The following is a 115,343-nucleotide window of genomic DNA, read 5'->3' on the forward strand; positions in this document are numbered from 1 at the left end:
CTCAACGCGTCGTGCCCGGACCACCAAAATCATAATAGAGAGGATACCAAGACCACCGACGCCGAAGGAGATAGAGGAGGTGATGCCACCCAACGTTGTCATGAGTTCCAAGGCTTGCCGTTGCAATTTCATGGCATCCTTAGGCGACATCGCACTAAAATCGTCAGCCTCACCAGGGTCGATGTTATGACGCTGACGCATGATCGACTGCACGGCACCATCCACCACATCTCGACCAGCATCTTTGGATAGCCGAAGGAAAACGCCACTGATCCATGTCTGGTTACTGGCTCGACGCATATAGGTCGTAATCGGCACAAGCATAATTTCATCCTGGTCCGTCCCAGAAACATCACGTCCCTTAGCTTCCATCACGCCAACAACCCGAAAACTTGCTCGATAAAGATATATTTGCCGACCAACAGCACTCGCAGGATCATCGAACAAGGCCTCGGCAATGGTTTGTCCCAACACACAGACCATGGCTCGATCATCAACTTCCTTCCAATCAAAAAAACGCCCATATTCCGGCCTGAAATTACGGATCGCCTGATAATTCGGTCTTGCTGCCAAGACTGCGGCATTCACGGCATTTCCATTACCGCGCACCTGCATTGATTGCGTAACATAGGGGGTTCCCTCCAGAACGGACGGGACACCATCAATCAAGGCTTGCGCATCCTGAACCGTAAAGTTTCTGGTAACGCCTGAAAGACGAGCATTTCCACTTCGAGTAAAGCGCACTTGCCCGGCCATAACGGAATACAAATTGGGACCAAGTTTTTCTGTCTCCAATTCAGCACGTTTGACCATGATCTTTGAAACATGCTGAACACCTGTGAAAGCCAAAGCACCGAGGAAGACACCCATCATAGCTAAAATTGCACGCAACTTGTGGGCTGAAAGTGATGATATGGCAATTCTAAAATTAAGTGGCAGCATTATTTGGTTTTCCGCCGCAGGCGGTCAAAATTTTATTTATAGAAATCTCTATTCCACGCCATGTTGCCATTGAATATATGTTGCCACAATCGCTCGATAGCATGCCCGGTGTTATTTTCATCAAGCGGATCTTGCTCAATCATTCGCAAACAAAATTCATAAAAGTCCCTGGGCCGCGTCCTGATACGATCTCCAGTAACACAGAAATTTCCTGTCGGCGCACGAGCAATGATCTGCTTCGGCATGGTCACGGAAAACAACCGCTCAAAGATTTCACCCACAGGTATGTCCCGCCCCCATCCGGACCACCGCCCCTCATTCTCCGGTTTTCGCAAGTCATGGGGGTGACCCAATCGATCACATTTAAGTTTGAACCACGCCAAGCCTTTAAAAGGAATTGCACGATCTACAATATCTACAAGCTGATTTTTAAGTGTTTCTACAGTAGCACGACCTCGATCATCAATATGATCAAAAGGGTCGCCCTGCAAAAATATATTCATAGCAGCAAGTTGGTCATACTCTTTCAAGATATGGGTAAAATAAGTATGCGCTTCTCGGCCAATATTCACAAGAGGCCGGGCATTTGCCACTGGCATATTGCTCTTGTCGTACACTACGTAATCATAGTCGAGTGCATCAATCCAATCGATATTTTCTGTGTACTTGGCTATGATCACTTTGACATTATCACGCATATATTTGCCTTCAAATTCATATTTTTAACCGCAAACCTCTCCAACATTATGCTCAAATTCCGATTTTTCTCTTTCTGGCAATGAATTTCTTCACCGAAAGGCCGTACTTTTAAGAACATATCTATGTGATTATTTCTTGATCAGAAAACATTAAGCCACACCTTAATCATATATTTAATGCATTATTTTAAACAGATGAATAAGATTAACGTCACTTTTCCATCAGATTATCATCAACCAAGGGCACGCTCCAAATTTTCAGGGCACACCTATCGAAACCACCCAACTCCTCATTAAGGCAAATATAATTTTAGCAAATCATGCCCCCGATGAAACCAAGGGCACAAAAAAGAGCAGGGCAGCTAATTCTTGAGCCAAGACTAGCTCAGCCAGGAATTCGGTTCAACCCATTTGGACAGGATCAACCAGAGATAACTCGAATTTTTCTCCAAGGGCCTTTACGGAATCGCGTTGCATACGTTGTGGCAAGAACCAGAACGTACAAAAGAATACACATCCAAGGGCCGTGAATTCCCTTAATATCCAAAATATGCAGCGCAATAAGCGGGAATACTATACAAAACATGGAAGTCATCACCATGGTCTTCATGACAAACTTTGTGTCACCGGCCCCCTTAAGACCACCGACATACACAATTGCCACCGCATCGATCAGTGTAAAAACAGCAGCATACCGCATGAGCATAACCCCCATGGTCAGTACAGCATTGAATTCAATCTGTGTTTCTCCGTGCGCCTTGAAGAGATTCATAAGTACTTCTGGGAAGACAATAAACAACAGTGCCATAGCGCCCATGTACGCCATTGCCAAATGCAAAACAGACTTGGTAGCATAAGCTGCCATGTCCGGTTTTTTGTCACCCATAGCCTGCCCGACCATGATGCTGGCAGCAACATGCAACCCAATAGTTGGCAGAAATGCCAGAGTGTAAATGGAAAACACGGCATTGGTGGACGCCAATTCTACCGGACCAAACCGCCCAACCATTAATACGAAAAATGAAAAAGCGAAGAGATCAAGAAAAAATTCGACACCGCCGGGCACTCCAAATCGCATGAACCGTCCAAAGAGTTCTCGATCCAATCTCCATGCGGACCGAACTCGATACTTTTTTTCGTTTTCGGCAGTAAACACCATAAAACAATAACAAATTACAGGTACGACATACCCTATCACTGTCGCTATTCCAGCACCAACGATGCCTAGTTCAGGGAAAGGACCTATTCCGTTAATAAGACAGTAATCCAAGGGAACATTTAGCGTCATTGCCAGCAAGCTCACAAGCATGATCGGTTTTGTCATGCCTCGTCCTGAATAGAAACACGATAGACATCCGCTCACTACAAAAGCGCCACTGCCCAAGATCAATATCCGAAAATATGCTATTTCCAATTCCATTATTCCGGCAGGATGCCCACTCAGCTCAAAAAGAGGACGTGCGATAAACCACAATGAAGCTAGAATCATCCAGGAGGGCACACAGAACCATAATCCCTGCCAGAGTGACCTGCCTACCTCTAAAGGCCTTCCAGACCCTGTATACTGTGCGACAAATACACCAGCGTACTGAGCGACACCAAGAAAAAAGGCAAGAAACATAAACGCCACTATACTCGCAGGTACAGATGCCCCTAATGATTCCGTAGAATAATTTCCAAGAAACATACGATCCGTGAATGTCATAACGGTTGAAGACACCATGCTCACGACAAGTGGAAGGCCTATGACAAGTGCCTCTTTATACCCACCTTTTGCATGCCATCGCTTCATCAGGGACATCAACTCCTCCAAATGAATTTATATATAAAATAGGACCAAATCCATTGCCCCATTCCTCTTCCTATATCAAGTCTATTTTTTTTGTATTCTTAGCAACCTATATATTTTCATTCTGCCCGACCCTCTTGTTCTTATGAAATCTCCATGATACGGTTTTTATCCAGGCCACCGATATACAAGGATAAACATGCCAAATTCAGAAGATTTTTTCTTTTTCTCTCACATCTCGAATTTCCGCCGCCTTTACGCAAAAGCGCTCAGCACTCGCCTTGAGCCATACCAAGTGCGTCCTGGGTATATCGATATTCTTAACCGGCTCTGGAAACGGGACAACATTACGCAAAAGCAACTTCATGCGCAGCTCGCTATTGAACAAGCCACACTTTCCAATTCATTAAAACGCATGGAAAGGGATGGGTTGATTCATCGAAAACGCGACCCAAAGGATCGTCGTCTTTCCCACATCGTCCTTACAGAACACGCAATATCTCTTGAACCCACTATTCAGACGGCAATTGAAGAACTTCAATCTGTCATAAATGTTGGCCTGACCATCAATGACCGTCGATATTTTAATAGGATACTCAAGCAGATGACCTCACATTTGGAATCAGACATCGAAGATCCATGTCTTGTCCTTCTTGACGAAGTTGGAGACGAATAACTTTTAACTCCAACAATCAGCAAACCATAATGATCATTTTCGAGTTTTACTTAAGCCCATTCACACTTTTTTCTGATTTGTTCTCTCGATTTAACTTCAAGCATCCCTAACTAAACATGTGATTCTTGTTTGCGATTACACTTGCTGTTTGATCACGTCCAACAACTCACTATTAATTGCTTGTTTTTATAGACATAATCTAGTTTTTTTCTTGGGTATTCCATGGGAAAATTTCTTTCTTCAAGTGTTTAGGCAACCTGCAATAGAATCCACGCTTTTTAAAAAAAAATGTGGGTTTTCCCCATTATTTTTTAGACTCAAATTTGCTATAGGCTACCGTAATCGACAACAACGTCCTGTAATTGTTTTTCATCACGGCTTCTCTAGATTATATCTAGACTTTGTAGGACAACGTTGTACTTTGTTGACAATCTTTGACTCCTTGTGTCAATGAATGAACATCATAGGTCAAATTGTGACATTATGGACAACAAAGAAGCACCCAAGCCCCCGACCCTATTCACAGTACGTGAAGTTGCGGACTTTTTACGGGTGCATCAGAGAACAGCGTACAGGCTGATCACTGGTGGAAGCATCAAAGCGATCAAGATCGGCAGTCAATGGAGAGTGCCTGAAAAAGATCTGCTGGAATTTATAGAGAGTGGATGGAAGGTTGCCGCGAACAAAAGCAAAGATGCCGCGAAGCCTGATCAATTCAAACTCCCCTTGGATTAAGGAGAAAAGGCATGTCAAAAAAAATGGTTGGCGGTCACGACGGAAACGATCCGATCCTCAATGTAAATCTGCCCAATGATTTTGGTCAGGATCTGGGGGTTGCCGGCCACCTGATTGGCGAAGAAATGTATTTCGACGACGACACAGGTATGTTGACCATGGAAAAATTATACCGTGATGAAGAAGGCAAGCTCGCCTACGGTATCATTTCCGCCATAGGGCATGCGCGTGAACGTCGTGCTTATCGCCTGGAAGAGCGTGAAGATAGCTGCATCGTTTCCAATGGCAGCCTGAACCTTGAATTTTCCTATGACGAACTCTTTGAACTGCTGGCTGTTGCCATGGAATCTGAAAAGGAAAGTTCCAGCCGTCAAGTCAGTAAACAAGTTCGTCGCAGACTGGCAGCCAATGAATAAGACTACGCTATTATAGACAAGATGAAGGGACCATGTGGTCCCTTTTTTTATTCCATATAGGTATGTTGTCCTGTTGACTCCATCACTGCACACCAATAATCCGAATGCGTATTAATGCTTCGCCTTTTGACTGTCACTAAATCCAAAGGTAAATGCACCAGACTTGATTTAAGTCGCGTAACTACCATACCAGTCTTGCCGGCCATGGCCGCGTGCACCGCATTTTGTCCAAGAAATCCGCAATAAATACGGTCTCCGGCGTTGGCTGGAACAGATCGTATTATGTAACTGGGATCAATGAACTTCATATTAATCTCCAGATCCCGTTCGCGAAAATACTCTTTCAAACCATTAATGATGAATCCGCATATGTCGCCCAACTTGGGGTTTCCTGACGGGTCACGCTTCAATGTTTCTCCGAGTAGATCCTGACCAGCACCTTCAGCACACACAATGATCGCATGATCTCGATCATGCAAACGCCTTTCAACAGCCTGCAACAAACCATTTTCGCCTTCGAGTGCAAATTTCTTCTCTGGAACCAGCAAAAAATTTACCTCCTGTAGGGCGAGGGTGGCCTGTGCCGCAATAAAACCAGCTTCTCGGCCCATCAGTCGAACGATTCCAACGCCTTTATCCACTCCCGTGGCTTCAACATGAGCACACTGAATCGCTTCGGTCGCCTTTTCTACAGCAGTATCAAAACCGAAAGAACGGGTTATGAAATTAATATCGTTATCAATGGTCTTGGGGATCCCGATAACCGCAATCTTTCGTTTTCGTTTGGAGACTTCTTCAACAATAGCTTTTGCAGCCCGCATGGACCCATCACCACCGATTACGAAAAGAATATTCACGTTCAATCGTTCTAAAGAATCCACAATTTCTTCAGAGTCTTGCAACCCACGAGAGGAACCGAGAATAGTCCCGCCAAATTGATGAATATGTGACACATTCTGCGGAGTCAGTTCCTTGATCTCATACCCATAATCTGGAATGAATCCTCGCAGTCCGTTGGAGATGCCGAAGACCGTACGGATACCATAGTGGTAATGCGCCTCATTGACGATTGAACGGATAACATCATTAATCCCTGGACAAAGGCCTCCACATGTCACGATGGCGCATCGAGTCTTTGACGGATCAAAATACAATTTTCCGCGAGGGCCTGCCTTTTCAAATTCTTTTTGGAGGACGCCGGCCTTAATTTCACTCATTTCCTCATCTGTCAGCATAAGCGTTACCGGTTTTGACTCATCGACATATCGAGGATTTCGCACTGGCGTTTTCACTTTTGCAGGCCCAAGTACCGGTATATCTGTGAAGAACTTCAGACTATTTTTCGCCATAACGCACACTCCAAGGGTTACCCCTGTCTCTGAAATCTCATCAAATTGTTTACCGCGCCCATTGCTACCACTGAGAAACTTTCGGCTCCGGCAATTCATCCACCGATTCAAGCAGCTCTTCAGGACGAGTCGTGGCCGCACCCACCTGAGCTACTACAACCCCGGCTGCGTAGTTGGCCAAAGTGCATGAAGTCAATAAATCAAATCCGGCAGAAAGGGCGAGGGCTGTGGTGGCGATGACTGTATCACCAGCACCAGTCACATCAAAAACTTTGCGGGCGAATGTGGGAATATGTCTGACTAAATTTTTCCCTTCAAACAAAGCCATACCATCAGGCCCCAACGTGATCAGAAGATTGTTACAATTCAACCGCTTGAACAAGGCTTCACCGGCTTTCAAAACGGATTTACGATCTGTCACTGTCATGAGAGCGCCTTCGCCCGCCTCCTTTGTGTTAGGAGTCAAGAGATCAACGCCTTGGTACAAATCATAATTCACGGTCTTTGGATCGACCAAAACCTGCGGCCGCACCGAACATGTATCTACAAGAGCCATAAAACGATCCATAAAAGTACGTGAAATGAACCCTTTTCCATAATCAGACAAGATCACGACAGGGTAGTCATTCACTACAGATTCAAGAATAGTAAATAGCTCATCATACGCCTCATCACACAAGGGGACAGCCAGTTCATGATCAACACGAACCACCTGTTGATTATGTGCGATAATGCGTGTTTTCTTCGTGGTGGGGCGGCTTGCGTCGCGAATAATCCGCGTTTCAATTCCCGCTTCATTGCAAAGATCATCAAGAAGCGCACCGTCCCGATCATCACCGACCACAGAAATAAGCAGTGAGGCGCCACCAAGATCAGCAATATTCCGGCCCACATTACCTGCGCCGCCCAAGACCACAGATTCCTTGTTGACGTTGACCACTGGCACTGGAGCCTCTGGTGAAATACGGTCCACATTGCCAATCAGGTAATGGTCAAGCATAAGATCACCGATTATCAGCACCTTATGACCAACCAGAGATGCAACAGCGTTTCGAATCATATCTCGTGACATAATAGAGTAAACCAATGTTTTTACAGGTTATCAAATTTTAAAATCAACCGATCATCAAAGAACGATTATCCCTGTTGTGCCTCTATGATCATCGTGTTCAGATCATTATTTTATCACCAAGGCACAACCCTCGTTGCTGAATTAAACCAAAGAAACCCCAAGCTTTTCAGCAATCAACCGCAACTCATCTTCTCCACCATAACTAACCGTAACTTTGCCTTTTTCAGGAGACCCGGAAAGTTTAACTTTAACACCCAGCATATCAGACAACGATTGCTGCAAGTCGACCAGGCGAGGATCTAAGGGCTTGAGTTTGGTCTTACCGGTCTTTGCTACTGCCTCAGCTCCAACTTCCTCAGCACCCGGCAATCGACCGTTCTGCTTGAAAAATGTTGCCTGAGCCTCGGCTTGCCGAACGGTCAATCCGTTTTCTACGACCCGATGGTGCAGGGACTCTTGTGCATCCGCAGCAGAAACAGCCATTATAGCCCGCCCATGTCCCGCAGAAATTGCCCCTTGCTGAATGTCGACTTGAACACTGTCAGACAAATTGAGCAACCGCAACGAGTTGGCCACAGCCGACCGACTCTTGCCAACCTGACGCGCAAGTTCTTCCTGACTCAAACCAAATTCTTGCTGTAATCGCTGGTAGCCGAGGGCTTCCTCTACTGCGTTCAAGTCTTCACGCTGCAAGTTTTCGATCAATGCTATAGCTAGGCTTTCCTGATCAGACATCTCACGAATTAAGGTCGGAATCTCAGTCAAACCGGCTCTTTTAGAAGCACGCAAACGCCGCTCACCAGCAACCAATTCATATGTATTATTACTCAATGAACGCACGAGTATGGGTTGGAGCACCCCTCGAGTTTTGATGGATGCAGCCAAATCACTCAGGCCCTCCTCCGAAAACTCGCGACGGGGCTGATGCGGGTTAGGAGAGATAGTCCCAACGGGGATCATTCGTACTTCGGCTGAATCCGAGGTGACTTTTTCGTCCTCACGGACACCGCCCAAAAGGGCATCTAGGCCTCGACCTAATCCCCGATTACCTGATGTCATAACAATTCTCCTCACGCTTATGATTACACCCTTGCTCATTATGGCTGGAGTGCCTATATAGCCCCGAAGACAAGCGAAAACAATCGGAGCAATTATGTCTGATCATATCAACGAACTCTTTGATAAAGACGGCAAACTCATTGGAGCACTGCTTTCAGCAGAGGCTTGGACTGCCGTCAAAAAACAGGTTTTGGATTCACTTGGCATCGTTGAAAAACATGCTGAACCAGAAAAACCTGAACCACTTTCCGACTGGGAAACCCTTAAAGACTATTGGGATTTCGACTATCCCGTGGATACCGATATAGCCTGCGAACACTGCGGCAACTCCACTCAGGACTGGGCCAAGGATAATCCGCGCCGCTTCAGGCTGACCAGCGCAAACCTTGCGGGCCTTGTTGCCTTCAAATGCATGAAGTGCCAATCCAAAGTTGTCAAAAAACACTTCAAAGATGAACTCACCACTGAGTGTACACCGTACCGGGATTCAAAAATAACATCCAAAGAAGGGCGGTACGACCGCTGATCGCCACTTTCTCAGACTTCCCGTCATAAGAAACACATGACGGGCCGCGGGTTCAAAGAACTCACTCAACCCACCGAAGCCGTGCTCTTGGCCACTTCCTGAGCCAGCGCCAAGTACGCCTCTGCACCACGTGATTTTATATCATAGTTGATCACGGGTTTTCCAAAGCTCGGCGCTTCAGACAACCGTACATTTCTCGGAATTATTGTCTCAAAAAGGTGCTGTGGGAATGCCTTTCGCACCTCATTCTTCACCTGCCAAGACAATCTGTTCCTGGAATCATACATCGTCAAAACGACTCCCAAAATGCCCAAATCCGTATTCAGGCGCTTACGTACTAGTTCGTACGTCATGAGCAACTGCGCAATACCTTCCAAAGCGTAATACTCACACTGCAACGGAACCAACATCTCTTTGGCTGCGCATAAGGCATTCACAGTCAAGAGACCGAGAGAGGGCGGGCAGTCGATGATTATAAAATCGTAATCGGCATCAACTGTTTCCAGCAACTCCCGCAAATAGTACTCGCGGCCGAACTTGTCGACCAACTCGATTTCAGCACCGACCAAGTCCTGCGTCCCCGGCAAGATATCCAGATACGGAACCCCGGTTTCACAAATGGCTTTGCCTATTTTTTTAGGATCGAACAGTACGGAATAGATATTCTCACGCTGATCGGCAGGGTAGAATCCAAGACCACTGGAGGCGTTTCCTTGAGGGTCACAATCTACCAATAAAACCTTTTTTTCCATCACAGCCAATGACGCCGCAAGGTTAACTGAGGTTGTTGTCTTACCAACCCCACCTTTCTGATTTGCTACAACAATTCTTCGTGCCACAAAACCCTCTCTTTAATGCTCCAGTTCTCTCTCATGTGGGTATTTCGAGTGTTTCACGTGAAACAATTTACTCAATTTGAAATGTTTCACGTGAAACAGAGTCTGCACTTTCGTTCTCACTGTCGTAGGCTGAATAAATATCTAACGCAAGCGGAGTTACGCAAAAAGTGGGAAAAGAACAAAAAAAAGAGCAACCAAAGGTTGCCCTGAGAATCAAATTATAACCCAAATACTATTTCTGATAATATTCGCGGTACCAATCAATAAAGTTGCGAATACCTACTTCAATGGAAGTATCCGGCTTAAAGCCGACATCCTTAATCAGATCACTCACATCTGCCTCGGTAGCGGGTACATCTCCGGGCTGCATGGGCATATAATTATAAATAGCTTTCTTGCCGACAACTTCCTCGATCACCTCAATATACCGAGACAACTCAACGACAGCATTATTACCTATATTATAGACGCGGTAGGGGACCTTGCTGGTACATGGATCAGGGTTGTTGCCATCCCAATCTTCGTTCGGGGTCGCAGTCTTTTTAACCACACGGACCACACCCTCAACAATGTCATCAATGTACGTGAAATCACGCATCATCTTTCCATAGTTAAAGACATTGATCGGCTTTTCTTCAAGAATATTCTTGGTGAATAAAAAGAGTGCCATATCAGGACGGCCCCAAGGACCATAAACAGTGAAGAAGCGAAGGCCAGTCGTGGGCAAGTCATACAAGCTCGAGTAGGAATGCGCCATCATCTCGTTGGATTTCTTAGTCGCAGCATACAAGCTCATGGGATGATCAACACCTTCATGAGGATTCAGCGGCATTTTTGTATTCATGCCATACACTGAACTACTGGACGCATAGGCCAAATGTTCAACCTTATTATGACGGCAGCCTTCGAGAATATTCAGAAAACCAACAACGTTGGAATCGATGTATGACTTGGGGTTCTCGATGGAATACCTGACACCGGCCTGTGCAGCCAGATTGACAACGTGTGTAAATTTTTCCTGTGCAAAAAGATCACTCATGGGCTGATCATCTTGGAGATTAATATTCACATGCTTAAACAGATCGTTTTCCTGCAAAACAGCCAGACGAGCTTTCTTGAGATTAACGTCATAGTAGTCGTTCAGATTATCCAACCCAACAACTTCATGACCTTCACCAATCAGGCGCCTAGAAAGATGGAAACCAATAAACCCGGCCGCACCGGTAACAAGTATCTTCATATTTTTAACTGTCCCTTATCCCCGACTCTTGGGTCAGGATTAATGGTTCGGAAAAGAGTCACTGTCATCACCCCACTGCGTCAACCGAATGATCTATCCTCAATTCGGGAAGTGAAAGTGTTCTCCGCTCATACTCCACACATCTCCCACAACGCAAGTGTGAAAAAATTCATTTCCCGATGAGACTGCGGTTCATTCTATGCTTTTTCAAATGAAAAACAGAAAATCATCAAAAAAAGGGCTTTCGCGAACGACAAACCACCCAGAACCTGTTGATACACAAGGGTTTACAAAGGGGGTTGCTCAATTTGCCGTCTCAAGCCATTTAAAGAAACTTTTGAGGCTCCCGCCTGAGAACAGGCTCCCGAGCGCTTCAAGCGCACGTAACGCGCAAAAAAACACACACTCACCGTATAAAGGGAATTACAATCTGATTTTGAAGAGTTCTTCGACAGATATTTGCTGCTCATGCGGCAACATGGTGATGAGACGAGCAAGAGGCTCAAGTTTATAAACGGTCACCTGTTCAAGCATATATGTCGTCAAGGTCGGATCTGCATCTGGCAATACAACCTTCAACGCTTCTTCGCCAAAACAAACAATGTTTGGTGCTCGCCACTGTTCCCATCCTTGCCAAAACATCTGGGTACTCGGCTGAAGGGATCCACCCGAAAGAGCTGCAACCGGCCAAAAGTTCATAGTGCCTGTTGGCCACTTGAGATGTGCCTGAATATTCTTAAGAGCAGAAGAACGTCGGGAGTCGGGTTGCCCTCCAAGGTCAAGACCAAGTTCCATATAGGTCATGATAACTTTGGGTGCAGGAGATTTTGCGAATCGCAAAAATCCGGACCACGGCTCAGGAAGGGAAGGGGCAACATGGGACGGAGCAGATTGCTGAACCGGCTCACTCTGAACAGATGCCTCACCATGAGATGGTGGGGCTGAAGAAACAGACCGGACATCAGTATGAACCGTCGGAACCTGTTGCACAGGTTGGTCCACGGGACCACTATCCTGACACTCAACTTCAGTGCGCAGGACAAACTCTAAACCGGACTCAACCCACGGCCTCAGGCTTTCGCGTGTTTTCAGTCGAGCAGAAGGTGATCCCATAATCTCCACGCCACTTCAGTTTTTGGCAACTGCGGCCACAACTCTTTGCGACCCTGTGCATCCAATACAAACATTTGGTTTGTAGCCACACCGAATCCGCTGCCAGATTTGGAAATGTCATTAGCTGCAATAAGATCAAGATTCTTCGTCTCAAGTTTGCGCGCAGCTTCATCCCTAATGTTACTGGTCTCAGCGGCAAAACCAATCAATTTTTGAGAAGTCTTTTTGGTCGAACCAAGAGTTTTCAAAATGTCCTGATTAGCCTCAAACGCAACAGTTATACCGGACCCGTCAGATGTCGTCTTCTTAAATTTCTCATTGCCAAAAGGAACAGGACGGTAATCCGCCACAGCGGCTGTCAGGCAACCCATGTCCGTTCCAGGCCACAAATCCGTACAGGCTTCAAACATCTGATGTGCCGTAGTGACAGACACTCTGGAAATTCCAGCAGGAAAAGAAAGGGCAGTAGGACCGGTTACAACAGTGACATCAGCGCCGCGCAAATAAGCTGCCATGGCCATGCATGCGCCCATGGTGCCACTCGACGGATTGGACCAGAATCGTACAGCATCCCACGGCTCTCGGGTCGGCCCAAGCGTGATAAGCACCTTTTTACCGACAAGATCCTGAGGGCTGATGGCCTTCAATGTCGCAATTAAAATTTCATCAACAGAAGGCAAACGGCCAGTGCCGGTATCGCCACAGGCTACATGCCCGGACTCAGGCTGAATGCGAATATACCCCAACTCTTCAAGCATGGCCCAATTACGCTGAGTAGCCGGAGCCGACCACATGCGAGGATTCATAGCTGGTGCGATAAGCTTGGGGCCAGGAAACGCGAGAGCCTGACAAGAAAGCATGTCATCTGCCAAACCAAAAGCAAGCTTGGCTATGGTATTGGCGGAAGCAGGGGCGATGACCATGACATCAGCGACCTGTCCGGGTTCAAGATGATCGAAAGCCGTCTCCGAACCAAGAGTGTCCTTGAACATACGCGTATAGACCGGCGAAGCACCCAATGCCTCAAAGCTCAAAGGCTGAATGAACCGGGTACACGACTCAGTCAGGGTCGCCGAAACCATGCAGTCGGCCTCCTGAAACGAACGCACCAGATCAAGCACCTTGTAGGCGGCAATTGAACCGGTAACGCCGAGATGGACACGCTTGCCCATAAATCCGGCAAATGTGTAATGCGGTTGCATGATACTACTTGCTCTTGAGTCCGCTGCCAGAATCCTTAACCTCCACCGCAAAAATGGTGGTCATAGCCTTGGCAAAGCTGTCATCAATCTGAATGATACAACTCTTGTTGAACTTTTCAAAATTAAGAACGTGGACTGTGCTCGCCTTATTGTTGGAAATAAGAGTCCAGTTATCTTTGGTCATGTTGTTCACAAAATACTGGACCAGCTCAAGAACTTCCACACGGCCGGAAAAGCGCATGATGGCCGCACGAAATTTTGCATTGTCCAGCTTATAGGAATCATCGGCGTTATAGTCGATCTCCTTGGGAATCATGATATCGTCGAAATCAAGATAGTAGTCCGGCTCCTGATACTGCGCCTCAGGCGACTGACCAGAACTATCGGCTGAAGAACTTGTGCCAGTGGTCGTACACGCCATAAGCCCGCAAACGAGCATGAGCGGCAACAACAATTTAATAAAAATACGCATGGTCTTCTTCCTCCGAATAACTTGAAATGTATTCAATGCTTCAATCGATCTACGATGTCGGCTCTTTCAGCCTGTCGATCTTGTCTTGCAGATATTTTTCCATCTCGCGCCTATCCTTACGGAGACGAACGAGTTCCGATTCCAAAATTTGCAACTTGGCCTTAATGTCCGACGTGTCGAACGTCAACTTCAAAGCCATCTCCTCAATCTCAGCATCCTTCTGTTCAAGAGCCTGTGTCTGCTCAAGAAAATCATCAGGTATACTACCCTCAGAAACTGGAAGCTGCTTCAACTTCTTCTGGCTCCGAGCAAGAAGGACAAAGGCTGTCTTAAGCTTCTGAATATCTTCCTGCTGATTATCAATAATGGTCTTCTGATCAGCAATCACACCCATACAGGAAGCGACTTTGCCTATCACATCATTAAAAGTGGATGCCAATTCGGCATATCCTTCAGTACGAGGAGCAGGCACGTTTGCCCTATGATCGACTTCGATGGTCCGTGGAAACTCGGTTCGCAGGGCATCATCAATCTCGGACGTCACACGTCCTTCACCGTACAAACGGGATATGCGCTCGAAAACAACGAGGGATTCTTCAGGGTACTTTGTGACACGCCCCATCTTGCGGCCCCCAAGAAAATCCTTGAATAGAGCAGCGTACCGACGAGCCGTCGGTGCAGGAATACGAGTGAGTTTGGCTATCTCAGCCACGGAAAGCCAATTCATGTATATGGAATACCATGAATACCGCCAATATCAAGCCCCAAGCGTAAAGTTAGGCATCTTAGAGCTAATTTATTGGTATAATTGAGAAAGAAAAAGATTCCGTTGAATTTCTAGGTGTTGTACAACACTGAGTTCATACAAAAGATGGATATATATTTATGGAAATACCTGAAGATTACCTGCTTGAAAGCTACAATTATGACCTTCCCGAGAAACAGATTGCCCAGGAACCGGCTGATCGTCGCGATGGCTCACGCCTTCTGGTACTGAACCGTAAGGCCGAAACAACGACGCCTTCCACGTTCAAAGACCTACTGGATCACTTGCCTGACAATGCCTTGCTCGTGGCCAACAATTCCCGCGTCATTCCTGCTCGCATATTCGGCACCAAGGCGACCGGTGGCAGAGTGGAATTTCTGCTGCTCACGCCGCTGCCGCTCATTAGTCCAACAGAAAAAGATGGATGGATGACCGCTTCAGTCGAAGGCTTGCTTCGCGCATCCAAGACACCCAAACCCGGGTCCACCATCACCTTTGCCGACGATTTTCGTCTGGTCACAGACACGGCAGGGGAATTTGGGCGTTGGCAGGTTGAATTGCAATGGAAGGGCGACCTAACAGAATTATTCACCCAACACGGCCATCTCCCGCTTCCGCCCTACATCAAACGGCCTGACTGCGAAGCAGACAGGGAGCGCTATCAGACAACGTATGCCAATGAATCCAAAACCGGGTCTGTGGCTGCTCCCACAGCGGGACTGCATTTCACGCCCGAAATACGCGAAAAGATCAAGAGTAAAGGCATTGAGTGGGCTGAGGTCACACTCTATGTCGGATACGGAACGTTCAGTCCGGTCAGGGCCAAAGACATTCGTGACCACAGCATGCACTCCGAATACATCGAGGTACCTGAAACAACCGCCGAAGCCATTCTCAAGGCAAAAGCGGAAGGTCGTCCCGTCATAGCGGTTGGTACCACGAGTGCCCGCACCATGGAGGGTATGGTTCGTGAATCTGGCCGAATCGGAAAATATGAAGGTGAAACAAATATTTTCATATCACCGGGCTATGATTTTAAGGTCATTGACGGTATCCTGACCAACTTCCATTTGCCAGAATCGTCGCTCATCATTATGATCTCGGCTCTCGCTGGAAGAAAAACCATTCTCTCAGCCTATGAGGTTGCTCTGAAAAACGGCTTTCGCTTTTTCTCCTATGGAGATGCGATGCTTATCATATAGCTGGTTATAACCTTTTACTATCATTCACAGAACTGGAGTAATACATGTCTCGAATCGAGGTCCAGGAAGATAGGTGCAAAGGATGTTTGCTCTGCACCACCGTCTGCCCTGTTGACATCATCGTCCAGTCGGACCGGTTCAACGTCAGCGGCTACAAAGTTGCTGAGGTACCCGAAGCTGATGCGGACAAATGTACCGGTTGCGCATCCTGCGCCATGATCTGCCCAGATGTGGCGATCACCGTTTACCGCACCCCAAAAAAGAAGGGGGGCAAATAACATGACCCAAAAAGCAGAACGCATTTTTGTTAAAGGTAACGAAGCTATTGCACGCGGCGCTCTGGCTGCCAAGTGTCAATGTTTCTTCGGCTATCCGATCACGCCCCAGAACGACATCCCGGAATTCATGTCTTCGGAAATGATCAAGGCTGGCGGCGATTTCGTCCAAGCTGAATCCGAAGTGGCCGCAGCAAACATGCTGCTCGGTGCCGGTGCTACCGGTATCCGCGCCATGACTTCCTCCTCTTCACCGGGCATGTCCCTGAAGCAGGAAGCCATCTCATACATGGCCGGCTCCGAAGTCCCGGCGGTTATCGTCAACATGAACCGTGGTGGACCGGGTCTCGGTGACATCGGTCCGGCTCAGGGTGACTACTACCAGTCCACCCGAGGCGGCGGTCACGGTGATTATCGTCACTTCACCTTCGGCCCCGGCACTGTCCAGGAAGCCTACGACCTGACCATCCGCGCCTTTGATATCGCCTTTGAGCACCGCACACCGGTTCTCATCCTTGGTGATGCCATTCTCGGTCAGATGAAAGAACCCATCACTCCGTGGGAACCCGAAGGAGTTGAATCTGAAGGCGGACATGATTGGGCAATCAACGGTCGTGATGACGGTCGCGAAAAGCGTCTCATCAAATCCCTCTTCCTTCAGGAAGGTGAACTGGCCGAACAGAACAAACATTTGCAAGCCAAGTACGACTCCTGGACCGATCTGGCCGAATGCGAAGAGTTTGAAACCGAAGACGCCGATCTCGTTATCTGCGCATACGGCTCCATCGGCCGCATCGCCAAATCCGCCGTCCGCAAGTTCCGCAAGGAAGGCAAAAAAGTCGGCTTGTTCCGTCCCATCACGCTGTACCCGTTCCCGTCTGCACAGCTCAAGGCACTCGCAGACCAAGGCAAGCGTTTCCTGACCATCGAACACAACCTGGGCCAGATGCTCGACGATGTCCGCCTCGCTATCCGTACAGTGACCGATTCAGACTTCTATCCCATCTATCCCGGCAACCTGCCCACCCCGGACGAGCTCGAGGAGCCAATCCTCAAAAGCCTGGAGGGTAAATAAATGTCAGAAATAAATGAAAAAATAGTATTCGAAAAGCCAGAATCCGTCATTGACCGGCCCACCCATTACTGTCCCGGCTGCCATCACGGCATCGCCCACAGACTGATCGGTGAGCTGCTCGACGAAATGAACCTGGCCGAAAAGACCCTTATGACAACCTCCATTGGTTGCTCGGTCTTCCTCTACAATTACCTGAACGTGGATGCTGTCGAAGCTCCCCATGGTCGCGCGCCTGCTGTCGCCACCGGCGTCAAACGTGCTCGCCCCGACCATTTCGTTTTCACCTATCAGGGTGACGGCGACCTGGCTTCCATCGGCATGGCCGAAATCATGCACGCCGCCAACCGTGGCGAAAAAATGTGTGTAATTTTCGTCAACAACACAGTCTACGGCATGACTGGCGGCCAGATGGCCCCAACCACACTCATTGGTCAGACAACGACAACTACCCCCGCAGGGCGTTGCATGACCCACGAGGGTGCGCCCATCCGCATGACTGAAATCATCGCCTCCCTTGGTGGTGTCGCCTTTGCCGCACGCGGTTCTCTCGACTCGGTCAAGAACATCCGTAAAGCCAAAAAATACATAAAAAAAGCCTTCGAATTCCAGGTCAACAACACCGGATTCGGCTTTGTCGAACTGCTCTCCGGCTGCCCGACCAACTGGAAAATGACGCCGCTGCAAGCCAACGAACGTATCCAGAAGGAAATGATCCCATACTTCCCACTCGGCATCTACAAGGATGTGTCTGAGGAAGGGGGTGTCTGCTAATGCGTTACATAGATTCCATTATCGCGGGTTTCGGCGGCCAGGGCGTCATGCTCATTGGCAATCTGCTGGCCTACGCAGGCATGAAAGACGGCCTTAACGTCACCTACATCCCGGTCTACGGCCCGGAAATGCGTGGCGGTACCGCCAACTGCACAGTCGTGCTTTCCCAAGAAGACATTGGCTCGCCCATCATTCACAGGCCCAAATCGCTCATCGCCATGAACCGCCCGTCTCTGGACAAGTTCCAGACACGTGTAGAAGACGGCGGAGTGCATATCATCAACTCCTCGCTCATCGACATGGAGTTGGCTGATACTGATCGTCTGAAATGCTACGGCGTTCCCTGCAACGAGATCGCCGACAAGCTGGGTAACACCCGCATGGCCAATATGGTCGCCATCGGTGCATTTGTGCAGGCTACCGGAATCATATCTCTCGACGCCGTCATCGGCTCCCTTGAGAACGTGATCTCCGCGCGCTATCACAAGCTCATTCCCGCCAACACAGAAGCCATCAAGGCCGGCGCCAAGCACGTCAGCTAGATCGGTTACTCGGTTTAATTAAAAGCCCGCTGTCAGCATCTGCTGACAGCGGGCTTTTTTGTCTCCGACGGCTAGGGGGGCGAGGGTAAAATCAAGACAAAGAAATTAAGAAGACTGTCAAGATGACTATTTATACCTATCGAATGATTTGAGTATACATTCCTTCACATTTCAAGGAATTGGGGAAAACCGGGGATATGGTGGTCTGGATTCTCAGGGGTGATCCTTGAGAACGAAACTGTGGAGGATAAAATGATTCCATATTCCTATTCACTCAAGCACGACCAAAATGGTCGCATTATGGAAAAAACCGAAACTGTGAGCGGCAAGGCTGTCGTATGGAAATATTCATATGACAAAAAAGGTCGGCTGCAGGAAGCGCATCTTGACGGGCGACTGATCTGTCAGTGCCACTATGACAAAGAAGGGCGCCGCATGCGCGATTACCTTCCGACCACAGCTGGCGCGAACTACCGGGATTACACCTACACCATGGAGAACCGGCTGCTTCGGGCTGGAAATAATTCGTACACACACGATGATAGCGGATTCCGGTCCATCTGGTCCCATGGCGGCACCTATTATCTATACAAATATTCGCACGATTACCGCCTGCTCAGGATGGAGGTGGAAGATCAGAATCGGGTCTTCACCTACCGTCATGACGACAACGGCCAACGCATTGCCAAGTATTGCAACGGCCAGTTGGTCGAGGCATACGCATGGCTCGATTTCGTCCGCCTTGTCGGCTTTCATGACGGACAACACGGATACGAATTCGCCTATCAGGACGAAACCCGCACCCCATACGCAATGCGCCGGGATGATGGAGTAATCGCCTACCTCTTCTATGACCAAGTTGGAAGTCTCCGAGTCGTTGCCGACCTGGAAAGCAATGTGATACAGGAAATTCTGTACGATCCATTTGGCGGCATCATTGAAGACACTCAACCGGACCTGCACATCCCAATCGGCTATGCCCGAGGCCTGCACGACCGCGACCTCGGCTTCGTCCGCTTCGGCTGGCGCGACTACGATGCAAACACCAGCAGATGGACCGCCCCGTACCCCATCGGCGACAAAGGTGGCGACTCAGATTGGTATGGGTATTGTCTGGATGATCCGATGAACAGTGTAGACCCATTGGGGTTGATCCTATGCAAGGTCTCATTAACCTTGGCGGCCAATATATTGGCATTCATGAAAGGCTCCCCATATTGGCACATGGCCAATGTGGATTACCAGATGGCGTCGGCCAAAGTCCCTTGCATGGGGTAGGGGAAGGATTCGCGGCCCACGGTCATTTCGCCGGTGAGCGTAAACGTAGTGCGAAAAAGATCGTTGGGGTCAATAATTGCTGAACCGGTCGATTTATACATGATGGGAGCCATCATGGAAAAATCGCGGATATTCATTTTTTCATTTTCAATTTCAGCGGTAAAAGCAAAATCTTCAACGCTCTTGTCGCCGGGCAGGACCAGCCGTTGTGATCGGATATCCACCCAGCCAGAATGCGGAAGTTTGGCTCCATCCGGCAGGAACAGACTGCCTGAAGCACGCAAAGTGCCCTTGAAATCACCGAAACCAAGCAAATATGTCAGGTTGAGGTCTCCTTCAAACTCGAACACCCCATTCGAAAACAATTCCAAAGTACACTCAGGCCCGCCGGTATCGAGTCGAACAGTAGCCAGCGGAGAAAAGCCCATGGTCACATAGGCACGCTTGAAATGAAGAGCGCCCGGAGTTTGGGCCACCGTGACCTTAAAATCTCGCACACGAAAACTGAACGGACCATCTCGGTCCAGTCCTTCCCAGGTCATCCCCACAGAGGGAAGTTGTTCATCAACACGGGTCAAAGCAGACGCCCATATCTTATCCCACGGCGTAAACAGTGCGATTCCGATCAGGAACCCCAGCATAATAAGAAAAAAACGAACCAGGATTCTTCCAGGCAGTGAGGAATTTGTTTGCAAAGAGGGTTTCATCGCAGCCCTCTCATCGTGCCAGCACGAGATGTACGTCTGCCAGACGCGGATCATCGTTGTTACGGGTCAACGTAAAATCAGGGGTTTGCAGGCTGGCGCGATCACGTAAATCTTGCAAAAAATCCGTCAACATAATCAGCGTAAGACCAGTAAATGTAACCTGTACTCCTTCTACATTCTCATCGAGGTGAGTGGAACGAATGGAGGTCAGACGATCTTCAAGCATCCTGTCGTCAATGATGCGCCACGTGGCATCCTTGGCCGACAGATGAGCGAGATCACCTCGTTTGGCACGCAAAGATTGTATGCCATGCACAATGGGCACAACCCGTGCGTACTGTTCCTTTTCCGCCTCAATCTGTTGAAGAAGGGTGTTGGTAAAAATATATGCGCCCACGAACACAGAAAAAAAGACTCCTGCCAGACCAAACAGCGCCATCTTAAAAAATCGCTGCTGAGCATCAGGAGGCCAACTGCTCCATGGATATGTTCGTTGAGTGCGAGCCATTTATTGCAACTCCACATTCAGACTAAAAACTATACGGTCGCCCACAGGGTCACTTTTATACAACGAAAAAAGGTAATGATCATCATCAGTCAGCTTATCAAAATACGTGGTAAATCCTTGTTCATCCCCAGCAAAAGAGCCTCGTACGCGCCCGGTCTTGCCGCTCAAGGTTATGCCCTCCAACCGCAAATTTTCATCCGCAGGACGACTCAAAGCCGCAAGCAATTTGAGCGGATCCAGCCCGATGCTATTGGTAGCCAGAAGTTTGCCGTGTTCAAACTGCAAACGTCCGAACGGCGAGGTACCTATATCCTGCCCGAGAGCTGACATATACTGCGCGTTTATCTCACTTCGAATTTCTTCAAGCTGATTATAATGAAAAAGATAGCGCAATCCCTGTCCGCCAAGGAAAAGACTACCAATAACAAACACCCAGACAAAATTCCGAAGGAATCGTCTGGACGTCTTGCCGGACCTGAATACAGGTATTTTACTGTTGGATTCTGACTTCGTCATAACTCTGATGCATTGAATACGCGAAACCCCGACACTGAGCAAGCCATGCCCACATTCGAAACACCAAACAAGAATCCGCAAAACAAAAAACGACGTACCACGTTATACACGCAATACGCCGTCCACAAAGAATATTTTTCCACTCCGCACCAACACCGCGAGGCTTGGGAGAGTGATACAGATGCTCGGCGAAAGGATTTGAGTTTCCCACAGTCGTAGCCTAGCTACAATGAGGACAGACTCAATCCTTCCAACGACACAGATGCGCCGCTATCGCAAGCCGACTTACAAGCTCTCAGCAGCTCTTTCAACCGACTCCTTGAAACCTTCACGAGCATCCAGAATTTTCTGCGTCAGTCCGTCATCATGCAAAGCAAGAATCTGGGCAGCCAGCCATGCAGCGTTCTTGGCACCGACCTTATCCAATGCAAGTGTACCGACCGGGAAACCCGGAGGCATCTGCACAGTGGCAAGCATCGCATCCATACCACCGAACGGAGAACCGGCCAGTGGCACGCCGAGTACGGGCTTGGTGGTCTTGGCGGCAACAGCTCCTGCAAGATGTGCGGCCAGACCTGCGGCACAGATAAACACCTGCGCACCATCAGCTTCAAATTCTTCAACCAATCGTGCCGTCCGTTCCGGTGTCCGGTGTGCGGAAGACACCGTAAAAACATGATCAATCCCCAACTCTTTCAGTAAATCAGAGCAAGGACGCATCTTGTCTTCATCGGAAATTGACCCCATGAAAATTACAACCTTAGGCATCTCTCTTCCCTCTCGATTGTCCGTTAAAAAAAAGTGCGCCCAATTCAGGCGCACTCGTTTTCACGTATCTATTTCAAACGCTTTAAACCTTTATCAGCTATATCATTTCGATAATAACTCTTATCGAAATGAACCTTGCCCACGGCCTCATAGGCCTTTTCCCGAGCAGCGGCCAAATCATCCCCAAGCGCGGTGACACAAAGGACACGTCCGCCCGAAGTCACGATCTTATCGCTATCGACTTTGGTTCCAGCCTGGAAAACCTTGACTCCGTCCATAGCATCCGCATCCTCAAGGCCGGTAATTTCCATGCCTTTGGGGTAGGAACCGGGATAGCCTTCAGCGGCTATGACCACACCACATGCGGTCTGCGAAGTGGATGTCACTTCAATCTGATCCAGCTTGCCGTCGATGCAGGCGAACATGATCGTCAGCAAGTCGGTCTCCAAGCGCATAAGCAACGGCTGGCATTCGGGATCACCAAACCGGACATTATATTCAAGCACACTGGGGCCGTTTTCGGTGTACATCAGGCCAGCATACAACACACCTTTGAACGGCTGCCCCTTGGCGGCCAGATGACGCAAAATAGGCTTAATGCAAAGTTCAGCGGTCTCGGCATATTTATCTTTGGGAAGGATAGGGGCAGGGGAGTAGGCTCCCATTCCGCCAGTGTTGGGACCGGTATCACCTTCATAGGCAGCCTTGTGGTCCTGACTGGAGGGCAGCATGGCGTAGTTGGTGCCATCACAAAAACACAGGAAGGAAGCTTCTTCACCCTTGAGTGTTTCTTCGATGACCACACGGTCCCCGGCTGAGCCGAATACCTTTTTGACCATCATCTCTTCCACAGCTTCAATGGCTTCTTCTTCAGAGGTTGCCACGATCACGCCCTTACCGGCGGCCAGACCGTCAGCCTTGACCACGAGGGGTGCGCCGCGCTCCTTGATAAAAGCCACGGCAGCTTCATATTCGTCGAAGACACGAAATGCCGCAGTGGGCACGCCCGCGTCGGCCATGACATTCTTAGAAAAAGCCTTGGAACCTTCCAGATTCGCTGCAAAGGCGTTCGGGCCGAAACACGGAATGCCTTCCTGTGTAAGCGAATTTTCCAGTCCGAGTACCAACGGCATCTCGGGACCAACGACGACCAGATCAATTTCACGATCTTTGGCCAATTTGACCAGAGCCGGAATATCGTCATCTTTAATATCTATATTTTCACCAATCTGGGCGGTGCCGCCATTACCGGGCGCGCACAGGATGGATTCAACTTTCGGGCTCTGAGCAAGCTTCCAGCACAAGGCGTGTTCACGCCCACCGGAACCGACAATCAATATCTTCATGAGTAAATTCCCCCTCTATCTGTTTTCGGGATGTACACGGTGTAAGGAAAATCGGTTTTTTTATCAAGGTTGTGATGCCTCCAGCGTCTGGGGGAAAGGGAGAGCAAACCCTTTGGAAAGGGTTCTTTCTCTCCCTTTCCCCCAGACCCCCTATCCCTCTCTTTTCCTAAACTTTTTGGTGCCGCTTCGCGGAGAGGGGCATCAAAATACAATGTTTTGTGGGTATATAAAAATGAATCATTTGTAGAAACCATAAAAAAACCCGATCTGGTATTTTTACCAGACCGGGAGATGGGGTCAGCGAGGGTCGAATTTAGTCGACTTTGACGTATGCCTTGGGGGCTGCACCACAAATAGGACATTTTTCAGTGGGCTCACCGTCCTGCGTATGACCACAGACGGAGCAGATGTAAAAGTCAGCTTCGGCAAAAGTATCAGTATCGGCTTCAAGAGCCTGTGTGTACAGCTCGGCGTGAATTTTCTCAGCCTCGTTGGCGAATCCGAAATAACGCAAGATAGCATTTTCGCCTTCGGCTTTGGCGTCTTCCATCATCTCGGGATACATGGATTTGAACTCAAAAGTTTCGCCCTCGATGGCGGCTTTGAGATTATCCTCGGTAGAGCCAATACCTTTCATAAGACGAAGGTGCGCATGGGCATGAATGGTCTCGGCGGCTGCAGCTGCACGAAAGAGCTTGGCAACACCGGGCTTGCCATCTTTTTCAGCCTTTTCGGCAAATGCCAAATACTTACGGTTGGCCTGAGATTCACCTGCAAACGCTTCCTTCAAGTTTTCCAAAGTCTTACTCATTGTATTCTCCTGTCTCAATTTGGTTGCAGCAACCCGACACAGGTGCTGTGAATGTTCATTTGTTGAAAATTAGTAATGATTCTCAAATAGAAAATCAAGAACTATTTACCACTGAATACAACACAGTGTTCCATTTTGACAATTCACAAAATGCTGACTCTTCAAAAAAATCTCCGATAACCAACGGCGTAAGGCTTGCGAGAGGGGTGTAGCTGCTAGGCGAAAGGGTTTGAGTTTCCCACAGCCGTAGCCTAGCTACGGTGAGGACAGACTCAATCCTTTCAACGACGCAGATGCGCCGCTATCGCAAGCCGAGTAACGAAGCAAACAAAAAAAGAACCGCCTTTGTCTGGGAGGAAAGGATGAATATCCCAGACAAAGGCGGCTCAAACCCGCGTGTTAGTGGGGAGCATTCGCTCCCGGGAAATTAAACGCCCCTGGTAAACAGAGTCAGGGCAAATGCAGCCATGGCGGCAACTCCAGACAAGATCAAAGGACGGCGGGTGTTCTTACGAACAATGCGAAGCGGCGCGTTCTGCGAGCCGTTCTGCAAGGCCATCATGGCGAGTCGAGTATCGTTTTCCATGCTCATAATTTTGCTCCTTTTCGGGTGCCGTCACCCAAACGCTTTTCCATATCTGCACATCTACGGAACAGCGTGTAATCAATCCAATTGTTTTGTTTGATTAACTCCTTCGGTTTTTCTGATGACAAAACCAATCTTAATCGGTATCGATAATTGACTCCATAAAAGAAGGTGATCAACGATATGGAACTCTATCAGCTCAAGACATTCGTGGTGGTGGCCGAAGAGGAGCACCTGACCCGTGCGTCAGTACGATTGCATACGAGCCAACCCACGGTCAGTGCACATATCAAAGCGTTGGAAGAAGAACTTGAAACACGGCTGTTTATCCGCACGCCCAAGGGTATGCGGCTGACAGAGGCGGGTGAACGACTTCGAAATAAGGCGAAGGAAGTTCTTCAGGCAGCAAGGGAATTGACGCTTGAGGCGCGAAACATGGGCGATGAACTGGTGGGTGATTTATCCATTGGACTGAACACGGACGCCGAATATCTGCGCATCGTGCCACTGCTCAATTCTCTCGGTGAAGAGCACCCCAAAATCACCATGCAAATCCAACAACGGGCGAGTACATCGGTACAGGACGCCATTCTGAACGGTGTATTGGACTGCGGCTTCATCTTCGGCGAACCTCGTCATCCGGACATTCATTCCGTTAAACTGAAAGATACACAATTCTTCGTCGCCGTACCGGACATCTGGAAAGACCGTATTCCCGGTGGGCTTGAAGCTCTTGCCGATCTTCCGTGGATCATGGACCCCAGCGATAACCCGTTACAAAAACTGACTGACCCGTTTTTTCGGGCCAGAAACATCAAGTTACCCATTCAATTAGAAGTGGACGGCGACGAGGTTATTCGTGTGCTGGTGGCTGCTGGCAAGGGGGTTTCATTCCTGCGAAAAAACGAAGTCGAAGCAGCCAACCGCATCGGCCAGACCGTCCACTCCATACCCTTTGATGAACTCTTTATTGATGTCCGTTTCGTTTGGTTGAAACGACGGGATCAGGACCCGGTCATGCAGGCCGTCATCGATCATGTAAAAAAATCCTGGGACATCAAATAGGGCGGTTATACACTCCATTCCTTACGGACTATATCAATAAGGATAGACATGGACGGATCGTCTGCCTGATTCTTACGATACACAAAATTCATCTCCAACGAATGACGCCCCAGTAACGGGCATTCCGCACCTTGATTCGACGCCAGCAAACAATCTGCCTCGTCGTCACGCATTACGCCAAGCGCCTTGCCTTCGACAACAAGTGGTCGCATGACTTCTTCCGAATTCACGCTGATAATCTGAGCCGGAACAATCCCATACTCATTAAACAGCTTTACCTGCAATTCCTGAAGCGGACTGTTGCTGGTAGCCACCACCCAAGTATATGCAGAAAGCTCTTCGGGACCGGCCTTGGCCAAATCCTTTTTCATATGCGCGGCTCCCATGACACAATAAAAAGGATCAGCTAACTTAATAGTGTCAAGATCGCCGTAAGGGTTACCGGAAAAAATGAATCCGGCGTCCATATTTCTGGCCCGAATTTCACTGAGAATAACCCCGGAAGGAGATTGGGCAAGCTTCAAGTTAAGACGTGGAAACCGTTCTGCAATCTGATTGAGCAGACCACTGACCTTGAGATACTTGGGATCAGCACACAATCCGAGGGCCATCTGTCCGGTGACGGCACCGCCCAGAGTCACAGCCCGGGCTTCAAGCGTATTGGCTGCGGCAAGGACTTCGATAGCATCATGTACCAGTTCAGACCCTGCATGGGTCAACTCCACACCACGCGCCACGCGGTCAAATAATCGAACACCAAGTTCCTCTTCAAGGGCCTTGATATGTGCGCTGACCGCTGGCTGTGAAGCATGGACTCGCTTACCCGCACGGGTGAAATTTCCCTCTTCGGCCACAGCCACGAAAGTTCTAAGTTGATAGAGTTCCATTACGCCTTGATTCCTCCGACGACTCATCGAGCCATCAGCTTTACTTATAGGTGGTCTCATGCATTGTTATTGGACCAATCGGCTGTCCTTTCCATATGAGTGATTTCAAGGACTTTATCAAATTTGAGGGCAGACCGAGGAGAATTCCATGTTGCGTGAAGAAAAGACCAACGGTTTTGTTTACCTGTTCACACCAGAAGATTGCGATACTTTCTATCGCATGCCCAGAATGCTTAAAATTACCAAGGCATTCCTCTGGGTCGGTGTTGCCTTTCTCATGAGCGTGGGTGTGAGTCAACTGGTCTGATCATCCAAATATAATTTTGTCGCGACCGGTATCCTTGGCTTTGTATAAAGCCTGGTCCGCTCGCTTCACTAATTCATCGCCTGTCTCTCCGGGTGTGTGCATAACAATGCCGAAGCTGGCTGTAATCCTTCTTGGAACGCCTGTAAAAGCAGAATGCTTGACTGCCAAGCGCAGTCTCTCCGCCACCTTGATAGCGCGCTTCTCCCCAGTGCCGGGAGACAGGACGATGAATTCTTCTCCGCCCCAGCGGGCCAAAACATCCCCGTCCCGAACCTGATCTCGAACCAACTGAGCCATTTCACGCAGCACTGCGTCGCCTACGTCATGACCATAAGTGTCATTGACAGATTTAAAGTGGTCAATATCGAACATGATCAGCCCGAAAGCCGTATCAGTCCCTCTCAAACGGCTAAGTTTTTCCATCAGGCTGCGCCGATTAAACGCCTTGGTCAGTGGATCGGTTGACGCTTCCCCCTGAAAATGAACCCGTTCGTCTTCCAGATCACTCACATCCTGAAACGAAAAAAGCCGCATATCCGTGCCCGGAAACTGGTTGAAGGTCACGCTGAAAACCCTTGGCCGTGAACCGGGATTTCGTGGGTTCTCTATGTGCAGCACATGATCGCGATCAACAGGGTCATTGACCATTGATTCGATCCACTTATGCGGATGCCCGTCGTATATTTCATTATTCTGTTGTAGAATGAAATCTTCCAACCCCATATCCAAAGCACACGCACTTTCTGCTGTATCCAGACCGAGAAAAATACTTAAGGGCTGGTTCATATATGTCACATCAACCCCATCCACCAGCACGGCTGGACCGGGGAAAAAATCAAGTAATCGGTACAGAGAATAATCAGCATGAGCCATGCGTCGGGTCATGGAAATATCCCGCGCGCACTGCATGACCGCTTCACGAAGTTGCGAGCCATCCACAGGAAGCCTGAAAAACTTGTCAACGCCCAGTTCCACGGCCTGCACCAGCCCATATGGAGCATACGAACCAAAAGTGACGATCACCTTGAGACTGGGCATGGCTTCGCGGGCCTCTTGCAAAAGAAGCAACCCGTCCAGTTGTTCAATATTCAAATCCATGATCAGGATTTCCGGCTTGAGATCATGAAATAGCCGCAATCCTTCACGTCCATTCACAGCCCCATGGACATACGCGTTCCCGCCTTCCAGCAAATCCACCATGCGTTTGCGCTCCAAAGTATCACCTTGGACCACAAGAATATTCAAGAGAATCTTCCCGTTCAACTGCATGGCGTTCGCCCCTACACACCCATGACATTGTAACCGGAATCCACGAAGACTATATCGCCGGTGGTACCGGAGGAAAGATCTGATGCGAGATACAGGGCACATTTGCCCACGTCGTCAATGGTAATATTACGATGCAGAGGAGCTTTTTCCTCAATACGACCAAGAATAGACTTGAACCCGGAAATACCCGAAGCAGCCATGGTTTTGACCGGCCCTGCGGAAATGGCGTTGATACGTATCCCGGCTTCACCCAAATCCACGGACAAATAACGCACACATGCCTCAAGAGCGGCCTTGGCCACGCCCATGGCGTTGTAGTTGGCAACCACCTTGCCCGCACCATAATAGCTGAGAGTCAGGACAGAACCACCCTTGTTGAGCAATTTTTCATACGCACGACACAGGGCAACCAATGAAAAGGAAGAAACATCCAGAGCTACTTTGTATCCTTCGCGGCTGGTGTCGATAAACCGCCCCTTGAGGTCTTCACGATTGGCGTAAGCGATGGAATGAACCAGAATATCCACGTCGCCCCATTGCTCTTGTACGAGCCGTGCGCCGTCCGCAATCTCTCCGTCCGATGTCACATCACACTTGAACATGAACTCGCCACCAAGCTCATCACAGATAGGTTCCAGCCTGCGCTTGATCGGATCTGCCGCATAACTGAAGGCAATACGTGCCCCATGTTCCTTAAACTGCTTGGCGATGCCGTAGGCGATGGAGCGATCGTTAACAACACCGAAAATAAGGGCTTTCTTTCCTTCCAGAAGCATACGTTCTCCTTTTGCTGGCTCGCAGTGTACCTGCGTTGCGCCAGCATGGCGATAGAAACCTACATGGCTGCGAAGACCTTTTCCAAAATTCGTGCACTGTTAGGCCCACCATTCAAATCAAGACCAAGCGGGGCGGCTTCCATGTCCAAAGCTTTCGCCATGTGTGAAGCGAGAAGGGTGGGTTCAAGGTCATCGGAAGTGATGACGCGCAGACCACCCTTTTTCTCAATACGCCGAGCACGCATATTCTGCTCACGGTTCTGCAAGAAAGGATACATCAGCCCAAAGGTGTTAGTCGCCAACAGATTCATGGTGGTATTGTATCCGCCAAGCGACACGGATAAACGAGCCAGTTCCAGATAGGCCAGAAATCGCTTGGTAAACCGTTTGACCGTGATGTGATTGTGTGAAGCAGCCTGTTCTTTCAATTCCTGAAAATGATCTTCGGTTGCATAAGGACCAGTGAACATAACCAGTTTATGCGGATGGGTTTCATTAAGCTTGGGGGAGGCGCCCATGACGCCGGTGAGCATGTCATGCCCGATATGACCGCCGCCCACGGATGTGACGATAAGCGGGGTGTCCCCCAGATTCAATTCATCAGTCAGGGCCGCCGTCTGGATGGGGTCTGATTGACGCGCGACATAGCCAGTGTAATGGACTTCCGGCACGATCCCGTCCACGCCGGGAAACGTTTCATCGAGCTTCACCAGCTTCGGATCGGAATGAACCAGTACATGATCAAAATTAGGATTCAAGTAGCCATGGACGCGCTCAACCTGCCGTTTCATGTCGTCCTTTTCCACCAAAATATCACGCACACTACATACGGCCTTGCATTTGCCGTATTCACCCTTGCGGACCTTTTTCAGGATAGGCAACAATTCAAAACGAAATTTCTTGCGCCCAAACGGAAACAGTTCGACCATAAAAATATCCGGCTGATATTCAGCCATGATTTCCTTGAACTGACGCAGACGACGTACCAGCACTTCATCGACTTGGGCTCCTTCCTCCAGCGGAATGAACCGGGTAAACTTAGAATCCATCATCAGGCCGGGAAGCTGAATCTGTGTCATGTTTGCAGGCGGATCGAAATCCACCTTGGCACCGCCTGTCACCAAAATGACCTCGTGGTCCTTGAGCCCCTTGACGATTTCAAGCGAACGAAACATATGCCCCACGCCAAGGACATGCTGACAATAAAAGACAATACGCATTTACAGCTCCATATTGAACTGGCCGGGAGCCAACTCATTTTCCAGACATTCGATACGATGCAGTCGGTACGCTTCAAGCGGATCTGGATCGTTCGGCATGAACTCCAAACCGGTCAAGGCATAGGCCAGACACTTGAGCACGCCGTTGTGCGTGACAACTAGGACGGACTTGTCGGGATGTTCCTCGGAAAAATCAATAAGCGCGTCACAGGTACGCATAAGAACATCATTGCGGCTTTCGCCTTTGGGAGGACAAAAATCAAAGCCCTTGTATTCCTGCTGTTTCACCTGCTTCCTGATCTGCTTCAAATCTTCCTTGGTCAAACCTGTCCATTCACCCCAATCCTGTTCACCGAGCCGAGTGTCTTCATGTATGGGTAACCCAAGCTTTTCATTAATGATAGCGGCTGTTTCCTTTGCCCGTCCAAGAGAACTGGTCAGGATGCATTCAAGCCCGCCATCGGCCAAAGTTCCGGCCCATTTTCGAACCATCTCACGGCCTTCTTCACTCAGTGAAATATCTTCTGTCCCCTGAATACGAGACTCACGATTCCAGTCGGTCACCCCGTGACGCATGCAAAAATATGTGGTCATTGTGTGGCTCCATTGCGCACAATATCTTCCATAATGTGCGTCATTTCTCGATAATTATTTTGTGCAGTATGTACGTCCCGAACATATGCGGCGCAGTGCGCTGCCAGTTCGTTTCGCAAAACAGGATTCAAGGCCAACTGCCTGACCCCCGCTGTGAAATCTTTATGGGTTGCATTGGTAATCAATCCGGTCTGTCCGTGTGACACCACCATGGGCGCGCCTTCGTCGTCAGTGGCCACCACTGGAAGTCCGCACATCTGGGCTTCCAGATAGACCATACCCAAGCTTTCCTTCAACCCAGGAAAAGCAAACATGTCACCCGCACTGAAAATGGTTGCGAGTTCCAAACGATCAATCATGCCCAAAAAACGTACCCGTTCACCAAGTAATTCTTTTGCCCGTGCTTCCAATTCAGCCCGACACGGTCCGTCACCACCCACGACCAATGTGATATTCTGACCTTCGGCAATAAGCTCGGCGCAGGAATCAAACAACCAACGCAATCCTTGTTCCTTGACGCCTGATCGCATCATGGCAACGGTCACGATGACAACAGAATCACCGGTCGACCATTTTTTTCGTAACTGAGCACCAGCCACTGTATCCTGTTTAAGTAATCCCTTCGGAAGACCCGGCTGAATGGCGGTATATCGAGACTGCGAAAGTAATTTGGCGCAACCACGCACATCATTTTTTCGGTTGCAAAAAATATGATCAGCCCGAAGCATGGCCCGTTTGTTCAGCGTATATCCCGACCATGTCGCCAGTTTCTTTCCCCGGTTCTCGGCGTAACTCGCCTGAACAATAAAATAGGGAATATTCAAACGATGAGTAGCGGTCGGTCCAAAAACGTCAGGAACCTTGTAATATGAGCCAAATGTCAGCCAACAATCCACACCTCGAGCCGCACGAACCATACGGTCCACAGCCAAAAATCCACCGGGCCACAAAGCTGGCTTGCGATAAATTTCCTTAGCCGGGAAATAAGGGAGAGCAAAAACATCATGCCCCAGTTCACGGAGGGTATCCAAAAGATCACGCGCAATTGTCACGTCGCCAGAGACAGACGGATTATCAAGCGGCTTGAACGGTGTGCACAAGGCGATCTTCACTGATAACTCTCAAGTTGTGTACTGTAAAAAAACATCAAAGCTGTCTATTCAATAATCAGCCATGAAATCAATTTTTCGGTGGAACCAATGGAATTGGTTTCTTCGGCACATCCGGCAAATTTGCCAACCGGGATTCCACGACCCGACGGTTCGGATATGTGTCTACGATAGACTCCAGCAATTCTCTTGCCTTGGCATGATTCCGGTCGTTTTCATAGATATCAGCCAACAAAAAGATTGAAAGAGCACGTGTTTCTTCGGAAACGCCTTCCAAATTCAACAATGATTCAAGAGCATTTTTTGCCTGGGACCAACTGGAAATAAAGCTGTAACTTTGCGCCAATTCATACAGGCACTGTGCCTTGTCATCGGTATTTTCTGCACTATCAGCGCAATACTGCAACGTGGCCGCGACCTGACCATAATTGCCCATATCTCGATACAATCGTGCCATGCGTAACTGCGTCTGCGTTGTCTTATCAGGAAACTCTGCTGCATGAAGCAAGCATTTTTCAAATGATTCTATTGCTTTGGGTTTATTTCCAAGTACAGAATACACTTCACCAAGCTGGTACATTATTTTCCAGCCTTCTTCTTGATCATCACCAAGTTCCAGATACATCGCTTCAAGCAAAATCACTGCCCGGTCATATTCTCCTTTGACCGTCACGGCTATTTCACTCAACCGTTCCCATGCTTCCTTGCGAAAGATTCCTTGTGGTGCGGCCTGCAAATATTGTTCGTATTCCTTTTCCGCTTCGAGATAAAATCCCTTGGAATAGGATGTACGAGCTTGCTCAATGTCATCTCCCCCCGGGGTAGGCTCAGTGGAACATCCACTCGCACCCATCAGAGATACAAAAAGAAATATTATAAAAAGTAAACGCTTCATACCGCCCCTTTACAACCACATAAAAAACACCCTCTCACTTTCCCTCAACTTTCGCGAAGCGCGACACAAAGTTATGGAAAGAAGAGGGTATGAGGGTCAGGGGAATGAAATCGATAAACCTCTCAAGATTTTTCGTTTTCATTCCCCTGCTCGCCTGCGGCGTCCCCCTTTATGATTGTTTTTCAGTGAGTTCTTCGTCGTCATCCATGACCAGGTCGAAACCGGCCACCTTATTGTCGGCATCCATACGCACCAGGCGCACACCCTGTGTGGCGCGGCCTCGTGTCTGGCTGACTTCCGACACGGACATTCGGATAACCTTGTTCTGCGTGGTGAGCAGAATCACGTCATCGGATTCGTTAACCATGCGTGCACTGATGACCTTTCCGGTCTTGTTGGTAAGACGCATGTTCAAGATTCCCTTACCACCACGAGTCTGGCTACGATACTGATCGATTGATGTCCGCTTACCAAATCCGCCTTCGGATACCGTCAGCAGTTGATCGCGGTCAACATCACCAGTAACAACACACGCCACAACTTCATCGTTGGGCCTAAGTGCCATACCTTTGACGCCTGCGGTGGCGCGACCCATAGGCCGAGCGTCGTTGATATTGAACCGGATAGCGGAACCCTCACGGCTCGCGAGGATACAATCCACATCCCGATCCAATTCACGAACGGTCATGAGTTCGTCATTATCACGCAAATTCACAGCCCTGATGCCGGTCGTGCGGCAATTGGCATACAACCCGATGGAGGAACGCTTGATCATGCCCTTCTTGGTCACGAACAGGAAGAACCTGTCATCATCGAATTCACGCAGCGACAAGCACGTTGCGATATGCTCATCCTTTTCCAGTGGCAGCAAGTTGTTCACATGCCCACCCTTGGCGTAACGGCTGCCTTCAGGCACCTGATGGACCTTGATCTTGAACATCTTACCGAAGTTCGTGAACAGGACCAGATGCTGATGATTGGTAGTCAACATGAAGGTGTGGATAAAATCGCCGTCACCGGTCTGAACACCAGCAATTCCCTTACCGCCACGTCGCTGTGCCGTGTAGTTGGACAGCGGAGTACGCTTGATATAACCGCGTCTGGACAGGGTGATAACAGTTTCTTCATCAGGAATGAGATCTTCGATATCAATAGAATCGAGGTCTGCCAGGAGCAATTCGGACTTACGCGGTGTGGCGTAATTTTCCTTAATCTCGGTCAATTCGTCACGAATGACACCTTTCAAAACTTCTTCGTTATCAAGAATAGACCTGAAGTATTCAATTCTCTTCATCAGCTCGGCCAGTTCTTCAAGCAGTTTGTCCTGCTCCAAACCAGTAAGCTTCTGGAGACGCATATCCAAAATGGCCTTAGCCTGAATCTCAGACAACTCGAAGCGGTCCATAAGAGAATTACGGGCTTCTTCAGGCGATTGGGATGCGCGAATGAGTTTGACAACTTCGTCGATGTTATCAAGAGCGATGTGTAAACCTTCCAGAATGTGGACGCGCTTTTCACACTTATCGAGATCAAACTTGGTCCGACGGATAATCACCTCACGGCGATGATCCAAAAAGTATTTGAGTACTTCTTTCAAATTCAACAGCATGGGACGTTTACCAACAACAGCCATCATATTGATGCCGAAACTGGTTTCCAACGGGGTGAATTTGTAGAGAGAATTAATAATGATGTCGGCGATGGCACCGCGTTTCAGATCAAGGACGATACGAATACCGGTACGATCTGATTCATCACGCAGGTCGGAAACACCATCGACCTTTTTATCATGCACCAGCTGGGCAATCTTCTCGACCAGCGTGGATTTGTTGAGAGCAAAAGGGATCTCCTTGATCACGATCCGCTCTTTCTTCCCCTTATTGGCTTCTTCCTTTTCCACAATACCACGGATTTTGATAGAACCACGACCAGTGGTGTAGGCATCAATCAATCCCTGGCCACCGAATACGGTACCGCCAGTCGGGAAATCTGGACCTTTCACAAATTCCATCATGGATTCAACAGAACAATCCGGATTGTCCAAGATATGTACACAACCGTCGATAAGCTCGCTCAAATTGTGAGGTGGAATGTTGGTTGCCATACCGACAGCAATACCAGTGGTACCGTTCAATAAGAGGTTCGGCACCTTGGTGGGCAGGACAGACGGCTCCTGCATTGTGTTGTCGTAGTTGGGATTGAAATCAACAGTCTGCTTTTCGATGTCGCCGAGAAACTCGCCGCACAACTTGGCCATGCGAACTTCAGTATAACGCATTGCAGCCGCAGAATCGCCGTCAATGGAACCGAAGTTACCCTGACCATCCACCAGCATGTCGCGCATAGAGAAATCCTGGGCCATACGGACCAAGGCATCATATACTGCGGAGTCACCATGCGGATGGTATTTACCGATGACGTCACCGACCACACGAGCAGATTTCTTGTAAGCGCGATTGTGGTAGTTGCCGAGGTCGTGCATGGCGAATAAAATACGCCTATGCACGGGTTTTAACCCGTCACGCACATCCGGGATGGCGCGTCCTATGATGACAGAGAGGGAATACTCAAGATAACTTTTCTTGAGTTCACTTTCGATGGTAATCGTATCACTCATTCGTTTGCCTCAAAATTAGATATCCAGTTCTTGCACAGCCAGTGCATTCTTTTCGATGAACTCTCTACGGGGTTCCACATTGTCGCCCATGAGGTCCGTAAAGATGTCATTGGCCGCGGCCGCATCTTCGATATGTACCTGAAGCATGGTCCGCTTCTCGGGGTGCATGGTGGTTTCCCAGAGCTGATCCGGGTTCATTTCACCCAAACCTTTGTAGCGCTGGATGGACCAACCGCGATGAGCCTCTTCGATGACAGCGTCATATAGCCCGAAAATGCCCGAGATTTCCCTCTCGCTCTCTTTCAGTCTCAGAGTGAACTCGAACCCGCCACAGGTTTCCCGAAGCTCTCCATACGTATTGAAGCCTTGTTTGTAGAGCTTGGAATAAAAGAACTCCATAGCCAGTCGCGTACGGTGTCCGTTTTCATTTTCAAAGCTGATATACGTACGGTCTTTTTCCAGTTCCAAATCTCGTTCAGTCTCAATAAAGACCTTGAATCCATTGGTTTCAAAATCCTTTTTGAACTCTTCAGGACTATTGTCCTCAAAGTAAGTGTAAGAAATCCGATCAGGAAAATTGAGCAATTTGTGGTACAGAGCCGGTTCAATACCCACTGTTTCAGCCTCACCAAACTTGGCGCGCAGAAAACGGGATTTTTCCATCAACTCCATAAGCTCACTGCCAACAAAGGTCTTTTTCTGTGCTTCAATAGCCAAATCAGCACCGACTTTTTCCAACAGGAAATTATCCAGCTCAAGATCGTCCTTAATGAACTTTTCAAACTTGCCCTTGTGGGCACGGTACAATGGAGGTTGTGCTATATACAAATGCCCTCGGTTGATCAGCTCTTCGTACTGTCTGAAAAAGAATGTCAGCAACAAAGTACGAATGTGAGAGCCGTCAACATCAGCATCAGTCATGATAACGACTTTGTGATAGCGCAGCCTGTTGTAATCTTTTTCTTCTTCTTCACTGCCAATGCCGATACCAAGGGCCGTGATCATGGCACGAATTTCCTTGTTGCCGAGCATTCTGTGCATGCGAGTTTTTTCGACATTAAGAATTTTACCACGCAGCGGGAGAATAGCCTGACATTTAGGATCTCGGCCCTGTTTGGCCGAACCACCTGCAGAATCACCCTCAACAATAAAGATTTCTGATTCCTCAGGCTTCTTGGACTGGCAGTCAGCCAACTTGCCCGGGAGCGAGTTATCGGAAAGGGCACCTTTACGTCGAACCAGATCGCGAGCTTTGCGAGCTGCTTCACGAGCACGGGATGCATCAACGACTTTCTCGATGATGAAACGCGCTTCCTTGGGATTTTCTTCAAAGAAGGTATTCAGCTTCTCGTAAATCACACCGGCAACCAGACCGGATGCTTCGGAGTTACCGAGCTTGGTCTTGGTCTGTCCTTCGAACTGCGGGTCAGGCAGCTTAACGGAAATGACGGAGGTCAAACCTTCACGAACATCATCACCAGTCAGGCGCTTCACCAATTTCTTGGGTAAATCACCATTCTGGATATAATTGTTGATGGCGCGGGTCAGTGCCGTTTTGTAACCGGCCAAGTGTGTGCCACCTTCAATAGTGCGAATGTTGTTCGCAAATGTGTAGGTGTTTTCCTTGTATGCCGAGGTGTACTGCAATGCGAACTCGACAACCATGTTTTCAGATTCGCCTTCGCCGTACACTATTTCGCCAATAGTACTCAAACTCGAGTTGAGATCCTTGACGTATCTGACGATACCACCATCGAATTTAAATTTTTCGCTTTCGGCTTCTGGATTGCGCTCATCTTTGAACTCGATTTCAAGACCGGAATTCAAATAAGCCAATTCCTTGAAACGTTTTTTGAGAATATCATAGTCAAACTGATTGACCTCGAAAATCTCTTCATCAGGACGAAAACGCTGGGTAGTTCCTTGAGAATCAGCTGAACCTACTTCTTCAAGTTCGTGGGCGACTGCACCACGTTCAAATTTTATGCGATAAGTAGTGCCATTACGTTTGATCGTTGTTTCCATAAATTCAGACAAGGCGTTGACGCACGAAACACCAACACCATGCAGACCACCGGAAACTTTGTATGAATCATTATCGAACTTACCACCGGCATGCAGGGTGGTCATAGCCACTTGGACCGCAGGAACGCCTTCTTTCGGATGCATTTCCACGGGAATACCACGGCCATTGTCAGTAACCGTGCAAGAGTTGTCCATATGCAGAGTGACTTTGATCTTATCGCAGTACCCGGCCATGGCTTCATCGATGGAGTTGTCGATGACTTCATAGACCAGGTGGTGCAGGCCACGGATATCGGTTGAACCGATATACATGGCTGGCCGTTTTCGAACAGCCTCAAGCCCCTCAAGGACGGTAATTGATTCGGCGTTGTAGTTTTGTTCGCTCATTTATGCGTTTTCCTCTGTGTAGTAAGTCTCTTCCTGGATCATCATGGGCATGACAATCACCTGATAGTCCTTGTCGTCCACACCGGTCAGACCACAAGGGGCTTCAGTACCAGTCAATGTGAACTTCACGGTATCGGAATTGAAATGGTTCAGGATCTCAATGAGATTCCTGGTTGGAAAGGCGATACGCTGCATGTCGCCGTTAAATGTGGCATTAATAGATTCCCGAGCGGTCCCTGTTTCCTGTCCTTGAGCAGAGATAGTCACTTCGGACCCATCAAAAGAGAAGTAGGCGCACCGGTTGGAATCGGTGTTGAACAGGGCTACGCGAGACAAGGCATCCACCAGATCCAGTCTGTTTACTTCCAGAGTCGATACGGAATCATCACCCAACTTCGCCAGGAAGTTGTTGTAATTCGGGTACTGGTAATAAGACAACGGCAACGTAAAAGTTTCCCGTTTGTCGCCCGTACGGAAGAACAGACGCTTGTCAGAAATGGCCAACTCGATTTCATCAGCGGTCAGCCACTTTTTCAACTCAGTAAGGTATTTCTTCTGGATGAGGATACCGTCTTCGGGAAGCATGGCGTAAATATCATCGTTTACAAAGTTGAGCATGGAAAATTGATGGCCGTTCAGACCACAGACTTCAACTTTCTTCTCACCCATGACTTCGCGCGGTGCCATATAAATACAAGCAATAGCTTCCATGGAATCTTCATCAGAAATACAGAAGGAGATCTTGTCGATGATCTCATGTAGGAAATCACCGGACCAGAAGACCGTTCCATTTTCAGGAAAACTGGAGAACTTCTGAAACCATTCTGGATCATTCACTGGGAATTTGTATTTTCTTGCTTTCTGTTCCACCAGGACATTCTGATTTTCTTCGTCCGTATGGATAGTCAGTTCTCCCTGACCGCTTTTGAGTTGCTTGACCAGATCATAGAATGCACGGCCTTGAACACCGGCAAGACCTTCACCCTCCAAGGTGGCCGGATAGGAACCCATGAACTCAAGATTGGAGTCCGTGCTCATGATATTCAAATTTCCATCTTCGCATTGTAACCAGATAGTGCGAAGGAATGCGGCGCCTGTTTTGGCCGGAATAATGTTGGCCGACTTCTGGAGTCCTTCAATGATTTCATCTCTGTTCACTTTCAGAAACATAAATAATATCTCCTTTATTGTGATTTATTAGGTCGGTTCCTTTGTTCCTAAGTAGTCTAACATGCGTAAATATTATGTTTTTTTACGCACACTCACTGTGTCTAATTTGGAACCTTTTTTTCGTAAAATGCTCTCAATTCACGTTTGTCACTACATGCGACATTTATTCTTCAACGTTTTCAACAGTTGTTTCAATTCAAAGTCATCTTCCTGTAATTGTTCGATTTTTTTTACCGAATAAAGGACTGTCGAGTGATCTTTTCCTCCAAACGTCCTTCCTAAAGCCGGATAGGATATACTGAGCATCTGACGGCAAAGATACATGGCAACCTGACGGGCTTGAGCAATATGCTGGTGCCGTTTGGTGCCGATAAGGTCTTTGACGTGGATGTTGAAATGTTCGGAAACCACGCTGAGAATTTTTTTTGGTGTAAGATCGTCCGTGGTTTTTTCCTCGGTGTTTGCGAGGATATGTTCAAAGTCTTTTTGTGTGAGATTCTGTTTAACCAATTCCTTGAAGGCGAACAGCTTGAGCAGAATACCCTGCAAGTAGCGAAAATCAGTGAATCGCTGCGCCAAGGTCAGAATTTGATCCTTGGTAAGGGTCAAACGTTTTGCACGCGCCTGACGCTGAATATAGCCCACTCTGATTTCAAGATCAGGTTCTTTCAGAGTGACGATAAGTCCCCATCCAAGCCTGGATTGCAGGCTGTCATCAAGAAAGTCGTAACTGGTTACCTTTTCACGGCAAGCTAATACCATTTGCTTTTTATTGTCGTAAAAGTGGTTGAAAATATTAACGAGTTCCTGTTGGAAATGAGGATGTTCCTTAATTTTCTGAAAGTCATCAATGAACAGGAAATCATATTCGAATAGATAATTTCTGGCTTTGAACGGGTCACCTTTGAATCGTATCGAGTACAGTGAATTTAGTTCATCCATGGATCCCATGAAGACTGTGGAATAATCAGTTTTTTTACTGATTTCATTTCCTACGGATTTGAGCAGGTGTGTTTTACCCGAACCACCTGGACCGCAGATAATGAACGGATTGAACAATGATCCGGTCTGCTTGGAAACTTCTTTGGCCGAAGCGATGGGAAAGTAGTTTTTCTTGTTGATCAGAAAGGTGTCAAAGGTAAATTCCTGACCAAACGGGAAGTCGATGCGTTTAACGACATCGGCAACCTGTACACCTTTAGGCTTGTCGGATGACTCACTGTCCCTGTAACTGACGAGATAGCCGTTTCCAAAGAACAGGTTGAGCTGGGCTTCAAACTTGTCTTGAATGTCAGTTTCGAACCATTTTGCAAAAAAAGTATGAGGAAATCCCACAGTCAGTCTTTTGTTTTCCTCTGAATACTCAAATTCAAGAGGATCAAACCAACGCTTGAGATCATCATCCGAGCATGTTTGAAGGAGATGTTGACGAAGTGGCTCTTTCACTGTGTGGTCTTTTTGTTAAGTGTCTATTTTTATACGTTGAAATTATTATTCGATGGAATTTTAAATGAGAGTCTAAAAAAAACCTCGAAATTTCTTAGGATCTATACATTATAATATAGCTAAAGCCAAGCTTTTCAGCCCGTATTAAGGGGAAAAACAGGCTGTTTTCCCCCACTTTTCCGTCCAATGTGTCTTACTTGTTGAAAACATGGTTTTCCCATGGTGTATCCTGTTTTATTTCCCACCAAAAAGAGTAATTTTTTATGTTGTGAAAAATACAGATCAACAACGGTGTTTTCCTTCGGGCAAAATTCGATTACAAGTGGTGAACCAATAACCATGATTCTCCCTGCGACAAATGTCGTCGAGATATAAAGTTCAGGAGGGGGGGCAGGGGTGTAATTCCAATCCACAGTGGTTCCCTGGCCACCGGAGGCAATGACATATGGCACAGTTTGAAGTGAATAAAACGGTCAAAGAGATTAACGAACGAATTCGTAAAGGCAAGGCCGTGGTGGTCAATGCCGAAGAAATGATTGCGATCGTGAAGAAGGAAGGCAAGGTCAAGGCAGCCCAGGAAGTGGATATTGTCACGACTGGAACCTTTTCTCCGATGTGTTCGTCAGGCTTGCTTTTTAATATAGGTCAGCAACCGCCGGTAATGAGAGTTTCCAAGCTTTGGCTGAATAACGTTCTTTGCTACTCAGGCATTGCCGCTGTAGACGCGTATTTAGGGGCCACAGAGGCTTCTGAAGACGATCCCCTTAACAAGGTTCATCCTGGCCGCTTTTCGTACGGTGGAGCGCATGTCATGGAAGATTTGCTCCGTGGCAAGGCTGTGCATCTCCGAGCCGAGTCTTATGGTACCGACTGTTATCCGCGTCGTGAACTGGACAAGGATGTGACTTTGGCTGATCTGCCGAATGCGGTCATGCTCAATCCGCGTAACTGCTATCAAAATTATAATGCGGCCGTGAACCTGACCAGCCGTACAATTTATACATACATGGGGCCGCTCAAGTCGAATTGTTCCAATGTCAATTTTGCCACGGCCGGCCATTTGTCGCCATTGTTCAATGATCCGTATTACCGGACTATTGGAATGGGAACGCGTATCTTCCTTGGTGGTGGTATCGGATATGTTATCGGAGAAGGCACCCAGCATGTGCAAAAGCCGAAACGGAATGAGCGAGGTCTGCCTGAAAATCCGTCTGGTACGCTTATGCTCAAGGGTGATTTCAAACAGATGGACGCCCGATATGTGCGTGCTCAGTCACTCATTGGCTACGGCGTGTCACTGGCAGTAGGCGTGGGTATACCCATTCCGATTCTCAACGAAGAGATGGCTTGGTTTACCGGTGTGTCTGATGCGGACATCACCATGCCGGTCAAGGATTATGGCTATGACTATCCCAACGGCATCCCCCGTGAATTGGCACGTGTCACCTTCGAGGAGCTGCGTAGTGGAGAAATAGAGGTCAATGGCAAGGCCACCTCGACTGTTCCTATTACAAGTTACACAATGTCTTTGGAAGTAGCTGACAAACTCAAGGATTGGATCGAAAAGGGTGAGTTCTTGCTTTCCGAAAAAGTAGACGACATCCCCAGCTTCTAATTAACCAGATATACAATAATAAAAGGCCTGCCGAGAAAACTCGGCAGGCCTTTTGTCTGCTCTCAATGAAATCTTTGTGTGACTCTAAAAAATGATATTATAAATGGAATTTTTCGAAGCACAAAAAAGTTTAGGAAAAGGAAAGGATGGGGTCTGGCTACATTCCTATCTCACTGCGACCCAACTTGAACAGATGGACACAAGCGTAACGGCTCCGGCCAATATCATGATTTGATCTGCGGGCAAAAATTGAATTTCGAACAGAAATGGTGGAAAATTGAAAATCTCTGCAATAAACGAATGAACCATAGCAAGCAGACCTATACCTGCCCCAGATCCAATGACCCCTTGAATAAATCCTCCAGTCAGTAATGGCCAGCGGATATACGCGGGTTTTGCACCAACCAATGATAGAATTTCGATTTCATCCATGCGGGTAAGCAGTGAAAGTTTGATGGTGTTGTGCACAACGAGCGAGACGATTAATCCAAGAAATCCAAGCACTGGCCAGATGATGGCATGCGACATGGTCCGCCAACTCTGGGCGAGATCCGCTTGAAATGGCGTATAATTGACTTTTGCCACAGCGGGTAAGGAATTGAGTTGTGTGAGCAATTTTTCAGCCCACCCGTTGTTCTGTGCATCTGGTGGGACGGCATACGAAGCCAGGCCGGAATAAGGAAGAGGATTGTTTTCTGCCAGCCAAGAGAAATCACCGGTTTCGCCAAGAGTTGTGGCCAGCTCGGTCAAAGCGCTTTGTGGTGTGAAAGTTTTGAACAACATCAGATGTTCCATGGACTTGATGACTTTCCAGTCTTCGAGCACGGCTTCGACTTTGGCGTCTGTTTTCCAGTAGATTTGAAATTCTACCTGGCCTCGAGATTTTAGGAGTTCGAGATTGATGTTGTGCAACCCTATGAGAATAAGGCCGGTGAGCAGTGTGACCATAGCCACGGCCACCAGAGTGAGCAACTGGGCAAAAGGATGGAGTCGAAGATCAGCAACGCCTCGTCCGGTGAGTCGGAGAAATTGGGCGATCATAAATTTACCTCGCCAAAAACACTTTCTTTCTCTTCTTCAGGAGCAGTACCGTTGACCTTTGTGATGCGTCCGTCCTCAAGGTGAAGGATCTTTGCATTGGGTACACATTTCAGAACTTCACGACTGTGCGTAGCCATGATGATCGATGTTCCATAGGTATGGAACTGTTTAAAAATTTCCATTAGATGCATGGTAAGATCGACATCAAGATTGCCGGTTGGTTCGTCAGCCAGAATGAGTTCCGGGTTAGCGACCATGGATCGTGCAATGGCAACACGTTGTTGTTCACCACCAGACAGTCGTTCACAGATGGAATAGCTTTTGGTTTCTAATCCCATAGCCCGTATAATAGCGCGAACTCGTCGTTCCAGATGTGTGCGTGGCATACCTCGAATTTCTAACGCCATAGCGACGTTGTCGAAGACTGTGCGGGTGGGTAAAATTTTGAAATCCTGAAAGACCACACCGACCTTGCGGCGCAGTTGCGGGATGTGTCGTTTTTTCAGATTATTCAGCTGGAATCCTGCGACGGATGCCCGGCCTCTGCACATTGGAAGAGCGCCGTACAGCAATCGTAACAAAGTGGTCTTGCCTGCCCCGGAATGGCCGGTCAGGAAAAGGAATTCACCTTTGCCCAGCGAGAACGAGATATCCTTGAGCGCCCAGTAGGCCCCGAAGTTGTATGAGAGATGTTCGACATTGACCATCATGCAGCTCTATGTACCCGTCCCTACAGTTTTTGTACAGCCTGTGCAGATCATGGCGTGTTACTTAATCATGATGTCTCAAGGACAGCATGCATTACATCCTGACATGTGTCTTCGTCAGGGACAAATGCGGTTTCACCGATAGCGACCACGGGACGCATGCCAACAATGGAGTTGAGAATATATGCATGTCGGAATGAATGCAGTTCGTCCAAAGGCAAACGGACAGGAATAATATCGAGAGTTTGCGAAGCTATGGCGAGGGCGGTTGAAGGAAGTCTGTAGGGAGAGTCTACGGTAACGAATGAACCTTCCTTTTTGAGGACAAGCGCACCAGTGGTGGCTTCAAGAAGATTGTCGTCCAGATCGAACAGAGCGGCATCATCAAACCCACGCGCCTTGGCCTGTTGCATGGCCAGATGAAAAAACATGTAGCTGGTCGTTTTGTGCGCATTGAGCGTGGAGACGTGGTGATCTTTGCAGACACAGAGTCGATACGCCTTGTAAGGTTTAGGGTCATGGGCAATAGCGGTGATAACAGGCGATGCGCCGTAGGTTTCCATGGGATAGAATATGTTGACCCGTGCAGTCTGGCCGGTCAATCCGTTACGGTTGAGAACTTGCTCGATGACTTCTTCGAAATTCGTAGTTTCATATTCTACGCCAAAGGATCGGAGTGAATAGAGAATACGGTCGAGATGCTGGTCAAGATGACAAATATTGTGTCCATTGTAGTAAATGGTTTCAAAAAAGCCTGCGCCATACCGGAAGGCCGGAGCACTTGGGTCGAGACTGACGGTTCCGAGCGTGTAGGTGTTGTTATAATAGTGGATCATGATTCTCCCAGCGCAAGAAATTTTTCTGCTTTGGCCATTGTCTCCTGATACTCTCTCACGGGATCTGAGTCCACAACGATACCGCTTCCGGCATATGAGTCGAGGACGTGTGTTTTCATGTCGAATGTCGCGGTACGAATGGCAATGGACGAATCCATGTTTCGTTCGTCTTCAATTATCACGATTGATCCGCAGTATATCCCCCGGCTGTGCGGCTCCAGTCGCTCTATGATCTCCATGGAACTCTTTTTTGGGCATCCGGTAATGGAGCCACCCGGAAAGGCGTCAAGAAAGAGATCCAGACAATCCTTGTCGGTTCGGAGGGTGCCATGAACGTCGGCATACATTTGGAGCAGATTATCTACGGCAAACACTGATTTATGGTTTTTTACATGTACGGAGCCATAGTCGCAATTGGCTGAAATATCGTTGCGCACAAGATCCACGATCATGGACAGTTCCGCTGATTCCTTGGGAGAATCCGTCAATTGCCGATGTGCATCAGGCGTCAGAACATCGAAACGAAGTGTACCTTTGATGGGTTGGGATAAGACATGCCCATCCCGTACAGCCAGAAATCGTTCAGGTGAAGTTGATAATATTCGCTTCTGCCCGCTGATGAGCCATGCGTAAAACGGGGCCGGATGCTCACGGCACAGGGTCGTGAAAAGAGCGAGCGGATTGAGTTCGGGACAATGCCATGAAAGGCGGGTGGACAGATTTAATTGATAGGTATGCCCGGATCGGATGTACTCCAAGGTTCGGCGGACACCATCTTCATATCCATTTTTATCGAGAGATTTTTTCATCCTCGAAAGCGTTGGCCCGTAATCAATCTGTGTATCACTGTGTGCGGACATGTTGCCCAGCATTTCCGAAAGCGTGTCAATCAATGTTTGATGGCTGGAGGAAAACGTGAGTTTTTCGTTTTCAAAGGAAACAATAGCTTTGTACTTTTTGAGATGACCGAGCGGAAAATCATATGGCTTGGAAGAAGCGATGCCGCGCAGTTTCATGCCGTAGGTGTAACTTATGAAACCGAGGGTCGGACCAGGTGAATCAAAACAAAATCCCTTGAGCTGTTCTGGTGTGGTGGTTTCCGTGATAATTAACTCAGTGATAGGATATACGCCGACAACAGAGCGAGTCTGTGCGGGATACCCATCGGCCGATAAGATCATTTCAGCGTCAAAGTCGCGGGCCAGTAATCCTGCAAACCTGTCAAATTGTGCCTGATTAATTGAGGCCGAGAAAGTGCAGGGCAAATGCAATGTACCCGCCTCCGTCCGGTGTCATAAATGACTCGGGATGAAATTGATAACCGAGAAGTCGCTTTTCAGCGTTACCAAGACACATGACGACATCGTCCCGGTTCACAGCCAAAATATCTAATTTGCTGCTAACCATTGTCACTTTGAGCGAATGATATCGAGCCACAACACGTTTTGTACCATCAAATTTAATGATATCGGTTTTGCCATGTACACATCCATTCAAGCGTCCAGTGGCCCCACCATGCAATTCATTGATGATCTGCATGCCAAGACAAATTCCCAGCACCGGCTTGTCGGCATTGAATATCCGTTTATATCCAGGATATTCGGCAGGCTCCCCCGGGCCCGGCGAAATAATGATGAGATCATACGCCGAATACTCGAGTGAATCCAACCGTGAATACGGCTTGATATCAACATTACATCCGGCCACCGCAGAAACCAGCAAATGCTCAAGATTCCGCGTAAAGCTATCATTGTTGTCTATTAAAAGGATATTCATACGCACATTGAACCCACACTCGTAAAGTGACCCAAAAGTTAAGGACTGGAGAGGGATGATGGCTAAATTTTATCCTTCACCTGGCGGAAATATTCCTGAAGGAATTGGGCGGAAGCTTCTGCTCCATTCACGTCGAGTCGTTCAAGCAGCACCACCAGATTTCCTCTGGGCGTGGTGGTAGAGGAGAAGTATAGCGCTTGCGATTCACCGTTGGGAGAAGTCAGGACAAATATCCAGATGTCACCGTCACGATGCCAGTAGGTGTTTGAAATGCCGGATTCTTCAGCCTCACGAGCGAGGATTTCCACAAATCCAGATAAGGGGAGTCTTCCGGGCACACCCAGAAACTCATCCTGATCGTTTTTAATGACGATAGGCGTGTTCAGAAAAGCATCGGACGGCCTTTCAAGCTCGGAGGGTTTTTCAAGGGCGTAGGATTTTACCTCACCTTCCGGGCTGCGCACATTGACGATTTTTCGTGCGCGAACTTTTGTTTCAGGTTCGGCTTTGGGTGCAGTCGTTTTTTCGGGTGGAGTTTCCTGCTTATCAAGGAGTTTCCCGAAAGAATCGTTGTTGCGCGATTCAAGTTCGAGGAGTTTTTCCAATGCGGATTCGACTTTGCGCAACCGCTGTTCGGCTTTGGCTTGCGCGGTAGCCAAGCCTGCCATGCCCTGCATCATTTGTCCGGCAGTGGCAAAGAATTTTTCCATGTATTCCTGCGACACTCCGGCAGGTGCGGCAGTCGGTTGGCCTGTCGCCTGAGTGCGACGAGGACGAACCACAGGGGCTTCCTTGAAGTTTTCCTTCAAGACTTTGTGTGTTTCTTCAACAGACATGCCTTGGCCAAAACAATCGCGGATCTTGAGACAGACATCACCAGCTTCGCTTTTGAAACGGATGGGCTTGCCTCGGGTCAATACGGGGATGAACCCTTGGAATTTGCGGCGGTAACTTTTGATGGTGGTCTCTGACACGCCGCAGAGTTTGGCGAGGTCTTTATGTGTATAGGTATCTGCCATGATATTTACTCATTCTGGGTTGTATGGGGACTGTATTTTTGGTGGTCAGACTGAGCCGCCGGGGTCGGGATCTGAGACGTGTATCCCAGATGCAGGAAACTGTGCTTTGTCTGCCCTTCAATGCGTGGGTGAGTGTGTGCGTTTTACCAAGCCTGACAATGACCTTTTGGGGTATTAAACCAAATGAAAGCCGGATCACCTGTCCTCCTTATGTCAAATCGTCACCAATCGTCACCCTTGAAAAACAAGAAAAAATGAACAACGAAACTTACCGATCTTTTATCTAGAATTTATCTAGACGTCAAGAGTCGGATCCGTGTTTCCCTTGGTGAAAGGAGTCGAAAAATTGTGAGATCGACTAATGGAGTTTGATGGTTGCCACGTTGCTTTTTTTCACGGTGACAAGTTGTCTGTCGAGGTTGTCGTCCACGGTATAAAATGAATACGTGTCCGCGCTGTCACTTCCCAAGTAAATACGGGCATCCATGAAGATCAATTCCTTGCCCTTTTTGGTTGTGACAATGAAATTATGCTGATCCTTGAAAATGAAGGCTTCGAATTTCATGAAGTCTGTGAATCTGGTGAAGCTAACCACAGTGGATGAACGGCCGTTGAGTTTGCCGGACATATACAAATAGTATTTGTCGAGCTTGATCAATTCGCTAATCACGATAGTGGAACCGTCCGCGAGTTGCAGGGTACCGACCGGACCATCTGGGATTTCATCCTTGAGGGTGTTGGTGGATTTTAGATTTTGATCGTTCGAGGATGGCACAGGGGCCGGGGTTGCGGTTTGTTCTGCAGCTTCGGCATCCGGCATGGGCGATTCGACGGAATCATCTTTGGTTCCACAGGCAGCAAGAGTTAACACGAGCATCAAGGCTATAATAATGGTCCGCATGGGTCCTCCATGGAGTTGTCATTGGAAAGGTGGTTTTAGCAGGTAACTGTAGGAGAATCCAGAGCCGGGTTGCGTGTCCATAATTTTCATTCTCTAAGTATGAACAGGCGTGTTGATTGTTTGAATCTTCAGCTGATGGTACATAGGTCCTATCTCAGTATCCATTGTACGCCGAGGAGGAATGTGAATTATCATCATTTTATCATCACCCGTTTCAATGTGAACATCTATGCTATTGATTTTCCGAAAAGACTTGAAGATATTTGGCTTTCGCTACGGTTCGAGTTGTTTCAAAAATACTGTTTCCCTACCGTTCAAGCTCAGGGCAATCAAAATTTTACATGGTTGGTTCTTTTTGATGAGCAGACTCCAGATCGGTATAAAATTTTTACCAATATTTATGCCAAATACAGGAATTTCATACCGGTCTATTGCGGGGCATTCAATTCGATTATGTCGCAAACGATTCGTACCATGCAGAAAATTGCACCTGACGCCGAATGGTTTTTGACGACGCGGTTGGACAACGATGATGCTTTGTCTACAGGATTTGTTCAATGCCTGCACGGCGTGGTTGACTCCCTGAATGAAGACGATCTCAAACCATCAGACACATTGTATATAAATTTCCCCAACGGGTTACAGTTCTGTGATGGGGAATTTTATGATTTCAAGGATGCGACCAACGCTTTTGTTAGCCTGCTTGAGCGTCGGGATAATCCTCATACTGTTTTTTGGGTGGATCATCCGTCGATTTATGACATGGCACCGGTTATTCAGGCTGAAACCGGACCTTTGTGGCTTCAAGTTGTGCATGATCTGAACGTGTATAATTACGTCCGCGGTAAAAAGGTCGAGATGGCAGGGGTAGAAAGTCGTTTTCCGTGTGACTTCGAGAATGATGAGTCTACAAAGGAGAACGGCCCCTGATTATGAATTAGATCAGGGGCCATTTTTTTAGAATTTATGGAATTCGTCTTCGGGTAAAGCTTTGTGCTCAGACACTGCATTTGCCACCTGATATTGAGGTGTAGAGTCGCATATAGAATCACTGAGTTTAAAGAAACTGATGGAGGTATCGAGTTGCAGAACCTTGTCAGACAGACTTGATGCCGCTTCGGCAACTTGTGAAGCTGCGGCAGCGTTTTGTTGGACGACACGGTCGGATTCCTGCAATGCGCCGGTAATCTGCGTCACGCCGGAATTCTGTTCGGCGGTGGCAGCGGATATTTCCTGAATGAGTTCTGCTGTGGATTGGATATCAGGGACAATCTGTTCCAGGAGTTTTCCGGCTTCTTCGGCCACGGCTACACTGCTCGATGAAAGTTCACTGATGCCGGCTGCGGCGTTACCGCTGCGTTCAGCCAGTTTGCGAACTTCGGCAGCAACCACGGCAAATCCCTTTCCGGCTTCGCCAGCCCGTGCTGCTTCAATCGCTGCGTTCAAGGCCAGCAGATTGGTTTGTCTGGCTATATCTTCGATTATGCTGATTTCTTCGGCAATTTTCTTCATGGCTTTCACGGTTCTGTTCACTGCCTGTCCGCCAATTTCAGCGTTCTTGGCTGCTTTAGCCGCCACAGTTTCTGTCTTGTGTGCAGTTTCAGATGCCTGCCGGATACTACCGGACATTTCTTCCATGCTGGCGGAGACTTGTTCAAGTCCGGCTGCCTGTTCTGTTGCTCCCTGAGATAGACCATCGCTCGCACTGGCAAGGCCGTGGCATTCAGCAGAAACATCCTCTGATACCTGTTGTACGTCTTTAAGCGTGTCGTTGAGTTTTGAACTCATCGTGCCCATGGCGCCAAGGATCGTCCCCATTTCATCATTGCGTTTTTTGCAGGTTACATGGCTGAGGTCTCCTTCGGAAATGCGGGATACGATGTTTGTGCAATCGCATATGGGATTCATGATGGATTTTTGGAGTACCCAGAGAATGATGAGAACTGGCGCTATGACCATGGCGAGCATAATACCCATGATAATCCACATGACCGTGGAAATCATGGCTCCCTGTGTGGCGATGTCCATGGACAGGACGATGACACCGATGACTTTACCCCGATAGTCCTTGACCGGGAATGCTCCCAGAGCGTTGTTTTCGATCAGGGATATGGTGGTGTTCTTCATACCGTTTTGCAGAATGGTATCTGTTGCAATACCTTGAGTATCACCATTTTTTTGTCCGTACACAAGAACGTATTTGCCATTTCTGATGGGATTTTTGGCCGGATCTTGTAATTTGGTGGTGATCGGCAGTAATTTGGAATCCATGTACAGAAGCGTCTTGATGTCGCCTGATGATTCCATTGTTTTAAGGATTCCTGAAAAACCTATGAGCACTTCCACGGAGCCAAGATGTTGTCCATCGGTTCCGGTGACAGGGGCCAGACCTCGAATGGTGAATCCGCCGCGTCCCGGTTCGATGCCCTGAACTGCCTTGTGATCCCTGTTTACATCAATAACCGTGTTGCGAAAGCTGGAAAGGTCATCTGAAATGTCGACCCATTTCCCATTCTTTTTTGCCTGCTTTTCGCGCCAGACACGGACAAGGCTTCGTGCGGTGGGCAGGTGAAAATGTGCTCTGAAGCTGGTGCCGACCGTGTCCTTATATCCTTTGAGAACCGGAGCGAGTGCCGTACGCAATTGTTCTCTGGCTTCCTGTGCCTTGGGGTCCATCGGGTCTTTCATATTACCCATATTGGCTACGGAGAACGCGTCGACAACGGCGGGCATCCTGCTGAAAAGGGCTGCCTGCTCCAGGGCGTTGCCAGACATTTTGACAATGGATTGCTGCATGTCCTCCACTTTTCCCTTGATGATGAGGGAAACAAAGGACTCTTTGAGGGTGTTGAATTGAGAATTGAGGCTAAAAAAACCACCTGCAATCATAACCAACGTGACTATCAGCAAAGGGGCGAATATTTTTGTCCTTATGCCCATGAGAATCTCCTGTCGGATTTTTGTGAATTAGCCGAGAATATAGATGAGTTGAATAATATCCACTATTATAATGTGCCTGAGTCTGTCGGGGGGCACTGATGAAGGGGAAAAGATATTACAGTAAGTTTTTAATTCGTTGCTGCTCTTTTGTAATGTAAGAGAACAATTTTCTGGACATGTCGCCATAGACTCTGATTGCTTCCATATCCAGCGGAACATCGATGTACTGCATAATGATTCGGTCGTCTCCGTCGTGAATGTGGGGCATGATTCCGGCAAATGAAAACCCCATTTGTTCGCATTCTTCGACCAGCCGCGGCGAAGCGGGAACTCCTAGAGGGAGGAACGCATAAAGGGCATCCCGACGGTCCATTTTACATTGATGCAAGCCTTCCGCAATATCCTGTTTCGTGGATTCTCCGATGGTATGAACAATAACAAAAGCCACGTTGAGTTCATCGGGTAAGGGAAAGACGCTGATTGATGATGCACCTGAAGACGGTTGAGTCTCGCCGTGTTCAATTTCTCGTGGTATTTCGAGCCATGAGTATATTTCGGCTACCATATCTGTATGTCGTGGCGATACGTATATGGTCTTTGGGGAGCGATCGAAAGCGAAGTAGTGGTTTATGACCGAGCCTTTTTTTTGCGTTGACGTAGCCAACTCCTTGGCCTGCATGCCGGAAGCGGCGATGCCCAGAAATAGACTGCACGGTCTTGAGCCCATTTCATGCATACCTTTTTGGGAAAATGTGTGCGTGGTCACCGAGCAATCGAATACGCCTCGATCTTCTTCCGCTTCGGCAATATCGAAGAGCAGTCGGGCCATTTTTTTGGGTAGACCGGGAGACCGGTATGAAGGGTCTACAAATGCCAAGCCAAGCTCGGGAACTTTGGATGCGGGGTCATGATATTTGAATCCGGCGTGACCGATCATGGTTCCGTCTTCAGGGTCAAAGGCCGTTACGGATCGGAATTCGTTGAGGGCAACCTTTTGTTTCAGGGATTCAAGATCGTAAAGAAATTCTTCTTGAGTGAAACCGTAGCAGCGCCATGCAAGCCTGCATACTTCTGGTAGTTCTTCGGTTTTGGTTAAGCGGACTTCCGGTTCTTTGACTGTGGTTCTTTTTTCCCCACTTTTGACAGCTTTTGTGTCGAGTAATTCCGGTGGTAACGCGCCATAGGCCAACCGTTTTTTTAGCCGTGCTTCCTTTCCTTCCCGCCCATGAATAAATAATTCTACAGAATCCATGGATTGGTGCATCAGAAGAGTACCCAGCCCGGGTTTGTTCATGTTTTCAAGGCAATCGGGCGTGTAGCGTTCGGCTTGACCCAGATTGAATGGGATACCTTTTTCTCTGATGGAAATAATCAGGAACTCTTCTTCGACGGAAAACTCTATATGAATACGTTCGGTTTCTTTTACAGGACCGGAGAAGTGGTCAACAGCATTACAAAAAGCTTCATCAACAGCCAACTTGATACCAAAGGTATCTTTCTCATTGAAAGACAAAACCTTTGCCACCTGCGCTGCACAATCAACAGCGGATTGAGCCATTATTTTGCGAACAGGGAGCGTCAGTTGGGCCAGAAAAAAAGTGACTGTGTGTTTCGTTGAAGAACTCAATTATGTCTCCGGTACTATTCGTCAGAAGTTTATTGATAAATTTTGTTGAGTTAATAGCGGATGGCGAAGGTGTTCGCAACGAACTCGGTATAATGTGGTTTTTTGTACTTTCAGCGGGGATTTTAGTTGTATGAAATGTGATTTTTATCAATTTTTTGTGAAAAAAAAGGGCAAGCTGCGTGCGATTGGTAATTTAAGGTCCGGTTTTGATGGTTTTGAAGGAGGAATATCGTCAGTTTGGAAATATGTCGGATGATGGTGCTCTTATGAGGGGAAAAAATTAAATTTAATCATTATATTCATATATTATAATAGCCCCTCCCCAGTCAGAAGCATATTTTTCGACTGAAAAAAGATAATAATTTTAATAAGCAGAAAGGGGATTATGATGAAATGGTATCAGTCGATTCGGTTCAAAATAATTGGGATGCTTATGTTGGTAACGCTCTTGTCGGCAAGTTTGACCGGGGCGATTCTGTTTAGCCAATATTACAGTAGTGAGGTGACCAATTTGGAGGTTGCGCTGAAGAGAAGTGCCGAGACAACTCTGAACAAAATAGGCCTCGACGACGTGAAACCGTATATTAAGGGCGGTTCTGAAAAAAACGAATTTTTCATGAATAAATTGCATGAACTTGCTGCAATAGTGGACATTTTTGATCTTGCTTATCTCTATGTCGTCGAACGCACTTCCAATGGCCAGTATAGATTTCTCATGGATGCAGCGATGCTGACAGGCGATCCGAAACCTCTGCAAATTTATGAAGGCGCACCTCCTGAGTTAGATAAGGTCTATACTTCCCGGAAAATGATTTATCCTGAAATTTATACTGATGAATATGGAACTTTTAAATCCATTTTGAGCCCGATCGTTGTTAACGGGGAAACCATTGCTGTCATTGGTGCTGATTTTGATGCTTCCTCATTGCAACAGATTCGATCCAAGGTTTTGTTAACATTACTTATCGCCATTATTATTTCTGGTATTATTGCGGTCTTTATATCTTTCTATTTTAGCCGAAAGATCAACACGGCGATTACTGCGGGAGTAACTATTGCCGAATCCATTGCAGAAGGGAATCTTGCTGTTGACGCGAATTATTCCGGCAAGGATGAAATAGGTCTCATGATTTTCACTCTTGTGAAAATGGTCAAGAAGTTGAGGCAGGTTGTCGGCGAAGTTCATTCCGTAACCGGCAATGTAACATCAGGCTCGGAAGAGTTGTCTTCAACTTCCATCATTCTTTCACAGGGAGCCACAGAACAGGCCGCTTCCATTGAGGAAGTTTCGGCGAGCATGGAAGAGATGACTGCCAACATCCAGCAGAATGCGGGCAGTGCTACTGAGACACAAATTCTTGCTAACGGTGCAGCAAAACAAGCAGCGGAAAGCGGGACGGCTGTATCGAAATCAGTCACAGCCATGCGTGAAATAGCGGATAGAATAAGTATCATTGAGGAGATCGCTAGACAGACGAATCTTCTTGCACTCAATGCTGCCATTGAGGCCGCCCGAGCCGGAGAACATGGGAAGGGTTTTGCCGTGGTCGCCGCTGAGGTTCGCAAGCTGGCAGAACGTTCTGGAGTTGCTGCTGGCGAAATCAGTCAGTTGGCTGTGAGCAGTGTCGATGTAGCGGACCGTGCCGGCGAATTGTTGGGCAAGTTGGTTCCAGATATTCAGCGTACGGCTCAATTGGTGGAAGAGATTACAGCAGCCAGTAATGAGCAGAGCTCGGGGGCTTCGCAGATAAATAATGCCATCCGGCAACTCGATGAAGTCGTGCAGCAGAATGCCGCAGCTTCAGAGGAAATGTCATCCACATCCGAGCAGTTGTCAGCGCAGGCTGTTCAGCTTCAACAGACAGTTTCTTTCTTTGACCTTGGAGAAGTCAATCATTCCAATCAGGGAATGGTGAGCAGGTCCCCTAGGGAATATAATAAGAGAGTGTCCGTGGACATGGAGACGGATGGTGGGTTTAAACGTTTCTAACAGCGCAAACAAAAAGGCCGAACTGATGTTCGGCCTTTTCTTATTGAGATTTCATCAATATAAAATACAGTATAAATAGGTCAGAAAACATATCGGTGAGTTCTGTATATTTTGCCTCCATCTATTCGTTAATGTGATATTTGTTTGCGGAATGTCATTGGTTTGGTTAATAACCTCAGTGTTGTTGCCAACTTCAGACGGATACCTCATATGATAGCCAAAGTTTCCTGCGCTGCCCTTATGGGCATTGATGCTTTTAAGGTTCAGCTCGAAGTCGATTTTTCTCGTTCTGGCATGCCATGTTTTACCATGGTCGGTCTTGCCGAGGGGGCGGTTAAAGAGTCCAAGGAGCGGGTGTTTTCTGCGCTTAAAAATTGTGGATTCAAGGTGCCGCCAGCCCGGATTACCGTGAATCTGGCTCCGGCTGACGTCCGCAAGGCGGGCAGTGCCTATGATCTGCCGCTCGCCATTGGGATTCTGGTCGGTATGGGTGTTATCAAACCTGAAAATGCTGACGGCTGGTTTTTGGCCGGAGAATTGTCCCTGACCGGCGATCTCAAATCAGTTCCCGGTGTTTTGCCTTTGGCTTTGGCGGCGAGACAGGAATCCGGCAAGGGTATCATTGTTCCTGCATCCAACGGGCGAGAGGGTGCGGTGGTCAAGGATATCCCGGTTATCGGTGCGACCGACCTTGGGCAGGTGGTCCGTATGCTGCTGGGCGAGGAGGTGGTTGAGCCGATCGCCGTGGACATCGACACGCTTTGGAGTGAACGGCAGGCACATCGCGTGGATTTCGGTGAAGTCAAAGGGCAGGAACACGCCAAGCGGGCTATTGAGATTGCTGCGGCTGGCGGACATAATCTTTTGTTTATCGGGCCTCCAGGATCAGGGAAGACCATGCTTGCCAAGCGGATTCCTACGGTATTACCGCCTTTGCGTTTCGAAGAAGCGTTGGAAGTGACCAAGATATACTCTGTGGCCGGATTGCTTCAGAAAGACCGTGCACTTATGGTCACACGTCCATTCAGGACACCTCATCATACCATTTCGGATGTCGGTCTCATCGGCGGTGGGCGGTACCCTCAGCCGGGTGAGACTTCTTTGGCGCATCGAGGTGTGCTTTTTCTCGATGAAATGCCTGAGTTCAAAAAAGCCGTTCTTGAAGTTTTACGCCAACCGCTTGAAGATGGCGAAGTCTCCATTTCACGTTCGCTCATGACGTTGAAATACCCGGCAGATGTTATGCTTGTGGCGGCTATGAACCCTTGTCCGTGCGGCTATATGTCAGACGATACCCATACGTGCACCTGTTCACCGTTGGCTGTGCAGCGATATCGGGGGAAAATCTCCGGGCCACTTCTCGACCGTATTGATCTGCATGTGGACGTGCCTGCGGTTCCCTACGAGGATTTGAAAAAGGCACGGAGTGAAGTTGATTCTGCCACCATGCGCGCTCGCATTCTGGCTGCACGTGATATTCAGGTTCAGCGATATGAAGGGATGTATTTTTCGCTGAACGCTGAACTGGATGGCTCGGCATTGGAAGAGTTTTGCGCCTTGGGGGAATCCGAACACGGATTTCTCAAACAGGCCGTGGAATCGTTGGGTCTATCCGCCAGAGCGTATACTCGCATTTTGCGTATTAGCCGCACCATAGCGGACCTTGCCGGAGCTGAAGAAATAGGTGTCGATCATCTGGCCGAAGCAGTGAATTACAGAGGGATGGACAGAGAGGGATAAGGGGGGCTTATTCCTCGAAATCAAGTCCGGCCTTGCTGCGGCCGAGGAGAATGGCGATCATGGTTGCGATAAAAAGAACCGTGGCTGCAATGAGGCCGTAACGGATCCATTCTGTTTTTTTTGCATGAAAGACGAACCAGTGACTGGCGATGTTCCTGTACTCGGCTATGGTGATGTCTGAAAATCCTTGATCCATGAGATTCAGGAGAACCGTGTTCCCTTTGGTGACGGCTCCATGAATGGTCTTCGTAAAAAGTATTTGTTTGACTATCAGCCCGTGTCCACTTCCCTTTTTTCCTACTTCAAAACCCAGGACAGGGTGATCTCCGGCAGCAGCCTGAATAGTGTTGTCTGCAAGTGCCTTGGCTATGCCGCCGTTGGTGGGGAATTTTTTTACTGTAAGGTTGATCTTGTTTTTGCGGAAAAAATATTCCGTGTACCCATTTTCCAGAATACCAACAGTATAGGTATCATAAATTGTTGAGAGGTCGGTGTCGTATTCGATTTTGACAAGCAGAGTGGATTCAAGTTCATGAAATGACATGCTGAAATCAAGGAATTTTGCCCGTTCTTCATTGATGAACAGGCCGCCGTGGATATCGCATTCGCTGTTGGCAACAAGGGGGATGGTTTTGGCCCATTCTTCAAATCGGAATGTGACAGGAATGCCTGTTTTGTCTGACCATTTTTTCCAAATATCAATGAGGTATCCCTTGGGCTCACCGTTGATTCCCTGAAAAGAGAGCGGGGCGGAGTTTGGCGGGTTTACTACCGTCACGCCGTGTGCGAAATACCAGGCATTGTCTCGTTTTGGAGCGGCATCCGTCGAAGACACGGCCGCGGACATCATGGCCATTAATATGACCAACATTATGACTGGGGTGTGCACGATGGCAATATGTAGTCTATTGTTCAGAGATTGCATATAGAGAAACGTTAGCTGATTTTAATGGCTGTTGGCAACGATACATACAAAAAAAGAGGGGATGCCATGAGCATCCCCTCTTTATTACGTCCGAATGGAATTTTTGTGGTTACATTCTGCCGAGAATTTCCGCCAATTCCACACCATCTTTTTTGCCGGGATCAAGCGGCAATCCTTTAAGTACGCCGAGACCTTCACTTTTGTCGTGAAAGTCTTCGTCGGACAGTGAGGTGACAGTGGCCGTGTTGACCATAGCGTTCACCTTGATGACTTCCAAGGCCAGCGTCAGGGAGTCAAAGTCGGACAGCCCTTCGTCAATGACGACCAGCTTTACGGCACCGTCCTTGACCGCTTCGAGAGCGGCTGCACCGGAGGGTACCACGTCGATGTTTTGTCCGCTGGAATCAGCCAAGGAGTCAATGAACTCGCCTAGAGAGTCTCCACGGGTTGTTGCAAAGACGATGGACATGTTTAACGGCCGCCGCCGCAGGTCTGCTCGGCGGTGAAAACAGGCAGGCTGTCGTGCAGGAAGGCTTCAATGGCAGTCTTGACAGTCGGTGCACCACTGCCGTGGAAGACTTCAATACCAACTTGGTTGAAACCCATGAGAGGGCGCATACCCATGCCGCCAGAAATCAGGGCCTTGACATTTTGGTCGGCCAAATACTGGACAGGAGCCATGCAACCACCCTGTTCGTGGGGGCAGCTCGGTACGGTTTTTACCTCTTTGACTTCACCATCGGCGATTGCCACGAGAGTGTACATACCGCAGTGGCCAAAGTGGGCGTCAACAGTGGCGTCCATGCCACCGGGTTCCGCAGTGGGAACAGCTACGAGAGTTTCCATATTCCTATCTCCTTCTAAGGGTTTGGTTATTTTTTTATGTCTTTGAGCATGGTCAGAATGTCCGACCATGCCTGCTTGAGCGTTTTTGAGAGTTCACCATCTTCATATTCCGTAATGACTTGGCGATTCAACATGGCGTCGACCACTTTTTTGTCATGGGGGAACCGTCCGATAATGGTATATCCCTTTTCAGTGCAGTATGTTTCAATTTGCTCTGAAAGCTCTGGATTAATATCCCATTTATTGATCAGGACAGCGACCTTGGTGCGGAATCCGTCACACAGTTCAGCTACACGTTTGAGATCGTGCAGGCCGGACAGGGTGGGTTCGGTGACTGCTACGGCAAGATCGGTTCCGGCCATGGAGCTGATGACAGGGCAGCCGATGCCGGGAGCACCGTCGCACAACACCAGTTCCAGTCCCTGTTCTTCCGCCATTTCTCTCGCCCTTTGTTTGAGCAGAGTGACGAGTCGGCCTGAGTTTTCTTCACCGGGAAAGAGCTGGGCATGGACCATCTGGCCGAATCGGGTTTGCGACACATACCATTGTCCGCAGTGTCTTTGCGGGAAATCAATCGCTTCGGTTGGGCAAAGGGCCACACAGAGCTTGCATCCTTCACACAGCATCGGGGCGACCGTGAAAAGGCCGTCCTTCTGGGTGATGGCGTTGAATCGACAGAGTTCCGCACATTGGCCGCAACCGGCACACAATTCATTGTCAATCACCGCTTCATTGCCGGACTTGAATGATTCTTCGGTTTCATGCTTGGGATCAAGGAGTAAATGCAAGTCAGGGGCATCCACGTCTAGATCGCACAAGATTGCTTTGTCCGCGAGATGAGAGAAAGCTCCGGTAATGGAGGTTTTCCCTGCACCACCTTTACCGCTGATTATGACGATCTCATGCATGGCGTGCCTCCTTGGCTTCAACGGCTGCTGTCCGCATGTTTTCGCGCAGGGCGGTGAAGGTTGATTCCAGCGGCTTCAGAGCCTTGGCGATAACCTCTCCTTTGGAATAGGCTTCGGCCACTTCGCGGGAATAGGGAATTTCGGCCCATACGGGAATGTCGTTGTCCCGACAGAATTCCTGCACGGTGTTGTCGCCAATCCCAGCTCGGTTGATGACCGCGCCCATGGGTTTGCCCATAGGTTTGAATGCTTCCCAAGCGAGTTTGAAATCATGGAATCCGAAAGGTGTGGGTTCCGTGACGAGCACTATGCAGTCAGCGTCCATGACAGCGGCGATGGCCGGGCAACTTACGCCGGGAGGGGCATCGATGAGGATGTCGCCTTTGGCGCTAAGTGCCGGAAACTCGGTACGAATTTGCCTCATAAGTGGAGGGCTCATTGCTTCGCCTATACGGAGGCGTCCCATGATGAATGTGTTGCCGTCCGTCGTGCCCCGGCATATTTCACCGAGTTCCCGTTTTCCGGGAGTAAGTGCGCCTTCCGGGCAGACTTCAAGACAAGCTCCGCATCCGTGGCACATTTCCGGGAAGGTGAGCAGAGTGTCGGCCATGATAGTTATTGCTTTGAATTGGCAAATGTCGGCACAGGCCCGGCACTTGGTGCATTTGTCTTCGTCGGCCTCGGGCACCTCAATGTACGCCTTCTGGATGTCGTCCAGTTCAGGCTTCAGGAAGAGATGCAAATTCGGTTCTTCGACGTCCAAATCCACCAGAGTGATGGGAGAGTCCCACAAGGCGGCCAGGGATGACGCCATTGTCGTCTTACCCGTGCCGCCTTTGCCGCTGGCTACGGCGTAGATCACTTGTTGCCCCCGGACTGTGCATTGGCGTTGTCAGCCATGGGAACTTCACCGTTCTTGAATTTTTCAACAGCTTCGCCCACGGTCATGCCATCTACATCCTGACCGATTTTGATGCCGGCAGCCTGCAGGGCAGTGAAGGCCTTGGGACCGACATAGCCGGTCAGGAGCACCTGAGCACCGGCGTTGGCAACATTTTCGGCAGCCTGGATTCCGGCACCCTGAGCCATGGCTTGGGAAGAACCGTTGTCCACGTATTCGACGTTCATGGTTTCGAGGTCAACGATGACGAATCCGCCTGCGCGGCCAAAACGGGGATCAACTTTGTCGTTCAGGGTCGGTCCATCACTGGTAACTGCAATTTTTTTCACGGTAATATCCTTGAATTGTTGTGTTGTATTAGCTTGTTGAGGAGTATTGTCGGTTCCCATGGCTCGGCCCATGCCAGCGTTACCGCCGCCCATGCCTTGACCGCCCATTCCGCGGCCTCCGCCGCCCATTCCACGGCCCTGACCTTGACCTTGGCCCATTCCTCGACCCTGACCGCCTACGCAGCGCCCCTGGCCAGTCTTGCGACCTTGGCCTTGACCTCCGCCCTGGCCACCCATGCATCGTCCGCCGCCTCCGGCTCCTGATCCATTTCCATTCATACCTGGCATAGCTTCTTCTCCATCAGTTGTGGACGAGTCGTCCGCTTGCATTTTGGGGCAAGATGCCCCTTTACAGGCGAGGGTGTAATGGCCGCCTTCGATGCGAATGGCGAGTCCGTTGGTCAACGCATTAGCGACGATAGACCTGGCTGCGCAGAGGATTCGTCCGAAGGTGGCGCGGGAAACCCCCATCGCCTTGGCCCCATCCATCTGAGAGAGGCCTTCGGCGTCCGCAAGGCGAAGCGCTTCGAGGTCTTCAAAGGTGATTGTGGCGTTCTTCAGTTTCTGCATGGGAATCCCTTGCGGCTTGTAATAAGTCGCGTCGGGTTCCTGTTGCACCATCCGCCGTTTTTTTCGTCTTCCCATAGTCCCTCTTTCATATGAACAAATGTTGAAGTGACCATACGCTCATAAAAGTCGTCGTCAAGCGAAATGAGCATATGCTCAAAAAAATATCAGTAATGTTGTAAAATCCCTCTGAGAGTTGTGCGGTGGGTATCTATTTATTCTGTAATAGAATATGTTATGATGGAAAAAAATAAGAATGCAGGTTCGTAATATGAAAAAATCATGTTTTTTGAGTATATTACTCTTTTTATTTTTGTTCTGTGCATCTGCGTACGGAACAGAATTAAAAGAGGTTTATTCAGCGGGCCCGGAGTGGGAGACCTTTACGCATAGGGATGGAACCGGGCTGTACCATGAGGTTCTTCGAGAGGTCTTTTCTCTATATGGAATTTCCGTGAAGCATGAATATGTTCCCACAAATCGGGGGGACGAACTGGTTCTTGCTGGATTAGCAGATATGATGACCTGCGATGACAAGGCGACAAGCGATCAGTTACATATGTCCCGGTATCCTTTGTACGTGGACAAGTATTATGCATTTTTCAGGAAAGAGCTTGTCGGCCCATGGCGCGGAGTAGATACCCTGCGAGGCAAGGATGTTGCCTGCCAGTTGGGATATTATCATGAATGGGATTTCCCTGTGCCTGTGCACATTCGAGACATGTCGTCAGGCGTTAAGTGTTTGCAAATGGTTTTGCTTGAGCGGTCAGATTTTTACGTGGACGATATGCTGTTCATTGAAGACTCCATTGAAAAGTCAGGTCTTTCTTTCAACCGTCTTGACTATGATGCGCAAGAAGTAGGCGTCAGATCGTATCATCCGATTTTTAATGATACGGAACGTGGGCAGGCGGTCATGCAGTTGTTTGATGAAGGAATGTTTGCTTTACACAAGACGGGAAAACTCAAGCTCATCTATGAAAAATGGGGACATGATTACCCTGATTTCGACAGCTTTTGATATTCGGTATTTCAAGTCATGGACAACCGTATGATGCCGGTGTAGTGACCTGCCCCATGCGTACTCAAGCAGACAGGCTTCGCCACACTATTATGTTTGAAGTCATAGGACTTCTCACTTGCACTCCACTTGCTTCTTGGATCCTTCAACGGGATCTTATTAAGGTGGGGACTATGTCCATGATCATTTCGTTGACAGCCATGGGCTGCAATTATCTGTTCAATATCGCTTTCGACCATTTGCTCATCAAATTAGGCCGTCGGGTGAATGATCGTCCACCGTGGCTCAGGGCCGTTCATGCCGTGAGTTTTGAGGCCAGCCTATTGACTATCACCGTTCCATTTGTGGCCTGGTGGTTGAATCTTTCCCTATGGGCTGCGTTTGTTACGGACATCGGCTTTGCTCTTTTCTTTTTGGTCTATGCCTATCTATATAATTGGGCTTATGATGTTATCTTTCCCATGCCCGCAGATGACCCTCAACCCGTTATTCGGTAGCCCGGAGATTCTTTTATGTTTGGCACTCACGACCTCATACTGTTCATTCTTTCCGGGTTGTTGCTGAATATTACGCCGGGGCAGGACGTTTTCTATATAGTGAGCCGAGGGGCCTCCCTTGGCTGGAAGGGCGGTGTTTTGGCTGCGCTCGGCGTAGGGTCTGGGTGTTTTGTCCATGTCTTTGCCGCCGCACTCGGTCTGTCCGCTATTTTGGCGACATCCGCCACAGCGTTTACTGTCGTCAAGTATGTTGGTGCCGCGTATCTCGTTTGGATCGGGGTGAGTATGTGGTGCAAAGGGAGCGGAGATGCTGACGATGCTCAGAAAGGCGCTCTTTCCAAGCGAAAGGTTTTTTCCCAGGGTTTTTGGACGAATGCACTTAATCCCAAAGTTGCGTTGTTTTTTTTGGCTTTTCTGCCTCAGTTTGTATCAGCGGATGCCGAGTCCAAGCCGTTGGCCTTTCTCTTTCTGGGGATTTTGTTCACGATCAATGGAACCCTTATAAATATGATTTGGGCTTGGTCTGCAGCCAAGGCTTCGGATGTATTTGGCGGCGGTGGTAAGTATGTCCATTGGATTAAGCGGGCCGCTGGCACTTTGTTTATTGGTTTGGGCATTCGGCTCGCCATGGCGGACTCGGCGGGGTAGTTTTTTTTGTTGAGATAAGATGTGTAAGGAAGGGCCGCTTTGGAAGCGGCCTTTTTTATTGTGGGATGCGCCTTTGGCGAAAGTCATTGTTGGGTGCTGAAGCACCCAAGGCTTTCCATGCCCTGCCGGGCGGGCCTTCTTTTTTGGCAGCGCCCAAAAAAGGAGCAAAAAAGGTCGCTTGCGCTAGTTTTGCCGCTCGGTGATCGGCGGCAAGAAGCTGATCATCGCGCGTAGCTTTCGGAATTGCGTTCTTTCGCTGTGCTTCAGTGCAATTTCGAACGGAGACGCTGCTGTTGCGCGTTGTCAGCTTCTACGCCTTTCGATCAAGGGCTGGGTTCGGTCTTTGTCTGTGAGAAAAACAAAGAGGGCTTTTTTCGATATTTATTCGTCTTGAAGCTTGTGTAGCTGGTAGGCGAAAAGGTTTGAGTTTCCCGCAGCCGTAGCCCGGCTATGGTGAGGACGGACTCAATCTTTTCAACGACGCAGATGCGCCGCTATCGCAAGCCGACTCATGAAACAGAACCCCCGGTCTCGGGGGCATGAGACCGGGGGATCAGGAGGTGACAGAAGGTTTGGGAAGGTGTGTCTGTATCTTTCTTCAGCGATAGTTGGGGAATCGCTTGGGATTTGCCTGTGTTGATAATTAGAATCATTCCTAAAAAGACAGATGTTGTCAATACAAAAATTGAACTTATTGAAAAGAGTGGCTCACGCCTGTAAAAAAAGGCTAGATATGGGTCAAGAAGTGCCGCATGGAATCGTTGATTAATGTTGGGGGAAATATGGTTGATGATGGTGTATCCATGAAAATCCTTTTGGATGAATTGGAAGACCTCAGAGCGCGTCAAGCTGAATGTGAAGACGAGCTGGAGGAATATAGAGCGGGCAGGAAGGGCGCGTGTGCCGAGGTAGACCAGTTACGGGAAGCTCGGGAGAAATTGGGACTTGCCAATCTGATCGTTGAAAATTCTCCGGCAGTGCTTTTTCGGCGTAAAGCGGACGATACGTATGCCTTGGTTTACGTCTCAGAGAATGTCAGTCAGTGGGGATATTCAGCCAAAGATTTTTTGAGTGGCAAGGTTACTTTCGAGGAAATAGGTCACCCGGACGACAATCAACGTCTCCATGATGAGATTTTGCGTTATCAGGACCTTGATGTCGAAGAATATGCGCAGGAATATCGTATCAAGACCGCAGAGGGAGACACCCGTTGGGTTTCCGATGAAACGTCCATCGTACGCGATGAGGACGGCAACCGGATTTTCAATCAGGGTGTGCTCATGGATATCACCCGCCGCAAGCAGGTGGAGGAAGCCTTGACCGCCAGTGAATCCAAGTTTCGGCGGACGATTGAAGGGGCTGGTGAGGGATATTTTTTTATGGGTGGAGATTTGACCATCAAGGAAGTCAATGATGCCTATTGCAGGATGATCGGCTATGAGCGTGAGGAATTAATGGGCAGACGTCCTCACGATTTCGCTACCCTTGAATATCAGCGTTTTCTTGAAAGTAATAAAGAACACTTTCTCAAACAAGATCACCGTCGTTTCGAAGGAAGTATGGTACACAAGGACGGCCATGTGGTGCCTGTGTTGGTCAATGCCAACACTTTGCGGACAGCGGATGGTGAATTTCTTGGCCATGTGGCTTTTGTGGCTGATCTGACCGAACAGAAAAAAGCGGTGGAGTTGGCGGGAGAAGTGCAGAAGAGCCTGCTTCCCAAAAAAGCTCCTGATATTCCCGGACTTGACGTGGCCGGGACCAGTGTCGCCAGTGAGGTCGCGGGCGGTGACTACTTCGATTATTTGGAAAGTATGGATGTCGATCATCCCGGTTTGACTGTGGCTGTGGGTGACATTTCCGGCCATGGTGTAGATGCGGCCCTGCTCATGACCACGGCGCGGGGTTTTTTGCGTATGAGGGCATCTCAGCCTGGTACTCCCGTTCAGGTGGTGACCGAGATGAACCGTCATCTCGCCGAGGATCTGGACGGTTCAGGTCGGTTCATGACGCTGTTTTATCTTACGTTGGACACGCAAGAAAAAACAGCACGATGGGTTCGCGCTGGCCATGATCCAGCCATGATTTATTGTCCGATTCATGACGTTTTTACGGAATTGGCCGCTGATGCAGGGTTGCCCTTGGGGGTGACGCATGAATCCTTGTATAGCGAACAGGCCAACGATCTGCTTTCCGGGCAGATAATCGCCATCGGTACTGACGGTATTTGGGAGTCCCGGAACAGGGATGGGGAGATGTTCGGCAAGGGCCGTTTCAAGGAAGCCGTGCGCATCCATGCAGAGAGGTCTGCGCAGGAAATTTTGGATAGTGTTTTTGAAGCGGTTTATGCCTTTACTGAGGGAGCTAGGGCAGAAGATGACATAACGCTCGTTATCGTCAAATACGGCAAGGAGAATTGATGCGTAGATCGGTCTTTGTGATAGTCCTTGTGTTCTGTTTGGGGAGTGTGGCTTTGGCTGCGCCCACAAGTTTGGAGCGCGTTTCTCGTCACTGGACGGGTGATTTGTCAGAGATGATCACGCAGGGACGACCTGTTCGAGTTCTTGTTTCGTACAATCAAACCAATTTTTTCCTTTCAAAAGGGGTTATGCGTGGGCTGGAAGTAGACCTCATGAATGCCTACGAGCGGTATTTGTCCAGAAGCAATCCCGGGAAAAAAATACGAATTGTTTTTTTGGCCGTTCCTTTTGATCAGTTGATCCCTGCCTTGTTGGACGGTCGTGGCGATGTTGTGGCTGCCGGTCTGACCGTCACCAAAGAGCGAAAAAAAAGTGTGGCATTCTCACTGCCTTATCGAAAGAACATTAAGGAGATTGTGGTCGGCGGTCATCGAAGTCGGGTACTGTCGAGCTTGGATGATCTGGCAGGAAAAAGAGTTCATGTTATGGCAGGCAGCAGTTACGTCGAGCACCTGCGGTCTGTGAGCAGTTCTTTGAAAGCGCGTGGACTTGCCCCCGTGGATGTAATTGAGGCAGATCCTAATTTGGTCACTGAAGATCTTTTGGAAATGGTGGCGCGAGGTCTCATTGGGTATGCGGTGGCTGAAAATCAGTTGGCCGAGGTTTGGAAGAAAAATATGCGTGGGTTGCGACTGTTTAATGATGTCGTCATCCATTCGGGCGGAGAATTGGCGTGGGCTGTTCGGCCAGGAAATACCGGATTCAAGGAGAGTCTGGACGATTTTTCTCGGACGGTTCGTCAAGGGACGCTCAAAGGGAATATGTTTTATAAGCGGTACTTCGTGAATGAAGATCATGTGCTTAATTTCAGGAATCCGTTGGCTGACGGGCGATTACAGCCCATGGCGAAATTATTTCAAAAATATGCAGAACAGTATGGCTTCGACTGGTTGAAAATTGCTGCTTTGGCATTTCAGGAGTCCGGTTTTAATCAGGATTTGAAGAGCAACAGAGGCGCGGTGGGAGTCATGCAGATCAAACCCTCCACGGCCAGTGATCCCAATGTGAACATCAAGAATATTGAGAAGTTGGAAAATAACATTCACGCCGGGGTTAAATACCTTCATTTTCTGTGCGAACGCTATTTCAAGGATGTGGACCCTGAACATCGGGTGGATTTTGCGTTGGCCGCTTACAATGCCGGCCCTGCGCGGGTCCGCGGTTTGCGTACAAAGACTGCGGAGAAGGGCTTTGATCCAAATCTCTGGTTCGGGAACGTCGAGTGGGCAGCGTATGACATCATTGGCCATGAAACCCCGGATTATGTCGCGCATGTTCAAATATATTACGCTGCGTACAAGGCCATGTCTGATGTTTTGACCAAGCGGAATAAAGCCATGTAGTTGCGACGGCGTACTTTTCGTTTTCTCAGAGACTCTCATTGGCATGAAGTCGCTTCTTCGGGTATACTGGAAATAGCCCTCCCGTTTGGAGAGGTGTTTTCATCGAAACCAAGGAGTAGAGCTATGAAAATCACTCGTATCCTTCTTCCTGTTGACGGTTCCCGTTTGTCGGATGCTGCTGCTGACATGGCGATTGATTTGGCGGGCGACAATGCCTCTATTGTTTTACTGCATGTCCGAAGAGCTGTGCCTGTAGGATTGGGACAACCCAATGCCAATGATTTGCTTGAGCACCTGACCAAAGGTGCGGAAGAGGTCATGACCCACTATCGAGCTATTTTGTCCAACGCGAATGCAGACTCCCTTGAATTGATTGTTGGCGGCGATGTGGCTGAAGTCATTGCCAATGTTGCCGATGTGGAAAAGTGTGACCTCATAGTGATTGGTTCCAAGGGGAAGTCGGATCTCGAAGGATTGTTTCTCGGGTCGGTCACACACAAGGTCTTGCAGACTACCAATCGACCAGTGCTTGTCGTGAAGTAGACGAAGGGAGATTAGGAATGTCTATCGATTTGGAAATACAGGGTTTGTGCTAATCCTGATGGTTTGTTACTGTGCGCGCCATGGTTCTAAAAGTTAACGGCATACTACTGTGTATTCTTTTTTTGATGGCGGGATATGTTCCGGCCTCGGCGCAAGAGACTATTGTCGCGGTTGCCGACAGGTGGATGCCTTACAATGGTCGAGCCGGGTCCAGCGAGGAAGGGTATGCGGTTGAGATACTGCGTGCGATTTTTGAACCCATGGGCCACCGCGTCGAGTACCGGGAAATGCCGTGGAAGCGAGCAATTGAAGATGTGTTGGCCGGAAAAGCCGACATCCTGATAGGCTCCCTGAAGAGTGATAATTCAAAGTATCTTTTCCCCAAGGAAACTCTTGGTAAGGATTTGATGTGTTTTTATACCAATCGCCCCGATTGGAAGTTTATCGGTCCCGAATCCCTCGCTGGCGTCAGGATCGGGTTAGTGAAAGGGTATATTTATAGGGAATGGGTCCTTGAAAGGCTCAGGCTTTCTCCGCATCAATTTCATATCATGCATGGCGACGAACCTGTTGTTCGTCTTCTTGGGATGCTCAAGGATAACAGAATTCAGGTTATGCCCGGCAACAAGGCTGTTGTTGAATATTATGTGAAGACTCTTGGACTGGAAAAAGATGTCCATCTTGCAGGGTGTTTCACTGACACGAAAGAAAAATATCTGTACTTCGCATTGTCCCCTGCTCAGCCGGAGCGTTCGAAAGCGCTTGGAGCCTCTCTCGATAAGGGAATATCTCTTATGCGTAAGACAGGACAACTGAATCATCTGTTGATTAAGTATGGCCTTAAGGATTGGGTACGGCTCAGAAAATAGTCATTTTTAAGGGGAATGCGTTCCGTGTTGGTAGTGCGTTTTTTTACGATATATTGAGGATTTTGGTACATTGAATAAACGACAGGGGCATCCGACTTTCGGATGCCCCTGTGCTATTGGGGGAAGGGAAGCTAGAATTTTTCGTAATCCTGATCATCCATATTCATGGAGAAGCCTTTGTCCTGATTTGTTGTCTGAGGCTGTGCGGAGGGAAGGGCTTGGTGCGAGGTGGTGACCACCACTTTGGCGTTGCTCATGCCGCCGTTGCCGTTTTGGACCTTGAAGAAGGTCATTGCCTGAGCAAGATTTTCTGCCTGCGCGGCCAGTTCTTCGGATGTAGAAGCCATTTCTTCCGATGCAGAAGCATTTCCTTGAACGACCTGATCGAGTTGTCCCACTGAAGAACTAATTTCAGTGATACCTTTGTCCTGTTCAATACAGCTTGAAGCTATCTCCTGCACCAATTCCGCTGTTCTGCCAATTTCAGGGACCAGTTCTTCCAGCATTTGGCTTGCCCGGTCGGCAACGCCCATGGATGATTCGGAAAGACCGCTGATTTCTTCTGCGGCCTGCCCACTGCGTTCGGCCAGCTTACGGACTTCTGCTGCGACCACGGCAAAGCCTTTGCCATGTTCACCGGCGCGTGCCGCTTCAATAGCCGCGTTCAATGCCAGCAGATTGGTTTGGCGGGCTATTTCTTGAATGATGGTGATGCGTTCGGCAATGGATTTGAAAGCATCCAAGGCTTCTCCAACGGCTTCGCCACTTTCTTTGGCCCTTTCGGATGCTTTGACTGCGATACCTTCGGTCTGTTGTGCACTTTCCGTATTGGAGCGGATGCCGGAACTCATTTCTTCTATGGAGGCTGAAATGGATTCAATGGAGGCTGCCTGCTCAACCACAGACTGCGAGAGTGATTGTGCCGATGCCGACAGTTGTTCACTTCCAGCAGAGACACTTTCAGTGGACTGGTTGACCTCGCCCACAACCCCATTAAGTTTGTCAGCCATTTTTGACAGCGAGTTGGCCAATTGTCCTACTTCATCTTTTTGGTTCAGATCCACAGAGGCAGTTAGATCGCCAGTGGAAACCGTGGAGGCGAAATCCATGCCTTTTTGGAGTGGGAGAATGATGCCTCTGGCAATAATCCACGCAAGCAATATACCAATTAGTATAGAAATCGTACTGAAGATTATTACCCCGATTTTTGTGTCATTTGCGGCTTTGAGCATTTCGCTATCAGTCATGATATTTTCGGCGATAATTTCAGTGCTTTGAGTGAGAATATTTTGCACGGCATTGAGGGCTGGCAAAGTCTTATTCGTATAAACGGCTTTTGCCTCTTCATACCCCTTTATACGATTATCGTTAAGAGTGAGAACCGAGTCGATGGCTATCAACGTTTCGTCGGCAAGTCCGGCTGTGATTTGGCGGAACCATGACTGGGCTTCACCGCGTTCACCGGATGCCAAAAATTTGTTGATGTCGTTGGCGGAGTCATGCAGAGCTGCATGTGGTTCATATATGCCTTTGATTGCAGCCGCGAACTCAGGGTCTGCTTGCATCTTTTTTTGTGTTTCAGCCGAATAGAGCCATATACCGAGCTTGCATTTGTGAGGGTCGGTTTGAACTCCTGTTGTGGTCGCTTGAGGGTCAAGGAGTGTATTCTTTATTTGTCCAAGCCAAACAAGATGATCAAGTTTCTTGTCACGCAGGAAGGCTCCGAGTTCAATGTCCGCCGGTGCATATTTGTTACTGATTTCAATGGCGGAGGTGTGCAGCTCATTATGGTGTTTTTCAATCTTGGCCAACAGTGGCTTGATGCTTGGGACCAATTTCTCAGCCGCGATACGAGCATCACTGTAGTACCATTTACCGAAAGCGCATTGTTTGGGGTTCGTTTGTACGTTCAAGGTGTGGATGTGCGAGTCGGTTAATAGTTCGTTAACCTTTTCAGCCCATTTGAGGTGGTCGACGACTTTTTGTGTGAAGTTGCCACGCAATTGGTTGCCGGAAATGACTTCTTTCGCATTGCCGACGATTCCTTCGATTCCAAACGTTGACCAAAACCCAAGACCAATGAGCAATAGTAGTACGGCACCAAAGCCGATTCCAAACTTGATGCAGAGTTTGCAGTCTTTCCAACCCATTTTATCCTCCAGAAAGGCTAAGTTTCACACCAAAAAAGTATGAATAGTTTAAGAGGGATATCGACTATTAGGCTGTTAAGAGCATAGTAGTTGTCCTTCAATTATAATTTTTAAATAATAATTATTTTTATTGATAATAATTAAATAGGTATATGCTTTGCCGCATGAGTGGACATATTTCTATTGTCTCTGATGGTGGGCTACTGATAAGGTGCGAGCCTTGAAGAGTCGGATCATGTGCCTGAAGGTGACATTATCCATATCCATAAGAAGACGACGTATGTTTTTATAAAGGCGTTCAACCCAAAGACTGGAGGGAAATATGAATATCCCGGTTTTCAATTGTAAAAATGCAGATGACGTGATGAAGGCGGTCAAGGATTATGACGTCAGCTTCATTCAGTACTGGTTCTTGGACATCCTCGGTACGTTGAAGAGTTTTCAGGTTACACCCAATGAGCTTGAGGCTTCCTTTGAGGAAGGCATGGGGTTTGACGGGTCTTCTATTCTCGGTTTTTGCCGTATCGATGAGTCGGATATGGTGGCCATGCCAGACCCGACCACTTTTCAAATCTGTTCATGGCGTCCTTCCGACAGACCTGTTGCCCGCATGTTCTGTGATGTCGTCAGCCCTGATGGTGCGCCGTTCGAAGCTGATTCTCGGTACGTTCTCAAGAAGGTCATGGGGCAGGCTGCCGAAAAAGGGTACACCTTCTACGTTGGACCCGAACTTGAATTTTTTCTTTTTGCTGACGATCAGGACACAGAAGTTCTGGATGCTGGTGGATATTTTGATGCTCCACCGCTTGATCTCGGTAATAACATTCGTCGTGATATTATTTTTGCGCTTGATGCCATGGGTATTCAGGTTGAGTACTCTCACCACGAGGTAGCGCCATCTCAGCACGAGATTGACTTGCGGTATGCAGAAGGCATGAGGATGGCCGACACAGCCATGACATATCGTGTTGTGGTTAAGGAAACCGCGCGTAAGCACGGATGCTATGCGACCTTCATGCCCAAGCCGATTTTTGGTGAAAACGGCTCCGGTATGCATGTTCATCAGTCGTTGTTTAAGAATGGCCGTAATGTATTTTATGATGCCAACGATGAGTATCATCTGTCGTCTGAAGGCAAGTCCTATATCGCAGGTATTCTCAAGCATTCCCCGGAATTCGTGGCTGTCACCAACCAGTGGGTCAATTCTTACAAGCGTTTGGTTCCTGGGTACGAAGCACCGGTTTATATAGCCTGGGCGCGTCGTAATCGTTCGGCTCTCGTTCGTGTGCCTATGTACAAACCCGGTAAAGAGAACGCCACCCGCATGGAATTGCGTTGTCCGGACCCGGCTGCCAATCCGTATCTCTGCTTTGCCGTCCAGCTTGCCGCCGGACTCAAGGGCATGGAAGAGGGCTATGAACTGGCCGCACCGGTGGAAGAAGATATCTTCTCCATGGATGCCCGTCAGCTCAAGAAGAACAAGATCAAGTCCTTGCCCGGCTCTTTGTATGAAGCCGCCATCAACTTGCAGAAGTCCAGCTTCATGAAAGAAGTCCTCGGTGAACATCTGCACACAGCCTTGGTCGAAAACAAACTTGCAGAATGGGACGAATACAGCACACAAGTCACCGAATACGAGCTTGATAAGTATTTGCCTGTATTGTAGGCGGCTTGCGATAGCGGCGCATCTGCGTCGTTGAAAGGCTTGAGTCTGTCCTCGCCGTACGGAGGTACGGCTGTGGGAAACTTAAAGCCTTTCGTCTAGAGTTCCACTACTCTCCCAAGTTTAATCAGGGAGGTGGGCCTTTGAGAGAAAGTTGCATTTTGAAAGATTTATTAAACAGGCGCATCATGTTTGAACATGGTGCGCCTGTTTTTTGTGGTGCGAGATTAAAGGGTCCTCGCCAAAGGCGCGATAAAAAGTTTTGGAGAGTCCAGAGAGTTTTTTTCAAAAGGTTCTCTGGCAGGCCCAGAACAGCGTCCCGGTCACGCTGAAGGCGACCGCCGGTAGACTTTCATCTCGTGTGCCTTGGTGGTATATAATGGGATCGAACCTGAACAGAGGGATAGACGTATGGCATCGAAAGTATTTTTCTGGAATTTACGGGCAACGGTCAAAGCTCCTTTTGGCAAGCGTATGCGCAGCCTGCTCAAGGCGGCCAAGGGAAGCCAGTATATTAATGAAGGCGACCTGACGGCGATCAAGCTGCACTTTGGTGAACAGGGCACGACGGGTTTTTTGCGCCCGTTGTGGATCAAGCCTATTCTGGATTTTGTCCGTGAAGCTGGCGGCAAACCCTTCCTGACTGATGCCTCCACGTTATATGTGGGCCAGCGCGGCGAGGCCGTTTCTCATGCCATGTGCGCAGCGCATCATGGGTGGGATCCGCTTATGCTGGATGCGCCAGTGATTATTGCAGACGGCCTTCGGGGTGAATATGAGGTGCCTGTACCGGTAGGTGGCAAACATATTGAAGACGCGTATATCGCAGGTGGCATTGCCGAAGCGGATTTCTTCATTTCGCTCAACCATTTCAAGGGTCATGAGATGGCTGGATACGGCGGTGCCCTCAAGAATATAGGCATGGGGTCGGCCAGTAAGATGGGCAAGATGCAACAACACTTTTCCACTGGGCCGATTATTGATCAAGAAGCATGCACTGCGTGTGAAGCCTGCATTAAAGCCTGCAAGCCGGGAGCTTTGTATATTGACGAGGAAACGGGCAAGATCGCACTCGACGCGGAAAAATGTGTGGGGTGTGGTGGATGCTTTGTTGCCTGTCGTCATGACGGTCTCAAGGTGGACTGGAAGACAGGTGTGCAGGAATTTTTGGAACGGATGATGGAATATTCCAAGGGTGTGTTGGCGACCAAGGAAAGTCCGTGCTTGCATGTGAATTTCGTTATGGACGTAGTGCCCGACTGTGATTGTGTGGGCTTTACCGATGCCCCCATTTGCCCGGATATTGGCGTGTTGGTGAGCTTTGATCCCGTGGCTGTCGATCAGGCATCCATGGATTTGGTGAATGAAGCCCAGCCGCTCTATCCCAGCCAGCTGCCTTTTGGAGTCACACCGGGACAGAACAAGTTTTTGGCCATTCATCAGCATGTCCCGGAAGCATTTGGGCTGGACTATGCGGAAGAGATTGGCCTTGGTTCACGGGAATATGAGCTGATTAATCTTTAGAGAGTACAGTGTAAGAAAAGGGGCGGGAGCTTGATATAAGCTCCCGCCCCTTGCTGTTTGGAGTTAGAAGCGTTCGAATTCTTCACTGTCGTCCATCTTGAGATCCATGCCACTGGACGCCGATTTGGTTGGTGCGGCCGCGAGTTGTTGCTGCGGTTGCCGTTTTACAACGGTACGTTGCTGTGCCTGCCGCGATGACGTCCCAAGCCTGAAGAAGCTGATGGCTTGTTGCAGGTGTGCACTTTCGCTGGCCAGACTTTCAGAAGTGGATGCGATTTCCTCGGAAGAGGACGCGTTCTGCTGAATGATGTGGTCAAGCTGTTGGATGGCGGCGTTGATTTGTTCGACGCCGGCACTTTGTTCGTTGGAAGCCGCGGTGATTTCCTGAATGAGCTGAGCCGTTTCCTGAATGTCCGGCACTAACTGGTCGAGCTTTCCACCCGCTTCTTCGGCCACTCGGACCGTGGAGGAGGAGAGTTCGCTGATTTCGGAGGCGGCCAGACCGCTGCGTTCCGCAAGCTTGCGTACTTCTGCGGCGACAACGGCAAACCCTTTGCCGTGTTCACCGGCACGGGCCGCTTCAATGGCCGCGTTCAGTGCCAGCAGGTTGGTTTGACGAGCGATGTCTTCGATAACCGAGATTTTTTCAGCGATATCGGTCATGGCGTGCATGGCTTGAGATACGGCTTTGCCGCTTTCTTCGGCATTCCGTGCGGCCTTTGAGGCAATTTTTTCGGTTTTGCTGGCGTTTTCTGCGTTGCCCTGAATATTGGAGGCCATTTCTTCCATGGACGAAGAAACTTCTTCCACGCTGGCTGCCTGTTCAGATGCGCCTTCTGCCATGCTCTGCGAGGAAGCTGCCAGTTCTTCGCTGCCGGACGCTACGTTTTCCGTTGCGGAACTGACATTGCCGATGACGTTTCTGAGTTGGTTTGTCATGGCCCGCAGGGCATTTGCCAATGTGCCGATTTCATCTTTTTGATCAACATCAATATCTTTGGTCAGATCGCCTTCAGACAGGCTCTTGGCCAGTGAGATTCCTTTGAGAACCGGCTTGGTGATGACGTTGGCGATAACCAGAAGCACCACGAAGAGGATAACCACGGCAATGACGGCCATGATGATGGATGTGTAGGCAAAGGAGTCTGCCTGTTCACGGACTTTGTCCATGGGAATGACAACTGCCAAACTCCAAGGCTCACCGGTGCGTCCTATGGAGATGGGGGCGAGAGTAACGTACCAATCACCTTCGGCGTTCACGGTTTCATATGAAAAGTCTTTGCCCATTTTAGCAGCATTGGCCACGCTGTTTGCGTGTTTTGCATCCATAAAGTCACTGACATTCTTGCCCATCTTGTCGGTATCCGGGTGAGCGACGATGGTGCCTTTGTTAGTCATGAGGAAGGCGTAGCCCGTGTCGAATGGTTTAATTTCATTAACGACTTTTTGTAAGTCGTTAAGGTAGAAATCAACGCCGACAATGCCGATGTTCTTACCGTTCTTTTTGATAGGATGCCCTGTGGAGGCAAGCCAGAATTTTTTGCCATCCACTTCCCACGGGTACGGCTCGGTAATGGTTTCAATGGACCCGGACATGGGTTTGGCAAACCACTCTTCGTTTTCAAAGTCACCGGCACCGGCAAAGCTGGGAACAATGGCTCCACCATCGCGGTGGAACCATGTGCGGTATGCGCCGTTGTATGTGCCCCTGTATTCTTCTTCACGGTCATCGAAATTATCGGGGGGGAAGGTACACCATGCACCAGCAAGTTCATCGTGTCGGTCAAGAACATCAATGACAAAGGCATCAAGGTATTCGCGATCAGGAATGGTAGAATAATTGACCCCTTGTTCATAAGCCGCAGCCATGGTTCGGGTGGCTGTCATTGCCAGATCCATGGTTTCACCCACTTCAAGGCTGTGGCCATATGCTAACCTGTGCGCGTTTTCAGAGGCTTGTTCAACGGCCATATCCTGCGCTTTGAAGGTCAGAATGACGGTGCTGGCAGTCATCACTATAAGGACGACAATGAATGTGGGCAGCAAAATTTTGAGCTTGAGGCTCCAGTCCTTGAAACGCATCACTTCTCCTTGGATTACGTGAAGGGGTTGGTCTTTCGTAATATATCGGCAGCTATCTAATAGTACTTTATGTGAAAAGATACTGTGACAACATTATATTTTGCCCCATGGTGGAGAAGAAGGGCAGGAGTCGATTTTGGCTGGGAGTAGAATGGAAAGAGGAATTAAATCAGGCCGGCTGACGCCAATTCGTCCATGAGTTGTGCGACATTGGAACAGATGAAGTTCGGGGGGGAGTCGGTGAAGGCGTCGGCGTTGGCGTTTCCACTGGTCACGGCGGCAGAAAGGGTACCTGCTCGATGGCCTGTTTCAACATCCATTGGATGATCTCCGACCATGAGAGATTTGGTCGGGTCGGCGCCGATGACTGTGAGTGCTTGGTACAGGTGGGCGGGGTCAGGTTTGAGCTTGGATGCCACCTCACGGGGAATGAAGACACGTGTGTATTGTTCGATGTCAGGGAATACCGTTTTGACTGCCGGAGAAATATTACGGGTGATCACCCCCGCGGCAACGCGTCGTTTTGCTAGGTCGGCAAGAACCGGTCTGGTAAATTCGAACAATGTACCATCTCTGGCTGCATCCAGTTCCATGGCCGTAATGACCAATCGTCCGCGTGACAAAAATTCCATACCTTCAGCCCGGTCACGCTTCATGACCTGACTGGAGAGGTCTTCCAACCACTCGAGTGCGGGTCTGGAGTTTGGTACAGGGCGTTCGTCCATGAAGACTTCGCCAAGTGCGGCGATTTTGGTCTTCATCCAGTCAAAGTCCAGAGGGACATCGGCTAGAGTGCCGTCAAAATCAAAAATTATGGCGTCGAGTTTGCCCATGCGTGAGACCTATATCTTTTGCGCGAGTTCTCGCAAGGTCTGTAGATTGCGGATATCATCCTGCAAGTTTTTGTCTTTGGGGGTCTCAAGTGTCTTGGGGACATCGGTAAAGCGAGCGTCCTGCATGAGGTTGCGGAAGCCATCCAGTCCGATGGTCCCTTTGCCTATGTGCTCGTGTCGATCCTTGTGAGAATTGAATTCGTTCTTGGTATCGTTCATGTGGAAGAATTTGAGTCGGTCCAATCCGATGGTGCGATCAAACGCCGCAAAGGTGGCCGCGTAGACTTCAGGGGTGCGGATGTCGTATCCGGCGGCAAAGGTGTGACATGTGTCGTAACACACGCCGAGTCGTTCGGGATACTTGGATACTTGGATGATGGCGGCCAGTTCTTCAAATGTGGAACCGAGGTTGGTCCCTTGGCCTGCTGTGGTTTCAAGCAGGACCATGGCCGTTTTCGTGCCGGACTGTTCGATTGCGATATCCAGATTGGCCGCATACCGTGCAACTCCAACTTCAACGCCGTCGCCCAGATGCGAACCGGGATGTGTCACCAGCCATGACACGGACAACGCCTCAATACGTCGGAGCTCTTCGGCGAACCCCAGTATGGAGCGGTCGACTTGTTCCGGCTTATTGGACGCGAGATTGATGAGGTATGAGTCATGAGCTGCAATAGGATGGTTCCCCCATTGCTCCCATGCCATGGAAAAAAGCTCAATGTCATACCCGGTCAGCGGCGGAATCTTCCATTGCCGCTGGTTCCGGGTAAATATCTGCAACGCGGTGCCGCCGACCATGCCAATGCGTTCGAAGGCCATGTGCAGGCCTCCGGCAATAGACATATGGGCACCGAGATACATGATCTTTAGGAAATCCAGCCGCTCAGTGCGTCAACGATCTTCTGGGCCTGGGCCTGGCTGGAAATGTTGAATTTGGATTTGGGGCGGTAGGTGCCGTCGACTTTCTGATAGCGACGGATGGTGTATTTTTCCGGGCCGTATTCGCCCTTGGCGCGGTTGAGTTCTTGATATCGGAAGACAATGGTGGTCCATGCGCCCTTGGACAGGATGACCTTGTCCAACTCTTTCACAATGAGTTGGTTGTCCTCAGAATAATTGATGGTAATTTCGTCCACGTTGGATGCCATGATGCACTCCTTAAATATATGTCGTCTACCCGATCCGGGCAGCAGGGGCTTACCCATACATATGTCGATGACAGATGGCAACCCCCGGATTTCAAGGGTTCCCGGCTCTTAAAAGTTTTTTGAGAGGTCTTTCTGGTGTGCTATTGGGCTTGGCGTGCTTTGGAATGGTTAATGATAACTGGTTTTCGTAAGTGAAATTTTGCACATCGGAAATCATGTATGAAAATTTTGTAGGAAGGGTGTTTTTGACATCATAAAGCGTTCGAAAGAGACCTCCCTAGAGAAACATAAGCAACGAAAGGGCCATAACGGCCATTCCTGCGATGAGTCCATAGACAGATAAATGGTGCTCGCCGAATTCTTCGGCAGCAGGGAGGAGTTCATCAAAGGAGATGAACACCATGATTCCGGCTACTCCGGCAAACAGAACACCGAAGAGTGTGGGAGAAAAAAACGGCATCAGGACGAGGTACCCGATGAGGGCTCCAACGGGTTCGGACAGGCCGGACAGGAAAGAGTAGAGGAATGCTTTTTTGCGATCACCAGTTGCGTAATAAAGGGGGATGGACACGGCAATTCCCTCAGGAATGTTGTGTATAGCGATAGCCACGGCAATGGCCATGCCCAGAGCCGGGTCAGTCAGGGCCGCGGTGAAGGTCGCAAGTCCTTCGGGAAAGTTGTGGATGGCAATGGCGATAGCCGCGAACATGCCGGTTCTTCTGAGCTTGTCGAAGTCATGCATTTCGTCTTTGGGCAGATTTTCCTTGCCTTGGTCCATTTCTTCAATGGAGTGCATCTCATGTGGGTTTTCATAGCTGGGCACGAATTTGTCGATGATGGCGATAAAGGCGATGCCCCCGAAAAAAGAGAGTACCGTGACCCAGGACGCAGTGACACCACCGAGTTCGGTCGTAAGTGCGTCTTTTGCTTTGACCAGGATCTCCACGAACGAGACGTAGATCATGACCCCTGCGGAAAATCCGAGTGCAAGAGAAAGGAATTTCGTATTGGTCCGTCGGGCAAAAAAAGCGATGGCGGAGCCGATGCCGGTGGAAAGTCCGGCGAACACTGTCAGGCCGAAGGCGAAGAGTACGGTTTGGGTATCCATCTGGTCTGTATACCCAAAAAAAGGGCACAATGCATCCGGGAAATGAGAGTGGGCCGGTTAGTGGTAGCGGAGACTACGGCTGGTGTGGTAGTTCAAAGCCAGCGGGAGGCTGGATGTGAGGAATTTGATCAGAACAGTATGCGTGTTTATTTTTTTGTTTGGGATGAGTGCGCCGTCCAACGCATCTGATAAAGTCTCAGTCGCTTTTTTGAATCCCGCGGCACAAGGGGATGTTTTTTTTCAGCTTTTGACCGATTTTATGCAGGCTGCTGCAGACGACCTCGGGTTCGATCTGGACGTTTATTACGGTGGTCGAAATCATGTCCTTATAGATGAGAATGTGAAGGCACTTTTTTCTCGTGACACATTGCCTCAGTATATTGTCGGCATGAATGCTCGTGGTGCAGGGGAACTTCTTTTGGCTCAAGCTGAAGCGGCTGGAATTAAGACGGTGTTTATCAATCAGAGTTTTTTGGGTGAAGAACGAAAGAGCGCGGGGAGACCGGGCGAAAAATATACGCATTGGCTTTTTGAATATCTCCCAGATGACACACATGCCGGATATCTTCTGGCAAGAATACTCATAGAAAAGGCTTCGAGGGCCGGATTAGTTGATGCCGATGGTATGATTAATATCATTGCCGTGAGCGGACATGAAACTTCACCGGCATCTCTTCTTCGGGAAGAAGGATTACGAGAAGCGTTGGCAGAATACCCGAATGCCCGATTGCGTCAGATAATTCATGCGGGTTGGAAGCCGGACAGGGCCAAAGAGTTGAGTCAGAGGTTGTTGCGACGATATCCTGATACTTCCGTTGTCTGGGCAGCCAGTGATGCCATGGGGGCTGGCGTTGCCGAAGGCGTTCGTGAATTGGGAAAGCATCCCGGATCGAATATTTTGATTGGTGGCGTGGACTGGACGCGACATGCTCAGGAATTGCTTGGAAAGGGCGATTTTGCCGTTTCCGTTGGAGGGCATTTTATGGACGGCGCGTGGGCGTTGGTCATGATGTATGATGCCATGCACGGTATTGCCGTCTCCCGTGCCAGCCAGTCCCATTTTTCCAGCCTGACTGCGCGTAATATTGTTGAATATAAAAAGCATTTTGGTGTCAGTGACTGGCGAAAAATAGATTTCACCAAATTTTCAAAGTATCTCAATCCAACGCTTAAGTATTATGACTTTGGACTTGAAGCAGTCCTTGATCAAATGGAGACTCTCCAATGAACAGATTGAAATTTTTTGTCCTTTTTGCAGCATTGTTGCTTTATGTAGTCCCTACGCGTGCAGAAGGCATGATAGTCACGGTGTCCATTGCACCTTTAAAGTACTTTGTTGAATCAATCGGCGGAGATCTGGTTGAAGTCGAGGTCATGGTTTCGTCCGGCGCAAGTCCGGCCACCTATGAGCCGAAGCCCCGTCAGATGGTCGCTTTGACCCGGTCGAAACTGTATATCGCGATTGGTGTCCCTTTTGAGAGGGCGTGGTTGCCTCGTATGCATAGTGCGAACCCGGATATGACCGTGGTCAAATCGACATCAGGGATGCATCTGTTACCTATGGCTTCGCATCATCACCATCAGGATGGGAACGAAGTGCTTCAGGTTGAACAGGGCAAACGCATTCTTGATCCACATGTCTGGAATTCTCCGAAAATGGCCCGGGAACTGGCGGCAGTCATCCTTTCTGCCCTTGTTCGGGCCGATGCCGCAGGAAGTCCTGTTTATCGGAAAAATTATGATCAGCTGATGGCGAAAATTAATGAAGTGGACACTGAAATCAAGGGTTTACTGGCAGGCAGCAAGGGAAAACATTTTCTGACATATCACCCGTCATGGGGATATTTTGCCCATGATTATGGCTTGGTGCAGGTGCCTGTGGAGCTGGAAGGCAAACATCCCGGTCCCAGAGAATTGGCCGAGGTTATAGAGTTGGCCAAAGAAGAATCCATCAAGGCCGTTTTTGTTCAGCCGCAATTTTCTACCAAGTCAGCACAGACCATCGCCGATGCCATTGGTGGTACGGTTGTCGTTGCTGATCCCCTTGCGGAAGATTGGGCAGACAATCTGGTCAATATAGCCAGACAATTCAGTATAACTCTTCGTTAATATTAAATCTTATTTGAAAGGGTTACATGTTTTCAGCTTTGAGCTGACCACATGCCGCTTCGATATCCGAGCCCATGGAACGACGGATAAAGGCGGTCAATCCGTGATCCCACAGACGTTTTTCAAAGGCTTCAACCTTGCCTCGATCGGGTGCGTCATAGGGCATACCCTCGGTGGCGTTGTACGCGATGAGGTTGATCTTGCCCTTTCTGCGATCAACGAGACGGGCCAGTTGGTCCGCGTGTTCCATTGAATCGTTCACATCTTTTAAGAGCAGGTACTCAAAGGTGATCCGTTCGCGTTGACGCATGGGATAGGCCCGGAGGCTGTCCATGAGGTCGTTGATATGCACTTTGGCGGCCTTGGGCATGATCTTGGCGCGCAATTCCTGCGTGGGAGCATGTAGGGAAATGGCAGGCAGAGCTATTTCAAGGTCGCCCAAAATTTTAAGTTTGTCGGGGAAGCCGACAGTGGAAACCATGGACCGGCGCCATGACAGAGACAGACCCCGTTCACACGGCAGGTCGGTCAATACCTTGATAAGAGTCTCGAGGTTGAGCAGCGGCTCACCCATGCCCATGAACACGAGGTTCTTGAGCGGGTTCATGCCCTGATCTTCCAGATATTGGCGGCCTACCAGAATCTGTCCCATGATTTCGCCATAGGTCAGGTTGCGTTCAAAACCGAGCTTGCCGGTGTTGCAGAAAGTACACGCCATGGCACAGCCCACCTGAGTGGACAGGCATTGGGAGTAACGGTCATTCATGGGGATGAGCACGGTCTCGATGAGCGCACCGTCACCCATGCGCAACAGCAACTTGATGGTCCCATCCTTGCTCGTGGCGACTTTGGCGATTTCCGGCCAGGCAATGGTTGCCATGGTGGCGACTTTTTCCCGGAGCGGCTTGGACAGGTTGGTCATGGCGTCAATGTTGCGGACGCGCTTCTGCCACAGCCATTGCCAGATCTGTTCGGTGCGGAAACGAGGTTCTTTCAAATCCTCGGCAACGAACGCCTCAAGGTCATTTTTTGTCAATTCAATAAGATTTTGCATGCGCGTCCCTTGTGTACGGCATGACCGGCTGTGTCAAGTCAGGGAGCTTATGGCCTGTGCCTTGGAACAGCGTCTGCGCCGGCATATTCAAGTCATTGTCGGTCCTAGTTGTTGGTGTTTATTTTTTGGTGTGCGTGTGTATGCATCGCTATTCAATATTGATTTCATTATATATTCTCGTGTATGGATGGCCGGGAGCGACATTTCGCCCCCGGCTTGTTTCATGATTTAGAGCCTGCTGCCGGGGACATAGTCGCCGGGGTAGAGCATTTCAAAGCCTTCATTGACCTTTTTGACGAAGGTTGAGTCGCGTTTGGACGGATCACTGAAGCGGGGATCTTTCATCATTTCTCGCAGTCGTTCGATGGATAGGTCTTCGCCCCATCCCTTGGTTGAGCCTCGCAGGCCTCCTTCGAGTACCAACGGTGCGATCTTGGCAAAGGCGTTGATGACGGCGGCGTGGTTGCCCGCATTGGTTTTGTCGAGAGCTGTCAGCAGGTCGTCACCACCAATTGCTTCGGCAGCGCGCATGGCATGGTCGAGAATGGAGGGCGTGTCGCCGCGATGAATGGAACGCAGGGATTCCAGTTCTGTCTCGCGCATGGTCTGCGCCTCATTTTCAATCCCGTGATGGGCGTCCATGACTAGCGGCATGAACCATTCATACAGCCCGGATACCTGTTTCGGGGTCAAGCCCAATTCGTGGGCTTTCTGCCTGAGGCCGTTGGTCAGGTCTTCACGGATTTCAAAGCCGTCAGGCACGTCCATGTTTGGTAATTCGTAGCCGTCCGCAGCTTCGGGACGGCCCAGAGCCCCATAGAAGGCAGCCAATTCTTCAGGGCCATCGTCATCGCCGGGCATCCGCACGTATCCTTCCGGGCTTTTGCCGATCATGCGCTGGGCATGAACCAATGCCTTCACGGCTTCGTCCTTGGTGGTGTATTTGGCGAGAACCGGATGGTCGCGCAGGAGCATTTCCGTTTCCACGCCGTTTTCGTCAGCCTGTTTGACGGTCCAGTCTTCGGGAAGGGTCATCTGCCATTTTTTATTGGTATTGGGTGTCATCGGTTGATTTCCTTATTGATGAAGTTGTTTTCATTGAGCATGTGTTTCATGTGTAGGATCAGTGACCTGCGTCCTTCATTGAACTGTGTGCGCCCTGCATCCGTGGAAAATGTGGAGCGCATGAAGCTTCCGCGTTTTTCCAAATCATCCATGATTGTTGTACCGTCAGCTGATTCAAAGAGCCGTTTATAGGCTCGATGCAGCTCCAGAGGAGAGGTGTCAGGCATGGGACGCCTCCTCGTTTGCTTCCGTTTGTTGCAGGACTATGGCCTCTTCCTGTGTCATATCTTCGGACTGAGCGGGGTCGGGAGCCATGTGTTCTGGCGGTGGTCCGACAATACCGAGCGCTCCGGCGAGCATTCCCCACAGTTCGGTGAGAACATTGGGTCGGTCCGTGTATGCTTCGGACAGGGTTTTGGCGATGGTGGCCATGCTGGCGACCGTGGCTGTGGTCTGTGCGCTTCCGGCAGCCTTGGTTTTGCCTTCGCGGGCGGCGGCTACATCCTGTTCCGGTTTCAGGTAATCGGACGGGGTGTCGAACAGCTCGGCAACGTGTCGAGCCATGCGATCGGTGTCGAAGTTGTCCATAATTCCGAAGGCGTCTGCGCCTCCCACCAACGGGCCGAGGTATTCCATGGTTTGGGATAACCCCTGTGCCTCGTATTGCTTTTGAGCGCGGGCAACAGGCGAGGTGTAGCGAACGTCCAGATCGTCGGGCGTCAGTCCTTGCGGGAAGGAAGGCAGCCCTCCACTGCGGAGCATGATGCGGAACACGCGCTTGATGAGCGGGCTGAGGAATTCAGTTTGCAATCTGCCAAGGACAGGGCCGAGGACGCGCATTTTTTCGGATTGGCGGATAACCGCTTCGGTGGCGGTGACAGCCGGGCCTTCCGGGGCGATCTGGTCGCCAAGGAAGATACGCCGGATGGACTCGCGTCGTTGGTTCATCATCTCTTCGGTGGCACCGAGATCCACATGTACCGGCAGTGCTTCGATGCGGTCTGATGATCCTGCCCGATAATAGGACAACCCACCCGGACCGGAGCGAACCGGACCGAGGAAACCGTCGTCTGGCACCATGAGCGGCGGGTCTGACATCTTTTCGGCGGCCATGAGCGCAGTGCGGGCCATGGCGTTGAGCACACGGGTGTCGGAAAGGGCGGTCTGGCCTGGTCCACGACCATAGGTCTCGCCTGCGGCCTTGGCCCAGCGTGGAACCATGTACGGCATTTCCAAATAGCCGGTTTCTTCCACAATGTGATTGTTCTTGGTTTCCATGTACACGCTGGCATAAGGGAAGTTCATTACCCCGAGACCTCGCGGGTCGCGGTCAGATCGAGGATAGACCGCGTGCAGTATTTCCACTTTCTCGTCGGGTTTGTCCTCGGCCTTGCGTTTGGTTTCATCCGAGCAGTTCACGCCCCATTCCTGAATGGCCTGACGGGCGGATATTTCGTATTTGCGGTATACGGTGTCCACCTGACCCCGAACAGATTCGGCCACATAGACTTCGCCAAGCGGTCTGGTGGAAAATCGGACAATCATTTCATTGTCGGCTTCCACATACATCACCGCAGTACCAAGCAGGGCCACATCCAGATAAAGTTCATGGACATGAGTCTGGAACCCTGAATCTTCGGCGTTGAATACGGCAACCATTCGTCCGCGGGCTTCCTGAAGGAAGGTACGTACGTCTGCATTGTCACCAAGTTGACGGTCTTTAACCGAGATATCGAACCACGGCAGGGAAGGGTTGGTAAGCAAGCCCCCCAAGGATGAAGCCAGCAGCTCCAGCGCGTGCATGGGCGTGGAGTCGAAGATGCGTTCATCACCGGTCTGACCGCGAAACGAGTTGGAGCCGCCAATGGAGGTGAAACTGTTCTTGCGGGGCAACATGTATTCGGTCAATTCCTGCCAGGAACTCACCCATGGTTGCCGTGCTTCTTCCAGTCCGCTGAACCGGGTGAGCAGTGAGCGCGCACGTTCTGTTGCGTCCATGCTACTCTCCCAACTTGTTCTTGAGGCCCGTGGGATTGTTTTCTTCTTCCTCAACCAGAGATGCCGCTCCATTGGAGAGTGTACTGGCGTTGCGTTTTTTTTCCAGATTTCGGGCTTCATTTATCTTTTCCCTGTCCCTTCGACGGGCGTCCGCCTCCTTTTTGCGCTGTTGCTCTTCACGAGCTTTGCGTTCTTTTTCCATGTCGCCGGATGAATCCGGTTTGTGTTGGATCAACCCTCCGACTGTGCCAAGCACTGTTGAGATTATTGATGCAGATCCTCCCATAATAAAATCCTCCTGTAAGATGTTTCACAGGAGGCTAACCCCGGTTTTTCGCAAAACCGGGAAATGTGAATGAATGTATATTCAAATCATTCAATAGGTATAAAAAAACACCTTGACAGGGGTGGGGAATAGGACGGTTTGTTTGCCGAAAAAAAGGACAAGGCCTGCCGAGATTCGATCGGCAGGCCTTGTCCTGAAAAGTGAACGGATGGAGCTGAAAAGGGGCGTCGGGAAAGTGCCCGTATCAGTCGGAGGATATGGAGCGGTGTTTACATCGTAGTCGCGCCAGCCGAAACGGACGAAGCCGAGATCTCGGTTGTGCAGATCAAAATTTGTGGCTTTGAGGAATACATATTCTTTGCACCGTCATATAGATAATATGGCAAGAATAAGCAGTATGCTAATTGCTTCGTTCAGAGTCAGTGCTCTAATTTGAAAGAGCGGTGATATAAATCTTTCCCAAAAAGATTGAATAATCCATACAGACACTGCAGAAGAAAAAAGAAATAAAAGAATTAGTGTTGCTGACCCCATTAAAGCATCGTGATTAAAGATTGCGTCAAGAAGCGTTGCAGGCTCTTCTTTATATTCTAGTATTGACTTAATTGATTGAAATATGACCAATGCACAAAAGAGAATAGCATTGTATTTTGTCGTTATTTTTTTCATTATATCTTAAGTTCTTAAAGTTATGTAGATGGTACCTGCTTTGGCAATGTTTGTTACCAAAGCAGGCAATGAGGCTCGTAGCGAGGATCAATCTCTTTTATTATTTCTTGTTTTTGTTCCAATCAGAATCGGGATCACAATAGTCCCGGACTCCATCACTGTCGGTGTCCATGGACATCGGGTCTTCATCCAGCCCTTTTCCATTCAAAAATCTGTCTAAACCTTGAAGAAACTGATTTTTTGGATTTTTATCAGCAGCTTCCTTGCCTGTTTTTTTTATTCCGGCTTTGGTTCCTTGTCTAACCCCTTGCTTGATAATCCAATTCAAGAATAATCCATTGGAATCATTTGCATTCACCGGATCATCCAGACAATACCCATACCAATCTGAATCGCCACCCTTGTCGCCGATGGGGTCCGGGGCGGTCCATCTGCTGGTGTTTGCATCGTAGTCGCGCCAGCCGAAGCGGACGAAGCCGAGATCGCGGTCATGCAGGCCTCCGGCATAGCCGATAGGGATGCGTAGGCTTGGATTGGTGTCTTCAATGATGCCGCCAAATGGATCGTACAGAATTTCCTGTATCACATTGCCTTCCGGGTCGGCAACGACTCGAAGACTTCCGACTTGGTCATAGAAGAGGTAGGCGATTGTGCCATCATCCCGGCGCATTGCGTATGGGGTGCGGGTTTCGTCCTGATAGGCGAATTCGTACCCGTGTTGTCCGTCATGAAAGCCGGCAAGGCGGACGAAATCGAGCCATGCGTATGCCTCGACCAACTGGCCGTTGCAATACTTGGCAATGCGTTGGCCGTTGTCGTCATGACGGTAGGTGAAGACCCGATTCTGATCTTCCACCTCCATCCTGAGCAGACGATAGTCGGGCGAATATTTGTATAGATAATACGTGCCGCCATGTGACCAGATGGACCGGAAGCCTTTTTCATCATGTGTGTACGAATCTTTTCCAGCCCGAAGCAGCCGGTTCTCCATCGTGTAGGTGTAATCTCGATAGTTAGAGCCAGCCGTGGCCGGAAGATAGTCACGCATGCGGCGACCTTCCTTGTCATAGTGGCACTGACAGATCAGCCGTCCGTCAAGATGCGCCTCTTGCAACCGCCCGTCTTTGTCATATGAATATTTCCAGACAACAGCCTTGCCGTTGACGGTTTCGGTTTTTTCCACAATGCGACCATTCTGGTCGTGCCTGAGTGTATAAGAATAGGGGATCATTTCATCCTCCACGGTTTCGTCCTCAAGGATTATTCCCGAGAATCCAGACAACCATACCCTTGGTTTTTCCCAACACCCCGAAATGTGAATGAATGTATACTCAAATCACTCAATAGGTATAAAAAACCATCTTGACAGGGGTGGTGAATAGGCCTGCCGGGACTTGACCGGCAGGCCTTCCCTTGAAAATCGAAACCTTCCGGGTCGGCGATTTCTCGCCCCCCCCCTCGCAAAGCGACCCAAAAAGTTTAGGAAAAGGAGAGGATGGGGGTCTGGGGGAAGGGGAGGAAAGAACCCTTTCCAAAGGGTTTTTCCTCCCCTTCCCCCAGCCGTCGGAGACAAAAAAAGCCCCTGCCCGATACAAATCGGGCAGGGGCTTTTGGGAGTGCGTGTTACTACTGCATTGCTGACCGGTTGCGGTTGATGGGCTTCTGCCCTGAGACGACAACCATGTTTCGGCCATTATTTTTGGCTTGGTAGAGTGCCTTGTCCGCCTTGATGATAAGATCATCATCCGTGGTCAACGCACCACCTTCGACAGACGCTACGCCAATGGACGCGGTGATGGTGAAGTCCTGATTGTCAAAATGGAAATTGCAATCTGCGATAACTGAACGAACCCGTTCCGCGAGTTTCCAGGCAGCTTCTTCTGTTGTGTGCGGCAGGAGCACCACAAATTCTTCGCCGCCGTATCGGGCCGCGAGGTCAGTGGTACGGAACGTCGTGGTCAGGATTTCTCCAATTTTTTGAAGTACCATGTCTCCGGCCATGTGACCGTAGGTGTCGTTGACCTGCTTGAAGTGGTCGAGATCGACCATGAGCAGGGAAAGATCGTGATTGTAACGACGACGGCGTTTGATTTCATAGACAAGCCGTTCTTCAAAGGAATGACGATTGAAGACGCGTGTTAGGCCATCGTGATCTGCGCGGCGTTTGACTTCTTTGAACGTCAAGGCGTTGCGTAGGGCTAGACCGATATGGTTGACGGCAGAGCGGAATGTTTCCACCTGATCCTTGCCAAGCCGATACCCCGGTTCACAAAGTAGCGCGAGACAGCCGAATGTTTCGTGGCCGGCAGTGAGTGGCATGGTGACGAGCTTTCCGTCTTCAGGCATCAGGGCATATTCGGGCCGCCGGGCGGAATCGGTGTGCAGGATGTTGAATCCGTTAACCGGCCCGCTGCCCATGAAATTGGCTGAGGCCATGATGTTTTCCACCCAAATGGATTCGGATTCGGGTGGCATTTTGCCGTTGAGGAAAATTTCAACGTCGGCCACTTCTGATTCCTGTTGATGATTCCAGAAGGCGGCATGCAGCATCTTGATGGGCAAAACCAGACTGAGGGTGTCCTTGGCGTTGGCGAGGATGGTGGAGGCATCCAGACTTTCGGTTGCCGAAGCGAGCACCTTGTTCAGAAACATGAGCTGGTCTGTTTTGCGGGCCAGTAATTCTCGTTCAAGAAGAATTTCTTCCGTCATCCGGTAAATATCAGAATACATGGACGTCACTTCCTTGGCGCGGAACATGACATCTTGAATCTTGGGTCGGGTGAGGGGAGTGCGGACCACGGTGAGGAACCCTTCAGCCAGAACCTGATCCATCTCAAGAGGTTTGTCTTCACCACTTTGGATCAGAATGCGCTGCGTGGAATCCTGATCACGGTATTCTTCTTTGCGGTATTCGGGGAAATCGCTCCAGACCGACCAGGGAATCCAAGCCGCAGAAGGCTTTTCATCTTGAGAAAGATCTTTGCCCAACGGCAGAGAATCGGTCGGGAAATTCCGAATGTGAAAGCCGGGGCCGACGCCGTCTTCGATCTGCTGTTTCAGCATCTCGTCAAGTCCGAGCCCCCACATGAGCTCTGGTCGTCTGCCTCGTTTTATGGCTTGTCTTGGCATGTCTCCACTTCTCCTTGAACGTCAAATCATTGACGAGCGTCTCACTCGCACCAAGAGTTGAGCAAGATCGGGGCCAAATATTGATAATCGTGTGCAGTTAAAGGTGTCGACCCTTTATAATGTTATTAACATGCTTGATTCATGGATGAAAAATGGAAGCTTAATATGGAGGTACTGAGGAGTGGGCGGAAAAAAATGCCTGTGGTTTTCCGCAATTCATTGACAAAAGGGCGGGGAACGGTTTTTACGAGAGTATGGCGAAAAAACAACGCATATGGGGTACTCTTGATCCCTTTTTTGAGGCCGGACCGGTTCTGGGTCGCATGGTAGCCAATACGACGTTTTTGCGAGCGTTGTTGGATGCCGACCCTTTTGATGAATATCATTTTTTTCTTTCAGGTCGGAAGGAACGGGACGCCGTGGGGAAGGCCTTGCGGGAAATTGTTCCTGCATTGATGGAGGCGGGGCGGGTACGGCTTATGCTTCGGCACGAGCTGGCGGGTATGTTGACCCAGGCCCACTATCATTGTTTTCATTTGTCCGATTGCATCACGAGTCAGCCGTTCATGGCTCGTATGCGCAATCGGTATAGCGAGCATATTTTTCCGGTAACCGGCCCCATTCATTCTTTGAGTTATTGCAATTATGGGACTGCGTTCTTGCAGCATCTGTGGCCCGGTACGACTCGACGGGATAGTATTGTCTGCACTTCCAGAGCCGGGAAAAAGGTGGTGGAGCAATATTTTGATTGGTTGAGAAATGGTTTTGGTTTGACCGAGATCAGTTATCCTGCACCTTTGCTCACTCGTATTCCCCTGGCAGTTGATACTTCGATTTTGACGCCGGGACACAAAAGGGAAAATGGACCGGTCAGGCTGTTGGTTTTTGGTCGCATTTCTCACCATTCAAAAATGGACGTGGTTCCGCTTATTCGTGCTGTGCATCGGTTGGTACAGGATGGCATGGACCCTGCCGGTGTGGAGATCGTGCTGGCTGGCTGGGCGGACGAAGATGATAATGTCCGTACCACTTTGACCAATCTGGCTGCCAATGCCGGGATTGCTCTCCATATTCATTTGCGGCCTGATGAGAAGCAGAAGCTGGAGCTTTTCCGTTCTGCGGATATATTTGTTTCCATCGCTGATAATCCCCAAGAGACATTTGGTATTACTTTGGTGGAAGCCGGAGCGTTTGGCCTGCCAGTCGTGGCTTCTGATTATGACGGATATAAAGATATCGTGGAACACGGGAAGACAGGCTTGCTTGTCAGGACTACTGGTTCAGACAGTACCCCGGATGTGGATCTTGAAGCTCCGCTGACTTTTGACAGTGACTATCATCTGCGTCTTTCCCAGCGAACAGCGGTTGATATCCCTCTATTGGCCGACGCCCTGAAACGACTCATTGAGTCCTCGGATTTGAGACAATCCATGGGTGTGGCCGGGCGTAAGCGTGTTGAAGAAATGTTTTCATGGCCCACGGTTATTAAGCAATATGTTGAATTGTGGGATTCTTTGTGGAGCGAGCCGGTTGATGCTGACTCACTTCGGGAGAGAACACATCCGTTGGCCCCGGAATTTGGTCGTATATTCGGGCATTATACCAGTGATGTCCTGCGTGATGAGACCATGCTCAAAACAGGGCGCACAGGTGAAGCTTTCTATCGCGGTCGGGATTTCCCTAACCTCTATGCCGGGCTTGATATGGCCATTGATATGGAGATTGTTAAAAAACTCGCCTTTTTCGGAAGGAAGCCGGTTGACACCCACACCTTGATACGCAAGGCTTCCGAAGTCGCACCGACCATGGATGATACTCAGATTAAAAATCATATCCTGTGGGCGCTCAAACAGGATATCTTGGAACATACAGATAAATAACCTTTCTCCATAAGTCTTATAGTCCGGGGTCGATAGAAGGCCCCCTTCGAGCGGCTTCATACGATTTTGGAAAAGAGAAAGGATTGGTTGTCTGAGAGAAGAGGGAGCGGAACACCCTTTTCACAGGGTTTTCTTCCCCTTCTTCTCTCAGTCACCGGAGGCAACTTTTATGAAAGCACTCAGAGCTGTGCGGATGGAGCGATGTATCGGCTGCCATTCGTGTTCGTTGGCCTGTTCAAGACAGGTCCACAAATTTCTTTCCTGGAATAAGTCTGGCATTCGTATTTCGTCGTCGGGCGGTCTATCCACCGGCTTCGAAGCTCGGGTTTGTCTGGCCTGTAACCCGGCTCCATGCGCCGAAGCGTGTCCAACTGGTTCGCTTTCACAGCGCAGGGATGGTGGTGTTATTCAGAACAAGAAGTTGTGCATACGTTGTGGCGAATGTGCCAAGGCCTGTCCTGTGGACGCTATTTTTCTTGATCATGAAGTAAATCCGTATGTATGTATCCATTGCGGTCAATGCGTGCAGTTTTGTCCGCATGACTGCCTTGAAATGGTAGAACTGCCCAAGCAGGAACAGGAAGAAGGAGGGGGCGATGATTAGAGACTTCTTCCGTGTCATGATGGTCAATTTGACCACAGGCAAGACCAATATTATCGAGCGTCCCGGACGGAACGAATATCTGGGTGGTACCGGTCTGGCGGCAAAGCTGTTTGAAGAATTCGGTCACGTGGATCGCCATTGGGACGACCCGGAGCAGCCCGTGATTTTCGCTATTGGGCCGCTGACGGGGTATTTCCCGCTCATGAGTAAGACCTGTTGCGCGTTTCGCTCGCCGTATCATAATGAGTATACCGAAAGTTATGCAGGCGGAAAATCCGCGTTGTCTCTTCGGTTTGCCGACCTTGATGCATTGGTTATCACCGGCAAAGCACCGCGACTGACTGCTTTGTGTGTCGGTTCTCGTCGCGTGGAAACTCGTGATGTAGAGTATATGCGTGGATTTGATGCCATTGCCACGGGGCGCGTGCTCAGAAAGATATTCCCCGGCTCAGGGCGTCGATCCATCATGCGCATCGGCCCTGCGGGTGAAAATTTGTCGGCGTACGCCTGTATTAACGTGGACACCTATCGCCATTTCGGACGCATGGGTGGTGGCACGGCTATGGGCGTGAAAAACCTGAAAGCCATCTGTATCCTTGGTGACCGAGGATTCGCATTGCCCGAAGGCAAACAGTATCCCAAGTTGTACAAACACATTTATAAACAGCTCACCACCACTGAAATGATGGCCAAATACCACGGTCTTGGTACGGCGGTGAATGTCAAACCGCTTAGTGAGTTGAAAAGTCTGCCATGGAAAAACTTGCAACAGACTTCCAGTCCGAAAGCCGAGAATATCTCTGGTGAGACCTTTGCTGACGATACGCTGCTGAGAAATGCAGCCTGTGCTGGTTGTCCGGTCGGCTGCATCCATGTGGGTTTTGTTCGCGAACAGTTTCAGACCAACAATCAGTATCTCTACCGGCAGGTAGGGTATGACTTCGAGCCGATTTTTGCTTGTGGGGCGATGATCGAGGTGACAGAGGCCAGTGACGTCCTGCGCATTTTGGATGTCATTGAAAAGGAAGGGCTGGACTGTATGTCCGCAGGCGTGGCTCTGGCCTGGGCCACTGAAGCTCTGGAAAAGGGTGTCATCAGCGAGAAGGAAACGGTTGTAAAGTTGAACTGGGGCGATGCTGAGACTTACATGGCCGCCGTGGAGTTGTTAGGTCGGCCACCGAATGAATTTTATCGTCTTCTCGCATCTGGGACCATGAAATGCGCCAAGGTGTATGGTGGTGAGGACTTCGCATGCGTGTTGGGTCAGGAAATGGCAGGGTACGCCACAGGCGAAGTATTCTTTGTCTCCGAGGCCTTGGGGTTCCGTCATGCCCATTTGGACTCTGGTGGCTACTCTTGGGACCAGAAACACGAAGAGCAGGATGTAACCGCCGCGCTTGATTTCCTTGTGGACGATGCTCGTGATCGTATCGTGCTCAACTGCATGGTCGGCTGTCTGTTTTCACGCGGCGTGTACAATGATGACCTTTTGGCCGAAGCTATGGAATCTGTCGGTTATGGCGAACTTCATGGAAGTGTCTCAGAAATAGGTGATCGAGTGCAACGTTTGCGCTGGCGTCTCAGACTTCAAATGGGCTACCGCCCGGACAAGGTTAAAATTCCTAAACGATATAAAGAGATTACCACCTGGAAGGGCCCTCTGGATACGGATTATCTTGAAGCTTTACGCTCCGGTTATGCCGCCAGAATCCTCGAAATGGGTGCTCCTTTGAAAGATAAAGAGTAAAAAAAACGGCTCATACTGAAAAAAGAGGTTGCCAATCGGCCCTCATTTCGGTAAATCCCATTTCTCGACAGCGTGCTCGGGTAGCTCAGTCGGTAGAGCAGGGGACTGAAAATCCCCGTGTCGGCAGTTCAATTCTGTCCCCGAGCACCACGCGATATCAAAGGCTTTCATCTTAATTGGTGAAGGCCTTTTTTCTTTGTCCGGTAAACATACGGTAAACTCTTGTCCTTTTTCCTTCCTATCTTCTAAACCAGTTCCACGGCAACCAGCTTTTGAGCATTTCCTTGATTGCCTTTCGTTGGTCATGCCGAATGATACCTAACGCCAGTTCGGCAACTTCGGCAAGCTCCTTCCGTCCTTCTTCCTTGAGTCTCTGCTTTTCTTCCGCAGGCATTGCTTCTCGATAAATTCTTTTCTCTTCACTGCTTTTGAATGTAGACCAGTCATTGCCAGTGTCATTACTCAGCTCCAGCCACCCTCTATCAACAATTAATCTTGTATCGTCGTATTTATCGGGTTCGTAATATCGCCCGAAGAAACGCATAATCTCTTCGGAGTCATGAGACTGTTTCCACAACTCCAGCCCGGACAGTTTCGCTAGGGTTTTATCAGGCACACCATCAAGAGTCTTGTCCGAAATCATAACAAGGTATAGCCGTAAATCCTCATTGACGCGAAATCCAATTGAAGCACATCCGCATCGCCTATAGTTCTCATCGCTAGGGGGAGTTCTATATACGTTTAGTGACGGCATTTCTTTGATCAACTTCTTTAAATCGTCTCGACGGTGAATACTGTCATGGATATACTTACGAGTTTCTTTCTCTTGTTCTTCTTTAGTCCGAGGCATTGTTTCACCTTTACCTTAAGTTGCCCGATCTAGTCGTTCTGCAAGTCTCTTCACACTGGCGGCATACCATCGCCCACCCCGTGCGGTCTTAATCCTTTTGGCGTTCATTTCTTTTGCTATTCCCGCAAAGCTTGTTGTTCCATCTTCCAGAATCTCTTTAAGAGTGCCGCGTAGTTTTTCAGCTCTGTCGTTAGCATTTGCCTTTATCGCAGCAACTCCAAGATCATTGCCGTACTTCCTCAGGTGCTTGGCCCCATTAGGGCAACCGAGCTTCACTCCTCTGGCCTTTGCCGCCTTGAGTGCCGCCTTGGTCCTCTCACTAATCATTTTGCGCTCATGCTGAGCCATCACAGCCATTATCCCAATAGTCAGCTGGTTTGCCTCAGGCATATCCGCACAAACAAACTCCACCTCGCTCTTCTGGAGTCCAAGCAGGAAGTGTGCATCACGCGAAAGACGATCCAATTTGGCAATAACCAATGTCGCTCCAGTCAGCTTGCACCGCTCCATGGCTTTAGCAAGTTCTGGACGGTCATTTTTTTTGCTTGACTCAATCTCAACGAATTCATCCAGCAATTCCCCGTAGCCACCGTTCAGGAAGCCTCCTACAGTTTCTCGCTGGGCTTCGATGCCAAGGCCACTTTGCGCCTGCTTCTGGGTCGATACTCTGAGGTAAGATACGAATGTATTTCTCATGACAGCTGTCCTACGGGTACTTTTATCAAATTCACTTACGTCCATTAGGGAATTTGATAAGGTATACGATTCAGGAAGTCAAGGGATTGGAATAGAGCCAATAATAGCGCAAAAATCCGCTTGTTATGAACAAAAAGTTTCGAGATTTCTTTCTTTTTTCAATCTTTAAGAGGTTTTATAGTTGGAACTAGGGGGTATCTCTTTGTTGTCAGAATTAGCATATGCTTGGGTTATTTTTAGGGGTGTTCAAAAATTTGCCAGCCCCCTGCCTTGCTTGAATATTGTTCAATTTTGACAGGAGGGGGTCGCACGTTCGAGTAATGATTGTTTTTTCGTTTGTTTCGAGATTTCAATTCAAAATTGACAAAGCTAGGATCCAACCCAATGCAAGCTGGGCAGTCAACGAGCGGAGCGAGTCTGCACAACTTGCCCGCTGCCCGCGTAGGGCGCAAAGCGAGCAGAGCGAGCAATGCTATCTGTTGTTGAAAACTCCGAGTCGTTATGAGGAATTGTTTTTTACTTCTTAAAACAGACAAAAAAACGGTGGGTGGTCTTTTTCGTATTTCCCAAACAGAACATCCCAGTAAAGCCCCAGTATTAACCAAAGAGTTTTGAGCGGAGCGAAGAACGATATAATCAATATCATAGACACTAAAAAGTGTATTTCTTTATGAAATGTTGCAAATTTCTTTTATTGTCCGGTAATAGCAGAAAGAAAAAAAATACTGAATACACACAAAGTATAAATTATGCTGAAAAATGAAACGTTGTGTGTATGAGATGAAATTTTTTGCGTATATTTATACACACAAAGCCAAACCTTGTTTCAATAACCCTACACGTATATCTTCTCGGAGAGCCATCCTATTGAGTCTTGGATAACAGCTATATGTATTATTCATACCATATCGCCAGTTCCCGATGACGTACAAAGCTTGTTGTCGTCCCTTCGTATTCAATTTGATCAGAACCCCAGCGTCTGTCAGCTTCTTGAAATACTTACTGGCTGCGCTTCGTTTAAATCCTGTATTTATCTCAATTGCTTTAAAATCTGCTCGGACGACAACATCGCCATATGTTCCATCATCGTATTTTTCACTTCTGTATGGATTGCCACCAGCATCCGAAATTGAAAAGTTTCCGTCATGATCATTCCACCGAATAACGTGTCGTCGTAAGTTGTGATAAAATCGTTCAAAGCCTTCTTTCACCCTTATTTGTTTGTCGTTGAAAGGCCATGAACCTCTTGGCGGCTTTTCTGTTTGGTATCTGGCGATTTCTTGTTTTTGTACTTTCTCATATATTTTTTTAATTTTCCGATAGTGTTGGGCATCAAGGGGGGCCGGACTCCCATCTAAATTTGTGCCCCGCACTTCATAAATACAATCTTTGACTATGCTTGTGAGTTTACGTTCAAAGGCTTCAAATGTTTCGTCGACATTATCTATACGGGACATGTGGCATATTCTCCTTATAATATTAGCTGATAAAATTTCGTAAAATTTGCGTATCTGATGTATTTGCAAAAGGGGAATGTGTCAACTATCTATCTAAAATATTTGTACTTTGCGTCGATTGATGGGGAATAAGCGCAACTAATACTGTCAGGATTACCCGACTGAATTTTACCGTTGCTGGGATTGACACATGTCATGCAGCCTGATCGCCGGAAGGACTTCGGAGGTGATCCACTTTTTGAAAGTCTTGGCTTCGGGTTTGCGGGAACGGAGAATCAGACTGTAAAGGCCGGATTCGTTGATAGTTGTAAGGTGACGTATCTGACCTTCATACTGTGAAGGACAGGTTGATTTCTCATCCGAGTCCAAGCCAGACAAAGTACGGGATGGATTCACAATCCCCAAAGCATCACACACATCCTTGGCAACAAACCACGGATCGCCGTTGTCGTCGGTCAGGGTGCGGACGGGAGGATGATAGAGAGTAGACATTAGGCCTTGATATCTGTCACGTCGACATGGACAAACGTACCCACTGAATCCCAATTGTCCAAGCTATGTCCAAAGGCCAAGAGAATATACTCTATTGTCTTTTGTGATTTGCGCCGTTTAAAAATATGTGTGCTGTGGTGGGCCTGCTTGCTGTAATCCTTCCCTGTGTGAGGGGGTAAGTTGCCGTTAATATGGGTGTTTCTTCAAATGACAACTTGTGCCAAGTGTGTTAATCGAATTAAATTCTCAATAAGAAAATGGATCCTGTCTGGGGGGCATTTCATTCTCTATAGCTGGTGTGTGGTGATGGATAGAATTAAGTCTGATATTTTTACCCCTGAGAAACGTAGCGAGGTAATGAGCAAGATCCGTGGCAAAAATACTCGCCCGGAACTGTTTGTTAGGTCTTTGCTTCATAGAATTGGTTACCGGTTCAGGTTGCATAGGAAAGACCTGCCGGGGAAGCCCGACTTGGTACTATCAAAGTATCGCACTGTTGTATTTGTCCATGGATGCTTTTGGCACCAGCATGATGGTTGCAAATCGTCAGGCTTCCCGAAAAGCAATCAGCCTTTCTGGAAAGAAAAGCTATTAAGGAATAAAGCTAGAGATAAAAGAAATATTGCAGCACTTGAAAGTCTTGGCTGGAATGTGATCGTTGTTTGGGAATGTGAGACGAAAGTTAAGAATAAAGAAAAGTTAGTAGAAAGACTGATAGAAGAGATTGAGAATAAAAATGTCTGAATGGGTGAATAAGAAAATTACAAAGGCTAAAAAGCGCGGTTACTACAGGACTGTTGATCTTTTTGCTGGATGTGGTGGCATGAGTCTTGGTTTTGATCGTGCTGGCTTTAAGTCTGTCGCAGCTATTGAGCTAAACGATAAGGCTAGGGACTCACATGTGTTAAATTTTTCCCAGAAAGTGTCATGTGGGTATAGGTCCTTTTCGGACATCCGAACGACCCCGCCAGAGGTCGCCGTTGAACACCTTTGTGTCGGTGGGGATTCTGCAGAAACTGCCGTGGATGTTGTCGTTGGTGGGCCGCCTTGCCAAGCTTTTTCAAGACTTGGTCGTGCTGCTCTTTGGCGGTTGGCTGGTAAAGATTATGCCCATGCTTCTGATGATCGCGCAGCTTACTATTTAGACTATTTAAGGTATATAACAGCGCTTAAGCCCTTAGCGTTTGTGATGGAAAATGTGCGAGAAATCGGTAAATTTGTGAAAAAGAATATTGCCGAGGAAATAGCTGTTACCGCTGAAGCATTGGGCTATGAGACTCGCTATGCTCTTCTCAATGCCGCTTGGTACGGTGTACCACAGCTTCGCGAACGGATGTTTATAGTGGGGATTAGAAAGGAATTTGGTGTCTTTCCTGAATTTCCTTCTATTGAACGAAAATATAATCTTCCTGTGGGGTATTCAACAGCTAGGGCAGGAAATGGACACGCCCAAGTCCTTTCCCCATGTGATCATTATGTGGATCACTTCAAGAAGAAATCTCGATTACAACCTGCTGTGTCCGCCTCTGAGGCTTTTTATGACCTTCCCCCGATTACATGGCATCTTGATGGAAGGAACGGTAAAGGGAATAAAAGGGATACCAGTAAGTTCTTTGATTACTTGAAAAGGGACTCTACATTTTCAAAAAAAATGAAGGAATGGCCCGGATTTCGATCGCAGGAGCAGTTTGATGGGAATGTCATACGTTATACTCCGCGTGATTATGAAACATTTAAGCGCATGCCTCATGGGGGGATGTACCCAGAAGCTCTTGAGACCGCGAATGCAATTTTTATTGAACGCATAGCTGAAGAAGAGAAAAAATTGGGTGTTAAAATCAAGGAGAGAAGTGAAAAATGGAATGAAGTATTTAAAGCCACGGTCCCTCCGTATAAGAACAACCGGTATCCCAACAAATTTAGGAAAATGTGGCCTGACCATCCCGCTAGAACGGTTCCTGCACACATAGGGAAGGATTCATATTCCCATATACACTTTGACAATGAACAGGCGAGATGCATTTCGGTTAGAGAAGCGGCAAGGCTTCAGTCCTTTCCCGATGCTTTTCGTATTGCAGGAAGTATGAATGCTCAGTTGACTCAAATAGGCAATGCCGTTCCTCCTCTGCTGGCTTGGGCGGTAGCCAAGGCGCTTGACGATCGGCTGGATAAAGGGTTTATGAATATTTGTCGATGAATTTGTATTTAAATAGCTTGAGGCGTCGAGATGTCAAAGATTGTGTTTGCAGCAAGAGAATTTGCTAAATCTAATTTAGGTTGGTTTATGAAAACCCGCCAAACAATAGGTGAGGCGTCTGGTAGAGAGCGGGCAATTAATATTAATCGCGATGTTTTTGATGTTTGGTTTCCCAACAAAGGAGAGGATACTTCTCCAGAAAAGATTAGAACCCGATATTTTGATGGTAATCAACTTATTCAAGGCCTGCATGAAATTGTTGATGATAAAAGAACGATTCGCAATCAGGGCGGGGGTAAGAATTGGCGTTTAGCCGGTGACGGAATTCAAGGTGATTGGTATGATGTCAGATTAGGTGATTTAATGCTTATGGCATTTGATACAGCTTCTTCAATCCTTGCTTGGGTTGTAATACGTCAAGGCGGAGATTCATCACGTAGCATATCTGCAAAAGAAGAGAGTGTTTATCAAAGGGTTCATGCAGAGTTGGGCGATGGAAATCGGAACATGTGGATCATTCCACCGCTAAGAGCGGCTAGGATTAGCAGTATCATTTCAGATATTTTTCCAAAATCCGGAGAGTTACTCATGCTAGACAAAGCAATGCAAACTGAATGGGAAGCAGCTTTGGATGAAATGGGATTTGTTGTGGGTAATAACGTAGACTTACGCCTTCCGTTGTCCTTAAAAGCGAAGCGGTTTGTAATCCTTTCAGGGTTATCCGGCTCAGGGAAAACCCTTCTTGCAAGATCATTTACTAAGTGGGTCACTGAATCGTCAGAGCAATATGAGATTGTTGCTGTAGGTGCCAATTGGATATCAAATGAAAATATAGTTGGGTACCCGGATGCTTTGGATAGGGAACGGTACGAAAAGACAAAGGCTTTGGAATTAATTCTCAAAGCCGACAGAGATAGAAGCAAACCATATTTTTTGATACTGGACGAAATGAATTTGTCACATGTTGAGAGGTATTTTGCCGATTTCCTTTCAGCGATTGAATCCCCCAGTGAACCCTTGAGGTTTCATTATGACGCCAATGGGCGTGCAGGAGTTCCTTCAAACATCGCCTCTTTGCCGAGCAATCTTTTTATAATTGGCACTATCAACGTAGATGAAACTACATATTTATTTTCACCAAAGGTTCTTGATAGAGCCAATATAATTGAATTTCGAGCAACAGGAGAAGCCTTGTCTGGTTTTCTGTCCTCTCCTGTAAATGCAAAATCCGGTGTTATCGAATCCAAAGGGGCAGGCTTCGGGGTTCACTTTGTAGACTCTGCAAATGACGATTCGGCAGTGACGGTTGCGGATCCTCTTGTTGCTGCTATTGTGAGAGGAGAGCTTGTTGCCCTCTTTGATTTGCTCTCCAGATACAATTCAGAATTCGGATTTAGAACCAGCTTGGAAATATTGCGATATGTTGAATTTTTTAGGAGGACAATGGATCCGATTGTTGCCGAAGATATTGGTACTTTTTGTCGAACTGCATTGGATACGCAGATCATGCAGAAGATTCTTACTCGGCTCCATGGTTCGAGGAAGAAATTGGCACCAATACTAAATGAGTTGGAAGTGTTTTGTGTTAAGCATCATCGGTGGGCTTCAGTCCCTTCTTCCGGACAAGACCCTCGTGAGATTTTAATTAACATTGATGAATTGTCCCCTGACGAAAATATTTCTTCTGAAGAAGGCTTAGATCCATTTTATTCTCTCAGCGCCGAAAAGATCAAACGAATGAAGAGCAAGCTTGAAGAAGGGTTTGCTAGTTATGCGGAGGCCTAAAGGTGTTTGTAAAATCTGAATCATTAATGGAAGCGGTGTGCTTTTATGATGATTCTGGTGTGAAACTTTGCGAAATGGAACTTGCGGTAAAAGCCGGTTCAATCCCCCCTCCCATTGTTCGGTTATCGAAAGATGAGGCTCGGGAATTTGGGGAGGAACAAATTCAGCTTTTAGAATCAACTCGCTATCACTACATCCTGAAAAAACCACTGGTTGAGCTTGAAGAGAAAAGTGGAATTGTTGAACGGTCGCCTTTTGCGTCCTCAACACAAGATTATGGTACAATTAATACGGGAAATCTTACAGGCCTGCTTACGCTTCGATTGTTAAAAGAAGAAAAGCCTATTGGCCTTGCTCGTCTTGAGGTGCGGTCTAAAAAGGTCGGGTACAGGGAAGACTATCAACAGATGCTGCAGGATATTGCAGATCATTCGATTGAGTTATTACTTAGACTTCCAGCTACAACAGAAACGCGATTGACTTCAGACTTATGCCTTGATGCTCAGTCGATCCAACAAAGATTTTTTTTCCTTCGAGCACTACTCTCATCTTCTGACTTCAATGACGCTATCAATCAAGTCACTTCAAGGCCTCACGTATCTCTGCGGATTTCACAAGAGAGGCAACCTACGAGCAAGGGAATAATGGGGCGTGAAGCAATCCGTCAGTTGAGTTATGGATCTTCGAGGGTATCGCTGCCTGCCGGTCATCCCTTATCCCACAGACACCCTGCTTTAAAATCTTTACCAAGGAATGTGGTCAGAAGCACTGCGGAGGAGACTGTTGATACTCCTGAAAATCGTTTTGTGAAATTTGTTGTTGAGGACATGAATAATTTGTTGTCTTCAATTGAAAAAACAATAAAGGCGGCACACCCTCCACTTGCTTGGGGGCAGCGTTTTATAAAACGGGAAGTTTTGCCTCTACAAAATAAACTGGAAGAGATATTAGGAGCGCAGTTTTTTCGGAAGGTAAATGGATTTAGCGGTGTTGACTTTGGTAGCCCCGTTCTACAGAAAAAACAGGGGTATCGGGAGATATTGCAGACTTGGCTTAAGGCGAATGCGGCGGCGAAATTGGCTTGGAGGGGCGGGGAAGATCTTCATCAGGGAGGACAGAGGGATATCCCGACACTTTATGAGTATTGGGTGTTCTTTGTGATTTGGAGTGTTTTAGAAAGGTTGTGCTGTAGGGAATTGGCAACGGCCACATTGAATCTCTTTGAATCGTCTACAGATGGTTTTGGCCTTAAGCTTCGGTCTGGTAAATTGTTTAGCACCGGTGGTTTAAAAATCCTCCATGGTGGAGCGCGGCTTAGGCTTCAGTTTTCTTACAATAGAACATTTAATGTACCTTCATTGAGCAGGGTAACGAAGAGGATTGACTACGAATCGTCATATCCTTCCTCTGGATCTTGGACTCGAAGCATGCGTCCGGATTTTACGATTTCTGTTTGGGCTGAAGAGATAACCTCTGAAGAGGCTGAGCTGAATAACAGTATTTGCCACGTCCATTTTGATACAAAGTACAGTGTTTCTGACATCATGACAGTTTTGGGTCATCCTAATGAAGAAGTTGATGTCATAAAAAAAGAAGAGCGATTTGGCTGCTATCGTCGGGGTGACCTACTTAAGATGCATAGCTATAAGGACGCCATTCGACGAACACACGGTGCGTATATCATCTATCCGGGGAATAGTAGCAAATATTCGCAAGGGCCGAAAGGATATCATGCATGGCTTGAGTTTCATGAAGTCTTGCCGGGGCTAGGTGCGTTTCAGATTTCTCCGGGAGTTAATAGCGATCAATCGGCCAAGGTTCTGCATGGTTTTCTTTTAGATATACTTGATCAGTTTGTTTTAAAAGAGAGTAAGTTAAGTCAAACGAATTGTCTTATTGGTGAAATCAATAAGTAGTGCCATTTGATGTGAAGGGTGGCCTGTGCGTGGGTAGATATCTTTTGAATTTAATTGGCGCAATGGGACTTTAATCCTTGTCGTAACGAAGAATATTATCCGCTTCTTTCATACCTTTTTTTATCAACTCGTCGGCTAAATGAGCATACCGCTGGGTCATGGTCACAGTCTTGTGTCCAAGGATGTGTTGGAGTGTGTAAAGATCGACTTTGCCGGTGCTGATAAGCCTTGAAGCAAAAGTATGCCTTAGGTCGTGAGGGCGAATCTTTGGGCGCAACTTGGCAGCGGCCTTTATTCGTGTCCACGGCCAGCGGTAATGAATCTTTTTCCCGTTGGTTGAGTGAAAAACGAGCTTGGAACGTGTTCGCTTTTCTGCTTGGGCCTCGGCGAGGATGTTTTTCATCATGTCGTTTATGGGCAGGTACTGGTATCGCCCTTTGACCATGCTCTTTATCTCGAACCGGATGACATTGTTTTCGTAGTCCACATCCTGCCACGTCATGTTGAAGACTTCCCCTGTTCGTTTCCCTGTAGCGAGACAAAACAGGAAAGCAAGGGCTACCATACGGTTCTTCCATGTATCCAGAACGGCCATGAGACGGTCTAACTCCGCATCGGTGAGGGGATTGGTTACTTGGTTGTCGTAACGCGGCATATCGAGTTTTTGGGTCGGATTGATACCTTCATAGAGTCCGTTTTTAATGGCATAGTTGAAGAGGCGACTGACGAGCTTTATGTTTTTGGCGACCGTCTCCATTGCGAGAGGTTTCCGAGTCCCCTTGGTCTTTCGCATACTTTTCATGGAGCACATGAACTCGGCTATGTCTTGAGGTGATATTTCGTTCAGTCGTATTTCGCCAAATCGTTTTTGGACGCGGGTCTCCCAGACTTTGCGCCATGATCTCGGCGACTTCAGGCGGGAGTTGTGTAGTTTGTCGAATCTGTCCCAGACTTCCTGCATTGTTGGCACCGGTATTTTCTCTGGCATTATGGCCGCGATGGTGATGTCGTGTTTCCATTTTGCTTCGATCTGTTCGGCAAGCTTTAGCGAGTCGACAGTCTTCGTCTTCCAGCGGCCTCGTATTTTGACCATGACCTTGTACTTTCGGTGGTGCTGGAGGTTGGTTTTGCATTTGCGGCAGGACTTGGTACCGAGCTTGTAGGTGCAGTAGCAGGATGTACATTGAACGCTTATCGCCATGATTTCTCCGGTAAACATACGGTAAACTCATGACGGTTTTCCTTCGGATATCGTCATGAGTTCCCTTGGTTGATATTCAACCCATATGTTTACTTTGGAGACAGAATTAATGACCGAAATAAGTAGTCTTTTAAACTACTTGCCAATCGGCCCTCATTTCGGTAAATCCCATTTCTCGACAGCGTGCTCGGGTAGCTCAGTCGGTAGAGCAGGGGACTGAAAATCCCCGTGTCGGCAGTTCAATTCTGTCCCCGAGCACCACGCGATATCAAGCCCTTACGAAGTTTTCTTCGTAAGGGCTTTTTCGTTGTTTGGTGAAATGTCCGCGAGAAGTTGAAGAAGATCCCCGTGTTTCTTCAGCGTGAGAGTCTCGACGTCGTGATTCTGTGCTGTGTTAATCTTTATCGTTCTTTACGTTGCAGGGGAAGCCGCGCATGTGGACAGAGCCGCTGATTTTGTCCGTGAAATCGGCGTGGACGAGGAGATTCACATTTGCGCCGTCGAGGGAATAGATATCGTGCCCGGGGAGATCTAGGTCGGGGCATGTTTGCCACCAGCCGTGTTGTGTGCAGACAACATTCTGGGCAAGACCTTGAGTCAATTTGGCTTGAAGGAGAATTTTACCGTGCACTGTTTCCAATGATACGGTGGCTCCGTCCGCTATCCCGAGAGTTTCAGCTTTATCTTTATTGATTTCTAGAAAGGGTTGGGGATGTCTTTTCCTCAGAGAGGGGAAAGCTCTGTGCTGTGATTGGCAGAATTCGCGGAGTTTTGCGGTAATCAATACAAATGGGAAGTCTTCGGAATTGATTCCTGCCTTTTCAAGAATAGCGAGCGGGTCATTCCACTCGGGAAAAGGAGCCTGTTCAATATTTTTGAGTTGTTGGGAAAAAAGTTCAACTCGCCCAGTCATGCTGCTGAATCCTTTTTTCTGATATTTTTTATAGGCCACAGGTCCTTGAATAAAGACGCCCCCTTCGTTTTCTTTGAGGGCCTTAAGCGAGAGGCCGACAGGGTTCAGCATGTCATCAAAAGCAGCATCAATGTTTCCGTTCCAGAATTTGTCGGACATGCCGAGTCTTTTTGCTATTTCAAAAATAATCCACAATTCGTCCTTACTTTCGCCACGTGGAGTTGCAACTGGTTCTCGCCATTGGACCACCCATTTGTTTTCCTGAAAAGCCAATGGGTAGCCGATTCTTCCTGTTTCCCAGAAGCTGGCCGATGGTAAGACGATGTCGGCCAACTCCGCCGTTGGGTTGAGGAAGTGGTCAATATGAACATGAAAGTCTAGTCGTTTTAGGGCTTCCGAAGTCCTTTTGCTGTCAGGATTTGATGATATTGTGTTCGCCCCGAAAACGATCAGCCCTTTTATTGGGTAGGGGACGTCCTCTTCGATTGCCTTGCATATCAAGTGCGGTGGGACTGACATGATTGTTCCGGCTGGACCGAGTGGGTGATCGGGTAAAGCAATGTTTTTTTTGAACATCTCTGGTGTCACAAATTCAAAACCGAAAGGGTAATTTAGTGGAGGCATGAAATCATTGATATGGTTTCCGCCTTGTCGGTCATAGTCTCCGGTCAAGGCATAGAACAGGCATATAGCCCTGTTGGTTTGTGTTGCATTGAGGTTTTGCTCTACGCCGTTGAATGAATACCAGCATGAAGGACTGTTCTCGACCATCAAATGAACTGTTGCGATGATGTCTTTAGCCGGGATTGTGGTTGTTTTTTCCACATATTCCGGTGTGTATTGAGCAACAGATTTTCTCAAGCCGCTGAAAACGGTTTCGCACCATATTTTTTGCCCATCCGCGAGCAAAACTTCTATCCGTGCTTCGAGTAGAGGCGAGAAGTCGGTTTTTTCCCCAGGGTAATAAAATGTTGGCAGACCTGTTTCGGGGGAAATAACAGCAAAAATATTGTTGTCATTGGTCGATGAATCCAAGTCTGAAGCACGGAGTAAATCTCCGGTGTCGCACCGAATCAGCAACGGTGCGTTGGTCCAATCGGTTACAAAGTCCCTATTGTACAGAGATTTTTCCAGCATGACGTGGATCATGCCCAAGGCCAAGGCGCCATCTGTGCCAGGTTTGATCTGGAGCCATGAGTCCGCCTTGGCCGCGACTTTTGTGCGTCGTGGATCAATAACAATAAGTTTGGCTTTTCGTTTCAAGGCCGAGTTGATCTGTTGATTATAGGCGTTGAAGGTGTTTGCAGGGTTATGGCCCCATATCAGTATGCATTGTGTGTGATTGAAGTCGGGCCATCCTGCGGTAAAGTCTTCGCCCATTTTCCCGAATGTCAGAGCAGATCCATTGTCCCGATGCCAGTTGCAGATATGGGTGGTGGTCATGTGGTTGGGGGTGCCATAAATATTTGCCAATCGACGAACAAAGGGCGTTATTTCCCATACAGGAGAAGATACATTCGTTTGCGAAAAGACGAATGCTTCAGCGCCATGTTGCTCTTTAATTTGAAACATTTGTTCTGCGACGATATCCAAAGCTTCATCCCAACTTATGCGTTCCCAGCCTGGATCGCTCGCCCCTTTGGGGTTTGTGCGTTTCAGCGGGTGAGTCAGTCTTTGTTTGTTTGATACCAACTCAGGTCCGGCAAATCCTTTGGGGCAAAGAGGTCTGTAAAAATGGTGCTCTTTGTCTGGGCTGATCTTGATAAATTTGCCATTGGCGATATGTGCCACTACCGGGCAATTACTGAAGCATTGTGCACAATAGGTTCGTATTTTTCGAATGTCTGGATCAGATTTCCTTTCCGAAGTCTTCATCGTTTTCCTCCCAACGGTTCGTGTTTTTTGACTCAGAAACGCTATGAATGTTGAGGAATTCATTGTTACACATCAGAATGACAAGTTGTCAACCCTGTTGACAACTTGTCATTCTGATTGCAAAAAGGCTTATGTTCGTGTTATTCTCATCCTATGAAATATGCAGATGGTGAGAAACTTCATACGTTATTCCAAGTGCTCCAAGGAGCATGGAAGGAAGTCGAAAAGGTGGAGGAGTCGGTACATCGATCCAGCGGGTTGACCGGTGCACAAAGTAAGAATATTTCGCATTTGTTGAACAGCGGACCCATGACGATTTCAGATTTGGCGTTTGATCGGGGTGTTTCCCGTCAATCTGTTCAGGTTGCTGTCAGCGCATTGGCCGAAAGTGGCTATGTACATTTTGAAGACAACCCCAGGCATAAACGTGCAAAACTTTTGCACGTAACAGATCTTGGCTGTTCTCGATTCACCACCGCTCAGAAGGCAGAATATGAAATTCTTCGGAGAGCATTTCCGGATTTAAAGTCTGAAGATGTGGATGTGGCCGTTCAAGTCTTGCAAATGATCCAAGAAAGTTTATCGAAAGTTCAGGAGTCTAAATCGTCAAAATTTTCATGACTCTCGTGGGGTATGAAAACGGAAAAGTGCCCTTGATTAATTTTTGAAATCAAGCCCTCACGAAGAAGACTTCATGAGGGCTTTTTCTTTTGAGTCTTGGTTTTTCGTTGCTTATTGTCATTGCATGGAATCACAGTGCTTTTGTTTTTCGTGCAATAAGATAAAATGTTTTATTTTGAGTAGTTATGACTTTTTTGCAAAGGTGAATTGCGTGTTTATTGATTGGCAAGAGGCTTCTCTTGATAGCGCAACACTTGTTATGTGTCTAAAATATAATACTTTATTTCTATCTTGCTACTGGCATGCCGATTGCTTCCTTTAGGCTCTCCCGCTCAATGAGCGCGATAACTTTGCATGGAGGAACCACATGTCGGTGAGAAACAAGCTCGTTTTGGTGCTTCTGGTTTGCGTTGTCTGCTTTGCTCTGGTTTTTGGGGCGACCAAAATTGGAAGAAATATTTCCAATCATTATGCAACGCTTATGAAACAGGCACGAAATGCCTATAGTGAGCTTCTGCAATCGCGCAGGCAGGAGAAAAATTTTCAATTGCGCAAAAAATCCGAGTATATTGGCAAGGTGGCCAAACATGTCAATGAGGCCCGAGTCACTTTGCAATCCATTATTGAAGCAGATCCAGAAATGCAATCTGCATGCGACAATGCGCTCGGACTGCTTGCTGAATACAATACAAGTTTTCAAACCCTTGCCTCGGCTGAAACCGATATAGGGCTGACCATTGATACTGGTTGGCGTAATAAATTTGTGATGTCTGCCCGTGGATTGGAAAGTATTTTTAAGGAAGTCCACAGTCAGGATATAACCGTCTTGCTTTTGCAGATTCGAAGACAGGAAAAAAATTATATTCTTCGGCGTGAAGACAAATACATTGAAAGGATGAATGGTTGGATCGAGGCCATGAATGAATCCGTGGCTGTTTCTCCGCTGTTCGGTCCGCAAGAGCGAGCCGCATTTCAGGAAAAGCTTCATATTTATCTGTCCGCTTTTGACGGGTATCGCAAGAGCTTAGAATCGGCTGATAGGGGTTCTGTATTACTGATTAAATCTGCGCGAGCACTGGAACCGGTCCTTGAGGATATCCGTAATCACTATATGGAAAAGAGTGCGCAAATTGCCAGCAATGTTGATCTCGCAGTGCTGAGTATGGAAGTGACGGCCTGTGCGTTGATTATTTTATGTATTCTTTGGACGTTATTTTCAGTCACCCGACCGCTTGCTGCATTGCAAAAGTATTCGCGAGATGTGGCCGATGGGAATCTGGAAGCCCAGCCGGAAGGCACGTTCAACCATGAATTTGGCAACTTATGCAATGATCTGATGCGTATGGTGTCCATGCTGCGTGATCAGCTGGAGGCCGTCCGTCTTAAGGAGGAGGAAGCTCTGGCGCAGGCCGAAGCCGCGAGAAAGGCAATGTTAGCGACACAGGAACAGGAACTTCGTGTGCGAAAGCTGTGGGATTGCATGTCGGACACAGGAAAGCAGGCAGAAGGTATTGCCGACCGTGTGGGCATGGCAACTGAAAAAGTTGCGGCCATGCTCGTGCAGATACGTGATGGCTCACATAATCAGCATGAACGCATCATGGAAACAGCCATTGCCATGGAGCAGATGAATACTGTTGTTTGCGAAGTGAGCAAAAATGCGTCTCAAGCCACAGGGCGGGCTTCGGAGGCTCGTGACAAGGCTGTAGAGGGCGCGGGGCTTGTTCAGGGTGCGGTGACCTCTATCGAAGACGTGAATGGATATACGGATAAGATTAGTCAGGGATTGGAGAAGCTTGGCCTTCAGGTTGAATCTATTGGTCAGGTTATGGATGTTATCAATGAAATAGCAGACCAGACAAATCTGTTGGCACTGAATGCCGCCATTGAGGCCGCTCGTGCCGGAGAAGCCGGTAGAGGTTTTGCCGTGGTAGCCGATGAGGTTCGCAAATTGGCGGAAAAGACAATGACAGCTACCAAGCAAGTGGAAGAACATGTTGTTTCTATTCAGGATTCTTCCGCTAGGAATATCGAACGGTTCCGAGATGTCGTGGAAGTCGTGAAGCATAGTGCCGTTCAGGCTCGTGCATCCGGGGAAGCACAGGATTCTATCATTTTTCTGGTGGAACAAAATGTATTGAATGTGGAAAGCATTGCTTCGGCGTCCGAAGAGCAGAGTGTGGCTTCCGAACAGATATCCCAGGCCACGGAAGAAGTTCGTCAAATTGCCAAGTCGTTTACCGAAGGTGTTGAGCATGCGCATACAGCCGTGGTTGATCTCGTCGATTTGTCCGAGGAGTTGCGTGTGGGTATGCGCGAAATGCTTTCCGGTGGCGACATGACCGATAATGAAAATGGAGAGTCTGCGGTTGTCTCTTCAACACCTCCGATGGATGTCCTGAAACAGCCAATGCTCGCGTAGATTTGTGAGTTTCTGAATATATCGAGGTCCGAAATCATGAAGATTTCGGGCCTCTTTTTGACGGTTAATTGATTATTGATTTGTTAAAAGCGCTCGTATCCTTCGTCGGAATCCATGGCAATGGCGATACCGGTCGGTTCTGGCATGGCCTCTTTTGTGTGCCGGGAAGGCGCGGGCAGGGCGTTCGTCCGTCTGGATGTTCTGGTGACAACTGTCGCTGATTTGTTGTGCGATTGTTCATCTACCTTGAAGAAGGACATGGTGGCTTGAAGAGTCTGTCCTTGCGCAGAAAGCTCTTCGCTTGTGGACGCCATTTCTTCGGATGCAGAGGCATTTTGCTGAATCACCATATCAAGTTGACTGATGGCCAGGTTGATCTGAGTGGTCCCAGCGTTTTGTTCATTACTTGATGAGGATATTTCCTGTACGAGTGATGCTGTTTTTTCGATGTCCGGGACGAGGGCGTGGAGCATTTCTTCGGCTTTGTCGGCAATTCTGACACTTGAAGAGGAAAGCTCACTGATCTCTGCCGCAGCTGAACCAGAGCGTTCTGCAAGCTTACGAACCTCGGCAGCTACAACGGCAAATCCTTTCCCATGTTCACCGGCTCGGGCAGCTTCGATAGCTGCATTGAGCGCGAGGAGATTGGTCTGGCGGGCGATTTCCTCAATGATGGAAATCTTTTCAGCAATGCTTTTCATTGCATTAACAGTTTGATTGACTGCGGAACCGCTTTCCTTGGCATCAGCGGCGGCCTTGGTTGCAAGGGTTTCTGTTTCCGTGGCATTTTCTGCATTTTGGCTGATGTTGGAAGCCATTTGTTCCATGGAAGAAGAGACTTCTTCAATCGAGGCGGCCTGTTCAGTCGCTCCTTGTGAAAGAGTCTCTGAAGATGCAGACAATTCTTCGCTCCCCGTAGCGACATTGTTGGTAGCGATTTCAACGTCCGCAACTACGGCCCGCAGTTTCGTGACCATGTCATTCAAGGCTTTTGCCAACATGCCAACTTCGTCTTTCTGGTTTATGTCCAGTGTATTTGTAAAGTCTCCTTCGGACATGTTTTTTGCAAAGCTGACACCCATGGATATGGGCTTTGTGATGGCTTTAGTAAGGAAGAAGGCAGCCAGAATGCCGAGGATGAGTGCAGTTGCTGCAGTAATGATGCTCGTGATGTTCGCACTGTGGATATCGTCGAGCATTTTTGCTTTTTGATCAGCACGAGCTGCTCGGCAGATTTCATCCGCTTTTTGGGCGGCGGAAATCATGTCTTTTTCGGCTTGATTTTGTTGCCTGCTGTCTGTTGCGAATTTGTTCAGTTCCTTGAGGTAATCATCCAAAGCATTTTCGACTTCGCCGATTTGACGAATATTGGTTTGATCTTTGAAACGAGATTTTAGCGTTTCGGCTTGTTTAAGGATATTTTTTAGATTTTCACGGCTTTTTTCAAGCGATGAGCTGTCCCGATTGGCCATGAAGTCCTTTGCGTTCATTCGCGCATTGAGAAATCTTTTGACCATAGCGTTAGCGTCATTTGTCTTTATAAGTTTGTCTTCAAGTATTCGCGAGGGCGTGTTGTCCGATGCGATAAGCAGGGACAGTTGTTCCTGTTGTTTGGCGCGTAATTCTTCTGTTTTGTCGAGAGCCTTTTGAGCCGCAGCAACCATGCCCTTCAGAGCCAATATGTTTTTTTCATCAAGTTTTAAATATGTTGCAAAAGCCTTTTCATATTCCTCAGCGGCTTTGGCAACCTGGGCCATTTGATCCTTGTTTACCTGGTGGTTAAATTTTTTATTTGTAGTTTGCGTTTGATCCTGCATTTTTTTGAGGGTTTCAGCATGCTTTTCCACTGCTTCAGGCGTGTGTTTGAGCATGAAGTTCTTTTCCTGAATACGGCTTTCGAGAATGAAGCGTACAAGTCGATTGACGTCATCCGCCTTGTCTACGCGATTCTGTACGTTCTGCATTCCATTGATACCAATAACGGCAACCAAGGCTGTTAAAAGCAGGACGAGTCCGAATCCAAGGCTGAGTTTGATACCGAGTTTTAAATTGTTAAGCATAAAACCTCCGAGTATAGTTTCAGGTTGTACAGGAAGGAAAGCGTGACGTATGGGAGGTTGGTCTGTAAACAGAAAAGGTTATAAATATAAGCAGCTTAGTAATAGTTATTTGATGTGTGCAAAAAAAAGAAAAGTATATTTTTGTGTTCTGGCGAGTGTTTGCATTGAGATACTATGCAAGGGGAGAATCGGTACATTGAAGAGGAAGGGATTTCCAACTTCTCATGAAATTAATAAGCGTTATTTTATCATTGTTTTTGAGATCAAATTCTATGGAAAAGAAGGCCCGCTATTAAAGCGGGCCTTCTTTTTTCTTTATCTAGGTAGATTTTGGTTTGCTGACTATTTTGTGTACCCAGCGTGTGTCTGACACTCTGTCTGAGACGACGTGTCCACATTCGCGCAGGTAGCGCATTTTTGCTCCACCATCACCGACAGAATATACTCTTTGCCCGACCGTATGTTGCCTGAGAAAGGTCATTGCGGCTTTCTTGTAGTTCCGTGAAAATAGTCCGAACATCATCTCTCCTTTGGAGTTGAAGAGCATCCCTTTATCACCAACCTTCTGAATGGTCTATCCCTCTCTGGAGGGTGTTTTGGGTTTGATATCAGAGGCTCTTGTTGAAGATGTCCTGAAATATCAAGAGCCTCTTTCTTGACTTTCAGGAATGATGGGCCTAGACCACAACCCGCATAGGGGATGAGGTCCCCCTTGAACCGCTTGATGAGCTGATGACTTCTGCCGTGTGAAGCATGGTGGAAGTGCGTTTGAATTTCATGGGCCACATCCACGGATGTGGCCCTTTTGTTTAGTGTGGATCTGAAGACAAAGTTCGCTGCCCCGTGTGACAGCTTTCTGTTTTTTCAGGTCTGTATGGATAATCTACAGCGTTACTGGAGAATGAAATGGCCCAGCCTTTAGCACGGACTTTTGTCAACATGTTCCTCGGCAATGCCCCGGTGTGGTACAAGCTCACCATCATTGCCTGTCTTGTCTGCAACCCGATTATCATGATCACTGCCGGGCCGTTTGTGGCTGGTTGGTTGCTTATTGCAGAATTCATTTTCACCCTGACCATGGCCTTGAAATGCTACCCACTGCCTGCTGGTGGACTTTTGGCTATCGAAGCCGTTGCCATGGGGCTGACTTCCGCAGAAGTGGTGTATCATGAAGCACACAAGAACTTCGAAGTCATCCTGTTGCTGATCTTTATGGTCGCGGGTATTCACTTCATGAAGGACTTTTTGCAGTTCACCTTCACTCGAATTCTCGTGAGGGTGCGTTCCAAAAAGGTCATCGCTTTGTTATTTTGTTTGGCTGGTGCTTTTTTGTCAGCCTTTCTGGACGCACTGACGGTTACAGCAGTTATCATTGCCGTGGCCTACGGATTTTATAACGTTTATCATCGCTTCGCTTCCGGCAAAGGCAGCGGAGATTCTCATAATCTGATTTCCGACGACTCGGTCAAGCAGAAGGACCGTGAAGAATTGCTGGAGTTCCGGGCTTTTCTGCGGAACTTGATGATGCACGGTGCCGTCGGTACGGCTTTAGGCGGCGTCTGTACGTTGGTTGGTGAGCCTCAGAACCTCTTGATTGCCCATGAGATGGGTTGGCATTTTGTTCCATTCATCATCAAGGTTCTGCCTGTGTCCATGCCCGTTCTTGCTGCTGGCCTGTTGACCTGCCTTGCCGTGGAACAGTTCCATTTGTTTGGCTATGGCGCACAGTTGCCTGGTAACATTCGTTCATTTCTGTTGGAAACCGCCATTCGTATGGAGGCAGAGCAGGGACAGCGTGGTAAGGTCAAGTTGGTTATTCAGGCCTTGATCGGTCTTTGGCTCATTTTGGCTCTTGCACTTCATTTGGCCGCGGTTGGCTTGGTTGGTCTGTCTGTGATCGTTCTTTTGACCTCCATGACTGGTGTCGTTGAAGAAAGTCAGTTGGGACAGGCTTTCGAAGAAGCTTTGCCTTTCACCGCCTTGTTGGTGGTGTTTTTCGCTATTGTCGGTGTCATCCATTCGCAAAATTTGTTTGCGCCCATTCTCGGCTACGTCTTGAGCATGAAGGGGCAGAGCCAATTGGTTGCCTATTACGCGGCGAACGGTCTGCTTTCTGCCATTTCGGATAACGTGTTCGTGGCAACGGTATATATCTCCGAGACCAAGCTGCATTTTATCAACATGCTGAACGCAGTTCCCGGTATTGGGATGAGCGGTCAGGCTTTGATGGAGAAGTTGACGGACGCAAGTCTGGTCAGAGCCGATGTTATCGCCGGTCTGCCTGCCGCCGCAGCCACTCAGGTGCGGGAACTTATGGTGCATTTTGACAAGTTGGCGGTAGCCATCAACACCGGTACGAACATTCCGTCTGTGGCTACGCCGAACGGCCAGGCTGCATTTTTGTTCCTGTTGACAAGCGCACTTGCGCCGGTCATCCGTCTGTCGTACGGACGCATGGTTATCCTTGCTTTACCGTACACCATTACGATGTCCCTGACTGGTTTGGCTGCCGTGTATTATCTGTTGTAAAAATCGTCCAATAGCGCGGGGCCGCCCCGAATGTTCAGGGAAAGGAGAGAATTATGAAGAGTATCTCACGATTGATCGATCATATCATCTCACGGGTGAATGTTAACCTGAAGCCCATTGGTCGGGACGTAGAAAATGCAGTTCGTCAGTCTATTCGGACTGATA

The 115,343-nt window shown here is 48.5% G+C and carries 103 protein-coding genes, 2 tRNA genes and 1 riboswitch (2 of these 106 running past the window's edge); of the genes, 40 read left to right on the plus strand and 65 right to left on the minus strand.

Features of this window, described 5'->3' with window-relative positions; translation table 11 throughout:
* From SYK_RS11720 to SYK_RS11730, 3 genes are all read right to left on the minus strand, one after another.
* A protein-coding gene (locus tag SYK_RS11720; RefSeq protein ID WP_281760453.1) for an ABC transporter permease crosses the window boundary here: on the minus strand, nucleotides 1-942 show its 5' portion. Its footprint begins 279 nt before the window's first position; only the first 942 of its 1,221 coding nucleotides appear in the window; the start codon lies at nucleotides 940-942; its stop codon lies off the left edge, out of view.
* 32 nt (nucleotides 943-974) lie between these two features.
* Entirely contained in the window at nucleotides 975-1,640 is a 666-nt protein-coding gene (locus tag SYK_RS11725) for a DUF3431 domain-containing protein (RefSeq protein WP_281760454.1), read from the minus strand.
* Nucleotides 1,641-2,061: 421 nt separating this feature from the next.
* The gene (locus SYK_RS11730) at nucleotides 2,062-3,441 is read right to left on the minus strand and encodes an MATE family efflux transporter (RefSeq protein ID WP_353618229.1); all 1,380 of its coding nucleotides are present in this window, start codon (nucleotides 3,439-3,441) and stop codon (nucleotides 2,062-2,064) included.
* A 187-nt stretch (nucleotides 3,442-3,628) separates the two neighbouring features.
* Between SYK_RS11730 and SYK_RS11735 the strand changes: the two genes are divergently transcribed.
* From SYK_RS11735 to SYK_RS11745, 3 genes are all read left to right on the plus strand, one after another.
* Complete coding sequence (locus tag SYK_RS11735; RefSeq protein ID WP_281760455.1) at nucleotides 3,629-4,105, plus strand: MarR family winged helix-turn-helix transcriptional regulator; 477 nt, start codon at nucleotides 3,629-3,631, stop codon at nucleotides 4,103-4,105.
* Between the two features lie 483 nt (nucleotides 4,106-4,588).
* Nucleotides 4,589-4,840 (plus strand): helix-turn-helix domain-containing protein, encoded by a 252-nt coding sequence (locus SYK_RS11740; RefSeq protein WP_281760456.1) that lies wholly within the window; start codon nucleotides 4,589-4,591, stop codon nucleotides 4,838-4,840.
* Nucleotides 4,841-4,851: 11 nt separating this feature from the next.
* On the plus strand, nucleotides 4,852-5,256 hold the full coding sequence (locus tag SYK_RS11745; protein ID WP_281760457.1) for a hypothetical protein: 405 nt from the start codon (nucleotides 4,852-4,854) through the stop codon (nucleotides 5,254-5,256).
* A gap of 47 nt (nucleotides 5,257-5,303) precedes the next feature.
* Here SYK_RS11745 and SYK_RS11750 read toward each other — a convergent pair whose 3' ends face one another.
* From SYK_RS11750 to SYK_RS11760, 3 genes are all read right to left on the minus strand, one after another.
* Nucleotides 5,304-6,605 (minus strand): ATP-dependent 6-phosphofructokinase, encoded by a 1,302-nt coding sequence (locus tag SYK_RS11750; protein WP_281760458.1) that lies wholly within the window; start codon nucleotides 6,603-6,605, stop codon nucleotides 5,304-5,306.
* Nucleotides 6,606-6,669: 64 nt separating this feature from the next.
* Nucleotides 6,670-7,677 (minus strand): D-glycero-beta-D-manno-heptose-7-phosphate kinase, encoded by a 1,008-nt coding sequence (rfaE1, locus tag SYK_RS11755; RefSeq protein ID WP_281760459.1) that lies wholly within the window; start codon nucleotides 7,675-7,677, stop codon nucleotides 6,670-6,672.
* 141 nt (nucleotides 7,678-7,818) lie between these two features.
* Nucleotides 7,819-8,736: a ParB/RepB/Spo0J family partition protein gene (locus tag SYK_RS11760; RefSeq protein WP_281760460.1), complete on the minus strand. Its 918-nt coding sequence runs from the start codon at nucleotides 8,734-8,736 to the stop codon at nucleotides 7,819-7,821.
* 94 nt (nucleotides 8,737-8,830) lie between these two features.
* Here SYK_RS11760 and SYK_RS11765 point away from each other — a divergent pair, with 94 nt between their 5' ends.
* A complete protein-coding gene (locus SYK_RS11765; protein WP_281760461.1) occupies nucleotides 8,831-9,262 on the plus strand; it encodes a hypothetical protein in 432 nt (143 codons plus the stop codon).
* A gap of 65 nt (nucleotides 9,263-9,327) precedes the next feature.
* Here SYK_RS11765 and SYK_RS11770 read toward each other — a convergent pair whose 3' ends face one another.
* The 6 genes from SYK_RS11770 to SYK_RS11795 form a co-directional block, all read right to left on the minus strand.
* Nucleotides 9,328-10,101 carry a ParA family protein gene (locus SYK_RS11770; RefSeq protein WP_281760462.1) on the minus strand — a complete coding sequence of 258 codons (774 nt, stop codon included), beginning with the start codon at nucleotides 10,099-10,101 and terminating at the stop codon, nucleotides 9,328-9,330.
* 232 nt (nucleotides 10,102-10,333) lie between these two features.
* The gene (locus SYK_RS11775) at nucleotides 10,334-11,341 is read right to left on the minus strand and encodes an NAD-dependent epimerase (RefSeq protein WP_281760463.1); all 1,008 of its coding nucleotides are present in this window, start codon (nucleotides 11,339-11,341) and stop codon (nucleotides 10,334-10,336) included.
* A 423-nt stretch (nucleotides 11,342-11,764) separates the two neighbouring features.
* Entirely contained in the window at nucleotides 11,765-12,454 is a 690-nt protein-coding gene (locus tag SYK_RS11780; RefSeq protein WP_281760464.1) for a hypothetical protein, read from the minus strand.
* Entirely contained in the window at nucleotides 12,430-13,656 is a 1,227-nt protein-coding gene (coaBC, locus tag SYK_RS11785; RefSeq protein WP_281760465.1) for a bifunctional phosphopantothenoylcysteine decarboxylase/phosphopantothenate--cysteine ligase CoaBC, read from the minus strand. The genes SYK_RS11780 and coaBC overlap by 25 nt, the downstream gene beginning before the upstream one ends.
* Nucleotides 13,657-13,660: 4 nt before the next feature.
* Nucleotides 13,661-14,128: a hypothetical protein gene (locus SYK_RS11790; protein WP_281760466.1), complete on the minus strand. Its 468-nt coding sequence runs from the start codon at nucleotides 14,126-14,128 to the stop codon at nucleotides 13,661-13,663.
* Nucleotides 14,129-14,177: 49 nt separating this feature from the next.
* Nucleotides 14,178-14,855 (minus strand): hypothetical protein, encoded by a 678-nt coding sequence (locus SYK_RS11795; RefSeq protein WP_281760467.1) that lies wholly within the window; start codon nucleotides 14,853-14,855, stop codon nucleotides 14,178-14,180.
* Nucleotides 14,856-15,013: 158 nt separating this feature from the next.
* On the opposite strand from SYK_RS11795, the gene queA reads away from it, so the two are divergent.
* The 6 genes from queA to SYK_RS11825 all read left to right on the plus strand — a co-directional run bounded on the left by queA (nucleotide 15,014) and on the right by SYK_RS11825 (nucleotide 20,037).
* On the plus strand, nucleotides 15,014-16,096 hold the full coding sequence (gene queA / locus SYK_RS11800; protein ID WP_281760468.1) for a tRNA preQ1(34) S-adenosylmethionine ribosyltransferase-isomerase QueA: 1,083 nt from the start codon (nucleotides 15,014-15,016) through the stop codon (nucleotides 16,094-16,096).
* Nucleotides 16,097-16,140: 44 nt separating this feature from the next.
* Complete coding sequence (locus SYK_RS11805; protein WP_281760469.1) at nucleotides 16,141-16,374, plus strand: 4Fe-4S binding protein; 234 nt, start codon at nucleotides 16,141-16,143, stop codon at nucleotides 16,372-16,374.
* Nucleotide 16,375: 1 nt separating this feature from the next.
* Nucleotides 16,376-17,446, plus strand: a complete 1,071-nt coding sequence (locus tag SYK_RS11810) for a 3-methyl-2-oxobutanoate dehydrogenase subunit VorB (RefSeq protein ID WP_281760470.1) — start codon at nucleotides 16,376-16,378, stop codon at nucleotides 17,444-17,446.
* The gene (locus tag SYK_RS11815; protein WP_281760471.1) at nucleotides 17,447-18,217 is read left to right on the plus strand and encodes a thiamine pyrophosphate-dependent enzyme; all 771 of its coding nucleotides are present in this window, start codon (nucleotides 17,447-17,449) and stop codon (nucleotides 18,215-18,217) included.
* Nucleotides 18,217-18,759: a 2-oxoacid:ferredoxin oxidoreductase subunit gamma family protein gene (locus SYK_RS11820; protein ID WP_281760472.1), complete on the plus strand. Its 543-nt coding sequence runs from the start codon at nucleotides 18,217-18,219 to the stop codon at nucleotides 18,757-18,759. The genes SYK_RS11815 and SYK_RS11820 overlap by 1 nt, the downstream gene beginning before the upstream one ends.
* 252 nt (nucleotides 18,760-19,011) lie before the next feature.
* Nucleotides 19,012-20,037 (plus strand): RHS repeat domain-containing protein, encoded by a 1,026-nt coding sequence (locus SYK_RS11825; RefSeq protein WP_281760473.1) that lies wholly within the window; start codon nucleotides 19,012-19,014, stop codon nucleotides 20,035-20,037.
* Here the strand turns inward: SYK_RS11825 and SYK_RS11830 are convergent.
* The 7 genes from SYK_RS11830 to SYK_RS11860 form a co-directional block, all read right to left on the minus strand.
* On the minus strand, nucleotides 19,998-20,678 hold the full coding sequence (locus tag SYK_RS11830) for a hypothetical protein (protein ID WP_281760474.1): 681 nt from the start codon (nucleotides 20,676-20,678) through the stop codon (nucleotides 19,998-20,000). The genes SYK_RS11825 and SYK_RS11830 overlap by 40 nt on opposite strands.
* A 76-nt stretch (nucleotides 20,679-20,754) precedes the next feature.
* Complete coding sequence (locus tag SYK_RS11835) at nucleotides 20,755-21,252, minus strand: hypothetical protein (protein ID WP_281760475.1); 498 nt, start codon at nucleotides 21,250-21,252, stop codon at nucleotides 20,755-20,757.
* Nucleotides 21,253-21,768, minus strand: coding sequence for a hypothetical protein (locus SYK_RS11840; protein WP_281760476.1), 516 nt, complete (start codon nucleotides 21,766-21,768; stop codon nucleotides 21,253-21,255).
* Between the two features lie 285 nt (nucleotides 21,769-22,053).
* Nucleotides 22,054-22,536, minus strand: a complete 483-nt coding sequence (gene purE, locus SYK_RS11845; RefSeq protein ID WP_281760477.1) for a 5-(carboxyamino)imidazole ribonucleotide mutase — start codon at nucleotides 22,534-22,536, stop codon at nucleotides 22,054-22,056.
* A 68-nt stretch (nucleotides 22,537-22,604) separates the two neighbouring features.
* Nucleotides 22,605-23,882: a phosphoribosylamine--glycine ligase gene (purD, locus tag SYK_RS11850; RefSeq protein ID WP_281760478.1), complete on the minus strand. Its 1,278-nt coding sequence runs from the start codon at nucleotides 23,880-23,882 to the stop codon at nucleotides 22,605-22,607.
* A 313-nt stretch (nucleotides 23,883-24,195) separates the two neighbouring features.
* The gene (locus SYK_RS11855; protein WP_281760479.1) at nucleotides 24,196-24,693 is read right to left on the minus strand and encodes a rubrerythrin family protein; all 498 of its coding nucleotides are present in this window, start codon (nucleotides 24,691-24,693) and stop codon (nucleotides 24,196-24,198) included.
* Nucleotides 24,694-25,120: 427 nt separating this feature from the next.
* Complete coding sequence (locus SYK_RS11860) at nucleotides 25,121-25,285, minus strand: hypothetical protein (protein ID WP_281760480.1); 165 nt, start codon at nucleotides 25,283-25,285, stop codon at nucleotides 25,121-25,123.
* Between the two features lie 177 nt (nucleotides 25,286-25,462).
* On the opposite strand from SYK_RS11860, the gene SYK_RS11865 reads away from it, so the two are divergent.
* Nucleotides 25,463-26,344: a LysR family transcriptional regulator gene (locus tag SYK_RS11865; RefSeq protein ID WP_281760481.1), complete on the plus strand. Its 882-nt coding sequence runs from the start codon at nucleotides 25,463-25,465 to the stop codon at nucleotides 26,342-26,344.
* Nucleotides 26,345-26,349: 5 nt separating this feature from the next.
* On the opposite strand, the gene SYK_RS11870 is transcribed toward SYK_RS11865, so the two are convergent.
* A complete protein-coding gene (locus SYK_RS11870) occupies nucleotides 26,350-27,231 on the minus strand; it encodes a LysR family transcriptional regulator (RefSeq protein WP_281760482.1) in 882 nt (293 codons plus the stop codon).
* Between the two features lie 148 nt (nucleotides 27,232-27,379).
* Between SYK_RS11870 and SYK_RS11875 the strand changes: the two genes are divergently transcribed.
* Nucleotides 27,380-27,538, plus strand: a complete 159-nt coding sequence (locus SYK_RS11875; RefSeq protein ID WP_281760483.1) for a hypothetical protein — start codon at nucleotides 27,380-27,382, stop codon at nucleotides 27,536-27,538.
* Here SYK_RS11875 and SYK_RS11880 read toward each other — a convergent pair whose 3' ends face one another.
* From SYK_RS11880 to SYK_RS11925, 10 genes are all read right to left on the minus strand, one after another.
* On the minus strand, nucleotides 27,539-28,807 hold the full coding sequence (locus SYK_RS11880; RefSeq protein WP_281760484.1) for a GGDEF domain-containing protein: 1,269 nt from the start codon (nucleotides 28,805-28,807) through the stop codon (nucleotides 27,539-27,541).
* 11 nt (nucleotides 28,808-28,818) lie between these two features.
* Nucleotides 28,819-29,583, minus strand: coding sequence for an enoyl-ACP reductase FabI (locus SYK_RS11885; protein WP_281760485.1), 765 nt, complete (start codon nucleotides 29,581-29,583; stop codon nucleotides 28,819-28,821).
* A 59-nt stretch (nucleotides 29,584-29,642) separates the two neighbouring features.
* Nucleotides 29,643-30,803, minus strand: coding sequence for a glycosyltransferase family protein (locus SYK_RS11890; protein ID WP_281760486.1), 1,161 nt, complete (start codon nucleotides 30,801-30,803; stop codon nucleotides 29,643-29,645).
* On the minus strand, nucleotides 30,804-31,397 hold the full coding sequence (locus SYK_RS11895; protein WP_281760487.1) for a histidine phosphatase family protein: 594 nt from the start codon (nucleotides 31,395-31,397) through the stop codon (nucleotides 30,804-30,806).
* Nucleotides 31,394-32,509: a glycosyltransferase family 4 protein gene (locus tag SYK_RS11900; RefSeq protein WP_281760488.1), complete on the minus strand. Its 1,116-nt coding sequence runs from the start codon at nucleotides 32,507-32,509 to the stop codon at nucleotides 31,394-31,396. The genes SYK_RS11895 and SYK_RS11900 overlap by 4 nt, the downstream gene beginning before the upstream one ends.
* 67 nt (nucleotides 32,510-32,576) lie before the next feature.
* Entirely contained in the window at nucleotides 32,577-33,401 is an 825-nt protein-coding gene (locus SYK_RS11905; RefSeq protein ID WP_281760489.1) for a tetratricopeptide repeat protein, read from the minus strand.
* Between the two features lie 169 nt (nucleotides 33,402-33,570).
* The gene (gene gyrA, locus SYK_RS11910; protein WP_281760490.1) at nucleotides 33,571-36,018 is read right to left on the minus strand and encodes a DNA gyrase subunit A; all 2,448 of its coding nucleotides are present in this window, start codon (nucleotides 36,016-36,018) and stop codon (nucleotides 33,571-33,573) included.
* A gap of 15 nt (nucleotides 36,019-36,033) precedes the next feature.
* Nucleotides 36,034-38,430 (minus strand): DNA topoisomerase (ATP-hydrolyzing) subunit B, encoded by a 2,397-nt coding sequence (gene gyrB, locus SYK_RS11915; protein WP_281760491.1) that lies wholly within the window; start codon nucleotides 38,428-38,430, stop codon nucleotides 36,034-36,036.
* Entirely contained in the window at nucleotides 38,431-39,600 is a 1,170-nt protein-coding gene (gene dnaN, locus SYK_RS11920) for a DNA polymerase III subunit beta (protein ID WP_281760492.1), read from the minus strand.
* Between the two features lie 150 nt (nucleotides 39,601-39,750).
* Nucleotides 39,751-41,046: a DnaA ATPase domain-containing protein gene (locus SYK_RS11925; protein WP_281760493.1), complete on the minus strand. Its 1,296-nt coding sequence runs from the start codon at nucleotides 41,044-41,046 to the stop codon at nucleotides 39,751-39,753.
* Nucleotides 41,047-41,491: 445 nt separating this feature from the next.
* On the opposite strand from SYK_RS11925, the gene SYK_RS11930 reads away from it, so the two are divergent.
* Nucleotides 41,492-42,661 (plus strand): homocysteine biosynthesis protein, encoded by a 1,170-nt coding sequence (locus SYK_RS11930; RefSeq protein ID WP_281760494.1) that lies wholly within the window; start codon nucleotides 41,492-41,494, stop codon nucleotides 42,659-42,661.
* Between the two features lie 165 nt (nucleotides 42,662-42,826).
* On the opposite strand, the gene SYK_RS11935 is transcribed toward SYK_RS11930, so the two are convergent.
* The 7 genes from SYK_RS11935 to SYK_RS11965 form a co-directional block, all read right to left on the minus strand.
* Nucleotides 42,827-43,702 (minus strand): cell division protein FtsX, encoded by an 876-nt coding sequence (locus SYK_RS11935; RefSeq protein WP_281760495.1) that lies wholly within the window; start codon nucleotides 43,700-43,702, stop codon nucleotides 42,827-42,829.
* A complete protein-coding gene (gene ftsE / locus SYK_RS11940; protein WP_281763272.1) occupies nucleotides 43,699-44,409 on the minus strand; it encodes a cell division ATP-binding protein FtsE in 711 nt (236 codons plus the stop codon). The genes SYK_RS11935 and ftsE overlap by 4 nt, the downstream gene beginning before the upstream one ends.
* 68 nt (nucleotides 44,410-44,477) lie before the next feature.
* On the minus strand, nucleotides 44,478-45,245 hold the full coding sequence (locus SYK_RS11945) for an aminotransferase class IV (protein ID WP_281760496.1): 768 nt from the start codon (nucleotides 45,243-45,245) through the stop codon (nucleotides 44,478-44,480).
* Nucleotides 45,242-46,426 (minus strand): anthranilate synthase component I family protein, encoded by a 1,185-nt coding sequence (locus SYK_RS11950; RefSeq protein ID WP_281760497.1) that lies wholly within the window; start codon nucleotides 46,424-46,426, stop codon nucleotides 45,242-45,244. The genes SYK_RS11945 and SYK_RS11950 overlap by 4 nt, the downstream gene beginning before the upstream one ends.
* A gap of 55 nt (nucleotides 46,427-46,481) precedes the next feature.
* Entirely contained in the window at nucleotides 46,482-47,021 is a 540-nt protein-coding gene (locus SYK_RS11955) for an aminodeoxychorismate/anthranilate synthase component II (protein ID WP_281760498.1), read from the minus strand.
* A 62-nt stretch (nucleotides 47,022-47,083) separates the two neighbouring features.
* Nucleotides 47,084-48,040 carry a MerR family transcriptional regulator gene (locus SYK_RS11960; RefSeq protein WP_281760499.1) on the minus strand — a complete coding sequence of 319 codons (957 nt, stop codon included), beginning with the start codon at nucleotides 48,038-48,040 and terminating at the stop codon, nucleotides 47,084-47,086.
* 358 nt (nucleotides 48,041-48,398) lie between these two features.
* Nucleotides 48,399-48,941: a lipoprotein gene (locus SYK_RS11965; RefSeq protein ID WP_281760500.1), complete on the minus strand. Its 543-nt coding sequence runs from the start codon at nucleotides 48,939-48,941 to the stop codon at nucleotides 48,399-48,401.
* Nucleotides 48,942-49,124: 183 nt separating this feature from the next.
* On the opposite strand from SYK_RS11965, the gene SYK_RS11970 reads away from it, so the two are divergent.
* The gene (locus tag SYK_RS11970; protein WP_281760501.1) at nucleotides 49,125-49,871 is read left to right on the plus strand and encodes a glycosyltransferase; all 747 of its coding nucleotides are present in this window, start codon (nucleotides 49,125-49,127) and stop codon (nucleotides 49,869-49,871) included.
* 27 nt (nucleotides 49,872-49,898) lie between these two features.
* Here SYK_RS11970 and SYK_RS11975 read toward each other — a convergent pair whose 3' ends face one another.
* The gene (locus SYK_RS11975; RefSeq protein ID WP_281760502.1) at nucleotides 49,899-51,881 is read right to left on the minus strand and encodes a methyl-accepting chemotaxis protein; all 1,983 of its coding nucleotides are present in this window, start codon (nucleotides 51,879-51,881) and stop codon (nucleotides 49,899-49,901) included.
* Nucleotides 51,882-51,996: 115 nt separating this feature from the next.
* Nucleotides 51,997-53,508 (minus strand): GNAT family N-acetyltransferase, encoded by a 1,512-nt coding sequence (locus tag SYK_RS11980; RefSeq protein WP_281760503.1) that lies wholly within the window; start codon nucleotides 53,506-53,508, stop codon nucleotides 51,997-51,999.
* Nucleotides 53,509-53,896: 388 nt separating this feature from the next.
* Between SYK_RS11980 and SYK_RS11985 the strand changes: the two genes are divergently transcribed.
* Together SYK_RS11985 and SYK_RS11990 are read left to right on the plus strand one after the other, a co-directional pair.
* The gene (locus SYK_RS11985) at nucleotides 53,897-55,498 is read left to right on the plus strand and encodes a methyl-accepting chemotaxis protein (RefSeq protein ID WP_281760504.1); all 1,602 of its coding nucleotides are present in this window, start codon (nucleotides 53,897-53,899) and stop codon (nucleotides 55,496-55,498) included.
* 210 nt (nucleotides 55,499-55,708) lie between these two features.
* Nucleotides 55,709-57,238, plus strand: coding sequence for a YifB family Mg chelatase-like AAA ATPase (locus SYK_RS11990; protein WP_281760505.1), 1,530 nt, complete (start codon nucleotides 55,709-55,711; stop codon nucleotides 57,236-57,238).
* Nucleotides 57,239-57,245: 7 nt separating this feature from the next.
* Here SYK_RS11990 and SYK_RS11995 read toward each other — a convergent pair whose 3' ends face one another.
* The 6 genes from SYK_RS11995 to SYK_RS12020 all read right to left on the minus strand — a co-directional run bounded on the left by SYK_RS11995 (nucleotide 57,246) and on the right by SYK_RS12020 (nucleotide 61,792).
* Nucleotides 57,246-58,109, minus strand: coding sequence for a transporter substrate-binding domain-containing protein (locus SYK_RS11995; protein WP_281760506.1), 864 nt, complete (start codon nucleotides 58,107-58,109; stop codon nucleotides 57,246-57,248).
* A 163-nt stretch (nucleotides 58,110-58,272) separates the two neighbouring features.
* A complete protein-coding gene (locus tag SYK_RS12000) occupies nucleotides 58,273-58,632 on the minus strand; it encodes a hypothetical protein (protein ID WP_281760507.1) in 360 nt (119 codons plus the stop codon).
* Between the two features lie 2 nt (nucleotides 58,633-58,634).
* Nucleotides 58,635-59,009, minus strand: coding sequence for a NifB/NifX family molybdenum-iron cluster-binding protein (locus SYK_RS12005; RefSeq protein WP_281760508.1), 375 nt, complete (start codon nucleotides 59,007-59,009; stop codon nucleotides 58,635-58,637).
* Nucleotides 59,010-59,035: 26 nt separating this feature from the next.
* Nucleotides 59,036-59,917 carry an ATP-binding protein gene (locus SYK_RS12010; protein ID WP_281760509.1) on the minus strand — a complete coding sequence of 294 codons (882 nt, stop codon included), beginning with the start codon at nucleotides 59,915-59,917 and terminating at the stop codon, nucleotides 59,036-59,038.
* A complete protein-coding gene (locus SYK_RS12015) occupies nucleotides 59,910-60,779 on the minus strand; it encodes an ATP-binding protein (RefSeq protein WP_281760510.1) in 870 nt (289 codons plus the stop codon). The genes SYK_RS12010 and SYK_RS12015 overlap by 8 nt, the downstream gene beginning before the upstream one ends.
* On the minus strand, nucleotides 60,776-61,792 hold the full coding sequence (locus tag SYK_RS12020; RefSeq protein WP_281760511.1) for a NifB/NifX family molybdenum-iron cluster-binding protein: 1,017 nt from the start codon (nucleotides 61,790-61,792) through the stop codon (nucleotides 60,776-60,778). Before SYK_RS12020 ends, SYK_RS12015 begins: the two co-directional genes overlap by 4 nt.
* Nucleotides 61,793-62,168: 376 nt before the next feature.
* Between SYK_RS12020 and SYK_RS12025 the strand changes: the two genes are divergently transcribed.
* From SYK_RS12025 to SYK_RS12055, 7 genes are all read left to right on the plus strand, one after another.
* Nucleotides 62,169-62,735 carry a substrate-binding periplasmic protein gene (locus tag SYK_RS12025; protein WP_431194111.1) on the plus strand — a complete coding sequence of 189 codons (567 nt, stop codon included), beginning with the start codon at nucleotides 62,169-62,171 and terminating at the stop codon, nucleotides 62,733-62,735.
* Between the two features lie 56 nt (nucleotides 62,736-62,791).
* Nucleotides 62,792-63,232 (plus strand): PACE efflux transporter, encoded by a 441-nt coding sequence (locus tag SYK_RS12030; protein WP_281760513.1) that lies wholly within the window; start codon nucleotides 62,792-62,794, stop codon nucleotides 63,230-63,232.
* 15 nt (nucleotides 63,233-63,247) lie between these two features.
* Entirely contained in the window at nucleotides 63,248-63,880 is a 633-nt protein-coding gene (locus tag SYK_RS12035) for a LysE family translocator (RefSeq protein WP_281760514.1), read from the plus strand.
* A 752-nt stretch (nucleotides 63,881-64,632) separates the two neighbouring features.
* Nucleotides 64,633-66,300, plus strand: coding sequence for a PP2C family protein-serine/threonine phosphatase (locus SYK_RS12040; protein ID WP_281760515.1), 1,668 nt, complete (start codon nucleotides 64,633-64,635; stop codon nucleotides 66,298-66,300).
* The gene (locus tag SYK_RS12045) at nucleotides 66,300-67,703 is read left to right on the plus strand and encodes an MltF family protein (protein ID WP_281760516.1); all 1,404 of its coding nucleotides are present in this window, start codon (nucleotides 66,300-66,302) and stop codon (nucleotides 67,701-67,703) included. Before SYK_RS12040 ends, SYK_RS12045 begins: the two co-directional genes overlap by 1 nt.
* 123 nt (nucleotides 67,704-67,826) lie before the next feature.
* On the plus strand, nucleotides 67,827-68,246 hold the full coding sequence (locus SYK_RS12050; RefSeq protein WP_281760517.1) for a universal stress protein: 420 nt from the start codon (nucleotides 67,827-67,829) through the stop codon (nucleotides 68,244-68,246).
* An 80-nt stretch (nucleotides 68,247-68,326) separates the two neighbouring features.
* Entirely contained in the window at nucleotides 68,327-69,115 is a 789-nt protein-coding gene (locus tag SYK_RS12055) for a substrate-binding periplasmic protein (RefSeq protein ID WP_281760518.1), read from the plus strand.
* Nucleotides 69,116-69,246: 131 nt separating this feature from the next.
* Here the strand turns inward: SYK_RS12055 and SYK_RS12060 are convergent, their stop codons facing one another.
* Nucleotides 69,247-71,265 (minus strand): methyl-accepting chemotaxis protein, encoded by a 2,019-nt coding sequence (locus tag SYK_RS12060; RefSeq protein ID WP_281760519.1) that lies wholly within the window; start codon nucleotides 71,263-71,265, stop codon nucleotides 69,247-69,249.
* Nucleotides 71,266-71,587: 322 nt separating this feature from the next.
* Between SYK_RS12060 and SYK_RS12065 the strand changes: the two genes are divergently transcribed.
* Together SYK_RS12065 and SYK_RS12070 are read left to right on the plus strand one after the other, a co-directional pair.
* Complete coding sequence (locus tag SYK_RS12065; protein WP_281760520.1) at nucleotides 71,588-72,931, plus strand: glutamine synthetase family protein; 1,344 nt, start codon at nucleotides 71,588-71,590, stop codon at nucleotides 72,929-72,931.
* Nucleotides 72,932-73,339: 408 nt separating this feature from the next.
* Complete coding sequence (locus tag SYK_RS12070; protein WP_281760521.1) at nucleotides 73,340-74,452, plus strand: DUF362 domain-containing protein; 1,113 nt, start codon at nucleotides 73,340-73,342, stop codon at nucleotides 74,450-74,452.
* A gap of 63 nt (nucleotides 74,453-74,515) precedes the next feature.
* Here SYK_RS12070 and SYK_RS12075 read toward each other — a convergent pair whose 3' ends face one another.
* From SYK_RS12075 to zupT, 5 genes are all read right to left on the minus strand, one after another.
* Nucleotides 74,516-76,534, minus strand: a complete 2,019-nt coding sequence (locus SYK_RS12075; protein WP_281760522.1) for a methyl-accepting chemotaxis protein — start codon at nucleotides 76,532-76,534, stop codon at nucleotides 74,516-74,518.
* A gap of 164 nt (nucleotides 76,535-76,698) precedes the next feature.
* The gene (locus SYK_RS12080; protein ID WP_281760523.1) at nucleotides 76,699-77,367 is read right to left on the minus strand and encodes an HAD family hydrolase; all 669 of its coding nucleotides are present in this window, start codon (nucleotides 77,365-77,367) and stop codon (nucleotides 76,699-76,701) included.
* Nucleotides 77,368-77,376: 9 nt separating this feature from the next.
* Complete coding sequence (locus SYK_RS12085; protein WP_281760524.1) at nucleotides 77,377-78,228, minus strand: deoxyribonuclease IV; 852 nt, start codon at nucleotides 78,226-78,228, stop codon at nucleotides 77,377-77,379.
* Between the two features lie 5 nt (nucleotides 78,229-78,233).
* The gene (locus SYK_RS12090; RefSeq protein ID WP_163811000.1) at nucleotides 78,234-78,515 is read right to left on the minus strand and encodes a hypothetical protein; all 282 of its coding nucleotides are present in this window, start codon (nucleotides 78,513-78,515) and stop codon (nucleotides 78,234-78,236) included.
* 277 nt (nucleotides 78,516-78,792) lie between these two features.
* The gene (gene zupT / locus SYK_RS12095) at nucleotides 78,793-79,623 is read right to left on the minus strand and encodes a zinc transporter ZupT (protein ID WP_281760525.1); all 831 of its coding nucleotides are present in this window, start codon (nucleotides 79,621-79,623) and stop codon (nucleotides 78,793-78,795) included.
* Nucleotides 79,624-79,738: 115 nt separating this feature from the next.
* Between zupT and SYK_RS12100 the strand changes: the two genes are divergently transcribed.
* Together SYK_RS12100 and SYK_RS12105 are read left to right on the plus strand one after the other, a co-directional pair.
* Complete coding sequence (locus SYK_RS12100; protein ID WP_281760526.1) at nucleotides 79,739-80,851, plus strand: ABC transporter substrate-binding protein; 1,113 nt, start codon at nucleotides 79,739-79,741, stop codon at nucleotides 80,849-80,851.
* Nucleotides 80,848-81,732 (plus strand): metal ABC transporter solute-binding protein, Zn/Mn family, encoded by an 885-nt coding sequence (locus SYK_RS12105; RefSeq protein ID WP_281760527.1) that lies wholly within the window; start codon nucleotides 80,848-80,850, stop codon nucleotides 81,730-81,732. Before SYK_RS12100 ends, SYK_RS12105 begins: the two co-directional genes overlap by 4 nt.
* Nucleotides 81,733-81,754: 22 nt before the next feature.
* On the opposite strand, the gene rlmN is transcribed toward SYK_RS12105, so the two are convergent.
* The 7 genes from rlmN to SYK_RS12140 form a co-directional block, all read right to left on the minus strand.
* Nucleotides 81,755-82,786, minus strand: a complete 1,032-nt coding sequence (rlmN, locus tag SYK_RS12110; protein WP_281760528.1) for a dual-specificity RNA methyltransferase RlmN — start codon at nucleotides 82,784-82,786, stop codon at nucleotides 81,755-81,757.
* Between the two features lie 228 nt (nucleotides 82,787-83,014).
* Nucleotides 83,015-83,851 (minus strand): hypothetical protein, encoded by an 837-nt coding sequence (locus tag SYK_RS12115; RefSeq protein ID WP_281760529.1) that lies wholly within the window; start codon nucleotides 83,849-83,851, stop codon nucleotides 83,015-83,017.
* On the minus strand, nucleotides 83,848-84,078 hold the full coding sequence (locus SYK_RS12120; protein WP_281760530.1) for a Bbp19 family protein: 231 nt from the start codon (nucleotides 84,076-84,078) through the stop codon (nucleotides 83,848-83,850). The genes SYK_RS12115 and SYK_RS12120 overlap by 4 nt, the downstream gene beginning before the upstream one ends.
* Nucleotides 84,071-85,849: a portal protein gene (locus tag SYK_RS12125; protein WP_281760531.1), complete on the minus strand. Its 1,779-nt coding sequence runs from the start codon at nucleotides 85,847-85,849 to the stop codon at nucleotides 84,071-84,073. The genes SYK_RS12120 and SYK_RS12125 overlap by 8 nt, the downstream gene beginning before the upstream one ends.
* A gap of 1 nt (nucleotide 85,850) precedes the next feature.
* Entirely contained in the window at nucleotides 85,851-86,135 is a 285-nt protein-coding gene (locus tag SYK_RS12130; RefSeq protein ID WP_281760532.1) for a hypothetical protein, read from the minus strand.
* Between the two features lie 769 nt (nucleotides 86,136-86,904).
* Nucleotides 86,905-88,035, minus strand: coding sequence for an RHS repeat domain-containing protein (locus SYK_RS12135; RefSeq protein ID WP_281760533.1), 1,131 nt, complete (start codon nucleotides 88,033-88,035; stop codon nucleotides 86,905-86,907).
* Nucleotides 88,036-88,430: 395 nt separating this feature from the next.
* Nucleotides 88,431-89,933, minus strand: coding sequence for a sensor domain-containing diguanylate cyclase (locus tag SYK_RS12140; protein WP_281760534.1), 1,503 nt, complete (start codon nucleotides 89,931-89,933; stop codon nucleotides 88,431-88,433).
* 254 nt (nucleotides 89,934-90,187) lie between these two features.
* Between SYK_RS12140 and SYK_RS12145 the strand changes: the two genes are divergently transcribed.
* The 4 genes from SYK_RS12145 (at nucleotide 90,188) to SYK_RS12160 (ending at nucleotide 94,314) form a co-directional block, all read left to right on the plus strand.
* A complete protein-coding gene (locus tag SYK_RS12145; RefSeq protein WP_281760535.1) occupies nucleotides 90,188-91,813 on the plus strand; it encodes a glycosyltransferase family 4 protein in 1,626 nt (541 codons plus the stop codon).
* A gap of 169 nt (nucleotides 91,814-91,982) precedes the next feature.
* On the plus strand, nucleotides 91,983-92,417 hold the full coding sequence (locus SYK_RS12150) for a 4Fe-4S binding protein (RefSeq protein WP_281760536.1): 435 nt from the start codon (nucleotides 91,983-91,985) through the stop codon (nucleotides 92,415-92,417).
* The gene (locus SYK_RS12155; RefSeq protein WP_281760537.1) at nucleotides 92,410-94,164 is read left to right on the plus strand and encodes an aldehyde ferredoxin oxidoreductase N-terminal domain-containing protein; all 1,755 of its coding nucleotides are present in this window, start codon (nucleotides 92,410-92,412) and stop codon (nucleotides 94,162-94,164) included. The genes SYK_RS12150 and SYK_RS12155 overlap by 8 nt, the downstream gene beginning before the upstream one ends.
* 74 nt (nucleotides 94,165-94,238) lie before the next feature.
* Nucleotides 94,239-94,314 (plus strand) — tRNA-Phe (locus SYK_RS12160).
* Nucleotides 94,315-94,402: 88 nt separating this feature from the next.
* On the opposite strand, the gene SYK_RS12165 is transcribed toward SYK_RS12160, so the two are convergent.
* From SYK_RS12165 to SYK_RS12180, 4 genes are all read right to left on the minus strand, one after another.
* Entirely contained in the window at nucleotides 94,403-95,014 is a 612-nt protein-coding gene (locus tag SYK_RS12165) for a hypothetical protein (RefSeq protein ID WP_281760538.1), read from the minus strand.
* 15 nt (nucleotides 95,015-95,029) lie between these two features.
* Nucleotides 95,030-95,710 carry a recombinase family protein gene (locus SYK_RS12170; protein WP_281760539.1) on the minus strand — a complete coding sequence of 227 codons (681 nt, stop codon included), beginning with the start codon at nucleotides 95,708-95,710 and terminating at the stop codon, nucleotides 95,030-95,032.
* An 800-nt stretch (nucleotides 95,711-96,510) separates the two neighbouring features.
* Complete coding sequence (locus SYK_RS12175; RefSeq protein ID WP_281760540.1) at nucleotides 96,511-97,167, minus strand: hypothetical protein; 657 nt, start codon at nucleotides 97,165-97,167, stop codon at nucleotides 96,511-96,513.
* A gap of 168 nt (nucleotides 97,168-97,335) precedes the next feature.
* Complete coding sequence (locus SYK_RS12180; RefSeq protein ID WP_281760541.1) at nucleotides 97,336-97,659, minus strand: BRO-N domain-containing protein; 324 nt, start codon at nucleotides 97,657-97,659, stop codon at nucleotides 97,336-97,338.
* A 306-nt stretch (nucleotides 97,660-97,965) separates the two neighbouring features.
* Here SYK_RS12180 and SYK_RS12185 point away from each other — a divergent pair, with 306 nt between their 5' ends.
* The 4 genes from SYK_RS12185 to SYK_RS12200 are packed head-to-tail and all read left to right on the plus strand — an operon-like array spanning nucleotide 97,966 to nucleotide 103,557.
* Nucleotides 97,966-98,403, plus strand: a complete 438-nt coding sequence (locus tag SYK_RS12185) for a very short patch repair endonuclease (RefSeq protein WP_281760542.1) — start codon at nucleotides 97,966-97,968, stop codon at nucleotides 98,401-98,403.
* Complete coding sequence (locus SYK_RS12190; RefSeq protein WP_281760543.1) at nucleotides 98,396-99,856, plus strand: DNA cytosine methyltransferase; 1,461 nt, start codon at nucleotides 98,396-98,398, stop codon at nucleotides 99,854-99,856. The genes SYK_RS12185 and SYK_RS12190 overlap by 8 nt, the downstream gene beginning before the upstream one ends.
* 42 nt (nucleotides 99,857-99,898) lie before the next feature.
* Nucleotides 99,899-101,641, plus strand: a complete 1,743-nt coding sequence (locus tag SYK_RS12195) for an McrB family protein (protein WP_281760544.1) — start codon at nucleotides 99,899-99,901, stop codon at nucleotides 101,639-101,641.
* Between the two features lie 2 nt (nucleotides 101,642-101,643).
* On the plus strand, nucleotides 101,644-103,557 hold the full coding sequence (locus tag SYK_RS12200) for a DUF2357 domain-containing protein (RefSeq protein ID WP_281760545.1): 1,914 nt from the start codon (nucleotides 101,644-101,646) through the stop codon (nucleotides 103,555-103,557).
* Nucleotides 103,558-103,627: 70 nt separating this feature from the next.
* Here SYK_RS12200 and SYK_RS12205 read toward each other — a convergent pair whose 3' ends face one another.
* Nucleotides 103,628-104,758, minus strand: coding sequence for a tyrosine-type recombinase/integrase (locus SYK_RS12205; RefSeq protein ID WP_281760546.1), 1,131 nt, complete (start codon nucleotides 104,756-104,758; stop codon nucleotides 103,628-103,630).
* A gap of 185 nt (nucleotides 104,759-104,943) precedes the next feature.
* Here SYK_RS12205 and SYK_RS12210 point away from each other — a divergent pair.
* A tRNA-Phe gene (locus SYK_RS12210) sits at nucleotides 104,944-105,019 on the plus strand.
* Nucleotides 105,020-105,152: 133 nt separating this feature from the next.
* Here the strand turns inward: SYK_RS12210 and SYK_RS12215 are convergent.
* Nucleotides 105,153-107,546 (minus strand): molybdopterin-containing oxidoreductase family protein, encoded by a 2,394-nt coding sequence (locus SYK_RS12215; protein ID WP_281760547.1) that lies wholly within the window; start codon nucleotides 107,544-107,546, stop codon nucleotides 105,153-105,155.
* Nucleotides 107,547-107,699: 153 nt separating this feature from the next.
* Between SYK_RS12215 and SYK_RS12220 the strand changes: the two genes are divergently transcribed.
* On the plus strand, nucleotides 107,700-108,167 hold the full coding sequence (locus tag SYK_RS12220; protein WP_281760548.1) for a MarR family winged helix-turn-helix transcriptional regulator: 468 nt from the start codon (nucleotides 107,700-107,702) through the stop codon (nucleotides 108,165-108,167).
* Between the two features lie 367 nt (nucleotides 108,168-108,534).
* On the plus strand, nucleotides 108,535-110,589 hold the full coding sequence (locus SYK_RS12225) for a methyl-accepting chemotaxis protein (protein WP_281760549.1): 2,055 nt from the start codon (nucleotides 108,535-108,537) through the stop codon (nucleotides 110,587-110,589).
* Nucleotides 110,590-110,672: 83 nt separating this feature from the next.
* On the opposite strand, the gene SYK_RS12230 is transcribed toward SYK_RS12225, so the two are convergent.
* The gene (locus SYK_RS12230) at nucleotides 110,673-112,649 is read right to left on the minus strand and encodes a methyl-accepting chemotaxis protein (RefSeq protein ID WP_281760550.1); all 1,977 of its coding nucleotides are present in this window, start codon (nucleotides 112,647-112,649) and stop codon (nucleotides 110,673-110,675) included.
* Between the two features lie 687 nt (nucleotides 112,650-113,336).
* Nucleotides 113,337-113,398, plus strand: a riboswitch (Fluoride riboswitch).
* Nucleotides 113,399-113,555: 157 nt separating this feature from the next.
* On the opposite strand from SYK_RS12230, the gene nhaB reads away from it, so the two are divergent.
* On the plus strand, nucleotides 113,556-115,178 hold the full coding sequence (gene nhaB, locus SYK_RS12235) for a sodium/proton antiporter NhaB (RefSeq protein WP_281760551.1): 1,623 nt from the start codon (nucleotides 113,556-113,558) through the stop codon (nucleotides 115,176-115,178).
* 53 nt (nucleotides 115,179-115,231) lie between these two features.
* Nucleotides 115,232-115,343: the beginning of an LbetaH domain-containing protein gene (locus SYK_RS12240; RefSeq protein WP_281760552.1), read on the plus strand. The gene runs 1,313 nt beyond the window's last position; only the first 112 of its 1,425 coding nucleotides appear in the window; its start codon is at nucleotides 115,232-115,234; its stop codon lies beyond the right edge, outside the window.

It is taken from the genome of Pseudodesulfovibrio nedwellii (assembly GCF_027923765.1).
In the GTDB taxonomy this organism is placed as follows: domain Bacteria; phylum Desulfobacterota; class Desulfovibrionia; order Desulfovibrionales; family Desulfovibrionaceae; genus Pseudodesulfovibrio; species Pseudodesulfovibrio nedwellii.

What these genes read in the sequence shown, in the direction of transcription:
- SYK_RS11725 (WP_281760454.1), bottom strand. Translation starts at nt 1,640, where the DNA reads ATGCGTGATAATGTCAAAGTGATCATAGCCAAGTACACAGAAAATATC.
- SYK_RS11730 (WP_353618229.1), bottom strand. Translation starts at nt 3,441, where the DNA reads ATGTCCCTGATGAAGCGATGGCATGCAAAAGGTGGGTATAAAGAGGCA.
- SYK_RS11735 (WP_281760455.1), top strand. Translation starts at nt 3,629, where the DNA reads ATGCCAAATTCAGAAGATTTTTTCTTTTTCTCTCACATCTCGAATTTC.
- SYK_RS11740 (WP_281760456.1), top strand. Translation starts at nt 4,589, where the DNA reads ATGGACAACAAAGAAGCACCCAAGCCCCCGACCCTATTCACAGTACGT.
- SYK_RS11745 (WP_281760457.1), top strand. Translation starts at nt 4,852, where the DNA reads ATGTCAAAAAAAATGGTTGGCGGTCACGACGGAAACGATCCGATCCTC.
- SYK_RS11750 (WP_281760458.1), bottom strand. Translation starts at nt 6,605, where the DNA reads ATGGCGAAAAATAGTCTGAAGTTCTTCACAGATATACCGGTACTTGGG.
- rfaE1 (WP_281760459.1), bottom strand. Translation starts at nt 7,677, where the DNA reads ATGTCACGAGATATGATTCGAAACGCTGTTGCATCTCTGGTTGGTCAT.
- SYK_RS11760 (WP_281760460.1), bottom strand. Translation starts at nt 8,736, where the DNA reads ATGACATCAGGTAATCGGGGATTAGGTCGAGGCCTAGATGCCCTTTTG.
- SYK_RS11765 (WP_281760461.1), top strand. Translation starts at nt 8,831, where the DNA reads ATGTCTGATCATATCAACGAACTCTTTGATAAAGACGGCAAACTCATT.
- SYK_RS11775 (WP_281760463.1), bottom strand. Translation starts at nt 11,341, where the DNA reads ATGAAGATACTTGTTACCGGTGCGGCCGGGTTTATTGGTTTCCATCTT.
- SYK_RS11780 (WP_281760464.1), bottom strand. Translation starts at nt 12,454, where the DNA reads ATGGGATCACCTTCTGCTCGACTGAAAACACGCGAAAGCCTGAGGCCG.
- coaBC (WP_281760465.1), bottom strand. Translation starts at nt 13,656, where the DNA reads ATGCAACCGCATTACACATTTGCCGGATTTATGGGCAAGCGTGTCCAT.
- SYK_RS11790 (WP_281760466.1), bottom strand. Translation starts at nt 14,128, where the DNA reads ATGCGTATTTTTATTAAATTGTTGTTGCCGCTCATGCTCGTTTGCGGG.
- SYK_RS11795 (WP_281760467.1), bottom strand. Translation starts at nt 14,855, where the DNA reads ATGAATTGGCTTTCCGTGGCTGAGATAGCCAAACTCACTCGTATTCCT.
- queA (WP_281760468.1), top strand. Translation starts at nt 15,014, where the DNA reads ATGGAAATACCTGAAGATTACCTGCTTGAAAGCTACAATTATGACCTT.
- SYK_RS11805 (WP_281760469.1), top strand. Translation starts at nt 16,141, where the DNA reads ATGTCTCGAATCGAGGTCCAGGAAGATAGGTGCAAAGGATGTTTGCTC.
- SYK_RS11810 (WP_281760470.1), top strand. Translation starts at nt 16,376, where the DNA reads ATGACCCAAAAAGCAGAACGCATTTTTGTTAAAGGTAACGAAGCTATT.
- SYK_RS11815 (WP_281760471.1), top strand. Translation starts at nt 17,447, where the DNA reads ATGTCAGAAATAAATGAAAAAATAGTATTCGAAAAGCCAGAATCCGTC.
- SYK_RS11820 (WP_281760472.1), top strand. Translation starts at nt 18,217, where the DNA reads ATGCGTTACATAGATTCCATTATCGCGGGTTTCGGCGGCCAGGGCGTC.
- SYK_RS11825 (WP_281760473.1), top strand. Translation starts at nt 19,012, where the DNA reads ATGATTCCATATTCCTATTCACTCAAGCACGACCAAAATGGTCGCATT.
- SYK_RS11830 (WP_281760474.1), bottom strand. Translation starts at nt 20,678, where the DNA reads ATGCTGGGGTTCCTGATCGGAATCGCACTGTTTACGCCGTGGGATAAG.
- SYK_RS11835 (WP_281760475.1), bottom strand. Translation starts at nt 21,252, where the DNA reads ATGGCTCGCACTCAACGAACATATCCATGGAGCAGTTGGCCTCCTGAT.
- SYK_RS11840 (WP_281760476.1), bottom strand. Translation starts at nt 21,768, where the DNA reads ATGACGAAGTCAGAATCCAACAGTAAAATACCTGTATTCAGGTCCGGC.
- purE (WP_281760477.1), bottom strand. Translation starts at nt 22,536, where the DNA reads ATGCCTAAGGTTGTAATTTTCATGGGGTCAATTTCCGATGAAGACAAG.
- purD (WP_281760478.1), bottom strand. Translation starts at nt 23,882, where the DNA reads ATGAAGATATTGATTGTCGGTTCCGGTGGGCGTGAACACGCCTTGTGC.
- SYK_RS11855 (WP_281760479.1), bottom strand. Translation starts at nt 24,693, where the DNA reads ATGAGTAAGACTTTGGAAAACTTGAAGGAAGCGTTTGCAGGTGAATCT.
- SYK_RS11860 (WP_281760480.1), bottom strand. Translation starts at nt 25,285, where the DNA reads ATGAGCATGGAAAACGATACTCGACTCGCCATGATGGCCTTGCAGAAC.
- SYK_RS11865 (WP_281760481.1), top strand. Translation starts at nt 25,463, where the DNA reads ATGGAACTCTATCAGCTCAAGACATTCGTGGTGGTGGCCGAAGAGGAG.
- SYK_RS11870 (WP_281760482.1), bottom strand. Translation starts at nt 27,231, where the DNA reads ATGGAACTCTATCAACTTAGAACTTTCGTGGCTGTGGCCGAAGAGGGA.
- SYK_RS11875 (WP_281760483.1), top strand. Translation starts at nt 27,380, where the DNA reads ATGTTGCGTGAAGAAAAGACCAACGGTTTTGTTTACCTGTTCACACCA.
- SYK_RS11880 (WP_281760484.1), bottom strand. Translation starts at nt 28,807, where the DNA reads ATGCAGTTGAACGGGAAGATTCTCTTGAATATTCTTGTGGTCCAAGGT.
- SYK_RS11885 (WP_281760485.1), bottom strand. Translation starts at nt 29,583, where the DNA reads ATGCTTCTGGAAGGAAAGAAAGCCCTTATTTTCGGTGTTGTTAACGAT.
- SYK_RS11890 (WP_281760486.1), bottom strand. Translation starts at nt 30,803, where the DNA reads ATGCGTATTGTCTTTTATTGTCAGCATGTCCTTGGCGTGGGGCATATG.
- SYK_RS11895 (WP_281760487.1), bottom strand. Translation starts at nt 31,397, where the DNA reads ATGACCACATATTTTTGCATGCGTCACGGGGTGACCGACTGGAATCGT.
- SYK_RS11905 (WP_281760489.1), bottom strand. Translation starts at nt 33,401, where the DNA reads ATGAAGCGTTTACTTTTTATAATATTTCTTTTTGTATCTCTGATGGGT.
- gyrA (WP_281760490.1), bottom strand. Translation starts at nt 36,018, where the DNA reads ATGAGTGATACGATTACCATCGAAAGTGAACTCAAGAAAAGTTATCTT.
- gyrB (WP_281760491.1), bottom strand. Translation starts at nt 38,430, where the DNA reads ATGAGCGAACAAAACTACAACGCCGAATCAATTACCGTCCTTGAGGGG.
- dnaN (WP_281760492.1), bottom strand. Translation starts at nt 39,600, where the DNA reads ATGTTTCTGAAAGTGAACAGAGATGAAATCATTGAAGGACTCCAGAAG.
- SYK_RS11930 (WP_281760494.1), top strand. Translation starts at nt 41,492, where the DNA reads ATGGCACAGTTTGAAGTGAATAAAACGGTCAAAGAGATTAACGAACGA.
- SYK_RS11935 (WP_281760495.1), bottom strand. Translation starts at nt 43,702, where the DNA reads ATGATCGCCCAATTTCTCCGACTCACCGGACGAGGCGTTGCTGATCTT.
- ftsE (WP_281763272.1), bottom strand. Translation starts at nt 44,409, where the DNA reads ATGGTCAATGTCGAACATCTCTCATACAACTTCGGGGCCTACTGGGCG.
- SYK_RS11945 (WP_281760496.1), bottom strand. Translation starts at nt 45,245, where the DNA reads ATGATCCACTATTATAACAACACCTACACGCTCGGAACCGTCAGTCTC.
- SYK_RS11950 (WP_281760497.1), bottom strand. Translation starts at nt 46,426, where the DNA reads ATGATCTTATCGGCCGATGGGTATCCCGCACAGACTCGCTCTGTTGTC.
- SYK_RS11955 (WP_281760498.1), bottom strand. Translation starts at nt 47,021, where the DNA reads ATGAATATCCTTTTAATAGACAACAATGATAGCTTTACGCGGAATCTT.
- SYK_RS11960 (WP_281760499.1), bottom strand. Translation starts at nt 48,040, where the DNA reads ATGGCAGATACCTATACACATAAAGACCTCGCCAAACTCTGCGGCGTG.
- SYK_RS11965 (WP_281760500.1), bottom strand. Translation starts at nt 48,941, where the DNA reads ATGCGGACCATTATTATAGCCTTGATGCTCGTGTTAACTCTTGCTGCC.
- SYK_RS11975 (WP_281760502.1), bottom strand. Translation starts at nt 51,881, where the DNA reads ATGGGCATAAGGACAAAAATATTCGCCCCTTTGCTGATAGTCACGTTG.
- SYK_RS11985 (WP_281760504.1), top strand. Translation starts at nt 53,897, where the DNA reads ATGAAATGGTATCAGTCGATTCGGTTCAAAATAATTGGGATGCTTATG.
- SYK_RS11990 (WP_281760505.1), top strand. Translation starts at nt 55,709, where the DNA reads ATGATAGCCAAAGTTTCCTGCGCTGCCCTTATGGGCATTGATGCTTTT.
- SYK_RS11995 (WP_281760506.1), bottom strand. Translation starts at nt 58,109, where the DNA reads ATGTTGGTCATATTAATGGCCATGATGTCCGCGGCCGTGTCTTCGACG.
- SYK_RS12000 (WP_281760507.1), bottom strand. Translation starts at nt 58,632, where the DNA reads ATGTCCATCGTCTTTGCAACAACCCGTGGAGACTCTCTAGGCGAGTTC.
- SYK_RS12005 (WP_281760508.1), bottom strand. Translation starts at nt 59,009, where the DNA reads ATGGAAACTCTCGTAGCTGTTCCCACTGCGGAACCCGGTGGCATGGAC.
- SYK_RS12010 (WP_281760509.1), bottom strand. Translation starts at nt 59,917, where the DNA reads ATGCATGAGATCGTCATAATCAGCGGTAAAGGTGGTGCAGGGAAAACC.
- SYK_RS12020 (WP_281760511.1), bottom strand. Translation starts at nt 61,792, where the DNA reads ATGGGAAGACGAAAAAAACGGCGGATGGTGCAACAGGAACCCGACGCG.
- SYK_RS12030 (WP_281760513.1), top strand. Translation starts at nt 62,792, where the DNA reads ATGCGTACTCAAGCAGACAGGCTTCGCCACACTATTATGTTTGAAGTC.
- SYK_RS12035 (WP_281760514.1), top strand. Translation starts at nt 63,248, where the DNA reads ATGTTTGGCACTCACGACCTCATACTGTTCATTCTTTCCGGGTTGTTG.
- SYK_RS12040 (WP_281760515.1), top strand. Translation starts at nt 64,633, where the DNA reads ATGGAATCGTTGATTAATGTTGGGGGAAATATGGTTGATGATGGTGTA.
- SYK_RS12045 (WP_281760516.1), top strand. Translation starts at nt 66,300, where the DNA reads ATGCGTAGATCGGTCTTTGTGATAGTCCTTGTGTTCTGTTTGGGGAGT.
- SYK_RS12050 (WP_281760517.1), top strand. Translation starts at nt 67,827, where the DNA reads ATGAAAATCACTCGTATCCTTCTTCCTGTTGACGGTTCCCGTTTGTCG.
- SYK_RS12055 (WP_281760518.1), top strand. Translation starts at nt 68,327, where the DNA reads ATGGTTCTAAAAGTTAACGGCATACTACTGTGTATTCTTTTTTTGATG.
- SYK_RS12060 (WP_281760519.1), bottom strand. Translation starts at nt 71,265, where the DNA reads ATGGGTTGGAAAGACTGCAAACTCTGCATCAAGTTTGGAATCGGCTTT.
- SYK_RS12065 (WP_281760520.1), top strand. Translation starts at nt 71,588, where the DNA reads ATGAATATCCCGGTTTTCAATTGTAAAAATGCAGATGACGTGATGAAG.
- SYK_RS12070 (WP_281760521.1), top strand. Translation starts at nt 73,340, where the DNA reads ATGGCATCGAAAGTATTTTTCTGGAATTTACGGGCAACGGTCAAAGCT.
- SYK_RS12075 (WP_281760522.1), bottom strand. Translation starts at nt 76,534, where the DNA reads ATGCGTTTCAAGGACTGGAGCCTCAAGCTCAAAATTTTGCTGCCCACA.
- SYK_RS12080 (WP_281760523.1), bottom strand. Translation starts at nt 77,367, where the DNA reads ATGGGCAAACTCGACGCCATAATTTTTGATTTTGACGGCACTCTAGCC.
- SYK_RS12085 (WP_281760524.1), bottom strand. Translation starts at nt 78,228, where the DNA reads ATGTATCTCGGTGCCCATATGTCTATTGCCGGAGGCCTGCACATGGCC.
- SYK_RS12090 (WP_163811000.1), bottom strand. Translation starts at nt 78,515, where the DNA reads ATGGCATCCAACGTGGACGAAATTACCATCAATTATTCTGAGGACAAC.
- zupT (WP_281760525.1), bottom strand. Translation starts at nt 79,623, where the DNA reads ATGGATACCCAAACCGTACTCTTCGCCTTCGGCCTGACAGTGTTCGCC.
- SYK_RS12105 (WP_281760527.1), top strand. Translation starts at nt 80,848, where the DNA reads ATGAACAGATTGAAATTTTTTGTCCTTTTTGCAGCATTGTTGCTTTAT.
- rlmN (WP_281760528.1), bottom strand. Translation starts at nt 82,786, where the DNA reads ATGCAAAATCTTATTGAATTGACAAAAAATGACCTTGAGGCGTTCGTT.
- SYK_RS12115 (WP_281760529.1), bottom strand. Translation starts at nt 83,851, where the DNA reads ATGACACCCAATACCAATAAAAAATGGCAGATGACCCTTCCCGAAGAC.
- SYK_RS12120 (WP_281760530.1), bottom strand. Translation starts at nt 84,078, where the DNA reads ATGCCTGACACCTCTCCTCTGGAGCTGCATCGAGCCTATAAACGGCTC.
- SYK_RS12125 (WP_281760531.1), bottom strand. Translation starts at nt 85,849, where the DNA reads ATGGACGCAACAGAACGTGCGCGCTCACTGCTCACCCGGTTCAGCGGA.
- SYK_RS12130 (WP_281760532.1), bottom strand. Translation starts at nt 86,135, where the DNA reads ATGGGAGGATCTGCATCAATAATCTCAACAGTGCTTGGCACAGTCGGA.
- SYK_RS12135 (WP_281760533.1), bottom strand. Translation starts at nt 88,035, where the DNA reads ATGATCCCCTATTCTTATACACTCAGGCACGACCAGAATGGTCGCATT.
- SYK_RS12140 (WP_281760534.1), bottom strand. Translation starts at nt 89,933, where the DNA reads ATGCCAAGACAAGCCATAAAACGAGGCAGACGACCAGAGCTCATGTGG.
- SYK_RS12145 (WP_281760535.1), top strand. Translation starts at nt 90,188, where the DNA reads ATGGCGAAAAAACAACGCATATGGGGTACTCTTGATCCCTTTTTTGAG.
- SYK_RS12150 (WP_281760536.1), top strand. Translation starts at nt 91,983, where the DNA reads ATGAAAGCACTCAGAGCTGTGCGGATGGAGCGATGTATCGGCTGCCAT.
- SYK_RS12155 (WP_281760537.1), top strand. Translation starts at nt 92,410, where the DNA reads ATGATTAGAGACTTCTTCCGTGTCATGATGGTCAATTTGACCACAGGC.
- SYK_RS12165 (WP_281760538.1), bottom strand. Translation starts at nt 95,014, where the DNA reads ATGCCTCGGACTAAAGAAGAACAAGAGAAAGAAACTCGTAAGTATATC.
- SYK_RS12170 (WP_281760539.1), bottom strand. Translation starts at nt 95,710, where the DNA reads ATGAGAAATACATTCGTATCTTACCTCAGAGTATCGACCCAGAAGCAG.
- SYK_RS12175 (WP_281760540.1), bottom strand. Translation starts at nt 97,167, where the DNA reads ATGTCCCGTATAGATAATGTCGACGAAACATTTGAAGCCTTTGAACGT.
- SYK_RS12180 (WP_281760541.1), bottom strand. Translation starts at nt 97,659, where the DNA reads ATGTCTACTCTCTATCATCCTCCCGTCCGCACCCTGACCGACGACAAC.
- SYK_RS12185 (WP_281760542.1), top strand. Translation starts at nt 97,966, where the DNA reads ATGGATAGAATTAAGTCTGATATTTTTACCCCTGAGAAACGTAGCGAG.
- SYK_RS12190 (WP_281760543.1), top strand. Translation starts at nt 98,396, where the DNA reads ATGTCTGAATGGGTGAATAAGAAAATTACAAAGGCTAAAAAGCGCGGT.
- SYK_RS12205 (WP_281760546.1), bottom strand. Translation starts at nt 104,758, where the DNA reads ATGGCGATAAGCGTTCAATGTACATCCTGCTACTGCACCTACAAGCTC.
- SYK_RS12215 (WP_281760547.1), bottom strand. Translation starts at nt 107,546, where the DNA reads ATGAAGACTTCGGAAAGGAAATCTGATCCAGACATTCGAAAAATACGA.
- SYK_RS12220 (WP_281760548.1), top strand. Translation starts at nt 107,700, where the DNA reads ATGAAATATGCAGATGGTGAGAAACTTCATACGTTATTCCAAGTGCTC.
- SYK_RS12225 (WP_281760549.1), top strand. Translation starts at nt 108,535, where the DNA reads ATGTCGGTGAGAAACAAGCTCGTTTTGGTGCTTCTGGTTTGCGTTGTC.
- SYK_RS12230 (WP_281760550.1), bottom strand. Translation starts at nt 112,649, where the DNA reads ATGCTTAACAATTTAAAACTCGGTATCAAACTCAGCCTTGGATTCGGA.
- nhaB (WP_281760551.1), top strand. Translation starts at nt 113,556, where the DNA reads ATGGCCCAGCCTTTAGCACGGACTTTTGTCAACATGTTCCTCGGCAAT.